The 109562-nt window shown below is 66.2% G+C and carries 109 protein-coding genes, 1 tRNA gene and 1 pseudogene (2 of these 111 only partly in view); 57 read left to right on the top strand and 54 right to left on the bottom strand.

Features of this window, described 5'->3' with window-relative positions:
- The 6 genes from ACVKN3_RS14175 to ACVKN3_RS14150 all read left to right on the top strand — a co-directional run.
- Positions 1–851, top strand: the 3' portion of a protein-coding gene (locus ACVKN3_RS14175) for an ATP-binding protein (protein WP_354514825.1). The gene continues 163 nt to the left of window position 1, outside the view; the window shows 851 of its 1014 coding nt (coding positions 164–1014); its start codon lies off the left edge, out of view; the stop codon is at positions 849–851.
- Positions 848–1699 carry a sensor histidine kinase gene (locus ACVKN3_RS14170; RefSeq protein ID WP_354514823.1) on the top strand — a complete coding sequence of 284 codons (852 nt, stop codon included), beginning with the start codon at positions 848–850 and terminating at the stop codon, positions 1697–1699. Before ACVKN3_RS14175 ends, ACVKN3_RS14170 begins: the two co-directional genes overlap by 4 nt.
- A complete protein-coding gene (locus tag ACVKN3_RS14165) occupies positions 1686–3620 on the top strand; it encodes a response regulator (protein WP_354514821.1) in 1935 nt (644 codons plus the stop codon). Before ACVKN3_RS14170 ends, ACVKN3_RS14165 begins: the two co-directional genes overlap by 14 nt.
- A 252-nt stretch (positions 3621–3872) precedes the next feature.
- A complete protein-coding gene (locus tag ACVKN3_RS14160) occupies positions 3873–4748 on the top strand; it encodes an SDR family oxidoreductase (RefSeq protein WP_354514936.1) in 876 nt (291 codons plus the stop codon).
- An 85-nt stretch (positions 4749–4833) separates the two neighbouring features.
- Positions 4834–6099, top strand: a complete 1266-nt coding sequence (locus tag ACVKN3_RS14155; protein WP_285406625.1) for a tetratricopeptide repeat protein — start codon at positions 4834–4836, stop codon at positions 6097–6099.
- A 113-nt stretch (positions 6100–6212) separates the two neighbouring features.
- Entirely contained in the window at positions 6213–8846 is a 2634-nt protein-coding gene (locus ACVKN3_RS14150) for a M1 family metallopeptidase (RefSeq protein ID WP_354514819.1), read from the top strand.
- 214 nt (positions 8847–9060) lie between these two features.
- Here ACVKN3_RS14150 and ACVKN3_RS14145 read toward each other — a convergent pair whose 3' ends face one another.
- A complete protein-coding gene (locus tag ACVKN3_RS14145; protein ID WP_036139723.1) occupies positions 9061–9909 on the bottom strand; it encodes a PfkB family carbohydrate kinase in 849 nt (282 codons plus the stop codon).
- Between the two features lie 3 nt (positions 9910–9912).
- Positions 9913–11217 carry a NupC/NupG family nucleoside CNT transporter gene (locus tag ACVKN3_RS14140; RefSeq protein WP_036139725.1) on the bottom strand — a complete coding sequence of 435 codons (1305 nt, stop codon included), beginning with the start codon at positions 11215–11217 and terminating at the stop codon, positions 9913–9915.
- A gap of 128 nt (positions 11218–11345) precedes the next feature.
- Between ACVKN3_RS14140 and ACVKN3_RS14135 the strand changes: the two genes are divergently transcribed.
- The 4 genes from ACVKN3_RS14135 to ACVKN3_RS14120 all read left to right on the top strand — a co-directional run bounded on the left by ACVKN3_RS14135 (position 11346) and on the right by ACVKN3_RS14120 (position 13775).
- The gene (locus tag ACVKN3_RS14135; RefSeq protein ID WP_036139726.1) at positions 11346–11981 is read left to right on the top strand and encodes a LysE family transporter; all 636 of its coding nucleotides are present in this window, start codon (positions 11346–11348) and stop codon (positions 11979–11981) included.
- Between the two features lie 15 nt (positions 11982–11996).
- Positions 11997–12620 carry a hypothetical protein gene (locus tag ACVKN3_RS14130; RefSeq protein ID WP_354514816.1) on the top strand — a complete coding sequence of 208 codons (624 nt, stop codon included), beginning with the start codon at positions 11997–11999 and terminating at the stop codon, positions 12618–12620.
- Between the two features lie 90 nt (positions 12621–12710).
- Complete coding sequence (locus ACVKN3_RS14125) at positions 12711–13295, top strand: hypothetical protein (RefSeq protein ID WP_354514814.1); 585 nt, start codon at positions 12711–12713, stop codon at positions 13293–13295.
- A gap of 186 nt (positions 13296–13481) precedes the next feature.
- Positions 13482–13775, top strand: a complete 294-nt coding sequence (locus ACVKN3_RS14120; RefSeq protein ID WP_185754277.1) for an Imm40 family immunity protein — start codon at positions 13482–13484, stop codon at positions 13773–13775.
- 42 nt (positions 13776–13817) lie between these two features.
- Here the strand turns inward: ACVKN3_RS14120 and ACVKN3_RS14115 are convergent, their stop codons facing one another.
- A complete protein-coding gene (locus ACVKN3_RS14115; protein WP_354514812.1) occupies positions 13818–15473 on the bottom strand; it encodes an alpha-amylase family protein in 1656 nt (551 codons plus the stop codon).
- A 91-nt stretch (positions 15474–15564) separates the two neighbouring features.
- Between ACVKN3_RS14115 and ACVKN3_RS14110 the strand changes: the two genes are divergently transcribed.
- Entirely contained in the window at positions 15565–17139 is a 1575-nt protein-coding gene (locus tag ACVKN3_RS14110; protein ID WP_354514810.1) for an alpha-amylase family glycosyl hydrolase, read from the top strand.
- Between the two features lie 31 nt (positions 17140–17170).
- On the opposite strand, the gene ACVKN3_RS14105 is transcribed toward ACVKN3_RS14110, so the two are convergent.
- Together ACVKN3_RS14105 and ACVKN3_RS14100 are read right to left on the bottom strand one after the other, a co-directional pair.
- Complete coding sequence (locus ACVKN3_RS14105) at positions 17171–17347, bottom strand: hypothetical protein (protein WP_354514809.1); 177 nt, start codon at positions 17345–17347, stop codon at positions 17171–17173.
- A gap of 59 nt (positions 17348–17406) precedes the next feature.
- Positions 17407–18375 (bottom strand): hypothetical protein, encoded by a 969-nt coding sequence (locus ACVKN3_RS14100; RefSeq protein ID WP_354514807.1) that lies wholly within the window; start codon positions 18373–18375, stop codon positions 17407–17409.
- Between the two features lie 114 nt (positions 18376–18489).
- On the opposite strand from ACVKN3_RS14100, the gene wrbA reads away from it, so the two are divergent.
- From wrbA to ACVKN3_RS14085, 3 genes are read left to right on the top strand one after another with little or no spacing between them, the layout of a single operon-like run.
- Entirely contained in the window at positions 18490–19089 is a 600-nt protein-coding gene (gene wrbA, locus ACVKN3_RS14095) for an NAD(P)H:quinone oxidoreductase (protein WP_285406639.1), read from the top strand.
- A gap of 40 nt (positions 19090–19129) precedes the next feature.
- The gene (locus ACVKN3_RS14090; RefSeq protein ID WP_354514804.1) at positions 19130–19903 is read left to right on the top strand and encodes a YdcF family protein; all 774 of its coding nucleotides are present in this window, start codon (positions 19130–19132) and stop codon (positions 19901–19903) included.
- A 60-nt stretch (positions 19904–19963) separates the two neighbouring features.
- Entirely contained in the window at positions 19964–20488 is a 525-nt protein-coding gene (locus ACVKN3_RS14085) for a hypothetical protein (RefSeq protein ID WP_285406643.1), read from the top strand.
- Positions 20489–20696: 208 nt separating this feature from the next.
- Here the strand turns inward: ACVKN3_RS14085 and ACVKN3_RS14080 are convergent, their stop codons facing one another.
- Positions 20697–21155 carry a PA2169 family four-helix-bundle protein gene (locus ACVKN3_RS14080; RefSeq protein WP_285406645.1) on the bottom strand — a complete coding sequence of 153 codons (459 nt, stop codon included), beginning with the start codon at positions 21153–21155 and terminating at the stop codon, positions 20697–20699.
- Between the two features lie 170 nt (positions 21156–21325).
- Between ACVKN3_RS14080 and ACVKN3_RS14075 the strand changes: the two genes are divergently transcribed.
- Together ACVKN3_RS14075 and ACVKN3_RS14070 are read left to right on the top strand one after the other, a co-directional pair.
- Positions 21326–22141, top strand: coding sequence for an SDR family NAD(P)-dependent oxidoreductase (locus tag ACVKN3_RS14075; RefSeq protein ID WP_354514802.1), 816 nt, complete (start codon positions 21326–21328; stop codon positions 22139–22141).
- Positions 22142–22229: 88 nt separating this feature from the next.
- A complete protein-coding gene (locus tag ACVKN3_RS14070) occupies positions 22230–24566 on the top strand; it encodes a S9 family peptidase (RefSeq protein WP_354514800.1) in 2337 nt (778 codons plus the stop codon).
- A 164-nt stretch (positions 24567–24730) separates the two neighbouring features.
- Here the strand turns inward: ACVKN3_RS14070 and msrB are convergent, their stop codons facing one another.
- The 4 genes from msrB to ACVKN3_RS14050 all read right to left on the bottom strand — a co-directional run bounded on the left by msrB (position 24731) and on the right by ACVKN3_RS14050 (position 27474).
- Positions 24731–25333 carry a peptide-methionine (R)-S-oxide reductase MsrB gene (gene msrB / locus ACVKN3_RS14065; protein ID WP_354514798.1) on the bottom strand — a complete coding sequence of 201 codons (603 nt, stop codon included), beginning with the start codon at positions 25331–25333 and terminating at the stop codon, positions 24731–24733.
- A gap of 78 nt (positions 25334–25411) precedes the next feature.
- Complete coding sequence (locus ACVKN3_RS14060) at positions 25412–25759, bottom strand: glycine zipper 2TM domain-containing protein (RefSeq protein WP_285406654.1); 348 nt, start codon at positions 25757–25759, stop codon at positions 25412–25414.
- A complete protein-coding gene (locus tag ACVKN3_RS14055) occupies positions 25756–26703 on the bottom strand; it encodes a YihY/virulence factor BrkB family protein (protein WP_354514796.1) in 948 nt (315 codons plus the stop codon). The genes ACVKN3_RS14060 and ACVKN3_RS14055 overlap by 4 nt, the downstream gene beginning before the upstream one ends.
- A gap of 66 nt (positions 26704–26769) precedes the next feature.
- On the bottom strand, positions 26770–27474 hold the full coding sequence (locus tag ACVKN3_RS14050) for an HAD family hydrolase (RefSeq protein ID WP_354514794.1): 705 nt from the start codon (positions 27472–27474) through the stop codon (positions 26770–26772).
- A 114-nt stretch (positions 27475–27588) separates the two neighbouring features.
- Here ACVKN3_RS14050 and ACVKN3_RS14045 point away from each other — a divergent pair, with 114 nt between their 5' ends.
- The gene (locus ACVKN3_RS14045) at positions 27589–27780 is read left to right on the top strand and encodes a CPXCG motif-containing cysteine-rich protein (RefSeq protein ID WP_036139759.1); all 192 of its coding nucleotides are present in this window, start codon (positions 27589–27591) and stop codon (positions 27778–27780) included.
- Between the two features lie 296 nt (positions 27781–28076).
- On the opposite strand, the gene ACVKN3_RS14040 is transcribed toward ACVKN3_RS14045, so the two are convergent.
- From ACVKN3_RS14040 to ACVKN3_RS14000, 9 genes are all read right to left on the bottom strand, one after another.
- On the bottom strand, positions 28077–29387 hold the full coding sequence (locus ACVKN3_RS14040) for a carbohydrate porin (protein WP_285406661.1): 1311 nt from the start codon (positions 29385–29387) through the stop codon (positions 28077–28079).
- A 116-nt stretch (positions 29388–29503) separates the two neighbouring features.
- Complete coding sequence (locus ACVKN3_RS14035; protein ID WP_354514792.1) at positions 29504–31027, bottom strand: CoA-acylating methylmalonate-semialdehyde dehydrogenase; 1524 nt, start codon at positions 31025–31027, stop codon at positions 29504–29506.
- A gap of 25 nt (positions 31028–31052) precedes the next feature.
- A complete protein-coding gene (gene iolB / locus ACVKN3_RS14030; RefSeq protein WP_354514790.1) occupies positions 31053–31850 on the bottom strand; it encodes a 5-deoxy-glucuronate isomerase in 798 nt (265 codons plus the stop codon).
- Positions 31847–32755, bottom strand: a complete 909-nt coding sequence (iolE, locus tag ACVKN3_RS14025) for a myo-inosose-2 dehydratase (protein WP_354514788.1) — start codon at positions 32753–32755, stop codon at positions 31847–31849. Before iolE ends, iolB begins: the two co-directional genes overlap by 4 nt.
- Positions 32752–34653, bottom strand: coding sequence for a 3D-(3,5/4)-trihydroxycyclohexane-1,2-dione acylhydrolase (decyclizing) (iolD, locus tag ACVKN3_RS14020; protein WP_354514786.1), 1902 nt, complete (start codon positions 34651–34653; stop codon positions 32752–32754). The genes iolE and iolD overlap by 4 nt, the downstream gene beginning before the upstream one ends.
- Positions 34650–36620, bottom strand: coding sequence for a bifunctional 5-dehydro-2-deoxygluconokinase/5-dehydro-2-deoxyphosphogluconate aldolase (locus ACVKN3_RS14015; RefSeq protein ID WP_354514784.1), 1971 nt, complete (start codon positions 36618–36620; stop codon positions 34650–34652). Before ACVKN3_RS14015 ends, iolD begins: the two co-directional genes overlap by 4 nt.
- Before the next feature lie 15 nt (positions 36621–36635).
- Complete coding sequence (locus tag ACVKN3_RS14010; protein ID WP_285406676.1) at positions 36636–37424, bottom strand: ATP-binding cassette domain-containing protein; 789 nt, start codon at positions 37422–37424, stop codon at positions 36636–36638.
- Positions 37425–37435: 11 nt separating this feature from the next.
- Positions 37436–38596, bottom strand: coding sequence for an ABC transporter permease (locus ACVKN3_RS14005; RefSeq protein ID WP_354514781.1), 1161 nt, complete (start codon positions 38594–38596; stop codon positions 37436–37438).
- A gap of 17 nt (positions 38597–38613) precedes the next feature.
- Positions 38614–39657, bottom strand: coding sequence for a sugar ABC transporter substrate-binding protein (locus ACVKN3_RS14000; protein WP_285406680.1), 1044 nt, complete (start codon positions 39655–39657; stop codon positions 38614–38616).
- Positions 39658–39861: 204 nt separating this feature from the next.
- Between ACVKN3_RS14000 and ACVKN3_RS13995 the strand changes: the two genes are divergently transcribed.
- The 5 genes from ACVKN3_RS13995 to ACVKN3_RS13975 all read left to right on the top strand — a co-directional run bounded on the left by ACVKN3_RS13995 (position 39862) and on the right by ACVKN3_RS13975 (position 44542).
- Entirely contained in the window at positions 39862–40728 is an 867-nt protein-coding gene (locus ACVKN3_RS13995; RefSeq protein ID WP_285406682.1) for a MurR/RpiR family transcriptional regulator, read from the top strand.
- Complete coding sequence (gene iolG, locus ACVKN3_RS13990; protein ID WP_354514779.1) at positions 40721–41713, top strand: inositol 2-dehydrogenase; 993 nt, start codon at positions 40721–40723, stop codon at positions 41711–41713. The genes ACVKN3_RS13995 and iolG overlap by 8 nt, the downstream gene beginning before the upstream one ends.
- A gap of 2 nt (positions 41714–41715) precedes the next feature.
- On the top strand, positions 41716–42729 hold the full coding sequence (locus tag ACVKN3_RS13985) for a Gfo/Idh/MocA family oxidoreductase (RefSeq protein ID WP_354514777.1): 1014 nt from the start codon (positions 41716–41718) through the stop codon (positions 42727–42729).
- A 151-nt stretch (positions 42730–42880) separates the two neighbouring features.
- Positions 42881–44113: an MFS transporter gene (locus ACVKN3_RS13980; RefSeq protein ID WP_354514775.1), complete on the top strand. Its 1233-nt coding sequence runs from the start codon at positions 42881–42883 to the stop codon at positions 44111–44113.
- 30 nt (positions 44114–44143) lie between these two features.
- A complete protein-coding gene (locus ACVKN3_RS13975) occupies positions 44144–44542 on the top strand; it encodes a hypothetical protein (RefSeq protein WP_036139783.1) in 399 nt (132 codons plus the stop codon).
- 3 nt (positions 44543–44545) lie between these two features.
- On the opposite strand, the gene ACVKN3_RS13970 is transcribed toward ACVKN3_RS13975, so the two are convergent.
- The 4 genes from ACVKN3_RS13970 to ACVKN3_RS13955 are packed head-to-tail and all read right to left on the bottom strand — an operon-like array spanning position 44546 to position 48791.
- A complete protein-coding gene (locus tag ACVKN3_RS13970) occupies positions 44546–45310 on the bottom strand; it encodes a carboxylesterase family protein (protein ID WP_354514773.1) in 765 nt (254 codons plus the stop codon).
- Positions 45311–45344: 34 nt separating this feature from the next.
- Complete coding sequence (gene cls, locus ACVKN3_RS13965) at positions 45345–46766, bottom strand: cardiolipin synthase (protein WP_354514771.1); 1422 nt, start codon at positions 46764–46766, stop codon at positions 45345–45347.
- Positions 46767–46795: 29 nt separating this feature from the next.
- Entirely contained in the window at positions 46796–48163 is a 1368-nt protein-coding gene (locus ACVKN3_RS13960; protein WP_354514770.1) for an FAD/NAD(P)-binding protein, read from the bottom strand.
- 46 nt (positions 48164–48209) lie between these two features.
- Positions 48210–48791 carry a cysteine dioxygenase gene (locus ACVKN3_RS13955; protein ID WP_036143887.1) on the bottom strand — a complete coding sequence of 194 codons (582 nt, stop codon included), beginning with the start codon at positions 48789–48791 and terminating at the stop codon, positions 48210–48212.
- A 1061-nt stretch (positions 48792–49852) separates the two neighbouring features.
- Between ACVKN3_RS13955 and ACVKN3_RS13950 the strand changes: the two genes are divergently transcribed.
- Complete coding sequence (locus ACVKN3_RS13950) at positions 49853–50146, top strand: hypothetical protein (protein ID WP_036139790.1); 294 nt, start codon at positions 49853–49855, stop codon at positions 50144–50146.
- 24 nt (positions 50147–50170) lie between these two features.
- Here ACVKN3_RS13950 and ACVKN3_RS13945 read toward each other — a convergent pair whose 3' ends face one another.
- Complete coding sequence (locus ACVKN3_RS13945) at positions 50171–50836, bottom strand: energy transducer TonB (protein WP_354514767.1); 666 nt, start codon at positions 50834–50836, stop codon at positions 50171–50173.
- A gap of 174 nt (positions 50837–51010) precedes the next feature.
- The gene (locus ACVKN3_RS13940; RefSeq protein WP_051938613.1) at positions 51011–51838 is read right to left on the bottom strand and encodes a universal stress protein; all 828 of its coding nucleotides are present in this window, start codon (positions 51836–51838) and stop codon (positions 51011–51013) included.
- Between the two features lie 124 nt (positions 51839–51962).
- Here ACVKN3_RS13940 and trhA point away from each other — a divergent pair, with 124 nt between their 5' ends.
- Positions 51963–52631, top strand: a complete 669-nt coding sequence (trhA, locus tag ACVKN3_RS13935) for a PAQR family membrane homeostasis protein TrhA (protein WP_036139795.1) — start codon at positions 51963–51965, stop codon at positions 52629–52631.
- Between the two features lie 40 nt (positions 52632–52671).
- Here the strand turns inward: trhA and ACVKN3_RS13930 are convergent, their stop codons facing one another.
- The 3 genes from ACVKN3_RS13930 to ACVKN3_RS13920 all read right to left on the bottom strand — a co-directional run bounded on the left by ACVKN3_RS13930 (position 52672) and on the right by ACVKN3_RS13920 (position 55776).
- Positions 52672–54450: a DUF885 domain-containing protein gene (locus tag ACVKN3_RS13930; RefSeq protein ID WP_354514765.1), complete on the bottom strand. Its 1779-nt coding sequence runs from the start codon at positions 54448–54450 to the stop codon at positions 52672–52674.
- A 73-nt stretch (positions 54451–54523) separates the two neighbouring features.
- On the bottom strand, positions 54524–55006 hold the full coding sequence (locus tag ACVKN3_RS13925; RefSeq protein ID WP_036139801.1) for a DUF456 domain-containing protein: 483 nt from the start codon (positions 55004–55006) through the stop codon (positions 54524–54526).
- Positions 55006–55776 carry a DUF3298 and DUF4163 domain-containing protein gene (locus ACVKN3_RS13920; RefSeq protein WP_354514762.1) on the bottom strand — a complete coding sequence of 257 codons (771 nt, stop codon included), beginning with the start codon at positions 55774–55776 and terminating at the stop codon, positions 55006–55008. Before ACVKN3_RS13920 ends, ACVKN3_RS13925 begins: the two co-directional genes overlap by 1 nt.
- A gap of 167 nt (positions 55777–55943) precedes the next feature.
- Between ACVKN3_RS13920 and ACVKN3_RS13915 the strand changes: the two genes are divergently transcribed.
- Positions 55944–56522 (top strand): RIO1 family regulatory kinase/ATPase domain-containing protein, encoded by a 579-nt coding sequence (locus tag ACVKN3_RS13915; protein WP_369931285.1) that lies wholly within the window; start codon positions 55944–55946, stop codon positions 56520–56522.
- A 3-nt stretch (positions 56523–56525) separates the two neighbouring features.
- Here ACVKN3_RS13915 and ACVKN3_RS13910 read toward each other — a convergent pair whose 3' ends face one another.
- On the bottom strand, positions 56526–57302 hold the full coding sequence (locus ACVKN3_RS13910; RefSeq protein WP_354514758.1) for a ferredoxin--NADP reductase: 777 nt from the start codon (positions 57300–57302) through the stop codon (positions 56526–56528).
- 175 nt (positions 57303–57477) lie between these two features.
- On the opposite strand from ACVKN3_RS13910, the gene ACVKN3_RS13905 reads away from it, so the two are divergent.
- Complete coding sequence (locus ACVKN3_RS13905; protein ID WP_285405594.1) at positions 57478–57870, top strand: hypothetical protein; 393 nt, start codon at positions 57478–57480, stop codon at positions 57868–57870.
- A gap of 119 nt (positions 57871–57989) precedes the next feature.
- Here ACVKN3_RS13905 and ACVKN3_RS13900 read toward each other — a convergent pair whose 3' ends face one another.
- A complete protein-coding gene (locus ACVKN3_RS13900) occupies positions 57990–61025 on the bottom strand; it encodes a TonB-dependent receptor (RefSeq protein WP_354514756.1) in 3036 nt (1011 codons plus the stop codon).
- A gap of 392 nt (positions 61026–61417) precedes the next feature.
- Here ACVKN3_RS13900 and ACVKN3_RS13895 point away from each other — a divergent pair, with 392 nt between their 5' ends.
- Entirely contained in the window at positions 61418–62242 is an 825-nt protein-coding gene (locus tag ACVKN3_RS13895; RefSeq protein WP_354514754.1) for an exodeoxyribonuclease III, read from the top strand.
- 108 nt (positions 62243–62350) lie between these two features.
- Positions 62351–64513, top strand: a complete 2163-nt coding sequence (locus tag ACVKN3_RS13890) for an ATP-binding response regulator (protein WP_354514753.1) — start codon at positions 62351–62353, stop codon at positions 64511–64513.
- Between the two features lie 4 nt (positions 64514–64517).
- Here ACVKN3_RS13890 and ACVKN3_RS13885 read toward each other — a convergent pair whose 3' ends face one another.
- Both ACVKN3_RS13885 and ACVKN3_RS13880 read right to left on the bottom strand, forming a co-directional pair.
- Positions 64518–65036, bottom strand: a complete 519-nt coding sequence (locus ACVKN3_RS13885; protein ID WP_354514751.1) for a hypothetical protein — start codon at positions 65034–65036, stop codon at positions 64518–64520.
- Between the two features lie 109 nt (positions 65037–65145).
- Positions 65146–65970: a plasmid replication/partition related protein gene (locus ACVKN3_RS13880; RefSeq protein ID WP_354514934.1), complete on the bottom strand. Its 825-nt coding sequence runs from the start codon at positions 65968–65970 to the stop codon at positions 65146–65148.
- A 180-nt stretch (positions 65971–66150) separates the two neighbouring features.
- Between ACVKN3_RS13880 and ACVKN3_RS13875 the strand changes: the two genes are divergently transcribed.
- From ACVKN3_RS13875 to ACVKN3_RS13865, 3 genes are read left to right on the top strand one after another with little or no spacing between them, the layout of a single operon-like run.
- A complete protein-coding gene (locus ACVKN3_RS13875; RefSeq protein ID WP_354514749.1) occupies positions 66151–66987 on the top strand; it encodes a DUF2167 domain-containing protein in 837 nt (278 codons plus the stop codon).
- A gap of 5 nt (positions 66988–66992) precedes the next feature.
- Positions 66993–67757: a hypothetical protein gene (locus tag ACVKN3_RS13870; protein ID WP_354514747.1), complete on the top strand. Its 765-nt coding sequence runs from the start codon at positions 66993–66995 to the stop codon at positions 67755–67757.
- Positions 67754–68089 (top strand): J domain-containing protein, encoded by a 336-nt coding sequence (locus ACVKN3_RS13865; RefSeq protein ID WP_354514745.1) that lies wholly within the window; start codon positions 67754–67756, stop codon positions 68087–68089. Before ACVKN3_RS13870 ends, ACVKN3_RS13865 begins: the two co-directional genes overlap by 4 nt.
- Positions 68090–68120: 31 nt before the next feature.
- On the opposite strand, the gene ACVKN3_RS13860 is transcribed toward ACVKN3_RS13865, so the two are convergent.
- Entirely contained in the window at positions 68121–68954 is an 834-nt protein-coding gene (locus ACVKN3_RS13860) for a DUF5694 domain-containing protein (protein ID WP_354514743.1), read from the bottom strand.
- A 172-nt stretch (positions 68955–69126) separates the two neighbouring features.
- A complete protein-coding gene (locus tag ACVKN3_RS13855) occupies positions 69127–70215 on the bottom strand; it encodes an alpha/beta fold hydrolase (protein WP_354514741.1) in 1089 nt (362 codons plus the stop codon).
- A gap of 177 nt (positions 70216–70392) precedes the next feature.
- Here ACVKN3_RS13855 and ACVKN3_RS13850 point away from each other — a divergent pair, with 177 nt between their 5' ends.
- A complete protein-coding gene (locus ACVKN3_RS13850; RefSeq protein ID WP_354514739.1) occupies positions 70393–70794 on the top strand; it encodes a VOC family protein in 402 nt (133 codons plus the stop codon).
- Between the two features lie 28 nt (positions 70795–70822).
- On the opposite strand, the gene ACVKN3_RS13845 is transcribed toward ACVKN3_RS13850, so the two are convergent.
- Together ACVKN3_RS13845 and ACVKN3_RS13840 are read right to left on the bottom strand one after the other, a co-directional pair.
- A complete protein-coding gene (locus tag ACVKN3_RS13845) occupies positions 70823–71524 on the bottom strand; it encodes a hypothetical protein (RefSeq protein ID WP_354514737.1) in 702 nt (233 codons plus the stop codon).
- Positions 71514–71945, bottom strand: coding sequence for a hypothetical protein (locus tag ACVKN3_RS13840; RefSeq protein WP_354514735.1), 432 nt, complete (start codon positions 71943–71945; stop codon positions 71514–71516). Before ACVKN3_RS13840 ends, ACVKN3_RS13845 begins: the two co-directional genes overlap by 11 nt.
- A 775-nt stretch (positions 71946–72720) precedes the next feature.
- Here ACVKN3_RS13840 and ACVKN3_RS13835 point away from each other — a divergent pair.
- Complete coding sequence (locus tag ACVKN3_RS13835) at positions 72721–73638, top strand: endonuclease/exonuclease/phosphatase family protein (RefSeq protein WP_354514733.1); 918 nt, start codon at positions 72721–72723, stop codon at positions 73636–73638.
- On the top strand, positions 73635–74123 hold the full coding sequence (locus ACVKN3_RS13830; protein WP_354514731.1) for a hypothetical protein: 489 nt from the start codon (positions 73635–73637) through the stop codon (positions 74121–74123). The genes ACVKN3_RS13835 and ACVKN3_RS13830 overlap by 4 nt, the downstream gene beginning before the upstream one ends.
- Positions 74124–74220: 97 nt before the next feature.
- Here ACVKN3_RS13830 and ACVKN3_RS13825 read toward each other — a convergent pair whose 3' ends face one another.
- Complete coding sequence (locus tag ACVKN3_RS13825) at positions 74221–74478, bottom strand: pyocin activator PrtN family protein (protein WP_354514729.1); 258 nt, start codon at positions 74476–74478, stop codon at positions 74221–74223.
- A 303-nt stretch (positions 74479–74781) separates the two neighbouring features.
- Here ACVKN3_RS13825 and ACVKN3_RS13820 point away from each other — a divergent pair, with 303 nt between their 5' ends.
- Entirely contained in the window at positions 74782–75975 is a 1194-nt protein-coding gene (locus ACVKN3_RS13820) for a M35 family metallo-endopeptidase (protein ID WP_354514727.1), read from the top strand.
- 94 nt (positions 75976–76069) lie between these two features.
- On the opposite strand, the pseudogene ACVKN3_RS13815 reads toward ACVKN3_RS13820, so the two are convergent.
- From ACVKN3_RS13815 to ACVKN3_RS13795, 5 genes and pseudogenes are all read right to left on the bottom strand, one after another.
- Positions 76070–76168: pseudogene (locus tag ACVKN3_RS13815) on the bottom strand (IS3 family transposase); the annotation flags it as partial.
- 98 nt (positions 76169–76266) lie between these two features.
- Positions 76267–77154: a DUF2971 domain-containing protein gene (locus tag ACVKN3_RS13810; RefSeq protein WP_354514725.1), complete on the bottom strand. Its 888-nt coding sequence runs from the start codon at positions 77152–77154 to the stop codon at positions 76267–76269.
- A gap of 126 nt (positions 77155–77280) precedes the next feature.
- Positions 77281–77763 (bottom strand): hypothetical protein, encoded by a 483-nt coding sequence (locus ACVKN3_RS13805; protein ID WP_354514723.1) that lies wholly within the window; start codon positions 77761–77763, stop codon positions 77281–77283.
- Positions 77764–78494: 731 nt separating this feature from the next.
- Positions 78495–79193, bottom strand: a complete 699-nt coding sequence (locus tag ACVKN3_RS13800; protein ID WP_354514721.1) for a site-specific integrase — start codon at positions 79191–79193, stop codon at positions 78495–78497.
- 61 nt (positions 79194–79254) lie between these two features.
- Positions 79255–79536, bottom strand: a complete 282-nt coding sequence (locus ACVKN3_RS13795) for a hypothetical protein (protein WP_354514719.1) — start codon at positions 79534–79536, stop codon at positions 79255–79257.
- Between the two features lie 91 nt (positions 79537–79627).
- On the opposite strand from ACVKN3_RS13795, the gene dusA reads away from it, so the two are divergent.
- Genes dusA through ACVKN3_RS13775 form a run of 4 tightly spaced genes read left to right on the top strand, consistent with a single transcriptional unit; the run spans position 79628 to position 83139 of the window.
- Positions 79628–80641: a tRNA dihydrouridine(20/20a) synthase DusA gene (gene dusA, locus ACVKN3_RS13790; protein WP_354514717.1), complete on the top strand. Its 1014-nt coding sequence runs from the start codon at positions 79628–79630 to the stop codon at positions 80639–80641.
- Positions 80642–80669: 28 nt separating this feature from the next.
- Positions 80670–81005, top strand: coding sequence for a PepSY domain-containing protein (locus ACVKN3_RS13785; RefSeq protein ID WP_051938619.1), 336 nt, complete (start codon positions 80670–80672; stop codon positions 81003–81005).
- Positions 81005–81697, top strand: coding sequence for a response regulator transcription factor (locus ACVKN3_RS13780; RefSeq protein ID WP_036115892.1), 693 nt, complete (start codon positions 81005–81007; stop codon positions 81695–81697). The genes ACVKN3_RS13785 and ACVKN3_RS13780 overlap by 1 nt, the downstream gene beginning before the upstream one ends.
- Positions 81698–81753: 56 nt before the next feature.
- The gene (locus tag ACVKN3_RS13775; RefSeq protein WP_354514715.1) at positions 81754–83139 is read left to right on the top strand and encodes an ATP-binding protein; all 1386 of its coding nucleotides are present in this window, start codon (positions 81754–81756) and stop codon (positions 83137–83139) included.
- A gap of 46 nt (positions 83140–83185) precedes the next feature.
- Here ACVKN3_RS13775 and ACVKN3_RS13770 read toward each other — a convergent pair whose 3' ends face one another.
- Positions 83186–83956 carry a M90 family metallopeptidase gene (locus tag ACVKN3_RS13770; RefSeq protein WP_354514713.1) on the bottom strand — a complete coding sequence of 257 codons (771 nt, stop codon included), beginning with the start codon at positions 83954–83956 and terminating at the stop codon, positions 83186–83188.
- Positions 83957–83974: 18 nt separating this feature from the next.
- Positions 83975–84325, bottom strand: coding sequence for a hypothetical protein (locus tag ACVKN3_RS13765; protein ID WP_285405632.1), 351 nt, complete (start codon positions 84323–84325; stop codon positions 83975–83977).
- A 198-nt stretch (positions 84326–84523) separates the two neighbouring features.
- On the opposite strand from ACVKN3_RS13765, the gene ACVKN3_RS13760 reads away from it, so the two are divergent.
- The 4 genes from ACVKN3_RS13760 to ACVKN3_RS13745 all read left to right on the top strand — a co-directional run bounded on the left by ACVKN3_RS13760 (position 84524) and on the right by ACVKN3_RS13745 (position 87308).
- On the top strand, positions 84524–85504 hold the full coding sequence (locus ACVKN3_RS13760; protein WP_354514712.1) for a biotin--[acetyl-CoA-carboxylase] ligase: 981 nt from the start codon (positions 84524–84526) through the stop codon (positions 85502–85504).
- Positions 85501–86259 (top strand): type III pantothenate kinase, encoded by a 759-nt coding sequence (locus ACVKN3_RS13755; RefSeq protein WP_354514710.1) that lies wholly within the window; start codon positions 85501–85503, stop codon positions 86257–86259. Before ACVKN3_RS13760 ends, ACVKN3_RS13755 begins: the two co-directional genes overlap by 4 nt.
- Before the next feature lie 66 nt (positions 86260–86325).
- Positions 86326–87216 carry an SPOR domain-containing protein gene (locus tag ACVKN3_RS13750; protein WP_354514708.1) on the top strand — a complete coding sequence of 297 codons (891 nt, stop codon included), beginning with the start codon at positions 86326–86328 and terminating at the stop codon, positions 87214–87216.
- A gap of 16 nt (positions 87217–87232) precedes the next feature.
- A tRNA-Thr gene (locus ACVKN3_RS13745) sits at positions 87233–87308 on the top strand.
- Positions 87309–87331: 23 nt separating this feature from the next.
- On the opposite strand, the gene ACVKN3_RS13740 is transcribed toward ACVKN3_RS13745, so the two are convergent.
- Complete coding sequence (locus ACVKN3_RS13740) at positions 87332–88162, bottom strand: oxidoreductase (RefSeq protein ID WP_354514706.1); 831 nt, start codon at positions 88160–88162, stop codon at positions 87332–87334.
- Between the two features lie 167 nt (positions 88163–88329).
- Here ACVKN3_RS13740 and ACVKN3_RS13735 point away from each other — a divergent pair, with 167 nt between their 5' ends.
- Both ACVKN3_RS13735 and ACVKN3_RS13730 read left to right on the top strand, forming a co-directional pair.
- Complete coding sequence (locus ACVKN3_RS13735) at positions 88330–89238, top strand: AraC family transcriptional regulator (protein ID WP_354514704.1); 909 nt, start codon at positions 88330–88332, stop codon at positions 89236–89238.
- Positions 89239–89275: 37 nt separating this feature from the next.
- Positions 89276–90733, top strand: a complete 1458-nt coding sequence (locus ACVKN3_RS13730) for a carboxylesterase/lipase family protein (RefSeq protein WP_354514702.1) — start codon at positions 89276–89278, stop codon at positions 90731–90733.
- A gap of 9 nt (positions 90734–90742) precedes the next feature.
- Here ACVKN3_RS13730 and ACVKN3_RS13725 read toward each other — a convergent pair whose 3' ends face one another.
- On the bottom strand, positions 90743–91189 hold the full coding sequence (locus tag ACVKN3_RS13725; protein WP_354514700.1) for an RES family NAD+ phosphorylase: 447 nt from the start codon (positions 91187–91189) through the stop codon (positions 90743–90745).
- On the bottom strand, positions 91189–91644 hold the full coding sequence (locus tag ACVKN3_RS13720) for an antitoxin Xre/MbcA/ParS toxin-binding domain-containing protein (RefSeq protein WP_051938622.1): 456 nt from the start codon (positions 91642–91644) through the stop codon (positions 91189–91191). Before ACVKN3_RS13720 ends, ACVKN3_RS13725 begins: the two co-directional genes overlap by 1 nt.
- A gap of 174 nt (positions 91645–91818) precedes the next feature.
- Here ACVKN3_RS13720 and rocF point away from each other — a divergent pair, with 174 nt between their 5' ends.
- From rocF to ACVKN3_RS13705, 3 genes are all read left to right on the top strand, one after another.
- Entirely contained in the window at positions 91819–92739 is a 921-nt protein-coding gene (gene rocF / locus ACVKN3_RS13715) for an arginase (protein ID WP_354514698.1), read from the top strand.
- A gap of 88 nt (positions 92740–92827) precedes the next feature.
- Positions 92828–94243, top strand: a complete 1416-nt coding sequence (locus tag ACVKN3_RS13710; protein ID WP_285405651.1) for a tryptophan--tRNA ligase — start codon at positions 92828–92830, stop codon at positions 94241–94243.
- Between the two features lie 3 nt (positions 94244–94246).
- On the top strand, positions 94247–94576 hold the full coding sequence (locus ACVKN3_RS13705) for a hypothetical protein (RefSeq protein WP_354514696.1): 330 nt from the start codon (positions 94247–94249) through the stop codon (positions 94574–94576).
- 70 nt (positions 94577–94646) lie between these two features.
- On the opposite strand, the gene ACVKN3_RS13700 is transcribed toward ACVKN3_RS13705, so the two are convergent.
- Entirely contained in the window at positions 94647–95111 is a 465-nt protein-coding gene (locus ACVKN3_RS13700; RefSeq protein WP_285405655.1) for a YehS family protein, read from the bottom strand.
- 79 nt (positions 95112–95190) lie between these two features.
- Between ACVKN3_RS13700 and ACVKN3_RS13695 the strand changes: the two genes are divergently transcribed.
- Positions 95191–96336, top strand: coding sequence for an acyltransferase family protein (locus ACVKN3_RS13695; RefSeq protein WP_354514695.1), 1146 nt, complete (start codon positions 95191–95193; stop codon positions 96334–96336).
- A 53-nt stretch (positions 96337–96389) separates the two neighbouring features.
- Here the strand turns inward: ACVKN3_RS13695 and ACVKN3_RS13690 are convergent, their stop codons facing one another.
- Complete coding sequence (locus ACVKN3_RS13690; protein WP_354514932.1) at positions 96390–96953, bottom strand: autotransporter outer membrane beta-barrel domain-containing protein; 564 nt, start codon at positions 96951–96953, stop codon at positions 96390–96392.
- 61 nt (positions 96954–97014) lie between these two features.
- On the opposite strand from ACVKN3_RS13690, the gene ACVKN3_RS13685 reads away from it, so the two are divergent.
- The 3 genes from ACVKN3_RS13685 to ACVKN3_RS13675 are packed head-to-tail and all read left to right on the top strand — an operon-like array spanning position 97015 to position 98340.
- On the top strand, positions 97015–97263 hold the full coding sequence (locus tag ACVKN3_RS13685) for a phage tail protein (RefSeq protein ID WP_456991926.1): 249 nt from the start codon (positions 97015–97017) through the stop codon (positions 97261–97263).
- Between the two features lie 22 nt (positions 97264–97285).
- Entirely contained in the window at positions 97286–97819 is a 534-nt protein-coding gene (locus ACVKN3_RS13680) for a phage tail protein (protein WP_354514691.1), read from the top strand.
- Positions 97819–98340: a GNAT family N-acetyltransferase gene (locus tag ACVKN3_RS13675; RefSeq protein ID WP_354514690.1), complete on the top strand. Its 522-nt coding sequence runs from the start codon at positions 97819–97821 to the stop codon at positions 98338–98340. The genes ACVKN3_RS13680 and ACVKN3_RS13675 overlap by 1 nt, the downstream gene beginning before the upstream one ends.
- Here ACVKN3_RS13675 and ACVKN3_RS13670 read toward each other — a convergent pair.
- The 4 genes from ACVKN3_RS13670 to pdhA all read right to left on the bottom strand — a co-directional run bounded on the left by ACVKN3_RS13670 (position 98333) and on the right by pdhA (position 102291).
- The gene (locus ACVKN3_RS13670) at positions 98333–98623 is read right to left on the bottom strand and encodes a DUF6916 family protein (RefSeq protein WP_285405669.1); all 291 of its coding nucleotides are present in this window, start codon (positions 98621–98623) and stop codon (positions 98333–98335) included. The genes ACVKN3_RS13675 and ACVKN3_RS13670 overlap by 8 nt on opposite strands.
- Positions 98624–98798: 175 nt before the next feature.
- A complete protein-coding gene (locus tag ACVKN3_RS13665; RefSeq protein WP_285405671.1) occupies positions 98799–100205 on the bottom strand; it encodes a dihydrolipoamide acetyltransferase family protein in 1407 nt (468 codons plus the stop codon).
- Positions 100206–100218: 13 nt separating this feature from the next.
- A complete protein-coding gene (locus ACVKN3_RS13660; protein ID WP_036139881.1) occupies positions 100219–101199 on the bottom strand; it encodes an alpha-ketoacid dehydrogenase subunit beta in 981 nt (326 codons plus the stop codon).
- Between the two features lie 12 nt (positions 101200–101211).
- Positions 101212–102291, bottom strand: a complete 1080-nt coding sequence (pdhA, locus tag ACVKN3_RS13655; RefSeq protein ID WP_354514689.1) for a pyruvate dehydrogenase (acetyl-transferring) E1 component subunit alpha — start codon at positions 102289–102291, stop codon at positions 101212–101214.
- Positions 102292–102520: 229 nt separating this feature from the next.
- Between pdhA and ACVKN3_RS13650 the strand changes: the two genes are divergently transcribed.
- Together ACVKN3_RS13650 and ACVKN3_RS13645 are read left to right on the top strand one after the other, a co-directional pair.
- Positions 102521–103369 (top strand): tryptophan 2,3-dioxygenase, encoded by an 849-nt coding sequence (locus tag ACVKN3_RS13650; protein WP_354514688.1) that lies wholly within the window; start codon positions 102521–102523, stop codon positions 103367–103369.
- A 340-nt stretch (positions 103370–103709) separates the two neighbouring features.
- The gene (locus tag ACVKN3_RS13645; RefSeq protein WP_285405677.1) at positions 103710–105218 is read left to right on the top strand and encodes a peptide MFS transporter; all 1509 of its coding nucleotides are present in this window, start codon (positions 103710–103712) and stop codon (positions 105216–105218) included.
- 279 nt (positions 105219–105497) lie between these two features.
- Here ACVKN3_RS13645 and ACVKN3_RS13640 read toward each other — a convergent pair whose 3' ends face one another.
- On the bottom strand, positions 105498–105998 hold the full coding sequence (locus tag ACVKN3_RS13640) for a MarR family winged helix-turn-helix transcriptional regulator (RefSeq protein ID WP_354514686.1): 501 nt from the start codon (positions 105996–105998) through the stop codon (positions 105498–105500).
- An 88-nt stretch (positions 105999–106086) separates the two neighbouring features.
- Here ACVKN3_RS13640 and hppD point away from each other — a divergent pair, with 88 nt between their 5' ends.
- The 3 genes from hppD to ACVKN3_RS13625 form a co-directional block, all read left to right on the top strand.
- Positions 106087–107175, top strand: a complete 1089-nt coding sequence (gene hppD, locus ACVKN3_RS13635; protein WP_285405873.1) for a 4-hydroxyphenylpyruvate dioxygenase — start codon at positions 106087–106089, stop codon at positions 107173–107175.
- A gap of 237 nt (positions 107176–107412) precedes the next feature.
- Complete coding sequence (gene hmgA, locus ACVKN3_RS13630; protein WP_354514684.1) at positions 107413–108723, top strand: homogentisate 1,2-dioxygenase; 1311 nt, start codon at positions 107413–107415, stop codon at positions 108721–108723.
- A gap of 17 nt (positions 108724–108740) precedes the next feature.
- A protein-coding gene (locus tag ACVKN3_RS13625) for a fumarylacetoacetate hydrolase family protein (RefSeq protein WP_354514682.1) crosses the window boundary here: on the top strand, positions 108741–109562 show its 5' portion. The gene runs 159 nt beyond the window's last position; the window shows 822 of its 981 coding nt (coding positions 1–822); the start codon lies at positions 108741–108743; its stop codon lies off the right edge, out of view.

Here is a 109562-nt window from a genome sequence, read left to right as displayed (position 1 = left end):
ACGTGCTCAAGCACGCGAAGGGTGGTGAACTGCACATCGCCGCGCTGGATGGCATGGGCGCGCGCGGGGTGGAAGTGATCGCGGTGGATCGCGGCCCCGGGTTCAACCTGGTGGACTGCCTGCCCGACGGCTTCTCCACGGGCGGCACACGGGGCGAAGGCCTGGGGGCGGTCAAGCGCCAGTCCGATGTCATGGACATGTATGCCGACCCGCGCGGCGCGATCGTGCTTGCCCGGATGTATCCCAAGGGCTTCGGCAAGGCGGACATCCGCTTCGGTGCCAGTCACCATGCCTTGCATAGCGAGGAGGTGTCCGGCGACGGCTGGGCGCTGGCGCTGGACGACCAGCGTATCGCCGCCATCGTGGTCGATGGCCTGGGTCACGGTGAGGCGGCGCACGAGGCGGCGCGGGTCGCCGTGGGGACATGGCTGGCCGAGCCGATGGAGGATCCCGTCACCCTGATGGGCGTGCTGGCGCAGGCCATGCAGGGCGGGCGCGGTGGCGCCGTGGCGTTGGCGCGCTTCGACGCGCGCACCGCCGGCCTGCGCTATGCCGGCATCGGCAACATCGCCGGCAGCGTGCACCTGTCCGAGGGTTCACGCGGGCTGGCCTCGCATCCGGGCATCGTCGGCCTGCAGACCCGGCGTGCGCAGGCGTTCGATTTTCCGCAGGTGGCGGGCCGGCTGCTGGTGATGCACAGCGACGGGCTGCAGTCGCGCTGGAGCCTGAAGGATTACCCGGGACTGGTATCCCGCCATCCCGCACTGGTCACGGCGCTGGTGCATCGCGACTTCTGCCGCGGGCGCGACGACGCCACGGTTTTTGCGATCCGACTGGAGGCCGCGGCATGACCGAGCCCGACGAGATCCAGCGCCTGCTTGCCGAGAACGAGGCCATGCGCACCGAACTGGAAGAAACCAACCAGGGCGTGCTGGCGCTGTATGCGGAACTGGACAACCAGGCCGAGCAGCTGCGCGAGGCGTCGGAGCTGAAGAGCCGGTTCCTGTCGTACATGAGCCACGAGTTCCGCACGCCGCTGGGCTCCATCCTCAGCATGACCCGCTTGCTGGACGACGAACTCGACGGCCCGCTGACCCTGGAGCAGCACAAGCAGCTGGCTTTCGTCAGCGGTGCCGCGCGCGAGTTGAGCGACATGGTGGACGACCTGCTGGACCTGGCCAAGATCGAGGCCGGCCGGATCAGCATCTCGGCGGCATGGTTCGAGTTGATGGACCTGTTCTCGGCGCTGCGCGGCATGTTCCGCCCGATCGTCGACAACACCGACGCCGACCTGATCTTCGAAGCCCCGCAGGGCATGCCCAGGCTGTACACCGACGACAAGAAGCTGGCGCAGATCCTGCGCAACTTCATCTCCAACGCGTTGAAGTTCACGCCGCGGGGCGAGGTGCGCGTGACCGCGCAGCTGGAGGGCGACGGCTTCGTGCGCTTTGCCGTGAGCGACACCGGCATCGGCATCCCGGCCGACCTGCAGCACATCCTGTTCGAGGACTTCACCCAGATCGATTCGCCGCTGCAGAAGCGCGTGCGCGGCAGCGGCCTGGGTCTGTCGTTGTGCCGCCAGTTCGCCCACCTGCTGGGTGGTGAAGTGGGCCTGGAAAGCACGCCGGGGGTGGGTTCCGTGTTCCATGTCACCCTGCCGCTGACGTTGCCCGCGGAGGCTGTCGATGCCGCGGAATAACCGCATCCTGATCGTCGACGACAACGCCGCCACGCGCTACGCGATGCGGCGCACGATCGAGCGGCACGGCTACACGGTGATCGAGGCGGGCACCGGCACCGAAGGCCTGCAGATGATCGCGGCCAACGACATCGCCTGCCTAGTGCTGGACGTGAACCTGCCGGACATGAGCGGGTTCGACATCGTGCGCCAGCTGCGCGATGCACCGGAGACGCTGCTGCTGCCGGTGGTGCACGTCTCGGCGGCGTCGATCGAAACCGGCGACATGATCACCGGCCTGGAAAACGGCGCGGACGCCTACCTCGTGCACCCGGTGGATCCGGACGTGCTGGTGGCGACCATCCGCACGCTGGTGCGCGTGCGCGACACCGAGCTGGCGCTGCGCGAATCGGAAGCCCGCTTCCGCGAGATATTCACCAGCATCGCGGCGCCCATTGCCGTCGTCGATGCGGGCCTGAACGTGGTGGAGGCCAACGAGGCCTTCCGCCGGCTGGTCCAGCCGACCGGCGGCACGGAGCGGCTGGACGGCTGTTTCGAAGAGGGCCAGGACGAGCTGCTGGCGCAGATGCGCGTGCACGTGGCGGAGCGGCATCGCTGGCGCGGCGTGCTGTGCATGGCCTCGCGCACGGGCACCCGCGAGACCGAGTGGCGGCTGACGCCCCATCGCGACGGTACCGGCCTGGTTTTCGTCGATGACGTGACCGAGCAGCGCCGCCGCGAACGCGCGCAGCTGGAACAGATCGACACCGCCACCACGCAGCTGGCGCTGGAGATCGCCGAGCGCGAGCGCACGGAGTCGCAGCTGCTGCAGGCGCAGAAGATGGACGCGCTGGGCAAGCTCACCGGCGGCATCGCGCACGACTTCAACAACCTGCTCACCAGCATCATCACCGGCATCGACCTGATCAACCGCCAGGTGGAAGCGGGCAAGCCGGAAAGCGTGCAGCGCTTTGCCGACGCCGCGCTGGGTTCCGCGCGCCGCGCCGCCGCGCTCACCCATCGCCTGCTGGCCTTCGCCCGCCAGCAGCCGCTGAACACGCGCGCCACCGACGTCAACGAGCGCGTGCGTTCGCTGGAAGACATGCTGCGCCGGACCATCGGCGAGCACATCAGCCTCGACCTGTTCCTGTCCACCTCGCCGGTGATCGCCAGCGTGGATGCCAACCAGCTCGAAAACGCGGTGATCAACCTGGTCATCAACGCACGCGACGCGATGCCGGGTGGCGGCGCCATCCGCGTGTCCACGCGCCTGGCCCGCATCGACGGCGATCCCCAGCTGGCCAGCGGCGAGTACGTGATGTTGACCGTGTCCGACAACGGCTCGGGCATCGACCCGGCGATCGTGGACAAGGTGTTCGAGCCCTTCTTCACCACCAAGCCGGTGGGCCAGGGCACGGGGCTGGGCCTGTCGATGATCTACGGTTTCGCACGGCAGTCCGGCGGCCATGCACGTATCGCCAGCGTGGTGGGCGAGGGCACCGACGTGTCGCTGCTGCTGCCCGTAGGCGAGGGCGAGGCCATCGCGCCGGCACCGCGGCGCGGACCCATCGCCGGCGGCAACGGCGAGCATGTGCTGATCGTCGAGGACACCGAGACGTTGCGCATGATGACCGCGGAAGTCCTCACCGAGGCGGGTTACCACTGCATCGTGACCGAAGACACCGACGAGGCGTTGCGCACGCTGCGTGGCGACGACGACATCGACCTGCTGCTGACCGATATCGGCATGCCGGGCATGGACGGCCGTGAGCTGGCCGACGTGGCCCGCGCCTGGCGGCCCACGCTGCCGGTGCTGTTCATGACCGGCTACGCGGAAAGCGCCGTGCAGCGCACGGGCTTCCTCGGCCCGGGCATGGACATGATCACCAAGCCGTTCGAGATCGACGGGCTGCTGGAACGCGTACGCCAGATGCTGGGCTGAGTCGTCGCCGTCCTTGGGCGGGCAGGGACATCGTGAGGCGTTCGCGCGACGCGCACGGCACGTCGACAGCGGAGTGCGATGCTGGCGGTCACCCCTTCGCACCGTCTGGAGTCCACCATGAACGACGACTTTTCTCCGGCCCGCCGCCGGCTCGTGCAGAACGCTTCACTGGGCGTAGCCGCCGCAGCCATGGCCACGCCTGCCTTTGCCGCGGTGGGCGGCACGGCCACGGGCGTGGGCGGTACGCGTGGCATGTCCGATCCGCGCGAGGGGTTCCCCAAGCCGCCCTTTGCCGTGCAGAACCAGCCCTGGCCGGGCCTGGCCGGCAAGATGAACCCGCGCCCCGACCACGGCGAAACCACTTACAAGGGCAGCGGTCGGCTGGCCGGTCGCAAGGCGCTGATCACCGGCGGCGACTCCGGCATCGGCCGTGCCGTGGCCATCGCCTATGCGCGCGAGGGCGCGGACGTGGCCATCAGCTACCTGCCGGACGAGGAAGCCGACGCGAAGGAGGTGATCGACCTGATCCGCAAGGCCGGCCGCAAGGCGCTGGCCCTGCCGGGCGACATCCGCGACGAGGCCTGGTGCGGCCAGCTGGTGCAGAAGGCGGTGGACGGACTGGGCGGGCTGGACATCCTGGTGAACAACGCGGGACGCCAGCACAGCTTCGATTCGATCCTGGACATCTCCACCGAGTACTTCGACTGGACGATGAAAACCAACCTCTACGCGCTGTTCTGGATTACCAAGGCCGCCGTGCCGCACCTGCCGCCGGGCAGTGCCATCGTCAACACCGCCTCGGTCAACGCCTATAGCCCCTCGGCCAACCTGCTCGACTACGCCACGACCAAGGGCGGCATCATGATCTTCACCAAGGCGCTGGCCAAGCAGCTGATCAAGAAGGGCATCCGCGTGAACGGTGTGGCCCCCGGCCCGTTCTGGACACCGCTGCAGGTGTGCGGCGGGCAGACGGACGAGAACCTGAAGAAGTTCGGCGGCGACACGCCGATGGGCCGTCCCGGCCAGCCTGCCGAAATTGCGCCGATCTATGTGCAGCTGGCCTCCAGCGAGGCAAGCTATGAAACCGGGCAGATCGTGGGCGCGTCCGGAGGCGCCGGCAACCCCTGAGTTTTTTGCCATAAACCGATGTGCGCCCGTGGTGGCATCCCCTATGATTCGCCCAAAGTCGACAGGCGTTTTTCAGGGGAACGGAATGTCGGAAGCACGAGGGGGATCGCTGCTGGGCGATCGTCGCTACGCCGCCGAGATGGATGCGCTGCAGCGGTTCGGCCGGATGGAGAAGGAGGCGCAGCTGGGCGACCCGGCGGCGCAGTTCCGCGTCGCGCAGGCGTACGTGGACGGCACGGCGCATGTCACGCCTGACGCACGCCGTGCCGCACAGTGGTTTCGCCGCGCGGCCGACCAGGGCCACCTGGACGCGCAGTGTCGCCTGGCCGCGCATTACGCCGACGGCCTGGGCGTGCCGCACGATCCGGCCGAAGCCGCAGGCTGGTACCGGCGCGCCGCGGAAGCCGGCTCGGCCGAGGCGCAGTGCGCCATGGGCTCGCTGCATGCGCGCGGGCAGGGCGTCGCCACCGATCGCGGGGAATCGCTGCGCTGGTGGGGGCTGGCCGCCGACCAGGGCCACGTGCAGGCCTGCGTGAACCTTGGCGTGTCGCACTATTTCGGTCGCGGCGTGCCCAGGGATGCGGAGCTGGCCTTCGCCTATTACAGCAAGGCGATCGACCGCGGCCAGAGTGACGCGCGCGGTTACGCGGACGCCCTGTGCAGCGTGGCCCACATGCTTTGCGACGGCATCGGCGTGGCCTGCGATCCCGTCATGGGCGCACGCCATTACCGGCGCGCGGCGGAACTGGGCAACGCCAGCGCGCAGTTCGCGCTGGGCCGGATCTACCTGGAAACCAGCCACCTGGACACCGACCGCGACCAGGCGCGGCACTGGCTGGGCCGCGCCGCGGACCAGGGCGACAGCGAGGCACGGCGCCTGCTGGACGAGATGGACGCGGCCGAGCGGCAACGCGCCGCCGCGGCGGACGCCGGTGCGCCCCGGCCGGCCGTGGCGGGCGCGGCGCAGGATGCCGCCGCGCAGTTCGCGCTCGGCCAGCGACTGGCCGCCGGCGACGGCGTGGGGCGCAACGAGCCGGAGGCAGTGCGCTGGCTGGGGCTGGCCGCCGAGCGCGGCCACACGGGCGCGCAATACGCGCTGGCGCGGATGATCGACGGCGGCCGCGGCGTGCCGCGCGATGTGGACGCGATGCTGCGCTGGTATCGCCTGGCGGCGGGCGCCGGGCATGCCGACGCCCAGTTCGAACTGGGCTTGCTCCATGAGAACGGCGACGGCGTGCCGCCCAGCCTGGCCATTGCGCGGGCGTGGTACCGCAAGGCCGCTGCCCGCGGTCACCTGAAGGCCCTGCGCCGCCTGGAACGACGCGCGTGGTGGCGCTTCTGGTCGCCGTAAATTCCTGCGTGCATGACTTCCGGCGCTTCTCACCGCCCGCGCCGGGGGCCACCATCGGCGGATCGACCCGCCGGACGTTCCCGGCGGCGCGACGAACCAAGGGCCCTCCAGCAATGCGTACTCCTCTCGTCAGCGCGATCGCGTTCGCGCTCGCCGGTCTTTCCGCCGTGGCCGTGGCCGCCCCGGTCACCGAGGCCAGCCAGCTCGCCACCACCCAGTTGCCGCGCAGCGTGCGCCCGACGCACTACGACGTCGCGGTAGTGCCGCATGCCGATAAGCTGACCTTCGACGGCAAGGTGGCGATCGCCATCGACGTGCTGGAGCCCACCGCGTCCATCACGCTCAATGCCGTGGACATGACCTTCGCCCACGTCACGCTGCGGCCCGCGAAGGGCAAGGCGAGCTTCGCCGCGCCGAAGGTCGCCGTGGACGCGGGCACGCAGACCGCCACCTTCACCTTCGACCATGCCGTTCCGGCCGGCAGCTACACGCTGTCGATGGATTACACCGGCAAGATCGGCACGCAGGCCAACGGCCTGTTCGCGATCGACTACGACACCAAGGCTGACGGCAAGAAGCGCGCGCTGTATACCCAGTTCGAGAATTCCGACGCCCGTCGCTTCATCCCCTCGTGGGACGAGCCGGCGTACAAGGCCACCTTCACGCTGTCCGCCACCGTGCCCTCGGCCGACATGGCAGTGAACAACATGCCCGCGGCGAGCAGCAAGGACCTGGGCAACGGCACCAAGACGGTGACCTTCGCGCAGACGCCGAAGATGTCCACCTACCTGCTGTTCTTCGGCCTGGGCGAATTCGATCGCGCCACCACGCAGAGCGACGGCGTCGAAATCGGCGTCATCACGCAGAAGGGCCTGACCTCGCAGGCGCAGTTCACCCTGGAGTCCGGCAAGGCCGTGCTGCAGGAATACAACGCGTACTTCGGCGTGCCGTACCCGCTGCCCAAGCTGGACAACATCGCCTCGCCGGGCCAGAGCCAGTTCTTCTCGGCGATGGAAAACTGGGGCGCCATCTACACCTTCGAATACGCGCTGCTGCTCGATCCGTCCATCTCCACGCAGTCGGACAAGCAGGAAGTGTTCAACACCGCCGCGCACGAGATGGCGCACCAGTGGTTCGGCGACCTGGTGACCATGCGCTGGTGGGACGACCTCTGGCTCAACGAGGGCTTCGCGTCGTGGCTGGCCTCGCGCACCACCGAGCGCCTGCACCCGGAATGGCACACCAACCTGGAGGCCGTGAGCATCCGCGAAGGTGCGATGGGTCGTGATGCCGTGGCCACCACGCACCCGGTGGTGCAGCACGTGGCCACGGTGGAGCAGGCCAGCCAGGCGTTCGATGCCATTACCTATGCCAAGGGTGAGTCGGTCATCCGCATGCTCGAGGCTTATGTCGGTCCGGATGCCTGGCAGAAGGGCGTGCAGGCGTATATCAAGGCGCACGCGTACGGCAACACCGTATCCGACGACCTGTGGAAGGAGATCGACGCCGCCGCCGGCAAGCCGGTCAGCACCATCGCCCACGACTTCACGTTGCAGCCGGGTATTCCGCTGGTGCGCGTGGAATCGGCCTCGTGCGCTGGCGGCTCGACCACGCTGAAGCTCTCGCAGGGTGAGTTCACCCGCGATCGCCCGGACAAGAAGGCCCTGGCCTGGCACGTGCCGGTGATCGCGAAGACGGTCGGCGGCGCCACCGCCACCGCGCTGATCGAGAACGGCTCGGCCACGATGACCGTGCCCGGCTGCGCCCCCGTGCTGCTCAACGCCGGCCAGACCGGTTACTTCCGTACGCTGTACCAGCCGGCGCAGATCAAGGCGCTGACCGGCGCCTATGCGAAGCTCGACCCGATCGACCAGCTCGGTGTTGCCGCCGACGTCTGGGCGCTGGGCATGGGTGGCCTGGAACCGGCGTCCGATGTGCTGGACTTCATCAAGGTCACGCCGCTGGATGCGTCGCCGGCCCTGTGGGACCAGATCAGCGGCGATTTCTACTCGCTGGATAGCTACTACGACGGCGACGCGAAGCGCCAGGCCGTACTGCGCAAGTACGCGCTGTCACGCCTGTCGCCGAAGTTCGCCCAGATCGGCTGGGATGCGAAGCCGGGCGAGGAAGCGCCGGTGGCGATCCTGCGTTCCTCGCTGATCGGCACGCTGGGTCACCTGGGCGACGCGAAGGTCATCGCCGAGGCGCGCCGTCGTTACGAGAGCAACCAGATGTCGCCGGAGCTGCGCACGGTGATCCTGGGCGTGGTGGCCGAGCACGCGGACAGCGCCACGTGGGACAAGATGCATGCGGCGGCCAAGGCGGAGAAGACCCCGCTGGTGAAGGATCGCCTGTACGGCATGCTGGCCGCCAGCGAGGACAAGGCCCTGGCCCAGCGTGCGCTGGATCTGGCGCTCACCGGTGAGGCCGGTGCGACCAATAGCGCGCAGCTGATCTCCACGGTGGCCCGTCACCACCCGGAGCTGGCGTTCGACTTTGCGGTGGCGCACAAGGACCAGGTGGACAAGCTGGTCGATTCCACCTCGGCCTCGCGCTACTACCCGATGCTGGCCGGCCGTTCGAGCGAGGTGGCCACGATCGACAAGGTCAACGCCTTCGCCGAGAAGTACATCGCCGCCACGTCGCGTCGCGATGCGGAAACCGCCATCGCCGGCATCCGCTACCGCGCGATGGTGCGCGAGCAGCGCCTGCCGGCCGTGGATGCGTGGCTGAAAAAGAACGGCTGATCTTTGCCGTGAATTGAAAACCCGCTGGCCTTGCGGCCGGCGGGTTTTTTTTGGCGTGCGTCGAGGCTCGCAAATGTAATGTAGGAGCGCACGCATGTGCGCGACATGTTTTGAGGCCGAACGTCCGGCGTTACGCGCCAGCCCGATGGGTTCGGCGAAAACATGTCGCGCACAAGCGTGCGCTCCTACACACGCCTGTCGCGAGGCTGGTGCTCTAAGCCGAACACGCCGCCATCAGCGCATCACGGAAACACGGCGCATCGACAAGCCGCGCGGCCAGCGTGCCCTTGAACGCATCGCCGGTGCCGCAGGTGGGCACACGGTAGAGGTCGGCCTGGTCGCCGTAGCGGTCGCTGCCGTGGGAGACCAGGCAGCTCTTGTCCAGTGACACCACCACCGTGCCGGCGCACAGGCGGCGGGCGAGGGCGTTGATCGTGGTGTCGTCCATGCCGGTGACGGCGCTGGCGGTGATGTCGATGTTGAGGAAGCGGCCGCAGCAGCGGGCGAACTCGTGCAGGCTGAGCAGCAGGACGTCGGTGCTGGCGAACTCGCGCACGGAAAGACCGGGCGGTAGCGGGCCGGGATCGAGGATGCGGATGAGGCGGTGCGTGCCGGCCAGGTCGAGCGTGGCGGCGATGGTGTCGATGTTGGCTTCCGTCGACGCCAGCAGGACCTTCGCGCTGGCAAACAGGTCCGCCTGCGCGGAGACGAAGGCGATCGACAGCTGGTCGTTGGCGCCCGAGGACAACGCCGAGAGGGTCTGGCCCTTGGCGTCGACGATGAGTGCGGTGCGGCCGGTGCGCACGCCGGTGGTGGATTGCCAGCGGGCATCGACCAAGGGCGGGACGCCCGAGGGATCGATCACGTCGTCGCCGATGGCGGCGATCAGGCCGGTGGCGACACCCGCCTGCGCGGCGGCGACGGCCTGGTGGAACGCCTTGCCGCCGGGGCGGCGTTCGAAGCGGTCGGCGTAGGCCGGTTCGCCATTGCGGGGAAGGGCCGGCGTCTGCCAGCGTTCTTCCTCGCTATAGCCACCGACAACGAGCAGGCGTACGCCGGACACGCCTCAGAATCGCTCGAGCACGCCGGCGATGGTCGCCGTCATGAACGTGGCGATGGAGCCGCCCAGCACGGCACGCAGGCCGAGGCGGGCGAGGTCGCCGCGACGGTTGGGTGCCAGGCCGCCGATGCCGCCGATCTGGATGGCGATGGACGAGAAGTTGGCGAAACCGCACAGCGCATACGTGGCGATCAGGCGGCTTTCCGGCAGCAGCTCAGGCAGGTGCTGGGCGAGCGAGGCGTAGGCCACGAATTCGTTGATGACCACCTTCTGGCCGATGAAGCTGCCGACCAGGGTGGCATCCTGCCAGGGCACGCCGATCAGCCAGGCGATGGGCGAGAGCACCCAGCCGAAGATGGTCTCCAGGCTGAGCTTGACCTCGTGGCCGGTGGTGGCCAGCAGCCATGCGTTGATGCTGTGGTCGCCGCCGACGGTGCCCAGCCACTGCACGGGGCCGTTGACCAGGGCGATCAGCGCGATGAAGGCCAGCAGCATGGCGCCGACGTTCATGGCCAGCTTCAGGCCGTCGCCGGCACCGGTGGCGGCCGCGTCGATGACGTTGGCCGTGGTCCGCTCCACATCGATCTTGACGGTGCCGCGGGTGAGCGGCTCCTGCGTCTCGGGCACCAGGATCTTGGCCAGCACCATGGTGGCGGGCGCGGCCATGACGCTGGCGGTGAGCAGGTGCTTCGCATAGAACATGCGCTGCGCCGGGTCGTCACCGCCGAGCATGGCGACATAGGCGGCCATGACCGAGCCGGCGATATGCGCCATGCCGCCGATCATCACGGTCATCAGCTCGGCCTGGGTCATCCGCTCGATATACGGCTTGATGGTCAGCGGTGCTTCGGTCTGGCCGATGAACACGCTGGCGCACACGCTGGTGGTCTCCGCGCCGGACACGCGCATCACCTTGGTGATCACCCAGGCCATGGCCTTGACGATCTGCTGCATGACGCCGAGGTGGTACAGCACGCCGGTGAGGGCGGCGAAGAAGACGATGGTGGGCAGCACCTTGACCGCGAAGATCACGCCGAACTTCGAGCTGTCCAGCAGGCTGCCGAAGATGAAGCGCGAGCCGACGTCAACATAGTCCAGCAGGCGGACGAAGCCGGTGGCGATGGCATCGAACACGTCGCGGCCCAGCGGCACCTTGAGCACGACGGCCGCGAAGGCGATCTGCAGGGCGACGCCCGTGGCGACCAGTTTCCAGTCGACCACGCGCTTGTTGTTGGAGAAGCAGAACGCGATGCCGATCAGCACCGCCAACCCGAACAGGCCAAACAAAACGTGGCCAAGCAGACCCAGCATTGCGACTTACCCCTATGAAGGCCGGGGGTAGCCCCGTGACCGCTTTTAAAAACGCGAGGTTACGGGAGGTGGTCTCGTGGGGCAAGGCGCACTGCGAAATTCGGGTGAAGACGGGTAATCTTGGCCCCATGAACCTGTTCCTGACCCTTGCCCTCGTGCAGATCGTCGCGCTCGTCACGCCGGGCCCCGACTTCTTCTTCGTCTCCCAGCTGGCCGCCAGCCGCTCGCGCCGCGAGGCCCTGGCCGGCGTGGTCGGCATCGCCCTCGGCGTGGCGGTGTGGGCCGCGCTGGCCTTGCTGGGCCTGCAACTGCTGCTGCATCGCCTGGCGTGGCTGGAGCGGGGCATCGCCATCCTCGGGGGCGCCTACCTCTGCTGGATGGGCCTGCGAATGCTGCGCGCCGCATGGCGGGCCCCGCCGAAGGCCGAGGCGGAAGCCGCGGCGCCCGTGGTGGACGTGCGCGGTTCCAGCCCGGGTCGCGCCCTGGCGCGGGGGCTCGCGACCAACCTGGCCAACCCCAAGGCCGCGGTGTATTTCGCCTCGATCTTCTCGGCCTTCGTGGGCGAGGGCACCGATGGCGCCACCCGCTGGGGCCTATGGGCCATGGTCACGGCGGAAACCGTGCTGTGGTTCGGGCTGGTAGCGGGCATCTTCGCCCTGCCGGCGATGCGCCGGGCCTACGTGCGCGCCGGCCGCTGGATCGACGGCGGCGCCGGGGCGGTGTTTACCTTGTTCGGGTTGCACCTGGTGTTTGCGCGGCGCTGACCTGACGCCTCCCCTATGAATAACCGGTTCGATAGACGGCTCGATCAATCAGCTCTTGAGCGTCTCGGCCCCGGTCGCGCCGCAGCAGTGGCTGCGGCCGCATTGGATCGGATGAGTGTTGGGTATGGTCTGTGGGCACCCCCGCACGGCCATACACCCGTCAATACTATTCTCGATAGCGTCTGGCACTTCGTCATCGAAGGCAGTGGGCTTCCGGTGCGGGAAGTGATCGAGCGGCTTTATCCATCGCCTGACGTGCCACCGATCACCGAGTCGCCGTATGCGGAATCTTTTCTGGAATCGTTCGAGCTACTTGTGGAGTTTTCGAAGACGCGAGAGATCAGGCGGCTGGTGGAGATACGGGAGGCTGCTTACAACATGGCGGACCGGGCGGCCGGACAGGTGCTTTTCAGTCACCTGGAGGTTGCCGGGTTTTACAAGCTTACGGCGGAGATGGATAGGATGATTTCCCATCATCCTTGGGTTGACCGTGAATTGTCCTCCCAGGAAGCCGATGTTCTGGAAGCGGATCGACTTGCCGATTTTCATGCGCTGATCAAGTGTCTTCGCGAACGCGCGCGGTCTACGCCCGTGATTTCATCGAAACAACTGCACGAGATAAAGTTCTTGCAAGGCTAGTTCCTGTTTTGCATAAGCTCGCAGCGGACCTCCTGTAAGGATTCATGCTCGATCGCGTGCTGACTCACTCATAGTCAGAGGAAATGGTTCATGCTGACCGCGGAAGGACGAAAATATAAAGCTGAGCTCGAAGCCCGAATTGAAGCGAGGATCGCTGCGTTCAAGATCGAGCAGAGAGAACTTCTGGAAGAACTGGCAAGCGTCGGTATCCGTGTCGATATAGTAAATCGCCTTACCCATGTGTCCGCGAGCACGTTTCGACATGCTCTCCCGATAATCTTGAATCACCTCAAAAGACATTATTCGGCTGGCACGCTCGAATCACTCGCCAGGTTGCTTGCAAGGAAAGAAGCGCAGCCACGCTGGGACGACATTGTGTCCATGTACAAAGCTTCTGCCGGTCAAAAAAACGAGGGTCCGGGTGATGTCAACATGGCATTGGCTGCGGCTGTTGCCGCAAGCTGCCCGCCACGGCGAATACCCGAGCTTATCGAGCTTTTACGCGATCACGCTTTACCGAATAGGGTACTGCTCCTGGCTCCTATCCGGCGCAGGCGCGGAACAAACCGGGGCATCGCGGACGTCATCGCCGAGCTACGTCATGACCCCGAACTCTCGATCGAAATCAACTCCTGGAAGGTGCTCGGCCCCCACGAGCGGCCGTTATCGCACTGAACGACAAGATTTGCGGATGATTTCGCCGGCTCGCTTCTAATGTTGGGTGGTCGATGCTCGCGTGACCCAGCGTGCCTCTTGGATGGCGACCAGAAAATTAGTCCAAGCGCATGTCCACAATCGAGGAGTAGTCTTTTGAGTCTTCCTGCGTCCTACGTGCAAGTGCTCCAAGAATGCGGCGTTCCCATGATGGAGTCGTTGGGAGTAGCCGATGTGGCGCTGCTGGCCGACGATGCAGTGGATGCCGCTGAGACCTTAGAGGGTACCGGGGTGGCGATTCTCGGCGGAGACGTTTTCTACGCAACAGCGCAGGGCTTTGAGATGCCGCGTGCCTACTGGGACACCAAGCCGAATCCGGGCGAGACTGCTGCTGAGTACGTCATTCGTTCCATCCTGGAGACTCGCGATTACATCCGCGGATATCAGGTGCCTGCGAACAAGACCGCGCTCTTTTCCATGGTAGTCGCCCAGGTGTTCTGATCCGTCGTCATGTCTGGCAAGTGGGCAAGCCCGCTTTCCGCCTCAAACCCCATCCACTTCCTTCCGCTTGAGGATGTAGCCAAGCCCACCCTCGCGGAACCAGCGGTACCCGTACGGTTCCAGCAGGATGCGATGCATGCCGCGCACATCGGGCTCGCTGTGGTCGTCGGAGAGTACGTTGGTCAGTTGCCCGTCCCGGGAGAACACGGCCTCGCAGGGTGCGTCGGACAGGTTGTGCAGGAACACGACGGCGTTGCCGCGCCAGGTGTAGCGGATCATTAGGATCGCATCGTCGTCCAGCGGTATAGCCTCGAAATCGCCCCAGGACACCTCCAGGATTTCCTTGCGCATGCGGATGACCCGCTCCATCCAGTTCAGCAGCGAATCCGGGTCCCGCCGCTGTTCGGCCACGTTGACATGGGGGTAGCCAAACGGGCCTTCCGCGATCACCTTGCCGACGGAGCGCTTCGCGTCGGTAAAGCCGCCCAGCCGTTCGGTCGACCACTGCATGGGCGTGCGCGCGCATTCGCGCTCGGGTAGCGACAGGTCGTCGCCCATGCCGATCTCGTCGCCGTAGCGGATCACCGGCGTGCCGGGCAGGGTGAGCATCAGCGAATAGGCCAACTCCAGGCGGCGGCGGTCGTTACGCAGCATCGGCGCCAGGCGCCGGCGGATGCCGCGGTCGTACAGCTGCATGTCCTTGTCCGGTCCGAACTCGGCAAACACCTTCGCCTGCTGCGCCTTGGTCAGGCGGCCCAGGTCGAGCTCGTCGTGGTTGCGCAGGAACAGTGCCCACTGCCCGGTGGCCGGACGCGGCTTGGTCTTCTCCAGCGCCTTGACCAGCGGGCGCACGTCCGCGGCGGCCAGCGCATAGAACAGGTTCTGGTTGACCTGGAAATTGAACATCATCTGCAGGCGATCGCCATCGTCGCCGAAGTACTGCATATCGTCCTTGGGCAGGATGTTGGCTTCCCCCAGGATGATCGCGTCACCCTTGCGCCACTGCAGCAGTTCGCGGAAGGAGCGCAGCATGTCGAACTGCTCCTTCGGCTTCTTCACGTCCGCGCCCTTGGTCGCGATGACGAAGGGCACGGCGTCCATGCGGAAACCGGACACGCCCAGCTGCGTCCAGAAGCCCATGATCTTCAGGATCTCGGCCTGCACGTAGGGGTTGGCGGTGTCCAGGTCGGGCTGGAAGTCGTAGAAGCGGTGGAAATACCACGCCTTGGCCTGCGCGTTGTGCGTCCACGTGCTCTTCTGCACGCCGGGGAACACCATGCCTTCATCGGCATTGGCCGGGCGCGTCTTCGACCACACGTACCAGTCGCGGTACTTCGAGGATGGATTGCGGCAGGCCTCGCGGAACCAGGGGTGCTTGTCGGAGGTGTGGTTCACCACGAGGTCGATCAGCACGCGCATGCCGCGCTGGTGGGCGGCGTGGGTGAACTCGACGAAGTCGCCCAGCGTGCCGTAGCGCGGGTCCACGTTGTAGTAGTCGGCGATGTCGTAGCCGCCGTCGCGCAGGGGCGAGGTCTGGAAGGGCATCAGCCAGACAGCGGTGACGCCCAGGCCCTGCAGGTAATCCAGCCGCCGCGACAGGCCCTGGAAATCGCCGATGCCGTCGCCGTTGGAGTCCTGGAAACTGCCCACGGACAGGCAGTAGATCACGGCGTTCTTGTACCAGAGGTCGTTGATCATGACGGCGCTCGCGGCAGGCGGGGATGGCGGGAGCGTAAGGGGCCGGGCGTGAAGGCATTACCTACACATCGGCCCCGGCACGCTTTGCCGCATGACGATGACAGCACGTAGCTGGTGGCGCGAGGGCGTCATCTACCAGGTCTACCCCCGCTCCTTCGCCGACGCGAACGGCGACGGTATCGGCGATCTCGAAGGGCTGCGCGGCAAGCTGCCCTACCTGGCCGACCTCGGCGTGGACGCGATCTGGATCTCGCCGACCTATCCCTCGCCGATGGCCGACTTTGGCTACGACGTCAGCGACTACCGCGGCGTCGATCCCCTGTTCGGTGACATCGCGCGGATGGATGCCATGATCGCCGATGCGCATGCGCTGGGGCTGAAGGTCATCCTGGATTTCGTGCCCAACCACAGCTCCGACGAGCACCCGTGGTTCCGTGAGAGCCGCCGTTCGCGCGACAGCGTGTTCCGCGACTGGTACATCTGGCGCGATCCTGCCCCCGGCGGCGGGCCGCCCAATAACTGGCTGTCCAACTTCGGCGGCAGTGCCTGGACGCTGGACGCGACCACCGGCCAGTACTACCTGCACCTGTTCCTGGACAAGCAACCCGACCTCAACTGGCGTCACCCCGCGCTGCGCGAGGCCATGTTCGAGTCGATGCGTTTCTGGCTGCGCCGGGGCGTGGACGGCTTCCGCGTGGACGTGCTGTACCACGTGATGAAGGACGCGCAGTTCCGCGACAACCCGCTCAATCCGGATTACCGCGAGGGCATCGATTCGGAGGCCAACCGTTTCCTGCCGACCCACATCGCCGACCTGCCGGAAACCATAGAGGTGGTAGCCGCGATGCGCGCGGTGGTCGACGAGTTTCCCGATCGCGTGTTGATCGGGGAGCTTTACCTGCCACTGGAGCGCATCGTCGCCTATTACGGCGACCGCCTGCAGGGCGCCAATCTGCCGTTCAACTTCCTGCTGATCGGCGCCCCCTGGAACGCGCGTGACATTGCCTCGCTGGTCGAGCGGTACGAGGCGGCCCTGCCGCCGGGCGGCTGGCCCAACTGGGTGCTGGGCAACCACGATAAGCCTCGCATTGCCTCGCGCGTGGGCGACGCGCAGGCCCGCATTGCGGCGATGCTGCTGCTGACCCTGCGGGGTACGCCGACGCTGTATTACGGCGACGAGATCGGCATGCGCGACGTGGCCATCCCGCGTGCGGAAGTGCGCGATCCGTTCGAACTCAACGAGCCGGACAAGGGCCTGGGCCGTGACCCGCAGCGCACACCGATGCGCTGGACCGGTGCACCGGGCGCCGGCTTCACCGATGGTGTGCCGTGGCTGCGCCTGGGCGACGACGTGGCGACCCGTAACGTGGCGACGGAGTCCGCCGATCCTGCGTCGATCTGGTCGTTGTATCGCTCGTTGCTGTGGATGCGCCGGGCGTCGCGGGCGCTGAGCGCAGGCAACGTGCGTATCCTCGGCGCCAGTGATGCGGTACTGGCGTATGAGCGCGTCGAGGGGGACGAACGTCTCGTGGTCGTACTCAATTTCACCGATGCACCGGCGGAGTTGCCGATCGACGAGCCGGTCGGACCGTGCGTGCTTTCCACGCGGGGGGATATCCGGCGCGGTGCGCTGCAGGCATCCGAGGGGCGGATCTACCTGGGATAAGCGATGCCCGGGCGATGCCTGACGCTTCGGGTCAAAGGGACTCGCGCAGGATCAGGCCGATAACGCCCAGTAGAACGGCCACGACGACGATGTGCCGCAGATAGGCGCCGCCGGATGCGCCGCCGTCGTAGCTGGCATCGTCGAAATCGTGCGTGGCGTCGCGCGGGTGACGCACGAAGGGCAGGCGGAGGCGGCGTTTGCGGACCATGGCGCCATCTTAGCGTCCGGCGGTCAACGCGGCGTCAGCGGGCTGCCGACGGCCATGGGTCACGCGCCGGGCTTTACTCGCGATGTGCTCGCCAGCTCCTGCAGGATCTCCGGTCCGCGCACGTCGATGTGGTCCAGGTTGTTGGCATAGAAACGAACGAACGGTTTCTCGGCGTCCTTGGGCATCCACGGTTTCGCCCACACGAACACCACGCAGTAGCCGCCGGATTCGGCGATCAGCTTGTCCAGCCGGGCGCGCAGCAGCTTGCGCACGGGATAGGCATCGATGTCCTTCGCGGTGAGGGTGATGGTCGGGCGCAGTTCGTCATCGCCGTGGCGGAACGGGCGCGAGAACTTCAGGTAATACCCGCCCTCCTTCGTGGCGCGCAGGGAGGCCGCACCCCACCATACCGCCCGGGTGCCGGCAAGGTCGGCCACTTTCTGCCGGAAGACGTTGCGGAACAGGGCTTCGTAGGTGGTGGTTTCCCCACCGATCTCCACCTGGGCCTCGGCGAGGTCGTGGTCACGGCGGTGTTCGAGGAATTTCTGCACCAGTGACGAGAGGCGGTAGTAGTGGCTGGGCCGTCGGGTGGTCGCTGCCGTCGTGACACGGCGCGGGCGGCTGGCGGCGGGATCCCCGGGCGTCGGCGGGCTTTGGTCGGGTGGCGTGCCCTGACTCGGCGGGATGGCCGCCAAGCCGCTGACCGGCGGCACCGCGCGGAAATGATCGGCGGGGCGCTCGGCCTCGAACACGTCGGGTTGCTTGTCCTTCCTGGCCTCGCCGGTGGCGTGCACCACCTCGCAGGTGTCGGCGTGGTCGTCGATCCGGCGGGAGCGGAAGTACGGGCGAATCCGCAGGTTCTGCTCGGGTTTCTCCAGGCAGGCGCAGATCAGCTGGGCGGTGCACCCCTGGCCGATGCAGTGGAAGACCGGTGCCTCGCCCAGCAGGTCGGCCCAGTAGAGCTCGTACGCGCGCTCCGCGGTCAGCGGCTCGCTTCGGGTGGGCGTGATCGCTTCTTCGATCGACACGAGGGAAAGGCGTCCGGTATGCCAGGTGGCCCACTGTACCGTCCCGCCACCACGTGGTGTAAACACCGGCGGCCCTACGGTGGCCACTCCCCCTTTCGATACAGGAGATTCGCCGTGGCGAAGGTGCTCGTTCTTTATTACTCGGCCTATGGCCATATCGAAACCATGGCGCAGGCCGTGGCGGAAGGCGCCCGCGAGGCGGGTGCCCAGGTCGACATCAAGCGCGTGCCGGAGACGGTGCCGGACGACGTGGCGCGCAGTTCGCATTTCAAGCTGGACCAGGCGGCGCCGATCGCCCGGGTGGACGAGCTGGAGTCCTACGACGCGATCATCCTGGGCACGGGCACCCGCTACGGCCGGCTAAGCGCCCAGATGGCCACCTTCCTCGACCAGACCGGCTCGCTGTGGTCGCGCGGTGCCCTCAACGGCAAGGTGGGCGGCGCGTTCGTCTCGACGGCCTCGCAGCACGGCGGGCAGGAGACCACCCTGTTCTCGCTGATCACCAACCTGCTGCACCTCGGCCTGATCCCGGTCGGCCTGCCGTACAGCTTCCAGGGCCAGTTGAAGCTGGACGAGGTGACGGGCGGCAGCCCGTACGGCGCTACCACGATCGCGGCCAGCGACGGGTCCCGTCAGCCCAGCGAGAACGAACTGGCCGGTGCCCGTTTCCAGGGCAAGCATATTGCCGAGATCGCGACGAAACTGTTCGGCTGACGCGCAACAAATGCCATGGGGCTTTGCTACGCTCGGCCCCATGACACTCATCCTTTTCCTGATCCTCCTGGCCATCGCCCTGCTGTCGATGCGCCTGCGCCGCCGTCTTGCCGGCCGCGTGCTGATGGTGCTGGCCGTCGGCTGGCTGTTCTTCGCCGGCTGCGGCCCGCTGACCGGCCTGCTGCTGTCCAACCTGCAGGCGGGCTATGCGCCCGACGTGGCCCAGTGGGGGCAGCGCAACGCCATCGTGCTGCTCGGTGCCGGTACGGTGCGTAGCGGGGTGGGGTCCATCGAGCCCAGCCTCTACGCCAACGGTCGCATTCTTCGCGCGGCTGAGCTCTACAGGGCGTGCAAGGCCACCGGGGCCGACTGCAAGGTGGAAGTGAGCGGTGGGGATGCGGCGCACCTGAAGCAGGCGGAGGCCGATGTGTATGCGATCAGCCTCGATCGGCTGGGCGTACCGCGCGCGGACCTGATGCTGGAATCGCGCAGCATGAACACCTTCGAGAACGCGCAGTTCAGCAAGCCGCTGTTGATGTCCTACGGCGCGGACAAGGTGGTGCTGGTGTCCTCGGCGGTGCACCTGCGCCGGGCGATGATCTACTTCGACCACTTCGGCATACACGGCGAGCCGGTGCGCGGCGATTACGTCACGGCCCGCTACGACTGGCTGCCCACTTCGGAAAACCTCTCCTTTGCCGATTTCGCCATCCACGAATACGTAGGTGTGTGGCGCTACGATTTCTACAACCTGATGGGCTGGAACGGCCCGAAGCTTCCTGAAGGAAGCGCAACGCCGCCCACGAACACATAACATCCGGCCACTTAAGCTATCGCCACGTCCACCACGGACCTATCCCTGAAGGAGTTGCCCGTGAAGTCTCGTTATATCCTTGCCGCGCTGCTGGCTACCGCTACCCTCGCGCCGGTGGCATCGTTTGCCCAGCAGGCCGCCCCGGCCCCGGCCGCCGCCAATCCGGCATCGCAGATTCCCGCGTCCGACAAGCAGGCCATCCAGAACTTCAACCTCACCGACGACGTGTTCAACCGCATCGTCAAGGTGTCGCAGGAAGCCAAGGCGCAGGGCATCAAGCCCAAGGACGCCAAGACCGATTTCTCGAAGATCCACTCGCTGGACGACCTGGCCAAGCAGGTCACGGATTCCGATCCGCGCATCGCGCCGCTGATCAAGAAGTACGGCTTCACGCCGCGCGAGTTCCTGCTCGCCAACCTCGCCGTCACCAACGCGGCCATCGCCTCGGAAGCGAAGGGCAACCCGCAGATGGCCGCTTACGTCGACCAGTCCAAGGTCAACCAGAAGAACGTGGCCTTCTACGAAGCGCACAAGGGCCAGATCAACGCGCTGATGAACGAAGAGCCCGATCCCGCCGCCAAGTAAGGCAAAAAGGCCGTGTAGGAGCCCACGATGTGGGCGATGCTCGTCCCCCCGCGTCGACGATGATGAACGCCATCACCGACGCGGGAATGGCATACCGGGATCGCTCACACCGCAATCGCCCACATCGTGGGCTCCTACGACGGCAGGTTACGGCGACACAAAAAAAACGGGCCCAGTGGGCCCGTTTTTTTTACCGATCAATGAAGGATCAGTTCGTGCCGTGCAGGGCGTGCTTGAGGTCGCGCATCTGGTCGTGGCCGGTCTTGACCGACACATAGGCCTGCTCGATCACGGCGCGGCTGGAGGCCGAGACTTCGGTGTCCTTCAGCGCGTCTTCGTACTTGTGCTTGATGTGGTCTTCGCCACGCTCGACTTCGTCGACGATCGCGGTGTCGTCCTTCGAGCTCATCTTCGCGCGTAGCTCGACGAACATGCGGTGCGCCTTGGCAAGGATGGTGCCGTCGTCTTCCGGGTTGCCACCCAGTGCACGGACCTGTGCCTGCAGGGCCTGCGCGGCCTGGCGACGCTCGCCGGCGCGCTGCTGGAAGGTCGAGGCGTAACGGGTGTTCTCGGCATCCTTCGCGGCTTCGCCGTAGCCCTCGGCGCTGTCGATGGTGGTCTCGATGAGGCTGTTGAGAACCTTGATATCGTGGTCGTTGCTGGTCATGGTCGGGCTCCAGGGATGACTCGGATCGAGTCGTTTAAAGGAGCCCAAGCATCGCGGTCACGGGGTGCATGAATCCGTGAAAGCCGCGTCTCATCCATGAACACACCGGGGCCCCGTTCATGTAACGCGGGTGCATACTTCCCATCGCGAACATGTATCGAGGAACGTCCATGGCATCGAATCGTCGCGCGCTGGTCACCGGCGCATCCGCCGGCATCGGCGAGGCGTTCGCCCGCGAACTGGCCCGTCGCGGCCACGACCTGGTGCTCACCGCACGCCGGGCCGACCGCCTGGAAAAGCTCGCCGCCGAATTGCGCGACCGGCACGGCATCGAAGCGATCGTGGCGCCGCTGGACCTGGCCCGTCCCGACGGTCCGGAGGCACTCGTCGCGGCCCTGGAGGCCCAAGGCCTGGCGATCGACGTACTGATCAACAACGCCGGCTACGGCGTCAGCGGGTATTTCCACGAGCAGCCCTGGTCCGCGCATGCCGACTTCATCCAGGTGCTGATGACCGCCCCGACAGAACTGGCCTGGCGCCTGTTGCCGTCCATGCAGGCGCGTGGCTATGGCCGCATCGTCAACATCGCCTCGCTGGCGGGCCACCTGCCCGGCTCGGCGGGGCACACGCTGTATGCGGCGTCCAAGGCCTATCTGATCAAGCTGTCGCAGTCGCTGGCGCTCGAGGGCAAGGGCACCGGTGTCCATACCACGGCGGTGTGCCCGGGCTTTACCTATTCGGAGTTCCACGACGTGACCGGCTCGCGCGAGCTGGTCTCGAAGATGCCGCGCTGGTTGTGGATGGACGCCGCCACGGTGGCGCGACAGGGCCTGGACGCGGCCGACGCCGGCAAGGCCGTCTACGTCAACGGTCGGGTCAACACAGCGATCAAGTCCCTGTTCAAGCTGCTGCCCGATGCGCTGGCGCTGGCCATGATCGAACGGCAAGGTCGGCGCTTCCGGGTGGGACGTCGTCCGCACCCGTGACCAATGGCATACGCCGCGGGCGCGCGTGGGGGATAGCCTCGTCCGGTTCGCGGCGCGCCCTGCGCCGTTGCTGTGATGGGGAACCCCTATGTCGACCAAACGCACCGCGGCGCTTTCCGGCGCCGTCCTCCTCGGACTGATCGGGGCCGCCGCGGCGTCCGCGCAGGCCGTCACCCTCGACGACTACAAGCGTGCCGATTCCTTCCTGGGCCACGCTTCCACGCTGGTGGACCACTCCGTCCAGCGGGTCACCTGGGTCGACGACGGCCATTTCTGGTACCGCGACCACGACAAGGACGGCGACCAGTTCCTTACCGTCGATGCCGCCACGGGCCAGGCCTCGCGCGCGTTCGACCGCGACAAGCTGGCCGCCGCGCTGTCGAAGGCGTCGGGCACGAAGGTGGAGCCCGGCCAGCTGCCGGTGAGCACGTTCGTCGTCCGCCCGGACGACGGCCTGGACGTGACCTCGCGCGGCAAGCACTACGTCTGCGACAAGGCGATCGGCAAGTGCGAGATCGCCGCGGTGAAGAAGGACGCGGCCGGCAAGCCCTACGGCGATGAGCCGGGCCTGAAGTCGCCGGACGGCAAGTCGGAGGCCTTCATCCGCGACTGGAACCTGTGGGTGCGCGACCTGGCCACGGGTGCCGAAACGCGCCTGACCACCGATGGCATCAAGGATTTCGGTTACGCCACGGACAACGCCGGCTGGCAGCACACCGACGAGGCGATCCTCGTGTGGTCGCCCGATTCGAAGAAGATCGCCACGTTCCAGCAGGACCAGCGCAAGACCGGCGAGATGACCCTGGTCACCACCAACGTCGGCCATCCCAAGGTGGACACCTGGAAATACCCGCTGCCCGGCGACAAGGACGTGACCATGATCGAGCGCGTCGTGATCGACGTGCCGACGAAAACCGTGGTGCGCTTCAAGATGCCCGCCGACCAGCATCGCTCTTCGCTTTGCGACGATGTGTCGTGCAGCCCCGGCGTGTGGGACGACGTGCGCTGGGCGGGCGACGGCAAGAGCATTGCCTTCGTGTCCACCTCGCGCGATCACACGCACGAATGGTTCCGCGTGGCCAACCCGGAAACCGGCGACGTGCGCACGGTGTTCGAGGAAAAGGCCAAGACCTATTTCGAGAGCGGCAACGGTACGGTCAACTGGCAATACGTGCCCGAGACCGACCAGGTGATCTGGTTCTCCGAGCGGAGCAACTGGGGCCACCTGTACATGTACAGCCTGAAGACCGGCAAGCTGGAACAGGCGATCACCCAGGGCGACTGGAACGTCACCGAGGTGCTGCGCATCGACCCGAAGACGAAGACGATCTGGTTCCGTGGCGTGGGTCGTGAGAAGGGCGTCGATCCGTACTACCAGCAGTTCTACAAGGTGGGCTTCGACGGCAAGGGCCTGACCCTGCTGACCCCTGAGAACGCCGACCATACGGTCAGCCTCTCCAAGGACGGCACCTACTTCTTCGATTCGTATTCCACGATCGACACGCCGCCGGTGGCGCTGGTGCGCCGTTCGGATACCGGTGCGACGGTGAAGGACATCGCCCATGCCGATATCTCCCGCCTGAAGGCCACCGGCTGGGTGCCGCCCACCGCGTTCACGGTGAAGGCGCGTGACGGCAAGACCGACCTCTACGGCCAGATGTTCAAGCCGTCGAAGTTCGATCCGTCGAAGAAATACCCGCTGATCGTCTACATCTACCCGGGCCCGCAGGTGGGCTCGATCCGCACGCGCAGCTTCCTCCCCGCCCATGGCGACAACCAGGCGCTGGCCGAGCTGGGCTTCGTGGTCGTGGCAGTGGACGGCATGGGCACGCCGTGGCGCTCCAAGGCGTTCCACGATGCGTATTTCCAGAACATCGGCGACAACACGCTGCCCGACCAGGTGCTGGCGGTGAAGCAGCTGGTGCAGAAGTACAGCTGGCTGGACGGCGATCGCGTGGGTATCTGGGGCCACTCCGGCGGCGGCAACGCCACGGCCACGGCCATGTTCCGCTACCCGGACGTGTTCAAGGTGGGCATCTCGGAGTCGGGCAACCACGACAACCGTAACTACGAGGACGACTGGGCCGAGAAGTGGCAGGGCCTGCTGGTCAAGGACAAGGACGGCAAGAGCAACTACGACGACCAGGCCAACCAGAAGTGGGTCAGCGGCCTGAAGGGTCACCTGATGATCGCGCACGGCACGATGGACGATAACGTCCCGCCGTACGAGTCGCTGCTGGTGGTCGATGCGCTGATCAAGGCGAACAAGGATTTCGACCTGGTCATGATCCCCAACGCGCACCACGGCTACGGCGACGCCACGCCGTACATGACGCGCCGCCGCTGGGACTACTTCGTGCGCTACCTCAAGGGCGAAACACCGCCCAAGGAGTTCCAGCTGACCCCCATGCCGCCCCGCAATTAACCCATGTAGGAGTGCACGATGTGCGCGAAATGTGTTCGCCGAATCTGACGGGCTAGCGCGTAACCCCGGACGTTCGGCCTCAAAACATGTCGCGCACGTGCGTGCGCTCCTACACTCGGGTTTGTCGGGTTGCGCGAAAAGCTGCGACCTAGAGGCATGCGCTCCTACCCGGCGGTTGTCGGTACCGGGGCGAAGTGCATGGCGCCGGCGTTCATGCAGTAGCGCAGGCCGGTGGGATCGGGGCCATCGTCGAACACGTGGCCGAGATGGGCGTCGCAGCGGGCACACTTCACTTCCGTGCGCTCCTCGAGCAGGCTGCGGTCGATCTTCTCCACCACGTTCCGTTTCGAGATCGGTTTCCAGAAGCTGGGCCACCCCGTGCCTGACTCGAACTTGGTGGCCGAGTCATACAGCGCCGTGTCGCAGCCGATGCAGCGGTAGATGCCGTTGTCATGCCGGTCCCAGCCCTCGCCCGTATAGGCCGGCTCGGTGCCTTCCTGGCGGGTGATGTAATACGACTTCGTGCCCAGCTTCGCTTTCCACTGGTCGTCAGTCAGCACCACGCGGGCCTCGGGGTGCGGCCCCAGTGGCTTCTTGTCGGGCGCGAAGGCGTCGAGGGTCACCGTGCCGCCCTGTAGCGGGGGCGGAGCCTCGGCGGCCATGGCGGGCCTAATGGCGCGCAGGACGAAGGGCAGCGAGGCGGAGGCCGCGACCGTGGCGGCAAACACGCCCAGGAAACGGCGGCGATCGGGATCGGCGTGGCGCATGGAACCTCCGGAAAGCAGGAAGGGTGCCCGGTGGCACCCTTCCGATAAGACCGGACCGTGGGGGTCTGGCTTACACGATCAGTCGTTCACCCAATGGCACTCACGGTGGGTCTCGTAGGTCGCGTGCTTGTTCTGATTGTTCTTCTGGATCTGGTTGCCGGCGTAACCGCCGCCGACCGCACCGGCCACCGTGGCCAGGGTCTTGCCCTTGCCGCCGCCCACCTGGTTGCCCAGCAGGCCACCGGCCACGGCGCCCACGCCGGTGCCGATCAGGCGGTTATTGTCCTTGGACTGGATCTGTTTGGTCTGGACGTCGCGGCAGACCTGGTGCTGACTGCGCCGGCTCTGGGCATCGGCCGGCGGAGCGGTAACAGCCGCGCCGGTAGCGACGACGAACAGGGTAGCGGCGAGCAGATGGGTCTTCATTGAGCATCCTCCTTATAGGGCTGCGACAGGGATACCCCCGGCCTCGTGACGGAGGGGTCAAATACTTGCGCCGGCTCCGGTTTGATCGACATGGCGTATGGCCGCGGTTTAATCGGGGTGCCTCGCGCCTCGGCCACGGCCTCGGTCAGTTCGGCGCCCAGCAGCAGGATCAGGGCCGAGTAGTACACCCATACCAGCAGTACCACCACGCTGCCCGCCGGACCGTAAGGGCCGCCGACGTTGCTGCGCTCCAGGTAGAAACCGATGGCGAACTTGCCCACCACGAAGAGCAGGGCGGTCAGGCTGGCGCCGATCACGGCATCGCGCCACTCGATGATGGCATCCGGCAGCACCTTGTAGATGGCGCCGAAGATGACGACGAACACCGCCAGGGAAATCAGTGTTTCCAGCACGTGCCAGCCGGTGGTACCGCCGCGGACGAACACCGCGATCATGGCGCTGGCGGAGAACGAGATCACCAGCAGGAAGGCCAGCGAGAGCAGCAGGCCCAGGGCGTGCAGGCGCGCGCGTAGCCACGTCAGGATCGCATGAGTGGCCTTGCCGGGCTTCGGCTGCAGCCCCCAGACCCGGTTCAGGGCGCCTTGCAGCTGGGCGAACACGGCGGAGGCGCCGACCAGGGTGACGCCGAGGCCGATGATGCCGGCCACGCTGCCCACGCTGGGTTTCTGCTTGGCGTTTTCGATCACCAGCCGCACGGCTTCGGCGGCGCGCGAGCCGACCAGGCCGTTCAGGCTGTCGATCAGCTGGGCCTGCCACTCGGGACGGAGCGAGGCCACCACCCACAGCAGCAACACCAGCAATGGCGCGAACGACAGCGCCGAATAGAAGGCGAGCGCGGCGGCGCGCGTCATCAGCTCATCGTCGCTGAATCCCTTTACCGTGGTGCTGACGACCCGCCAGCCCATCTTCAACCTCGCATGCACGTGTTCGCCTCCCGAATCGACCGAGCCAGCTTCGCGGCTGGGGCGCGAAGGTGGCGTGGACTGGGCTCAGACGGCGTGCAGTGACGCGATGGCGCTGGGGATGGCCTCGGCGCCGGCCACCTCGACCACGCGCTCGCCCATGGCGAAGCCGGTCAGGCGCTCGTGCTCCCAAGTGCTGTGGTAGGGCATGTACACCCCGCAGCCGCCCAGGGCGACTACCGGGGCGATATCCGACTTCAGCGAGTTGCCGACCATGGCGAAGCGTTCCGGCGGGAGCCCGAACTCCTGCAGCAGGCGGGTGTACGTGGCGGGATCCTTCTCCGAGACGATCTCGATCCGGTGGAAGATGCCGGCCAGCCCACATTGGGCCACCTTGGCTTCCTGGTGGAAGAGGTCGCCCTTGGTGATCAGCACCACGCGGTGGGTCGCCGCCACGGCCTCCACCGCCTCGCGGATGCCGGGCAGCAACTCGACCGGGTGGCCGAGCACGTCCTTGGCCAGGCGCACGATGCGATGGATGTCCCGGGCCTCGATGCGCCCGTCGGTCAGCTCGATCGCCGATTCGATCATGGACAGGGCCATGCCCTTGGCGCCGTAGCCGAACAGCGCGATGTTGCCGCGCTCCGTGGCCAGCAGGGAGGCACGCAGGCCCTCCGCGGCCAGATCGACATACCGGCCCAGGATGGCCTCGAAGGCCGCCTGGGCGTCGTCGTAGTATTCCTGGCTACGCCACAGCGTGTCGTCGCCGTCGAAGCCGACCATCTCGATCATGAAGGCAAGGTTCCTGCGCGCACGGTTGCGTGCGACATCGTTAAAGCGGAACCTCGCAGGTTGCCGTCAATCGATGCCGCGCGCAACCGCGCGCCTGTCCTGGGACTATTCCATATGTATGAGTTTACCGACGTTGCCTGCCCCTACTGCGGCGAGACCATCGAGGTGGCCGTCGATACGTCGGGCGGCAGCCAGATGTACATCGAGGATTGCCAGGTCTGCTGCCGGCCGATCGTGATGCGCCTGACGGTGGACGAGGGCGACGATTCGTTCGCGCTGGATGCGTCGGCGGAGAATGAGGGCTAACTGTAGGAGCCCACGATGTGGGCGATCCGTCACCCTGCCCACATCGAATGAAGCCATGCCATCCATCCATGCGGGCGGTTCCGAACGCAAACGTAGATGGCGGTGGATCGCGGACATCGTCCGCTCCTACAACGGCAACGCGACGCTGCGCTGTAGGAGCCCACGATGTGGGCGATGCGGCCCTCCACGCCACCGCAGCCGTGTAGGAGCCCACGATGTGGGCGACCCAGCCCCCCACACAAAGAAAAGGCCCGGGTCTCCCCAGGCCTTCTCGATGACACCGATGACGGAGCGGCTTAGAACGCCACCGACATTTTCAGGCCGAGCACCAGCGCGTCGTCGTTCTGCTTGCTGCCGCCCGGATCCTTGATGTACTGCAGGTTGGGACGCAGTGCGATCGAGGGGATCGGCGAGTAGCTGTAGAACACTTCGGCCACCTTCTCGTAGCCGTCGTTGACGATGCCGTCCGTGCCGGTGATGGCATTGACCAGGCGCTGGTTCTTCGCGGCGTAACCGCTGGCGTGCGAGCCACCGATGGCGGCGCCGATGAAGTCGTTCGGGCGATCGAAGATGCCCTTGTACTCCATGCCCAGCGAGATCTGGTTGTTGGTTGCGGACGTCTCGTGGTCGGCCGACGCGATGTTCAGGAACACCGTGGTGCCGTTGCCGCCGGCTTCGCCGGACACCTGCTGCTGGAAGGTGATCCATGCGCCCTTGCGGGAATCGTGCTGCAGCGGCTCGTTGCCGGTCAGTGCGATGGGCTGGCGGTTCACGTCGAGGTACAGGTCGTTACCCTTGGACGTGTTGTACCAGACGCCGGCGCGGTACGAACCGGGCAGGCCGTTGACCATCGGCTTCCAGCCGAACTCCAGCGGGATCAGCGCACCGGTGGTGCCGCCGGGGAAGTTCGGCTTGAGGCCGTTGTGACGCGCGTAGGAGTCGTCGACGTACTTCGGGTTGACCTGGTAGGCGGCGATCTGGACGAAGGTTTCCTTCGAGGTATCCAGCTTCAGCACCGTGGCCCACTGGCTGGTCGGCCAGTTGACCCAGTAGTCGCCCACGATGTTACCCGGCTGCGCGCCGCAGAAGGTCAGGTTCTGGAAGTCGCACGAGAACTGGTTGATGTCCTCGCCGACCGGCAGGCGGCCGATCTTCCAGGTCAGGCGATCGTCGAAGAACTTCTGCACCAGGGAGAAGACCGTCAGGTGCCAGGTCTGGCCGCGGCCGTAGACTTCCTGGATCAGCTGGTTGTTGCCGATGTTGGCGTCGGCGCCGATGTTGCGGCCGTTACGATCGGTAACCACGATGTTGAACGTCGCGCCGTTCCAGCCCCACAGCTTCTGCAGGTCGAACGCGGCGCCCAGCTTCCACTGGTCGGTGTAACGGGTGATGTTCTTGGTGCCGCCCGAGTAGTTGTGGGCCGCTTCACCGCCGTAACCGAGGTCGAACTTCACGCCGGCGTCTTCGAGCCGCGTGCGTTCACCGTTCCAGTCACCGAACAGGTATTTGCTGGTTGCGAGGTCGTCGGCGTGCGCCGCGGTGGCAGCCAGGCCGAGGCATGCGAGCAGCACGCCGGCGATGGGACGCTTAGCGAGTACGTTGAGCATGTGTCCTTCTCCCTGAAAATTTATGCTTTTGCGTTTATGGCTTTTGATTATCTAAGTTGCAACGCACAATAGCTCCCCGCGCGTCCAACCCGCCGCATCATAATGTTTTTGTCAGACTAATGTGTGGGCATCGCGAATTCTGCCCCCGCACTTTCGTCGTGGTTCAGCCAACGCTGTGTGACAGCTTTCTGTCTTGTGTAGAAGCGCACAGATTCCGGGCCGTGGGCGTGGTGGTCTCCCATCAGGCTCTTCTTCCAGCCGCCGAAGCTGTGGAAGGCCATCGGCACGGGAATAGGGATGTTGATGCCGATCATGCCCACCTGAACGCGGTGGGCGAATTCGCGGGCCACCTGGCCGTCGCGGGTGAAGATAGCCGTGCCGTTGCCGAATTCATGCTCGTCCACCAGCTTCAGGGCACTAGCGAAATCCGGCACGCGAACGACGCAGAGCACGGGTCCGAAGATTTCTTCCTTGTAGATGCGCATGGCGGGGGTGACGCGGTCGAACAGCGTGCCGCCCACGAAGAAGCCCTGTTCGCAACCGGCGACCTGATAGCCGCGGCCGTCCACGACCAGCTCGGCACCGGCCGCTTCGCCGTCGTCGATGTAGTGGGTGATGCGGTCGCGATGCACGCCGGTGACCACCGGGCCCATCTCGATCGTCTCGTCCAGGCCATGACCGATGCGCAGCGCCTTCACCCGCGGCGCGAGCTTCGCCACCAGCGCATCGGCGGTGGCCTCGCCCACGGCAACGGCCACGGAGATCGCCATGCAGCGCTCACCGGCGGCGCCGTAACCCGCGCCCATCAGTGCATCCGCCGTCTTGTCGAGGTCGGCGTCGGGCATGACGATCATGTGGTTCTTCGCGCCGCCCAGTGCCTGTACGCGTTTGCCCCTGGCGGAACCCTGCGCATAGATGTATTCGGCAATCGGCGTGGAACCGACGAAGCTCACCGCGCGCACCAGTGGATGTTCCAGCAGGGCATCCACCGCGGTCTTGTCGCCGTGCACCACGTTGAACACGCCGTCGGGAAGGCCGGCTTCCTGCAGCAGCCGGGCCAGTTCCACCGCCAGCGACGGATCGCGTTCGGACGGCTTCAACACGAAGGTGTTGCCGCAGGCCAGCGCCATGGGGAACATCCACATCGGCACCATGGCGGGGAAGTTGAACGGGGTGATGCCGGCGCACACGCCCAGCGCCTGGCGCATCGTCCAGGCATCGATACCGTTGGCGATCTGTTCGGTGTACTCACCCTTGAGCAGTTCCGGGATGCCGCACGCGTATTCGACCACTTCCAGCCCGCGGATCACTTCGCCTTTCGCGTCGGAAAGCACCTTGCCGTGTTCGGCCACGATGATGCGCGCGAGGCGGTCCAGGTCGCGCTCGATCAGGTTCTTGAAGCGGAACATCACACGCGCACGCTTGAGCGGCGGCGTGTCGGACCATGCCGGGAACGCGGCATGCGCCGCGCGCACGGCGGCATCGACATCGGCGACCGACGCGAGGTCCACCTCGGCCGCGGGCACGCCGCGCGCCGGGTCGTAGACCGGTGCCGTGCCGGAGGGCGAGCCGGTATAGGGCTTGCCGTCGATGAAATGGCCGATACGGGGAAGGGAGGAAGCGGAAGGCTGGGCGGACATGTTCGGTTACTCCGATGCGGCGCGGTCAGCGCGCGATCATCCATTCGTGGGCGGGATCGTTACGGAAGTGCCAGGCGCGGCTCGGGCCGGCCATGACATTGAGGTAGTAGCCGCGGTAGCCGTGCGGCATCACCACCGGGTGGTAGCCGCGCGGCACCATCACCACGTCGTGGTTGCCGACGGCCATCGACTCGTCGATGTCGCGCTCGTCGGTGTAGACACGTTGGAAGGCAAAACCCTGCGGCGGATCGACGCGATGGTAGTAGGTCTCTTCCAGCACGCTCTCTTCCGGCAGGGCGTCGGTGTCGTGCTTGTGCGGTGGGTAGCTGGACGAATGCCCTGCGGGTGTCAGCACCTCGACCACCAGCAGCGACTCCGCGTCTTCCGTCTCCGGCAGGATGTCGCATACGTAGCGCGTGTTGGCGCCGGTGCCGCGCGTGGAACGCTTCATCGTCGCCGGGTCGATCAGCCGCGCGGGAAACTTGCCAGTGGCCGGCGCGGACGCCAGCGCCAGTTCGGCATCGGTGTGCGCGGTTACCGTGTAAACCGATGAGGGTGGCGCATACACCGCATGCGGCGCGCGGTCCTCGAACACGCTGGCACGTCCGTCGAGGTCTTTCCACGACTGGCCTGCCACGGCAATGTCCACGCGGCCCACGAGCACCACCAGGCAGCCTTCGCGACCTTCCGGCAGCGCGATCTCGACGGTGGAGCCCGCCGCGATGCGACGCGCCTCGAAGCCTACGTGTTTCCAGTGGGCGGTTTCCGGGGTGACCTTGACGATCGCCTCGCCGGTGGGCATGGCCTTGACCAGCAGGCTCATGCGGCCTCCCCGACCGTCGCGCGGTCCAGCAGGTTGCGCAGCGTGTCGTAGCCTTTCTTGGCGAAGGCATAGCTGGGTGCCACGGACGGATCCTGCTCGGCCTCGACCACCAGCCAGCCGGTGTACCCGTGGGTTTTCAGCCGATCGATGATGGCCGCGAAATCGATCACGCCGTCGCCCGGCACGGTAAAGGCGCCGTTGAGCACGGATTCGAGGAAGGTCCAGTGGCGGTTGCGTGCGAGGCGGACCACGCCGGGACGCACGTCCTTGCAGTGCACGTGACAGATGCGGCCGATGTGGCGGTCCAGCACGGCCAGGGGGTCGCCGCCGCCGAAGTACGTGTGGCCGCTGTCGAACAACAGGCCCACTTCGTCGCCGGTGTGGGCCATCAGCTGGTCTACATCCTCGGGCGATTCCACATAGGCGCCCATGTGATGGTGGTAGGCCAGCCGCACGCCGTGCGACAGCGTGAACTTCGCGAACGCGGTGAGGTTGTCGCCGTAGCGTTTCCAGTCGTCGGCCGTGCGGAAACGCGGGCGCTTGTACAGCGGCACCGGCTCGCCCTGGATGGCGTGGGCCACCTCGCCGTAGACCATGACCTTGCAGCCGTTCTCGGCCAGCAGACGGAGGTGTTTCTCCACAGCCACGGTTTCGTCCTGCGCGGACCGCTCGGCCACGCGCCCCGAATACCAGCCGGACACCACGTCCAGGCCATAGCCGGCCATCAGGTCGCGCAGCGCGGCCGGCTCCTTCGGGAACTTGTTGCCCAGCTCGAAGCCCTCGTAGCCGATGGCCTTGCCTTCGGTGAGTGCGGTGGACAACGGGATCTCGCCGCCGAGCGAGGGCAGGTCGTCGTTGCTCCAGGAGATGGGGTTGATACCGATGCGGATGGGATCGTTTTTCATGCGGGCGTGTTCCTGGTCTTGCGGGCCACGATGGCGGTGTCGTAGCCGGCGCGGGCGTCGCGCACGGCGTCGCGCGACGATACTTCGGGGATCGCCACCTCCCACCAGGCGCCGCCTTCGTCCGTGGTGCGCGTGTGGTCGGTATCGATGCTGATGAGGTAGGTGCGGTCGGCGGCGCGCGCGCGTTCCATCGCGGCCTCCAGGCCGGCGATGTCGGCGACGTGCTCGGCGATCGCGCCCATGGCGCGGGCATGCGCGGCGAAATCGATGGTGGGTGCGCCGTGCCGGCCCTGCACGCAATCGTCGAACATGTTGTTGAACGCGGCGCTGCCGGTGGACTGTTGCAGCCGGTTGATGCAGCCGTAACCCCGGTTGTCCAGCACCACGACGATGAGCTTGGCGTCGAGCATCACCGAGGTGGCGATCTCGGAATTCATCATGAGGTAGCTGCCGTCGCCGACCATGACCACCACCTCGCGGTCGGGCAGGGCCATCTTCACGCCCAGGCCGCCGGCGATCTCATAACCCATGCACGAGTAGCCGTATTCCATGTGGTAGCCGCCGGGTGTTTCGGTGCGCCACAGCTTTTCCAGTTCCGCCGGCAGCGTGCCCGCGGCGCAGACGACCACGTCGTCTTGCGTGGAGCGTGACGACGAGCGTTGCACGGCACCGATCACTTCGCCGTCGTAGGGCAGGCGGCCTGCCGGCGGCTGGCGGGCATCCGTGGTGCGCGCCACGATGTCCAGCCATTCCCCGGCCACCTGGCGCGCGCGCAATGTCCAGGCTTCCGGAGCGGTCCAGTCCTCCAGGCCGAAGCCCAGGTCGTCCAGCACGCGTGCGGCATCCCCGATCACTTCCAGGCCGTTGCCCTTGAGCGCGTCGAACGTATTGACGTTGACCGAGAGGATCGGCACGTGGGCGAACAGGGCATTCGAGCCGGTGGTGAAATCTTGCAGTCGCGTGCCCACGGCGATCACCAGGTCGGCGTCGCGCAGCAGGGCGTTGGCGGCGGTGGAGCCACACACGCCTGCGGGGCCCAGGTGCAGCGGGTGGTTCCAGGGCAGCACGCCCTTGCCGGCCTGGGTTTCGCACACGGGCACGCCGTGCTTGTCGGCAAAGGCCAGCAATTGCGGGGTGGCCCTGGCGTACAGCGCACCGCCGCCGGCCACGATGACCGGACGCTCGGCTGCCTCGATGGCATCCAGCGCGTGCATCAGTTCGTCGTCGGTGGGCTGCGGCGCGCGGAACACGATCTCGCGCGGTTCGAAGAAGGCCAGCGGCCAGTCGTACGCCTCGGCCTGCACGTCCTGCGGCAACGCTAGCGTCACCGGGCCGCACAGCGCGGCATCGGTGAGCGCGCGGATGGCCCGCGGCAGCGCCGTCAGCAGTTGCTCCGGACGCACGATGCGGTCGAAGTAACGGGATACCGGACGCAGGCAGTCGTTGACCGAGACGGTGCCGTCGCCGAAATCCTCCAGCTGTTGCAGCACCGGATCCGGGGCGCGCGAGACGAAGATGTCGCCGGGCAGCAGCAGGACCGGCAGGCGGTTGACGTGGGCCAGTGCCGCCGCCGTCACGAGGTTGGTGGCGCCCGGCCCGATGGACGTGGTGACGGCCATCATCCGCCGGCGCATGTGCGCTTTGGCGTAGGCGATGGCGGTATGCGCCATCGCCTGTTCGTTGTGCGCGCGATACGTCGGCAGCGTGTCGCGGATGCCGTGCAGCGCTTCACCCAGCCCGGCCACGTTGCCGTGGCCGAAGATGGCGAAGACCCCGCCGAACAGCGGCGCCGACACATCGCTGTCCGGATCGCGGCCGTGGAGCGCGGCGAGGTAACGGACCAACGCCTGCGCCGTGGTCAGCCGGACGGTGGCCGGGGGAGAGGAGGGCGTGGTCATGCCGCGGCGCCTTCCTGCATCGGCGCCTGCGGGGCACGACGGCCTTCGCGCCACAGGGCGATCATCCGTTCGAACGCGGCACGCGCCTGGGCGACCAGCGTCTCATCGTCGATCCGCCCCGCCAGCCAGGCTTTCGCCGGTTCGCTGAACAGGGTGCGGCCCACCGCGAAGCCACGGCACGTGGTGCTCTCCAGGGCATCGGCGAAGCCGGCGGCCAGAACCTCTTCCGGGGCATTCAGGCCGAGCAGCAGCACGCCCCGGCAATGCGGGTCGCGCTCGGCGATCAGGGCGTCGATGCCTTGCCAGGCGTCGCGCTGCGGCGGGCACAGCTTCCACCAGTCGGGGCGGATGCCGAGGTTGTAGATACGCTTCATCGAACGCAGCACCAGCTCGTCGCGCTGGGCGGGGCCGCCGCTGCACGGCGGGATGATTTCCAGCAACAGTTCGTGGCCGCTGATCACGGCGGCGTCGTAGAGCGAACGGATCTGGGTTTCCTGCTCCACGCGCTCCATGGGTGTGGCATCCGGATCGAAGGCCACCAGGCACTTGATGACGTGTTCGCGCGGCCAGGCGATCAGCTGGCTGCCGATGGAGCGGCCGCGCTCGAGTTCGAGCGGACTGGAGCCCGGCACTTCCACCGGGCGGCCGATCCACCAGCCGCGACCGGTGGCCGCGTTCAGTGCGTCCTGGCCGTAGCGGTCGTCGGCCAGCAGGCCGACATGGCCCTGCAGGTGGCCGGCGTGTTCGGTGGCGGCCACCGCCTCCACCAGCAGCTCCTTCAGGCGCGGCAGCCGGGCTTCGTCGCCGCCGGCTTCGCGGGTCAGCTCGAAGAACGGCACCCGGTGGTCGAAGGCGAATACATACAGCTCGTTCCACGCCTTGCGCGGCACGGCGGTGCGGTGCAGGTGGGACAGCTCGGCGTCGAGATCAGGCCGCGGGATGCCGCCTTCACGGGTGAGGAATGCTTCGAGTTCCGCACGGGCGGGCATGGCCGGTGCGCAGCCGTGGCGGGACACCACGATGGCGCCGCACGCGTTGGCGAACGCGCAGGCCCGCTCCACGGACTCGCCGTCCAGCCAGCCGGTCAGGAAACCGGAAAGGAAGGCGTCGCCCGCGCCGAGCACGTTCAGCACCTCCACGCGCGCACCGCGGTAGGTCGGGGCGTCGTCGATGCGCTCGGGAATGGGGCCGTCGATCACGCTGCAGCCGATGGCGCCACGCTTGACCACCAGGGTGGCGGCGCTGATGCCGCGCACCGCGCGCAGTGCTGCAAGCAGGTCCTCGCTGCCGCCGGCGATATGGAACTCTTCTTCCGTGCCGACGATCAGGTCGAAGCCCGGCAGGCTGGCCTGCAGGTGCGCGGTGACATGATCGGCGGCCACGAAGCGGCGCTCGCCGTCACCCTTGCCCGTCAGGCCCCAGAGCACCGGACGGTAATCGATGTCGAGCACCGTGCGCACGTCGTGCTGGCGGGCCAGGTCGATGGCCCGCGTGGCCGCGGCATGCACGCCCGGCTGCGACAGGTGCGTGCCGGTGATGGCCAGCGCGCGGCAGCGGGCAATGAAGGCCTCGTCGATATCCTCCGCGGTCAGCGCCATGTCGGCGCAGTTGTCGCGGTAGAACAGCAAGGGAAACGTCTCGCGATCCTTGATGCCCAGGATGGCCAGGGCGGTGAGGCGGTCCGGGTCGACCGTGACCTGGCTGATGTCGCAGCCCTCGGCGTCCAGCGTCTCGGTGAGGAAACGGCCCATGTGGTCGTCGCCGACGCGGGCGAGCATGGCCGAGCGCAGGCCCAGCCGTGCCGTGCCGAAGGCGACGTTGGCCGAAGACCCGCCGAGGTACCTGGCGAAACTGGTGGCGTCCTCCAGGCGGGCGCCGATCTGCTGGGCGTAGAGATCCACCGCGAGCCGGCCGAGGCAGGCGACGTCGATGGGGCGGGAGGCGGAGCGGGGCAGGGGACTACGCATGGGGGTTTTCCGTGTTCAGGCCGCGCGGCCTTCCAGTTCGTCGACCAGGCTCTGGATCTCGGTGCCGCCGGCCATCATGTCGAGCACGGCTTCCTTGGTGACATCCGCCTTGGCGAAGGTGCCCATGGACTGGCCGCGGTTCAAGAGCGTGAAGCTGTCCGCGATGGGGTAGGCGTGGTGCACGTTGTGAGTGATGAAGATCACCGAGATGCCGCGCTCGCGTGCCTTGTGGATCAGCTTGAGCACGTTGCACGACTGCTTGACGCCCAGGGCCGCCGTGGGCTCGTCCAGGATCAGCACCTTGGCGCCGAAATGGATGGCGCGGGCGATGGCCAGGCACTGCCGCTCGCCACCGGACATGGTGCCCACCGGCTGGCTGGCGTCGCGCACGCGGATGCCCATCTCGGCCAGCTTCTCGCGCGCCGTCTCGTTGGCGTAGCGCATGTCGATGACGGGAATCAGCCCGAACACCTTCCGCTGCGGCTCACGCCCGGCGAAGAAGTTGCGCGCGACGCTCATCAGCGGCACCAGCGCCAGGTCCTGGTAAACGGTGGCGATGCCGTCGTCCAGCGCCTCGCGCGGCGAGCCGTACTTCACGGGTTGCCCTTCGACGCGGTATTCGCCGGTGCTGGGCTGGTGCACGCCGGCCAGGGTCTTGATCAGCGTGGACTTGCCGGCGCCATTGTCGCCGAGCAGGCAATGCACTTCGCCGCGCCGCAACCGCAACGTCACGCCTTGCAGGGCGATCACGCTGCCGAAGAACTTGCTGACGTTGTCCAGTTCGAGAATGTAATCGTCGGCCATGCGGGCGGTCCTCACTTGGTACTCGCAGCGCGGCTGCGGATGTAATGGTTGAACAGCACCGCCAGCAGCAACATGCCGCCGAGGAACACGCGGTACCAGTCCGAATCGATGTTGGTGTACGAGATGCCGATCTGCACGACGCCGAAGATCAGTGCGCCGAAGCAGGCACCGATGACCGAACCGAAGCCGCCGGTAAGCAGCGCGCCACCGATGACCACGGCGATGATCGCTTCGAACTCTTTCTGCAGGCCGCGATCGGCGGCCGCGGAACCCACGTCGGCGACCTGGAGCACGCCGAACAGGCAGGCGCAGAACGCGGTGAGCACGAACAGCGACACCTTGACCCGGCGCACCGGCACGCCGACGTTCTTGGCGGCGTTGGCGTCGCCGCCCACGGTGAAGATCCAGTTGCCGAAGCGGGTGCGCGCCAGCACGAAGCCGGCGGCCAGGCCCATCACCAGCCACCACACCAGCACCTTGGGAATGCCGCCGACCACGGGATCGCCGCTGGGCAGCTTCTCGATCAGGTTCATGCCGGCCAGCGCGGTGAACAGCCAGTGCAGCGTGGTGCCCGAGAACAGCGCATTGATGACCGGGTCCTCGGCGAACTTGTCGCCCACGCCGCTGACGATGGTGCTGTTGGCGAAGCTGGTGGACAGCACCAGCGTGAGGCCACGCAGGATGAACATGAAAGCGAGGGTGACGATGAACGACGGCAACCGGGTGCGCACCACCAGGTAGCCGTTGAGCGCACCCAGCGCCATGCAGCCGACGAAGGCGAAGAGCACGGCCGCCCACAGCGGCCAGCCCAGGTACATCGGTGGAATGGCGACCAATACGCCGGCGAAGCCGATCATCGAACCCATCGACAGATCGAACTCGCCGGCGATCATCAGCAGGCAGGCGCCCACGGCCAGGATGCCGAGGTACGCCGCTACCTGCGCCCAGTTGATCACGCCATCGAGCGCGAACATGCCCGAGCCGCGGGCGAAGATGCCGAAGAAGACGAAGACGAGCACGGTGCCCGCGATCGACCCGAGTTCGGGCCGGTCGAGGAGAATGCGCCACGGGGATACCCGTCGCACGCGTTCGTCCGTGGAGGTCGGTGCTTCCGGCGCTTTCGCGCGGTTGGACTGGATCATGTCTGACACGCTCTCATTGATGGCGCTCATGGTTCATTCCCCGGCGATCAGCGGTACTGACCGGCGTATTTCTCGACGGTGGCCACGTTGTCCTTCGTGACGAAGGCCGGGCCGGAGCTGACCCCCGTGGCGGTGTAGACGGGCTTCAGGTCGTACTGCTTCAGGCGGGCCTGGAACTTCGGGTTGGCCTTGAGCGCGGCGATGATCTTCGCCGGGTCGTTGGTTTTCTCGTCATGCGCGATCACCAGCGCGGCGATGCCCATGTAGCCCTGCAGGTACGGCTGCTGGTCGATCGCGTACTGGATCGTGCCGGACTTGATGCCGTTGATGATGGCGGGGGAGAGATCGAACGTGCCGAAGTCGATCTTGCCGGCCAGGTGCATGTCGTTGACCACCTTGATGGTCGGCTCCGCGGCGTTGGGGCCGAGGGCCAGGATGGCCTGGGTCTTCGGGTTGCTGCGCAGGTAGGCGCTGACCTTGCTGGCGACCACCGTCGGGTCCATGCCCGAGTCGATCATCGAGGTCTTGCGCCAGTCCTTCACGCCGATGGCGTCGGCGAAACCCTTGCAGCGTTCGAACGAGGCGTTGTTGGTGGCGTAGTGGTTGACGCAGACGAAGCTGGTGACGCCCTTGGCCTTGGCGCGCTCGCCAGCGGCCTTGCCGGCGTCGTACTCGCCCTGGCCTACGTGCATGATCGCGCCGATCTTCTTGCTCTCGTCCGGGGTGCCGGAGTTGATCGTGACGATGGGAATGCCCTTGGCGGAAATCTTCGCCGCCGGCGACTTCAGTACCGCGAAGCTGGCGATGTCGAACGACACGCCCTTGTAGTTGCGCGCGGCGGCGGACTCGAGCTGGCGCGCCATTTCGGAGAGATCGCCGTTGCCGGAGCCGCGGTAGTCCACCTCCACGCCGAAGTCCTCACCTGCCTGCTTGATGGCGTTCTTGATCGTGTTCCACCAGGAATCGGAATCGGCGGCGTGGGTCACCAGGACATAACGGTCGCCGGGCGCGGCCTGCGAGGCAGGGGCGGCAAGGCCGAGACCGAGGGCGAGGGCTGCCGCCAACGAGGCGTGGAAAAGTTTGGATCGCATATAGCCTCCACAGGTGACCGCGGCGCGGTCGGGTGATGGGTATCGAACTGCGACGACGGCCCGGGGGCCGCGGTTTGTGCCGAAAGCGAGCCGAGCATGGACCTGCCGTTCCACGGTTGCAATTTGCATTGCAGCAAAAAAAATAAATGGAAAATATGTTCCATCCCGTGGTTGAATGCCGCCGGTCCCCCCCTGGAGTGCCCCATGGCCAAACGCGACGAAGCCGATGCCCTCATGCAGCGCATCGCGGAGGAATTCGAGGCCTTGCCGCGGCAGCTACAGGGCGTGGCCCGCTACCTTGAGGAACATCGTGGTTCCATCATGGTCCAGCGCGTCGGTGAGATTGCCGAGGGCTGCGGCGTGCACGCGTCGGCGGTGGTCCGCTTCGCCCAGCGCTTCGGCTATTCCGGCTTCACCGAGATGCAGGCGGTGTTCCGCAACGCCTTCACGGCACAGGCGGCGCCGCAGCGCAGCTACCAGCAGCGCATCCGTAGCGTCATCAAGGGCGGCAAGGGCAGCCTGCCCGCGGTGGAGATCGCCTCGCGTTTCATCGACGCCAGCCGCGCCGGCCTGGACGAACTGGCCGCCGAGATCGATGAGGTGCGCTTCCAGAAAGCGGTGGACATGCTGGCCGCCGCCGAAAACATCTACGTGATCGGCGTGCGCCGGTCGTTCGCCATCGCCACCTATATCGCCTACGCCCTCCAGCACACACCCAAGCGGGTACACCTGGTCAGCGGGCTGGGCGGCATGTTCCGCGAGCAGCTGCGCAGCATCGGCAAGGGCGATGCCTTGATCGCCATCAGCTTTCCGCCGTTCGGCAAGGAAACGCTTTACGCCATGCGCGTGGCGCAGCAGCACAAGGCCGGCGTGCTCGGTATCACCGAGAGCGACCTGGGCCCGCTGGCGCGGCATTCGGATGTGCTACTGAAGGTGAAGGAGGGCAGTGCGTTCGCCTTCCGTGGTCTCACCAGCACCATGTGCCTGTGCCAGGCGCTGTTCGTCGCGCTGGCCTACAAGCTCGAACTGACCGTCGAAGAAACACTTCCCCGAGGAGAATACGATGATTGAAGTAGCCGTTTTCGGTGCCGGTCGCATCGGCAAGATCCACGCAGGCAACGTCGCCCGCCACCCCGAAGCCCGCCTGCGTTACGTGGTGGACGTGCACGCGCCCTCGGCCGAGGAGCTGGCGGGCAAGCACGGCGCGAAGGTTGCCAGCGTGGATGAAGCCCTGAACGATCCGGCTGTCGGTGCCGTGGTCATCGGTTCCAGCACCGACACGCATGCCGACCTGATCCATCGCGCGGCGGCGGCGGGCAAGGCGATCTTCTGCGAGAAGCCGGTGGACCTGGACGTGGAGCGCGCGCGCTCGTGCCAGGCTGCGGTGGAGAAGGCGGGCGTCACCTGCATGATCGCCTTCCAGCGCCGCTTCGACCCCACGTTCTCGTCGCTGAAGAAGCGGCTGGATAACGGCGAGATCGGTACGCCGGAACTGCTGGTGGTCACCAGCCGTGATCCCGGTGCCCCGCCGGTCGCTTACATCAAGAGTTCCGGCGGCATCTTCAAGGACATGCTGATCCACGATTTCGACATCTTCCGCTGGATTCTTTCCGACGAAGCGGTCAGCGTGCATGCCACCGGCAGCTGCCTCACCGATCCGGCCATCCAGGAGGCCGGTGACATCGACACCACGGCGGTCACCATCCGCACGCGCAGCGGCCGGCTCTGCCAGATCAATACCTCGCGCCGTGCCGCATACGGCTACGACCAGCGTTTCGAGGTGCTGGGCAGCAAGGGCATGTTGCAGGCCGGCAACGTGGCGCCGACCCAGGTTGTCGCGCATACCGCGTCCAGCATCGCGCACGACCTGCCGGAGCATTTCTTCCTCGAGCGCTACCGCGAGGCGTATGCGGCGGAGATCGCCCACTTCTTCGACGCGCTGGCTGGCGGCACGCCGGTGCGCACCACCATCGCCGACGGTATCAAGGCGCTGGAACTGGCCGAGGCCGCCGCGCGTTCCTGGCGCGAGGGCAAGGCGATCGAGGTGAGTATCTGACCATGGCCACGCTTCGTATCGGTCTGGCCGGCCTCGGCCGGCTCGGCCAGCGCTATGCCGAGAACCTGGCGCGCGCCGTCCCGCGCGCGGAACTGGCCGCCGTGTGCAGTCCCGTGGAGGCGGAGCGTGCCTGGGCCCGCGACACGCTGGATGTTCCCACCATCCATACCTCCTATGAGGACATGCTGGCCGACCCGTCGCTGGATGCCGTGTTCCTGGTCACGCCTACCTCGCTGCATGCCGCGCAGATCGCGCAGGCGCTGGATGCGGGCAAGCATGTGTTCTGCGAGAAGCCGTTGTCGCTGGAACTGGACGACTGCCGCCGCGCGGCGGCGCATGCCGCGCTGGCCGGCAAACGGGCGATGGTGGGTTTCGTGCGTCGTTTCGACGAGAGCTACCGGAATGCGTTCCGCCATATCGAGGCGGGCGGCATCGGCCGTCCGTTCCTGGTGTATTCGCAGACGACGGACCTGGCCGACCCGAGCGGTGCGTTCCTGAAGTTCGCGCCCACCAGCGGCGGCATCTTCCTCGACTGCAGCGTGCATGACATCGACCTGGCCCGCTGGCTGCTGGGCCGGCCGAAGGCGACCAAGGTGTATTCGACGGGCACCGTGGCGATGTATCCGCCGCTGGAAGCCCTCGGCGACGTGGACAACGGCATCGCCATCGTGGAGTTCGAGGGCGGTCGCATGGCGATGTTCTACGCCTCGCGCACGCAGGCGCACGGCCACGACACGCATACCGACGTCACCGGCACCGCCGGCCGCGTCAGCATCGGTCGCAACCCGCGCGCGGACCGCGTGGAGATTGCCGATGCCCACGGTGTGCGCAACACGGTGCTGCCATCGTTCTACGAGCGTTTTGCCCCGGCCTTCGTCACCCAGGCCCGGCATTTCGTCGACGCCGTGCTCGACGACACGCCGTTCGACCTGACCATGGACGACGCGGTGGAAGCGACGCGCATCGCCATCGCGTTGCGCGAGTCGTTGCAGACGGGGCAGCCGGTGGGGCTTTGAGAGGAAATCGCCCACATCGTGGGCTCCTACATCCGGTGATCGTGATCGCCCACATCGTGGGCTCCTACAACGGCTATCGTTTAGGAGCCCACGATGTGGGCGAATTATTCTTCATGATGCACCGCAACACCCCGGCGTTATAATCCCCGCCATGTCCCTACCTCCCCTTGTCCCCCAGCGCGGGCGGCGTTTCGCGATCACGGCGCGCATCCTTTCCGCCGTCGTGTTCACGTTCGTCGTCTATCTCTGCATCGGTATCCCGCTGGCCGTATTGCCGGGCTTCGCGCACCTCGACCTCGGTTACTCGACCATCCTGGCCGGCCTCGCGGTCAGCGCGCAGTACCTCGCCACGCTGATGAGCCGGCCCTATGCCGGGCGCATGGCCGACGCGATGGGACCGAAACGCGCCGTGCTCACCGGGCTGGTCGTGCTGGCGCTCTCGGGTCTGTTCCTCGCACTGGCCGCGCTGGTGCCGACCATTCCGGCGCTGTCACTGGTGCTGATCCTGCTCAGCCGGCTGGGCCTGGGTTTTGCCGAGAGCTGGGTCAGCACCGGGTCGATCACCTGGGGCATCGGCGGCATCGGTGGCGAACATACCGCGCGGGTGATTTCCTGGAACGGCATCGCCACCTACGGCGGCATCGCGCTGGGTGCGCCGCTGGGTGTGACGCTCGCCCGCGACCACGGCTTCATCGCCTTGGGCATCCTTACCTTCGTGCTGGGGTTGATCGCCGTGCCGCTCGCGCTGGCGAAGGCGCGCATCGCGCCCAGCCACGGTGAGCGACTGCCGTTCAAGAGCGTGCTGTCGCGTGTCATGCCCTACGGCGCGGGCCTGGCCCTGGGCTCGATCGGTTTCGGTTCGTTGTCCACCTTCGTCGCGCTGTATTACGCCAGTCGCGGGTGGACGGACGCGGCGCTGTCGCTGTCCATCTTCGGCGGCTGCTTCATTGGTATCCGCCTCGTGTTCGGCAACGTCATCGACCGCTTCGGCGGCTATCGCGTGGCCATCGTGTCTCTGGCGATCGAGGCCTGCGGCCTGGTTGCACTTTGGCTCGGCAGCACGCCGAACGCCACGATGGCCGGCGCGGCCCTGACCGGGGCCGGCTTCGCGCTGGTCTTCCCCGCGCTGGGCGTGGAGGCGGTGAACCGCGTCAGCACCCATAACCGCGGTGCGGCGCTGGGCGCCTATTCGGTGTTCCTTGACGTAGCGCTGGGCCTGACCGGGCCGGTGGGCGGTTGGGTGGCGGGGATCTACGACTACCCGGCCATCTTCCTCCTCGCCGGTTTCGCCGCGCTGGCGGCGGCCCTGCTGTCGGTGTCGCTGTACCTGCGTTTCGGTCGCGACACGGATTCCCGCGGGAAAGCGGCCGCTACCCGGGCATAATGCCTCCCTGATTCCCGACGAGGTTCCACCATGCCCTACGATCGCAGCTGGACCGGCTTCGGCATTGTCGGTGCGCTGGAGACGGGTGGCATCGCGCTGCTGGTGGGCCTGGTGCTCTATGCGGTGGTGCGGGCGTTCGGCAAGGCCAACGGCTGGAGCCACGGCAAGGACATCAGCGTGGCCTTCGCGCTCACGCTGGTGCTCGCCGGCGGCCAGGACCTCTGGGACCTTTTCTACTTCAACTTCGCCCCGCTGCAATCGATGACGCTGCTGCGCCTGAAGCTGGCGGCGGTGCACGATCCGGACGCCATCGGCCTGCGCGTGTTCTTCGAATGCGTGGGGTCGCTGGTGGGGGTGTGCCTGGGCTGGGCCGTGTTCTCCGGCGGCTTCAGGCAACTGCTGCAGGGCATGCGCACCCCCACGCCCTGACGCTCAGCGGTGGTGGGCGAACATCCAGTCCCACAGCGTCGGTGTCGCATAGGCTTTCTGCCACGAGCCGTGGTTCACGCCCGGAAACTCGGAGTACTTCACCTCGGCCTTGCGGGCCACCAGCGCCGCATGCATCTTCCGCGACTGCTCGGTGGGCACGACGTTGTCGTCGCCGCCGTGGAAGATCCACACCGGTAACGCACCGACTTTCTGCGCCACCCAGGCGAAGGGGTCGCTGCCGGCCGGCACCCCCTGCACGAACAGCTGGCGGTCTTCGTCGTCGCCCAGTTGGGTGACGCCGCCGCAGACGATCGCCGCGGCGGCGAACGTGCCCGGATGATCCGCCGCGAGCTGCCACGAGCCATAACCACCCATGGACAGGCCGGTGAGGTAGAGGCGCTTGCGATCGCCATGGAACTCCATGACGCTTTTTTCCAGCGCGGCCATGGCCATGTCGGCATCGGCCTTGTCCGTCCACTCCGTGTTGTCCGGCGCCTGGGGGATCACCACCACGGCGGGGAAATCGGTGTGCTGCTTCAACCAGGGCGGCAGGCCCTGCGACAACGGCTTGAGATTGTCGTTGCCACGCTCGCCGCTGCCGTGCAGGAACAGCACCACGGCGGGATGCGGCGCGATGTCCGCGGGGACGAACACCTGATAGCGGTAGGTCCGGCCGGCCACGTCGACGCTGCGTTCGACGAACTGCGCGGGGGCGGCAGAGGCACCGACGGCGGTCATGGCGGTGAGGAAGGCGAGGGTACGAAGCATGATGAGTCCCTGGTCGGCGAGGTGGCGCGAGGCGTCAGAGTACCGGATCGAACAGGCGCGCCACATGCAGGGCCACACGCCGCAGGTACGACAGCCGCCGGTAGTCGTTGACGTTCACTTCGTCCGCGTTGGCGAAGTCCGTTTCCAGCATCGCTTCCACCTCGGCGGCGAAGGTGTCATCGACGTTCATCGCGGCGATCTCGAAGTTCAGCCGGAAGCTGCGGTTGTCCAGGTTCATGCTGCCGACCACGGCGGTGTCCTCGTCGATCAGCATCACCTTCTGGTGCACGAAGCCCGGCTGGTAGCGGAACATGCGGATGCCGGCCACCGTGGCCTCGTGCGCATAGAGCGTGCTGGCCATGAACACGGTGCGATGGTCGGGGCGGCAGGGAATCAGGATGCGTACGTCCACCCCGCGGAACACGGCCAGGCGCAGTGCCGCGAACACGGCCGGATCCGGCACGAAGTAAGGCGTGGTGATCCAGATGCGCCGCTTCGCCGCGTGGATCACCTGGGTGAAGAACAGCGAGCAGCTCTCCTGCCGGTCGGCCGGCCCGGTGGCCACGATGAGGGTGGCGGCTCGTCCGCAGCGTTCGGGCGGGGGCGACGACGGCGGGCGCTCGCCGGTCACCCAGTACCAGTCCTCGGCGAACACCCGCTGCAGGTCGGCCACGGCCGGCCCCTCGATCTGCATGTGGGTATCGCGCCACGGTGACAGCGGTGGCGAGGCGCCGAGGTATTCGTCGCCGGCGTTGAGGCCACCGACGAAGCCGCGCTCGCCATCCACCACCAGCACCTTGCGATGGTTGCGGAAATTGAGCTGGAAGCGGTTGCGCCAGCGCCGGGTGGCGAAGCGGCGTGCTTCGACGCCGCCCTTGTGCAGGGTTTCCACGTAGCTGTCCGGCAGGGCGTGGCTGCCGATGCCGTCGTAGAGCAGGCATACCCGCACACCGGCGGCGGCGCGTTCCAGCAGGGCATCGCGCAGGCGTCGGCCGAGCACGTCGTCGTGGATGATGAAGAACTGCACCAGCACATAGCGCTCGGCGCGGGCGATGGCGGCGAACATCGCGTTGAAGGCGGCCTCCCCGTCGATGTGCAGGGCCAGTGCGTGGCCGCCGTGCATGGCGCTGTTGATCATCCGCCCGATGGCGTCGTAACGCGGGTCATGGACGGGGGCGGGCGGCGTCAGCAGGCCGGTGTGACCCGGGTGGGCCACCTCCTCGTGGAGCATGAAGAACCGCGCCTGGCGTTGTCGGTGCAGGTCGACGTAGCCGCCGAAGTGGCTGGCGCCCAGGAACAGGTAAGGCACCAGTGACAGGTAGGGCAGGAAGACCAGGCCCAGGGCCCAGGCGAAGGCGCCCTGGGCCGTGCGGGCATGCATGACCGCGTGCATGGCGGCCAGCACGCCGGCGGCGTGCAGGGAAAGCGCGGCGATGGCGATGAGCGTCGTGATCATACGCCGGCAGTGTCCACGTTTTCGACGTGTCAGCCCAGCAGCATGTTGGCGACGTTCTGCGCCTGCTTGCGGATTTCCGGAATGGCCGTGGATTCCCACAGGGCGCCACGCAGCATGCTGCCCATGGCGAACAGGTTGGGCCGGGCCTTGCCGTTGCCGTCCAGCAGGTGGCCGTCGGGCACAGCGCGCAGGCCCAGGCCCAGGGGATCGGGCTGGACCAGGCCGTCGACCACCAGCTGGCGCACGAGGCGATGCTCGGTGCGCTGGGTATCGGTGTTGAGGCCGACGGTCTGGACGACGAGGTCGTACGACGCCGTGCTTTCCGCGCCGCCGGGCAGCGCGCGCACCACGTCCAGCGTGCCTTCCGGCGACAGGCGTACCGCGCGCATGCGGCCACGCCCACGCTCGAAGCGGCCTTCGGCTTCCAGCCGTGTCGCCGCGGCGGCCACCTGCGGCGGCATGCGATGACGCGCCCGCTCCCACGCCCAACGTGCGTGACGCAGGAAACGCGACCGTTCGGCGCGTGGCAGGTCGCGCCACAGGCCCTGGGTATGCGGGCGCATGCCGTCGATCACGGTGCGCCAGTCCTTCGCGTTGGCCGTGGCCTCGCGCAACCGACGCAGCCACACGCGCACGTTCGGATCGTCCTGCATCGCCTCGACCAGTTCCGAGCCGTCGTCCGTGGGTGCGGAGGCGGCGGCCAGGTGCGGCTCGGGCAGCTTGCCGTGGCGGGACAGGGCGGTGAAGTGGGCGTTCGGCCAATGCGCCGACAGTTCGAGCAAGACATCGACGGCCGTGAGGCCAAGCCCGATGACGAGCACGCGCAGGGGGCGATCGTCGTGCTGCACGCTGGCCAGGAACGGCCAGGGATCGGTGACGTAGCGGCCGCTGGCGATGGCGGCGTCCTCGACGCCGGCCAGGGGGCGCGGCGGCAACGAACCGATGGCCAGCACCGCGGCGTCGGCATGGGATTCCTCGTCGCCGTAGCCGATGGTCACGCCGTCGGCCGTGGGCACCAGCGCATCGGCTTCGAACGGATGCACGTTGATGTCGTGGCCCAGCGACGCGGCGTGTTTCACCGCCTGCTCCACCCGCGACTGGAGGAAATCGCCGTAGAGGCGCCGTGGCAGGAAGTCGGAACCCTTGACCGAGGGGTCCAGCGCCTGGGCGTACTCGAGGAAACCGCCCGGCTTGCTGACGAACATGCCCATGGAGGCGGCACGCACATTCAGCAGGTGGCGTTCCGAGGGCGTGCCATAGGCGATGCCACGGCCGGCCGCCGGCGCGCCGGCGTACCAGTCCAGGTGCAAGGGCCGGGGCGTGCGCCGCTCCAGCAACTCACTCACCAGCGTCGCCGCTGCCGCGCCACCGCCGATGATGGCGACTTTATGAAACATGCTGTTGGTCCTTCGCCCGATGGCTGGGGTGGAGGGCCGTAGACCGTCAGGCCGTCAGGCGTCCCGCGATAATCGATTGCCTCGGTCGTGCGATCCAGTGTCCCGAGGGACCCGGCTGCTCGTACGCGAGATACTGTGCCAGATCGCCACCGTACACGTGAAGCGTGAGCGCCGTGTCATGCCGCGACAAATTGCGGCAGCGGTGGGCGTGCGTCTCGGTGGCGTCGAACCATGTGGCGTCCCCGGGACCGAGCCAGGTGCGCCCGGTGCTGCGCAGGGCATGCTCGTCGCCGTGGGGACGGTCGAACGATTCCACTTCCAGCGCACCGGAGATGGTGGCTTCGAGCCCCCACAGCCCGCCATGGTCGTGCACCGGCGTGACATAACCCGGCGGCCAGGCCATGACCAGCACGCTGACCGGTCGCTTCGACCGCTCGGCGAGTATCCAGCGCTCGAAGCCACGGCGACGCTCACGCAACGGCCCCAGGGCCTGGGCCAGTTCCTGGCTGTGGGCATGGAGCGCACGGCCGAGGTCCCGCCCCATCGAGGCGAGATCCGGGTGCTCCACGTCCGACAGGTCGAAGGCGATATCGCGCAACGTCCTGACGATGGAAAAACGCTTACCCATGGGATGGGCTGTCTCTGGAATTCACTGGAGGAAAGTGGACCACGGAGGCCGTTAAACCGTCGTAACTCCTGGTTGGGGTGGGGTGGTGGATTGCGTGGGCTCGCCTTTGGCATCGCGTTGGGCTTGGAGCCTTGGCGCCTGGAGCAAGAGCCGGCGGGTAGCCCCCTCGGGGCCACGCCTGCGGCGACCCGCTAAGGAAGGGCCGCTGGCGCGGCCGTTTATCTATTGCCCTACGGGCCCGGGTCGGGCTTCGAACGGGGATTTTCGATTCGCCATCCATGGCTCAGCGAAAATGGCCGGCCGTCCTGGCCGGCCCCCTTCGGGCCTTGACCGTTCGAATCCCTCGCCTACGGCTACCGGCCCCGAGGGGGCTACCCGCCGGCTCTTTCCAAGACTGAGGTGGGTTGTGACGCGAGCGGTCGCAGACGTGCAGGGTACGGCGTCGCCGCTTTGTTGGCTTTTCGCCCACATCGTGGGCTCCTACCCCAGGGGGTAGGGCAGGTCGTCGCATATCCAACGCGTGATCCGCCGTCTGGGGGGTAGGAGCGCACGCACGTGCGCGAACCCTCGACGTATCTATGGCGACCGATGCCATGCAAAGCAGGCCGACGGGCGTTCCCACCCACGAAGCGAAACCCAGCTCTTCGCTCTCTCCACACGCAACCTTACCGTTGGAAAGAGCCGGCGGGTGCCACCCTCGGGGCCGGTAGCCGCAGGCGAGGGCTTCGAACGGATCAGGCCCGTCAGGGGGCCGGCCACGACGGCCGGCCGTTTCCGCTGAGCCATGGATGGCGAATCGGAAACCCCCGTTCGAAGCCCGACCCGGGCCCGAAGGGCAATCAATAAACGGCCGCGAACGCGGCCCTTCCCTGTCGGGTCGCCGCAGGCGTGGCCCCGAGGGTGGCACCCGCCGGCTCTTGCTCCGAAGCCCAAGCCCCAACGCGATGCCAAACGCGAGCCCTCCCAAAGAAGTCATCCAACGCCTTTAAACCTTCCCTCACCCAACAGCATCCTAGGCTGCGAACCCGCCCACCGGCCGGCCTTTCACGGAGTGCATTGCCATGATCGTCCTCACCTCGCTCGTTATCCTGTTCGCCGGCTTCTGGCTGGTCTTTGCGTTGGTCGGCGCCGTGCTGAAGCTGGTTTTCGGTGTCATCGGCGGCGTGTTCAGCGTGTTTGCCAGCCTGCTTGGCGCGGTGATCGGCGGTATCGCCATGCTGCTGGTGGCGCCCGTGGTCGCCCTGGCGCTGCTGCCGGTGCTGTTGCCCGTGGCCGTGCTGGCCCTGATCGTCTGGGCGATTGCGCGGGCTACCCGCCGCCAGCCCGACGTGGTGGTGATGCAGGCGCCCCGTTGAGGGCGCCTGCGCGGCACGCTTGTCTTAGAGGTTCTTCAGGTCGAACGTGATGGGGATGCGCGCCCACGCCTGCACGGTGTGGCCGTCGCGCTGGGCAGGCTGGAACCGCCACTTTGCCAGCACCTGGTCGCGTGCCGCCTTGTCCAGCACGCTGTGGCCGCTGCTGCTTTCGATCACCACGTCCAGCGGTTTTCCGGCTTCGTCCACCAGTACGCGTAGGGTGACCGTGCCCTGCATGCGGCCGCCGATGGCCATGCGCGGGTAGGCCGGCGCGGGCGCCGAGACATACGCCAGCGTGGCCTCCACCGGTGCGCTGGGGACGTCAGCGGCGGTTGGCGCCACGGTCGGCAACGCCGGCACCATCGGTGCGCTGCCTTCGTCGGTGGGCACCGCCGTCTGCACGGGCGGCGACGTGATGGGCCGGGTCACGGTGGTGACCGTCCGGGGTGGCTTGACCGGGAGCGGCTTGAGGGCGACGGGCGGTGGCGCGGGAACGGGTTTGGGTTCGACCAGGTGCTCGATCAGTCGGATCGGTTCCTGGGCCACGGGGGCCGAGACCAGGTTGGCCACCATGGGACGCATGACGGCGACGAGTGCGGCGGCGTTGAGGGCGATCGCCGCGCTCATCGCGACGATGCGGACGGTATCCGGATGCACTCCGGCGAGGACGGACGTACGGGCGAACGACATGAGCCACCTCCTGCAACGTGGGGGAAGGTGAAGCGCGGTCGGGAACACGGCCGGGCATGGCCGGCGGGGATCGTGTTCGGGTCCGGTTGCAGGTTAGGCAGGCTTTGGGAAAAGTTGCAAGAGGGCCGTCTGGACGGCCAAATCGGTCAGTGCTGACGCGTCAGCGCGTCGCCTTCAGTGAGCTACCAGCATCGGCACGTCCGATTGCATGAACAGGTAGCGGGTGGTGCCGCCCAGCACCATTTCCGAGAGGCGCGAACGACCCCAGGCGCCCATCACGATGAGGTCGGCGTTTTCCGCATGGGCGGTATCGAGCAGGGCGGGGCCCGGCGCGGAAGCCGCTCCGTCGCCGAGCGGGCGCACCTCGGCCTGTACGCCGTGCGTGTCCAGCCAGGTGCGGATGTCGGTATGCGGCAGGGCGCAGGTGCCCGGATCCTCGTCGCGGCTGCCGTCGATGACGGTGACGCGCGTGGCCTTGCGCAGCAGCGGCAGCGACGAGCGGACGGCCAGTGCCGATTCCCGGCTGCCGCTCCAGGCCACCAGCACGTGCTCGCCCAGCGTCCTTACGGGGGCTGCCTCGGGCACCACCAGCACGCCGCGGCTGGAGCCGAACACCGTACGCGACACCACGCCAAAACCGACGGGGGCGTCGCCACGCAGGGTGGAGGAGCGCTCCATCACCAGCAGGTCGTAACCGGCGGCGGCGTGGGTCAGCACCGTGACGGTGTCGCCGTTGCCGACCCGCCAGTTGCCCTGCAAGCCGGCCGTCAGCATCAGGTCGGTCCACTCGCTGACCACGGCCCGGGCGTCGGCGGCGCGCTGGCGCACGGCATCCAGTTGCATGGGCACGGCCTCGGGCACGGTGAACGCGGCGGCCGGCAGGTCGACCACGTGCAGGGCATCCAGACGGGAGCCCAGGCGGACAGCCAGGGCGACGGCGGCGCGCAGGCCGGCACCCTGGGGCGGGAGGCGGGCGATGTGCACGAGCAGTTCGAGGGTCATGCCCCATGGAACAACGGCAGGGCCGCTCTGGTCAATCCGGGCAAAAACCTGCGGCAATGCGACCTTTTCTCGATAACGGACCGAATCGGTTATCTTCGGCGTTCGACTTATTCCGGAAAAGCCCATGTCTTTCGACAGCGCCCAGCCGCGCTATCCCCTCGGAGAAGAAGTCGCCAGCAGCGTGATTCACGGCATCGGTCTGGTGCTGAGCATTGCCGGTCTCGCCGTGCTCGTGGCGTTTTCGGTCATGTACGGCGACACGCGTACCGTGGTGGCCAGTTCGGTGTTCGGCGCCACGCTGATCCTGCTGTATGCGGCGTCCACCCTGTATCACTCCATCCCAGGCGCGGCCGCGAAGCGGGTCCTGCGTACGTGCGATCACATCGCCATCTTCCTGCTGATCGCCGGCACCTATACGCCCTTTACGCTGCTGGCGCTGCATGGCGCCTGGCGCTGGGGCCTGTTCTCCACCATCTGGACGCTGGCGATCCTAGGCAGCTTGGCCGAACTGGGCATGCTCAAGCGCTACCGCAAGGCGGCCGTGATCATGTACGTGGGGATGGGCTGGGTGGCGGCCGTCGCTGTCCAGCCACTCCGCGAGAGCGTGCCCACGGGTGGGCTGTTGCTGCTCCTGGCCGGCGGCCTGGCCTACACCGGCGGCGTGCCGTTCTACATCGCGCGCAAGCTGCCTTACCACCACGCGATCTGGCACGTCTTCGTGCTGGCCGGCAGCGTGTGCCACTTCTTCGCCGTCCTGTTTTACCTCATCCCACAGGGGCCCGCCACGCACTGAGGTGCGCGGCGGGCCGTAGCAGGCCGGGCGATGGCCCGTGTCAGGGCGAGGCGTTGGCTTTCGTTGCCGCTGCGGGCATGAACCGGGTGCGTACGGCCTCGGCCAGCAGGTCGGGTGGCAACAGGCCCTGGGCGATCAGGAAATCGTTGAACGCCTTGCGATCGAAGGCAGCGCCCAGCCGGGTCTGCGTTTCCGCACGCAATTGCAGGATGCGCGTATAGCCGTAGAAATACGCGGTGGCCTGGCCGGGCGAATTCAGCGTGTAGCGATCCAGTTCCTGCCGCGCCATCGGCTCGGACAAGCCGACGTCGTTCACGAGGATGTCGTGGGCGCGTTCGCGCGACACCAGCCCGAGGTTGAGCATGGGGTCGAGGAAGGCGCGCGCCGCGCGCAGCAGGCGGAACTGCAAGGCGATGAACTGCCCCGCCGGCGGCTCGTAAGGCATCATCTCCGCTTCCGAATACAGCGCCCAGCCTTCCACGTTCACGCTGTTGAAGGCGAACAGGCTGCGGGTCAGCGACACGCCCTGTTCCACCATCGCGGCAAACTGCAACTCGTGGCCCGGGCGTCCTTCGTGCGCCGTGAGCGTCCAGGCGGCGGCCTCGAAGGTGAAGTCGTCGTACGCCTGGCTGGCATCGCCGTTGGCCGGCGGGTTGCCGGAGGTCAGCACGAACGTGCCGCGCTGTCCGGTGTTGTCGATGAAAGGCGGCGGGTCCATGTGCGGTGCGGGCGTGCGCGCGCTCTCCGCCTCCGACGCCAGGCGCATGGCCATCTGCCGCTTCGGCAGTTCCACGATGCGCTGCGTGCGGATGGTGTCCTCGATCTTGCCCAGCACCGTGTGGTAGGTCGATTCCACCTTGTCCTTGGGCAGCTGCTTCTTCTTCAGGGCCTTGAGCACGTCGCGGTAATCGCCGTTCGGCAGGCCTTCGGCCTTCGCGACCACGGGGGCCAGCATCTGCAGCGCATAGGTGGTTTCCATGAACTCCAGTTGCGCCCGGCCGATCAGGTCGCGCGGGGCGATATCCAGACCCACCTGCTCCAGGTTGTACGCATACAGCGGCTCGGGCAGGCGGAAGTCCGTGCGCGAGCGCGGCAGCACCGTGGCTTTCACCCAGGCGTTGTATGCCTTCAGCTGGGTATCGAGCCGGTTCATGGCCTCGTCGCTTCCGGCGATCTTCTTCTCGGCGAACAGCTTGCGGATGCCGTCGACATAGCGCTGGGTGTTGCCCAGCTTCTGTTCGACGTCGGCCTTGACCGGGCCCAGCAGGGCCTTGTTGCCCAGCCGCTCGGTGGTGCGCGCGCGGGCCTGGTCGACCAGCGGCGTGCAGCCGGGGGTCATGCCGACATAGCACTTCAGGCGGCCCAGCGCGGCCTTGTTCTGCGCGGGCGTGCTTTCCTCGTTCAGCAGTGAGAACTCGCCGCTGAAGACGATCTGCCCGGCGTCGTACCAGGGAATGAGGTACTGGTCATCGAGGTCGATGCCCTTGATGCTGCCCGCGACCTGCTTGGCCAGGATCTGCAGGTCCTGCCGGACGTTCGGGTCTTTCTCCTCGGCCAACCGGGCGTCCACCTTCCGGGCCACCTCGACGAGGGCGGCGCGCTGGCGCTTGTCCACGTCCGGGCCCAGGTCGACGATCTTCTCGTCGTAACCCTTGATGCCGATGTCGGTGGCGGATTCCGGACTGAAGCGCGCGGTGACGTCCAGCAGCGGCTGGGCGTCGGCATTGCTGCGCGCGATCCAGGCCGGCGGTGCCGTTTCCGCGTGTAGCGCGCCGACGGCGAACGTGATGGCCGCCGCGAGAGCGAGTGGTTTGAACATGCGTGGATTCCCCTGTGAGTCGCCCGAGACTAGCCGCTGAGGGTGGCACAGGCCAATGGGCCGATCGACGTGGCTAGCTGAAGAGCAGTGCCAGCGCGGCCATGCCGAGCATGAGGAAGGACAGCACCGCCTTGGCGACGATGCCCAGCAACATGCCGAACCAGGTGCTGACGCCCACGTGCGCGGAGCGCAGCACGCTCTTGCCCGACCACAACTCGCCCGCCACCGCGCCCAGGAACGGCCCCAGCAGCAGGCCGGGCAGGCCGAAGAACATGCCGATGGTGGTACCGATGCCCGCGCCCCAAAGGGCGCGCGGGCTGGCGCCGATCTTCTTCGCCCCCAGCGAGGCCGAGATGAAGTCCAGCGCGATGCCGACGGCACCGACGATGCCGATGGCCAGCAGCCAGCCCCAGCCCAGGTGCCGGTATTCGTCCACGGCGGCCGCGAGCCAGATGCCGCCGAAGATCATCGGGATGCCGGGCAGCATCGGCAGGATCGCCCCGGCGATGCCGCCGACGATCAGGGCCGCCGCCAGCAGGTAGAGAAACAGGTCCATCAGTGGAAGGCCTCGCGGTATTCGGGTTTGAGGAAGGCACGGAACGCCTCGCTGGGCACATCCACGGCCTGCGGCCCCGCGGCGTAGGGCGCTACCTGGTAGGGCGGGAAGATAAAGGTCAGGCCGTGCACCTTGTCGTCCGGGCCGGTGAGCAGCCCGAACACGCGGTAGTGGTCCTTGCCCGGCGTGGTGCCTTCATCGATCTGCCGGCTGTCCGAGGACAGCGGGTCGTCCTGGTCGTCCAGCGCGGTCAGCAACTGGCGACGTGCCTCGGTGGCGAAGGCGCCCTCGGCCGCGTGCGCATCGGCGAACAGCTCGACGATGCCGACGACGCGCTGCTTGCGCAGGTCGTAGGTGAAGCTGTCGACGATCGGCGCGGGATGTGCGCCGCCGGTAAAGGCGGAGCCGTCCACCTGCACGTTGATGAAGCGGTCCGTGTGCGACGCCACGGCGATGTCCAGGTTGAGGTCCCACGGCAGTTCGCGGGCCTGCTCACGCGCGCCCGGCGCATCCAGGCTTTCCAGGAAGGCACGGCGCTGCCGGTCCACGTAGCGCTCCAGGGTGGCGCGCAACGGGGCGGCCGCGGGCGGCAGCGCGGGCAGCTTCACTTCCACCGTATAGAGGCCTGCCTCGCCGGATTCGGTATCCTTGGCGGCGGTGGCCTTTGCCGAACGAGGCGTCTCCCCGCCGGTCGACGGGTTCGCGTCGTCATGGCATGCGCCCAGCATGGCGACGACGAGAACCAGCGACAGGATGTGTCGCGACAACATGGGGTGTCCTCTCCCTGCGAGAATCATCATCCTAGCGTAGCTGGCGCCCGGCGCAGAGCGCGTCAACGAATCGAAGGACCTGCGTGCCCGACGCGACAACCGAAAACGTGACCCTGCTCAAGGCAGACGAGCTTGGCCGCATCGAGCGCGTGGAGCGCGATGGCGTGATGGTGATCCGCCGCGACATCGCCTCGGCACGCTGGTGGGCCCGGGGCTTCGCACGCCGCGCGGCCGCGCGCGAGGCGCGCGCGCTGGCTCGGCTGGAGGGCATCGACGGCGTGCCGCGCCTGCTGGCCTGGAACGGCCGTGTGCTGGAGCGCAGCTACATGGCCGGCCAGCCGATGCAGCTGGGGCAACCGCGGGACCCGGCGTATTACCGCCAGGCCCTGCGCCTGCTCAGCGTGCTGCACCGTCGCGGCATCGTCCATAACGACCTGGCCAAGGAGCCGAACTGGCTACTGCGCGAGGACGGCACGCCGGGCCTGGTGGATTTCCAGATCGCCTGGACCCGCGGCCGCCGCGGTCGCCTGTTCCGCCTGCTGGCGCGGGAAGACCTGCGCCACCTGCTCAAGCACAAGCGCACCTACGCGCCCGATCGCCTCTCCGTTCGTCAGCAGGCGATCCTGTCCCGCCCGGCACCGCACTCCCGGTTGTGGCGTGCCACCGGCAAGCGGCTGTACAAGCTGATCGCGCGGCGGATCTTCGGCTACTGGGACAACGAGGGGCAGGGGCGCATACGCCGCTGAGGCCTACTTCTCGACGAAGGCGCGCTCGATGACGTAATCGCCCGGCTCGCGGGTGCGCGGCGAGGCCTGGAAACCTTCGCCATCCAGCAGCACGCAGATATCGTCCAGCATCGACGGACTGCCGCAGAGCATGACGCGATCCTCGGCGGGGTTGAGCTGGGGCAGGCCGGTGGCCCGGGACAGCTCGCCGTCGGCGATGGCATCGGTGATGCGCCCGCGGTTGCGGAAGTCCTCACGCGTGACGGTGGGGTAATAGACCAGCTTCTCGCGCACCAGGTCGCCCAGGTACTCGTGCTTCGGCAGCTCGTTCTCGATGTAGTCCGAGTAGGCCAGGTCGTTCACGTGACGCACGCCGTGGGCCAGGACGATGGTGTCGAAGCGGTCGTAGGTTTCCGGGTCGCGGATGATCGACATGAACGGGGCCAGCCCGGTGCCGGTGCCCAGCAGGTAGAGGCGCTTGCCCGGCTTGAGGTCGTTGAGCACCAGCGTGCCGGTGGGCTTGCGGCTCACGATCACCGGATCGCCCGGCTTCAGGTGCTGCAGCCGGGAGGTGAGCGGGCCGTCCTGCACCTTGATGCTGAAGAACTCCAGGTGCTCCTCGTAATGCGCGCTGGCGATGGAATAGGCGCGCATGAGCGGGCGCCCGTCCACTTCCAGGCCGATCATCACGAAATGCCCGCTCTCGAAACGAAAGCCCGGGTCGCGGGTGGTGCGGAAACTGAAAAGGGTGTCGTTCCAGTGATGCACGTCGATGACGTGCTCGGTCGCCAGTGCCACCATGGTGTGCTGAACCTCGGTAAAGACGGAAGAAGGGTGTGCTGGCTGGGGAAGCGGCCACCGGGGGCCGCGTTGCCTGGCGCGATGCGCCTTACCCCACCTGTGGGCGCGCACCCGAACCTGCAAGGATACGGCATCCGCTAAGATGCCGGAACATCAGGCGACCCCAGGAACCACCGTGACCAAACCCGCCTATGCCGCCGGCCAGGCCTGGACCTACCGTGCCCGACCGGGCGAGGAAACCTCCCGCGTGGCCATCCGCCGGATCGACCAGGAGCCGGAAGACGGCGAGGTGTTCCACATCTCCATCCTGGACGTGAAGCTGCGCAACCACCGTGTCGACGGCGGCGTGCAGCCGGCGATGAACCACGCTGCCGTGTCCCGCGCCACGCTGGTGGCCAGCCTGCTCGAGCCGGACGGCCCCGCCGACGAGGACGACAGCTGGCGCGACGGCTATGCCGTCTGGCGCCAGGCCTACGACAACGGCGACGCCGGGGTGTTCGATCTCTCGATCCCGGAGATCCTCGGCTATATCGAGATGGTGGTGGCCGCCTCGGGCGAAGTGCGCTGACCGAAGCCGCGGTACGTCCGGCGGCGTGCGCAAAAAAAGAGCGCCCGGTTCCCCGGAGACCGACTGGGGAGTAGCCGGTCTCCGGGGAAGGGGCGCAAGTGTCACACAGGGATCAGGGTCTAGAAGTCGTAGGTCACCGCGAGGCGGCCGTAGCGCGGGTCCTGCGTGTAGATGGGCACGCGGTAGATCGTGTTGAGCGTGCCCGGCGCGGAGTACTTGGTCGGGAAGCGGTAGATCGGGCGCTGCTGGTTGAGCACGTTGAACACGTTGGCCGAGAACGCCAGGCGCTTGTCGGCCCACTCCGGGCGGTAGGTCACGCCAAGATCCACCTGGAACGTCCACGGCAGGCGACCCTGCTTGCCCGGGGGCGACGGCTGGCCATCGCAGTAGTGGTAGGCGCTGTTGTAGTGCGCCGGATCCGGATCGTCACCGCCGAAGTAACCCAGGCACACTTCCGGCGCGCCACTGGCGGCCTGGAGGTTGCCCGACAACTGCCACTCGGGTGCGAACTGCCAGTAACCGTACGCCTTGAAGACGTGCGGATGGTCGTTGCCCAGGTCGCCGTTGGCGTATTCCATGACGTAACGGTTGTCCCAGTCCATGCTGCCGGCGGCACCGGACTGGCGCGAGTCGGTACGTGCCTGGCCTTCGGTGTTGCCGTAGGACCGCGAGAACACGTAGTCGAACTTGCCGTACCAGACACCGTCGAACTGGTGCTCGGCGTACAACTCGACGCTGTAGTAGCGGCGCTTGGTGGCCGGCATGCCCATTTCCTTGCGGCTGAGCGGCACTTCGAACGTGTTGCCGCCCTGGTCCAGCAGGGTGAAGGTGTTGCCGTGGCCGCCGTTGACCAGATAGCAGCTGTTGGTCGAGCCGACGGTGTAACCCAGCGCATTGGCCTTGGCCGTCACCAGGTCGATGTCGCAGAAGTCGTCGATCACCGTGTTGAGCTTGCGCCACATCAGCTTGGAGCCGTAGGTCCAGTGCTCACCCAGCGTTTTGTCGAAGCCGAGGATGTACTCGTCCTGGTTCTCCGCCTTCAGGCCCTTGCCGGCCACGGTGCGTGGGTCCGGCGGGATGCCGTAGGAGTTGTTGCCCGAGACCACGCCGCTGAAGGGGGTGAGGCCGGTGGGCGTACCGTCCACCGGGTTGATCCCGGCGTAGGTGTAGTACTGCTGGGTGGCCGTGTAGCCGGCGGCGGCGCCGGTGGCGGGATTGAGCGGCAGGCCGAGGTAGTAGCGGCCGGCATTGGCGTAGACCTTGAAGCTGCCGTCGCCGTTGACGTCCCACGTCGTGCCCAGGCGCGGCGCCCACTGCGGACGGGTCTGCGTGATGAACGCCTGTCCGGACGGGTTGTAGTCGGTGAACTGGTCGTTGCGCACGCCCAGCGTCAGCAGCCAGCGATCGGAGACCTGCCACTTGTCCTCGACGTACTGGGCCTTCTGGTCCGAACGTACGTTGGACAGGTTGATGTTGATGTCGCGGTGCACGTAGTAACCCCCCTGCCCGTTGGGGAACAGGCCGGGCGCGGGCACGAAGTTGCGTCCCGGATGGTTGTCGATGGGCGACAGGGGGTCGGTGGTCTGGTCGTAGGTCCATGAATAGCCGGGACCCGGGCTGACGGTACCGAAATCCAGCACCTGGGACTTGACGTTGTCGATACCCACCGAGAGCGTGTGGTCGCCCGCCACGTACGTGACGTCGAAGCGCAGGTTGTTCGTCTTGTTGCCGCGATCGGGCGAGCTGATGTCGCCCACCTGGTTGTTCTGGATCAGGCGGCCGCCATTCAATGCCGGATTCTGTGCGGCGGCGTTGTCCACGCGCGCCAGGTTCGGATCGTAGTCGCCCGGCTGCTCGTAATTCTTCGAGGTCATCTTGCCGTACGTGGCGCTGACGGTCAGGTTGTCCGTCAGGTAGCCGGTGTACTTGGCGACCCAGAAATCGCCGCCGGTCTTGGTGTCGTTCACCGGGCCGATGGCACCGGTGCGCGAGCGGTCGGCGTAGTTGTACGCGTAGCGCGTGCCCGAGCCCTCACGCTTGTCGCCGGCGCTGGTCAACTCGAGGATGTTGCTCTCGTTGATGTTCCAGTCCAGCTTGGTGTACCAGCGCGGGTTGCTGTAGTTGTTGGTCGAGGCCGGCGTGCTGCTGCCGACGGAGTTGACGTTGCGATAGCCCTGCTTCTCGAACTCACCGGCCACGAAGAAGAACAGCTTGTCCTTGATCAGGGGGCCGCCCGCATAGGCGCTGACCGTGGTGATCCACTTGTCGTTCTGGCTCTTGGGCTGGTAAAGATCGCCCGCCGGGGCCGAGGCGGGCGTGCGCGCGTAGTGCAGGTCCGGGCCGGAGGCGCGGGCCCAGTTCGGCTCCCACAGCACCTGGGCGCCGTAGTGCCAATCGTTGGTGCCGCGCTTGCCCACCTGGCTGATCACGCCGCCGTCGGAGCGCCCGTACTGCGCGCTGTAGCCGCCGGTGTACACCTCCTGCTGGTCGATCGCGCCATAAGGCAGCTGCAGGCCGCCCAGCGCGTTCAGTGGATCGGTGGTGTTGAAGCCGTTGACGTAATACGCGTTTTCGTTGGATGCCGCGCCGCCAAAGCTCGCCACCTGGCGGCCGGTGTCGCTCTGGAAGTTGGCGCCGTTGTTGACCACGCCGGGGGCGAGGCGCGCGATGGCCTCGGCACTGCGACCCAGCGGCAGCTTGGCCAGCTGCTCGGCGGTCACCACGGTGCGGGAGTCGACGGTGGTGACGTCGATGCTGGGCAGGGCGGTGCCGGTCACGGTGACACCGCCGAGGCTGGTGGCATCGGACGGTGTGGCCGATGCGGCGGCCGGAGCGTTGAACGACACGTCGCTGCTGGCGCCCACGCGCAGGGTCACGTCCTTGCGCGAATCCACGGCCGTGCCATCGCGCATCAGGGTGACGGTGTAGGTGCCGAGCGGAATCTGGTTGACCGCATAGCGACCGCGCGCATCCACCGCCACTTCGCGACGGAAGCCGGTGCCGCTCTCGACCACCACGGTCTCGTTGGCGCCCGCCGGCACGCTGCCGTTGATGCTGCCGGTGGTGGACTGCGCGTAGGCGACGGAAACGCCGCCCAGGCAGGTACACACGGCCAGAGCAAGCGCGCTCTTGCGTAAGAAAAAGTGGTTCTTCATGCCTTCCCCGAAATGATGCCCTGGTTTCCGGCGGCCATGCGGGACTCGCGACGACATGTGGCCCCCCGACCGGTCGCTGCATCCGGAGTCGAAAGACCCCGCCCCGCACTCCGTCGCGACATACCCATTTATCACGATCCAAATGGGCTCTGGAGGCAGATGTACATGAGGTCATGGGCGTTGTCCAGACGCCGCGCAGCATGCTGTGATGGCCGTCCAGGCGGCCAAATCACCTGATGCGGTGCAGCAGAAAACGATGTAACTATGGGGATTTGGGTAGTTTTATGCTGTCGATATAACTTGCGAAAGCGGCACGAGGCCAGCGCGTGAAGACAGGCAAAAAAAGTTTTTCGTCACCCGCCTTCCACCCCCTGTGCTCGACCTTCCTTTGCATGAAGATCGCAACCTTCAACGTCAACGGCATCCGTTCGCGCCTGCCCCATCTGCTGGAGTGGCTTGGCAAGGAAAGCCCGGACATCGTGTGCCTGCAGGAACTGAAGGCCACGGACAAGGCCTTTCCCGTGGATGCGATCAACGACGCGGGCTACGGTGCCCTGTGGGCGGGCCAGACCGCCTGGAACGGCGTGGCCATCCTTGCCCGCGGTGCTGATCCGGTGGAAAGCCGACGGGGCCTGCCGGGCGACAAGCGCGACGTGCAGAGCCGCTACCTCGAGGCTGCCGTGCACGGCGTGCTGGTGGGTTGTCTTTATCTGCCCAACGGCAATCCGCGGCCGGGTCCCAAGTTCGACTACAAGCTGGCCTGGTTCGAGCGATTCATCCGTCATGCCGACGGCCTGCTCGCCACGGGCCACCCGGTTGTTCTCGCGGGTGACTACAACGTCGTGCCCACGGATGCCGACATCTACGACCCCACGCACTGGCGACGCGACGCCCTGATGCAGCCCGAAAGCCGCGAGGCCTTCCATCGCCTGCTCGAGCAGGGCTGGACGGACGCGGTACGCCACACGCATCCGGACGAGACGATCTATACCTTCTGGGATTACTTCCGCCAGCACTGGCCGCGTGATCGCGGCCTGCGCATCGACCATCTTCTCCTGTCCCCGGATCTGGCCGCGCGCCTCAAGGCATCGGGCGTGGACCGATGGGTGAGGGACCTGCCCAAGGCCAGCGACCATGCCCCGGTGTGGGCGGAGTGGTCGACCCGGGCGCCGAGGAAACGGGCCGCCAGGAAGACAGCGGTGAAACGGAATACGTAAGTGCCGACCCATTCGTGTTCACGAATGTGAAATCGCAACCCGCACTTGCCAGCCGCGTCCAAGACCCTAGACTAGGCCGCCAATGGGGAAGTCGCAGGTTCAGCTGGCATGAAGATCGACGGCGGTAGCGGTAAGCGCGTCGAGCCCGTGATGCTCAGCGAAGTCGCCAAGCGCCTGCGCAATCCACGCATCGACCGCATCGTGGCCAGTTTCAGCGAGTACCACGTCTCGTTGATGCGCTCGGTCATCCTCGGCTTCATCGTGGTGTGGAGCGCGGCCTGGCTGCATGGGCCCCTGCCCATGGCCAGCGAATCGCACAACGTCGTGCCTGTGGCCGTGGTGCTGTTCGTGCTCAGCACGTTCTGGATGCTGTTCGTCCGTGCAGGCGCCCCGTGCGAGACGCCCGTGGTGGATGCCGTGGGCAACGCCGCCAACTTCGCCATCGTCGCCGTGCTGCTGAAAGCCGCCTTCATGCTGGCGATCACGGTGACCGTCGTGCTGCCGTTCCTGTCCGTCGCGGTCGGTGTGCGCTACAGCCGCCGGGCGTTCCTGGCCAGTGTCGTCGCGTCGGTGGCCATCCTCGCGGTCGTCGCCCCCGAGGGTTACTGGCTGGCGCGTCCGGCCTATGCCCTGTATGCCGTGGCGCTGGTGATCGTGCTGCCGATGATGCTCTACCGGATCATGTACGCGCTGCGGGAAGTGTCGGCCGAGGCGATCGCCTCGCGCGAGGCCCAGCATCGTTTCATCTCGATGATGAGCCACGAGATGCGTACGCCGCTGAGCACCGTGATCCACTCCGCGTCGCTGATCGACACCGCCGTGATGAGCGACGACCAGCGTCGACTGGTCGCGTTGCTGGCGACCAACGCCAACGCCCTGCTGCATCGGGTCAACGCGGTGCTGGATGTCGCCTCCTTCGCCGGTGGCAGCTTCAACCTGCGTCACCAGGCGTTCGGCTTCGATGAGGTGCTGGCTACGGTGGGCGCCGTGTGCCGGCCCTATGCCGCGGAAAAGCGGGTCGCCTTCAGCGTGGCGCGCGATGCCTCGGTGGAGGGCGTGTTCGTTGGTGACCCGGGCCGCATCGAGCAGGTGCTGTCCAACCTGGCCTCCAACGCCGTGAAATTCACGCCGCCCGGCGGTTGCGTGGATGTGCGCATCGAGCTGCGCGACGGCGTGGCAGGGCAGGACCCCTCCATCGTCTGCACCGTGACCGACACCGGTATCGGCATTGCCGATGCCGACAAGCAGCGCGTCTTCGATCCCTTCCACCAGCTCAGTGGCGGTGAAAGCCGCCGCCAGGAGGGCGTGGGCCTGGGCTTGTATATCGTGCGCAACGTGTCGGAGCAGATGGGCGGGTCGCTGGAGGTGGTCGACAACCCGCTGGGTGGCACCATCTTCGGCTGGCGCTTTCCGTTGAGCCGTGCGAACGCCGGCGCTCGCAGCGCCACCGAGACACCGCTGGTGGACATGCTGGACGAGCATCGCGGCCGGGTGGCCTCCCAGCGTTGCCTGGTGGTGGACGACAACGCCGCCAACCGCGAGATCGTCGGCCGCATCCTCGACCGTGCAGGCCACGTGTCGACCTTCTGCGCCAGCGGCGACGAAGCCCTGGAGCGCCTGTCCGGCGAGACCTTCGACCTGATCTTCATGGACCTGCACATGCCCGGCAGTTCGGGCTGGGACGTGCTGGGCCGGATCGAGGTGGCCCGACGCACCCAGGCGATGCCCCCCATCGTCATGCTCAGTGCCGACTCCAGCCACGACGCCGTGCGCATCGCCTTCAAGGCGGGTGCGCGTGCCTACCTGACCAAGCCGATCGCTGCGCAGCGTCTGCTCGACGTCATCGAATCGATCGCCGAGGAGCGCCTGCTCGACGATGCCGCGCGTCATTGGCAGCCCGCCATGGGACTGCCGGCTGGGCGCGCCATGACGACGCCGCTGGACGAGATGCGCGCACTGACCAGCCTCGACGAGTTCAGGGCGTTCGTGGACCTGTGCGCGCGAACGGCGGACGACCACTGCACGGCGCTGAAGGCTGCGGTCGGCTCACACGACGTGGCGGCAGCCTCGGAGGCCATTCACGCGCTGCGCAACGTGCTGGCCAACCTGGGTGTGCCGGGTACCGATCATGTCTGTGGTGACATCGCGCTGATGATCGATGCCCGTGCCGATGGCCAGCGCGTGATCGACGAGGTGGACAGGCTGGCCCGGTCCACGCAGCGGTTCGTCGAGGTGCAACGGCGCTATGCGCAGGCCGCCGCGGACGCCTAGGCGATCAGCGGATGCGACCGCCGCCGAAGTGCCCTTGCCCCGCGCCCACCGAAATGCTCACGCCGCCGCTCGGGTGCTCGCAACTGCCGAACGCCTGGCTGAGGCTGACCGCGCCGGCCTGGTAACTTCCGCTGCCGCCATGGCTGGCGCTGACCACGCCAGTGCTGACGCTGCCGTGCACCTGAGGCGTGTTGTAGGACGCATCGTCGCAGCGGGGGCTGCCATCGTCGCCGTCCACGCCGGTCATGCGGCCCGAGGTGTCGCCGTAGTAGGTGCCGGGCGGATCGAGCGGGCGTGACGAGGTGATGGCGACGTTGCCGCCGCCGTTCTTGGGCGCGACCGCGGGCGCCTTGGGATCGGCGGCGACGCCCGCGTCGCTGGCTTTCGCCGGGGCGGGCGCGGTGCTGGCGGGGGCCGGGGTGTAATCCGCGGGCAGCCGCAGGTTGAGCGGCCGGGGGGTGTCCTGCGCCATGGTGGCCGTGGCGGCGAGGGAAAGGGCGACGAGGGCGAGGAACGGTTTCATGCGGGGACACACTCCGGGGGTGGTGCCTGCGAACGTCTGGGGCGGCGTCCGGTGTACCGGGCTTTGATCGCCACGGGCCGATGCTAGTTCCCCGGCCCTTGCGCCCACCTTACTCCGCCGGCTCCTCGTCGTTGTCCACGGCCACGCTTTCGCCCAGCCGGGCGCGCAGCGTGTCGATCTCGCGGCGCAGGTTGCGGTTCTCCGCTTCCAGGTCGGCCACCTGCTCGCGCAGCGCCAGCACGTCGTCGCTCGGTTTCTCGCGCGGCTTGCGCTTGGACTCGCGCACCCGCTTGGCGGCCTGCTTGAGTTCGGCATCGCCGCCGGTGGCCGCCGCACGCTGCTCGTCCTCGGGCAGGGTGGCCACCGCCGCCGCGGCGCTGATCGACAGCGAGCCCGCCTTCACCGCGGCGACCACCTCGGGAGCGGCCTCCTTGCGGATCTTCTCGATCATGCCGACCTGGTTGCTGCTGATCCGCGCCTCGCGGGCGATTTCCTTGCGGCTGTCGTTCGGATTGACCCGGGCCGGCTTCGCCATCGCGGGCTGCGCGCCCTCGGTGTCGAACGGTACATCCGGGGCGTCCTCGCCGCCGTTGGCGGCGGCGCGTGCCCGGCGCTCGGCCAGGATCTCCCGCTTGCGCAGTGCCAGCACGCCGCGCTGGAAATCCGAGACGCTGCGTCGGCCCAGGTGCTGCTCGATCATCCACAGGTGCACGTCGTCGATGGACTGGAAACGGTCGTGCTGCACGGTGTTGAACGGGATATCGTGCTTCCGGCAGATGCCGTACCGGTTGTGGCCATCGACCAGGGTGTCGCCCCAGAGCACCAGCGCATCGCGGCAGCCCTCGGCGAGCAGGCTGCGCTCCAGCGCCTCGTACTCGTCCGCGGACAGCGGGTCGATATAGGCCTTGAGTTCTTCGTTGACGACGATATGCATGGGCGGGGAGCAGGTGACGGCGAGGGGGCGCATTCTAGTCGCTGCGGGGCCCACGTGCCTGTCTTCCCGGCAAGCGCCCCGGAACCGCTTGTCTTGACGGCGGTTTTCCTCCGTCCCAAACTGCGCCGCTACGTGGCGGGGGTCTCCACGGGTCGTCGGGCATCGTCCAGGGAATCACATATGACCGTATTTGCAAGGAACTGGGCCGCCGCGCTGGCGCTTTTCGTCTTCACCACGCTCGCCCACGCCGCAGGCGTGTCCGACCTGCCGTGGAAGTACGGCCCGACCAAGGTGCAGCTCGGCACGCAGGCGACGCTGGACGTCCCGGATGGCTACGCCTTCCTCGACCCGGCGGGCACCAAGCGCCTCAACGAACTGATGGAAAACCCGCCCGATGCGTCGGACACGTACACGTTGGCGCCGACCGACATGGCGTGGACGGCGTTCTTCGATTACGACGACGTGGGTTACGTCAAGGACGATGAAAAGCTCAACCCCGACGATATCCTCGCCTCGGCAAAACAGGGCACCGAGGAAAGCAACAAGGAGCGGCGTTCGCGCGGCTGGGAAACCCTGACCCTGGTCGGCTGGCAGAACAAGCCGCTTTACGACACGCAGTTCAAGTCCCTGACCTGGGCCTTCCTGGCGCGGATGGACCGCACGCACGACGACGTGGTGAATTACAACGCGCGCATCCTCGGTCGCAGCGGCGTCATGAACGTGGTGCTGGTGTCCGATCCGAAGGTGCTGGCGAAGGCGGTCGACGACTTCAAGGGTACGCTGGGTGGGTTCGCTTTCACGCCCGGGCAGTCGTATACGGATTTCCATCCTGGCGATCGCGTGGCCGAGTACGGCCTGGCCGCGTTGATCACTGGCGGCGTGGCCGCCGTAGCCGCCAAGAAGGGTCTTTTCGCGGTGATCGGCACCTTCCTGGCCGCCGCGTGGAAATTCATCCTGGTCGGCCTCGCCGCCGCGGGCGGCGCGATCAAGCGGCTGTTTACGCGCAAGCGCCCGTAACGCCCATGCTGCCGAACACCGGGTGGCTGCTGCTCGGCGTCGTGGGCATGTATGTCTACGACGCGACATTGCTGCTCTACCACAATGAAGTGGTCGTCTACCAAGGCAGGCGGGGGCGTTGGACGTTCTCCGTCGGCACGGAATTCCAGCTGGCGGGCCGGCATGTATTCGTACCGCCGCTGCTGGCGCCTACGCGCGCGCTATTGCGCCTGCGCTGGTCGCCGCGGTTGCCCGCGCCCGTTGTGTCCCATGCGCCTGTCGCGTCCGATGCCCCCCATGCGCCCGACGGGCTGGCGGTGCCGTTGCGGGGCTTGCGTGCGTGGCGTATCGGTGTGGCCTCGTCCGCAGCAGCGGTCGGCGTGGTGGCGCTGCTGTTCGCCGTGATGCCCGCCGTCATGGCGGGCAACGTGTGGGGCCTGCTGGCCTGGATGGTCGCGCTTTATCTCGCCATCGGCATCGCGGTGTGGCGGGTAGGGCGCGTGCGCCGGTTGACGGGCACGGGCGGCAAGGCGTTTGCAGGCATGGCATCGGATGCGCTGCTTTGCGCGCCGTATGCCCTGAACCTTGTCCGCAAGCAGGGCATGCGCGCGGCCGACCGCTTCGACCTCGTGGCTGTCGCACACGCCGTGCTGGACGCCGACGAGCGCGCCCGCCTTCGTGACGTCATTCGCGTGAGGGTGCAGCGCCAGCTGGACATCGAGGAGGTAGGTAGCGAAGCGCACGCGCGGCTACAGGCCTATTACCAACGGATCGAGGGTGCACTGGCATGAACTGGATGGACATCGTGGTCATCGGCATCTGCCTGGCCATCGGCTACAAGTTCGTCTCGGCGATGATGGCGACACCCAAGGGCGATGCGACCGCCGCACCGGATCGCAAGGCGCCCCTGCAACTGGATACGCGACGCCCTTGGTACGACGTGCTGGGCGTGGCGCCGGACGCGAGTCGCCACGAAATCGACACGGCGTACCAGGCACTGATTGCGCAGTACCACCCGGACAAGTTCACGCAACACGGCGAGGATATCCGCGAGATCGCCCGGGTACGGGCGAAAGAGTTGGCTGCCGCGTACTACCTCGGGTGCTCGTTGCGCCAGGATTGACTACGAATGAAAGGGCGGTCGTCGTGGCGAATCAGGATCGCTGGCGAAGGTAGTCGTTCGGTTCGACCAGCCGGAACCCCGGCGTTTCCTCGACGCACTGCCTCAGCAGGAAGGCATGCCCCGCACCGTAGAACACCACGATCCGGTCCCCCGGTCGGGCGACCTGCAGCAGCTTCGCGCAGATCAGGAAGTTGCGACGGTACCAGCCCGTGAGCAGGTCCGCACCCGGCTGGGTAGCGTCCGCACCGATGCGCAACATCGTCCGGTAAAACGCATTGTCGTTTTTCAGTCGGGCGGGGTCGTTGAGGTAGCGAAGCTCTGCGACGATCCCCTTTTCGGCGAGCAACTTCGATTCCGCGGCGATCTGCCGATCGATATCCGCGTTCTGCTGCGCAAGCAACGGACCGAAGCCATGCGACTCGGCATACGCCTTGACGGGCGGATAGGGGAAGTCGCCATCGGCATCGATGCCTTGAATGGTCGTGAGGCCCGCCAGCTTGGCCAGGCGAAAACCAAGCTGCACCCGCTCGTCGCGAGACGGAAGCAGGGTGTCGGCAAGATAAGCCGCATACTTGTCGTTGGCCGGCGCCTTGTCCTGCTCGATGGCGACCTGGGTCGGTTTGAATCGGGCAAGGTCCTGCGTCAGTGCCACGATCTCGGCCTGCCTCTCGGGCTGCAGCACGTCGTCGTGCTTCATGTTGTGCAGGTCGTGGCCGGGATTGTCCATGTGGGAGACGCCGACGATCATCACCTGGACCGGTGCGTCGGGCGTCTGGGCCAGCGTGAGCGAAGGTAGGGTGGCAAGACATGCCGCAACTAGCCACGGCATGGTCTTCAGGAATGACGGGTGCTTGAAACGTGGCATGAAACCCCCTGGCTGATGCGGGCAGAAGCTCGCCTTCGTGTAGACGACGATGGCTGGATTCCGATGGCGTCGGATGCGCATCGCTTCGATGCCTTGCCATTGACGAAGGTTTAAGCCTTGTCGTTCCTTGCCTAAAAAATGCCGAGCCTTACTCACGGCGCCCGCTTCGTTGCTATGGCTGATGCGTCAACGGAAGCACCTGCTCCCGAAGCAGCTTGTATTCGGCATCGACTACCTCCTGGTTGGGGTCGTGGCCGGAGTGCGGCAGCAGCACCCATCCCTTTTTCGGGGCACGGATACTCTCGTAGTAGCGGCGTGCGACATCGGGCGTGGCCAGCAGGTCGTGCTCACCTTCGATGAAGAACACGGGTAGGGCGAAATCGGTGCCTAGCGCGGGTAGATCCACGTGCGACAGCATGCCGTCGCCGTGCATGCCCACGAAGCTTAGAAAGGAATAGTCCTCGCCGGCCGTATAGTCGGCCTCTGCCTTGGGCGTGGTATATCGTGCGCCCGGCTTCCACGTCGCAGGCGGAGGCGTGGTCACCTTGGCCTCGTACTTGCGGATGACGCGGCGCACCTTGCCGAAGCTGCGCGGGTCCGTCCACGGTGGCGTGCCCACCTGGTCCAGCACGGCGAGCGACGCCTCGTCGTTCGCCGCCTTCGCCAGGTCCATCAGTTTCTTGTAGCCGACCGCCTGGTTCTCGATCGAATTCACGACCTGCGATGTGCCGACGTAGGCATAGAACAATTCAGGGTGAGCCTTGGCCATGTGCACGGCCAGGATCGAGCCCCATGAGCTGCCCCAGAGGATGACCTTGCGTTTGCCGTAGCGTTTGATCAGGTAGGCGGCCAGTTCGTTGCCGTCCTTGGTCATGCGCTGGATAGTCAGCATCTCGCCCTCGCGAGGCGGGCTGCGGCCGTAGGTCATGCCGGCACCGCGTTGGTCCCATTGGACGACGATGAAGTCCTTGAAGCCGGCGCTGTACATGCTGTCGGACAGGACGCTCAACGGGTTGCCGGGGCCCCCGCTGATGAATAACAGGACGGGGTTGGCACAGCTGTCGCCCTTGGCCGTCACCCACTGCTCGATGCCGCCGATCGTGACGAAGCCGGCGTCGTCGACCTTCGTCGGACGGTCTCCGCATGACGGAGACAACTCAACGGCTTGCCGCGGGGAAGGCGACACCTCTTTCGCGGATGTGGCCCCGGCCATCCATGTCCCTGCCGCCAGCCACGCGGCCAGCACGATCGCTCTCGTCATAACAGTGGATCCCCTGCAAATGGCCAATACCGGCCATGCGTGCTCGGAAAATAACCGACTTGCATGCAGCGTGCCAGAGGGCGGGTGCATCCGCGCTAGTGCTGGCATGCGCACGCTCGGTTACAGTGGCGCCGCAAGCCCCAGCCCAGCCCGACCCACCACGCCAAGGAGAGAAACATGAGCAAGCAAGTCTTCATCAACCTGCCGGTCGCCGACCTGCCGAAATCCGTGGCCTTCTTCACGGCATTGGGTTTCTCGTACAACCCCCAGTTTTCCAATGACGACGGCGCCTGCTTCATCGTCAGCGAGACGATCTACATCATGTTGACGACCCACGCGCGCTTCAGGGACTTCACGCCCAAGGCCGTCTGCGATACGAGCGAGGCCGTGGAGGTGCTGATCTCCATCGGCTGTGACAGTCGGGAAGAGGTGGATACACTGGTCGCCAATGCGCTTGCCGCCGGCGGTACCACCTACGACGAGCCGGAAGATCTGGGTTTCATGTACTCCCACAGCTTTGTCGATCTGGATGGGCACGGGTGGGGTGTGCTGTATCTGAACCCTGCATCAGCGCAGTAGGGCATGGAAACCCCTCTCAGTCTCGCCGTTATCTCGGTGTCGTATCCCTAGCCGAGTTTCCCGAAGCCGGAGTGGAGGCTCCGGCCATCTGGGCCGTGAAGTGATATCGGGTCGATAGAAGTTCGCCCTGGGGTTCAGCTTCTACAATTTCCCACATGAAGGAGATCACGTCGTCTCCCTCGAGGTTATACGAGCCGCATGGAAGTGCGACATACTTTTCGCTGATCTGCTGCGGCTTGGCTCGTCCTGCGGTGAAGTAATCCTCGTCATACCGGATTTTGAGATCGCTCCAGGAAACTTCCCTTTGCGGGTTGAACAGTTTTGAACGGCTCCCGACGAGGACGAATACCGCGGCAGCCTTGGGATGCTCATCTTTGTAAGCGCAGAGCTTCGCCAGATCTTTTGTGACTTCGGCGACGCTCAGACTGTCTTTGAGAAGAAGTGTTTTCAACTCGAAAAATCCCCAGTAGCCTCCTCCGATCGAGTGCACGATGACATCGGGGATGCATTCGCCAAGCGTGGCATGATCAAGAATCTTTCGGTTTTCCACCACCAGATTTTCGCTGGGCAGACTCGCTATCAGAAGTTCGATCATCATGCCTTGTACTTCGTATTCGGAATGATGCTCCGGCGGCAGGCGAGCTCGCTTGTAGTTCGACGTTCTGACAAAGCCCGCTATGCCTTCAGCCAGACGTTGGGCGATCAGTGGCTTGAACTCTTCAGGGGGCATATAGCAAGCTCTCGCGGGGTATGGAGAGAAAGCTCGGCTCGACCTCACAGGATCTGGCGGCCTTTTGTCGGTCGACGAAGTTCCACGTGGGGTTCAGACTCGCGTCGAATGCGACCAGTGCGAACGAGTCTCGGGACACCGAGCCCGTGCCTTCAGGGTAGTACTCGATCCATCGGGAACGGCGCGCGGCGCTTATCAGATCCGGTGGTGGGGACGACGAATACAAACCATCGTGCCGCAACTGTTTCACGGCCTGCTCAAAGATGGCTTCGACGCCATTTGTGATGGATGTCCCGTGGTAGCCGATGAGCTGAGCGCAGAGGAAAACGGCGTTTTGTCCTTGAACCCTCACTCGTAGGAAGCAGTGGCCATCGGTGTTGAATCCTGGGAATTCAAAACGTGGATAATCACGATCTGTCATTGATGAGCTCGTCCTTATGGCGGCCTCTGCGGTGGCCGATGTCGATCCGATGGTAGCGCGCCGCTCCGGGTTCTCGCCGGTTGTATCCGGCGACGGCCGACAAAATCATGTAGGCGGCACCATTGTCGACTGGCGGGCATCGTCAATGAATGGCATAGGCTAAACTACCTGCATGCAAGCCATAGGTCCCACCGCCTTCTGCCTCACCGTCGCCCCCATGATGGGCTGGACGGATAAAACCTCCCAGGCCTTGGTGTGCTTGGATTGGGATGTGTCCATCGTCGGGAATGTTGCACTCTCGTAGCACCGGACACACTTTGGGCGCTCTCCGGCCTTGCGATCGCTACGTGTGCTAGGCAAGCTCGAATGTCCGATTTCTGCCCAGAGCGGACATTTTAAACTCACCCTTTTGGAAATGGCTGGTGGACGGACAATCACCCGAAGTGCTGCTGGAAGCAGTCGACAGCAGGGAAACATTTCTGGCATTCGTGAGCGCACTCATTGAGGAAAGGCGCGAGGCCGATGCCATAGAGCAAACTGATCCCCAGCGCTATCGATGGAGTGGAGTCAATGGTTGGCATAACGGGAACATTGCAATGTTCCTAGAAGGAGCTCTTGCCTACGTCCAGAGCCCAAACTGGCCCGAGAGGCAATCTGAGGCCCCGTCTTGGAAGATCTGGCAAAGTTCCTCTTCATGGGAAAGATCTACGAATAAGTTTGGGAGCGTCCGCTTTGAGGCCTGTTTGAATTTCACGAACGTGGGGGTAAGGACTACATGACAGAGGGAGGAGGGGGATTCTCCGGTGCGATTCGATTCCTTTGGTGGAACACGAGCTTGTCTCCCCCTGGGGCCAAGAGCCGAACGACGCCCGAAGATATCGCGTTTGTCGTTGAGCAGCTTTCGGAAGCCCGTGAACTGTTTGGCTGGGACGTCCTCGGCCTTTGCGAAGTTAACTCGGAGGATGTAGCGGCAATCCTGGTGGGACTGGACGATTCCATGTTGAGCAGCGTGCAGATGGGGCAACGATCAAGCAAAGCTGTAAACGATACGGCGTTACTTTTCGACCGCGGAAAGCTGGAGTTTATTGACGAAAAATCGCTCTACGACATGCACGGGACGCGTACACTGAAAGCGGGGCACGTCGCTTCTTTCGCTGCGCTTCCAAGCGGTGAAATTGTGCACGTAGTGGTCGCGCATTGGCCAGGCAGAATGTACCACGGCGAAGCTGCCCCCATGAGGACCAATCTCGGCCTTTCGCTCCATCGGTCTATGCAGCGATATCGCGATGAGGGTCAGTTGAATCTGGTCGTAATGGGAGATTTTAACGACGACCCATCTTCGCCGTCTCTGGCGCAGTATTTTTGCGCGACTCGGGACCGCACGCTTGCCGTCGACAAAGATCATTTTTTCTACAACCCGTTCTGGCGAAGAATGGGCGAGTCCGAGCCGCTTGGCATGGTGGACAGCATTTGCGGATCTCACTACTACGCTGGCGGCACCGACTCTCGCTGGTTCACATACGATCAAATATTGTTCTCGCCATCCTTTTTGGGGGCGGGAAGTTTTCTGCTTGATGAAAGCACTTCGCGCATCCTGCAGCTCCCGGGGCTGCTTGAGCGAATCATCAATGACGAATCAATTTACGACCATTTCCCCGTCTCAAGCACCGTCTATATCAAGGACTACTCATGACTGACTTTGCCAGCGCCTTTAAAAGCGGACAAGAGGCGGCCGCAAAGGCCCAAGCCGCTCGCCATTCGATAGACGCGCTCATTTTGAAAGTCTCCGAGGATCTAGCGCGCGTGACGGACGGTCGGTTGAACATCAGTGTGCAATCCTTCGACCCCGACAATAGTGTAGCGAGATGGCTCGGTATCGCCTCGTCAACGGCGTTACAGGCTTCAATAGGCACATCAATCGGCGCTGCGGCACCGCGTTCCGCGTTCGAAAAAGGCAAATATCTCGCTGCGTCGAATCCAAAGAGCGGCGGTAACAAGTACACACGACTAGCAAAGTGGACACAGGCAGACGAGGGCTTTCCTTGCACTCTAGGGTTTGGACAAAGTGAGCTAAATTGTTATGACATCGAGTCACTGGCCACAGCTTTCAGCGACATGCTTTCCAACGCGACAATCGGTGAAAAGCTTCTGACGGTTATAAACGAAACGTCGAAGTAATCTTCCACGGTGCGGTGATCCTCGCAAAAAGCGTTGGGGCGCAGGGCCAGATGCCATGCGCCCCAATTTTCTGTTGCACTATCGTGCCACCGAAGCGCTAATTCGCCCTTCCTTGCACCCGCTTCCAATCGTCCGCCGCCTTGGCTTTCAGCCCATCCAGGTAATCGGCCAGGTGGTTTGCATCCACCATCCACGGCGCCTTCTGCGTGCCAGCACGGTAGGCCGGACCTGGCAGCTTATGGCGGTTGGCCCGTTTCGCTGCTTCGTCGGCGCCCAGGCCAAAGATGTGGCACACGCGCTCGAGCGGGATATTTGCGGTCTCGTACTCGGCCATCAGGGTAAAAAGCGTCCTCATGCACTGCGTGCCTTCGGTGCCTTCGCAGGCATCGCCTTCCAGGCCGCATAAATGTCTTCCGGCATGACATCGTCTGACCTTGCGTAGCCGCTGCGCACCTGGTCGCATCAGCTGCCCATTTTCGGCAATAGTTTCGTTTGTAGGATTTGCCCTACAGACACTAGTGGGGCATGAGCGCCATGATCGGGCAGCAGTTCGTCGCATTGGCGTGCGCTAGCTCGTGGGAACACGCCTGTCGAGTGGGCACGAGCGGCTGGCAAGCGTGACGCGCTGGAAAAATCCCCTAAACAGCGAGAGGTATCTATGAATGCATTCGTGCGCACGAAATGCTTAGCGGCGCTCGGCGTCGTCGCGATCGGGTGGTGCGGCGTAGCTGTCGCTCAACAATCTCCGCAGGTGGTTCTGTCCGTTCCGTCCGATCCGACGCTCGCGACGCGCGGAGTCATCACGTTTTCCATTACGAACCCGACCAATGAGCGAATCGCGATCGTATCGTTCGATACGCCTTTTGCTACCGATGGCGACCGTCTCGCCAACGTCGAGTTCGAGGTTTTGAATCCCAGCAATCAAAGTGTGGCGTACCAGGGGCGCAACGTATACTTTGGTCCACCGGACGCATCGTCCTTCGTTACGCTTGAACCGCATCAGACGCTGACCAAGAACGTCGACCTTGCGACGGAATATGGGCTCAGTGAGGGCGGATCGTACAAGGTTACCTACGTGAAAAGCATCCGCGTGCTGCACGCACCGGATGTGAAGAAAATCAATTCTCTAAAGGCGGGTGACGACGTATCAGGCGAGGCGTCTCGCAGTAATACGCTTACCTTCTATGTGGACGGTTCTATCCTAAAGCAACGGCGCGACGCGGCACCCAAGCAGGCGGCGGTGACGGGCGCGGCGGCTTCTACGTGCACGGCGAGCCAGACGGCGACATTAAGCAGCGACGTTCCAGCCGCTACCGCTCAAGCGTATTCCGCGCTGAACCATCTCGGCTCCACCTATACGTACGACTACGATGCGGATGGTGTAATCCAGCATGGGCACAATAGCGATCCTCGGTACACTTATTGGTTCGGCACCTACGACAGCTCGATCCTTCTGACCGATCCTTCCTCGGTTCACTCTGATAACGCGCAAGTGGATCAGGTGATGGCCGCGACGTACTACCGGCTTTCCGCCGGCCTGCTTTCGTTTAATTGTGGTTGCCCCGGCTATCCCGCGGCGACACGTGCCTGGTCTGAGACTGGTTCGCCCTACCTAGTGCACATTTGCGATACGTACTTCACGGATCCTGCGACTGGCGGCAGTCCAGCGCCGTCCAGGGTTGCAACGCTCGTCCACGAGTCGTCCCATTTCAACGATCAATACGCGAGCGGGACGGGAGATACCTATTACACCAGTCCCGAGGCACACTCCGCCGCCATTTCCAACAGAGCGAGCGCTGTCCGCACGGCAGTCAATTACGAGTTCTACATCATGGACGCGACTCGTAAGTAGTCGGATGCCCCACGTCGCGGCCCGAGCGACATACGTATTGCTACGGAAAAAAGCCCGGTGTGAACTGACCCCAAGAAGTTGGACAGTCTGAGCGCTAGGCACCCAAGGCCTGGGTCCGGTATTGAACCGGGCTCAGGCCTTTTAGTTTGAGCTTGATGCGGTCGTGATTGTAGTAGTGGATGTAGCGGTCGATGGCCGTCGATTTTCGGAGTGGCCGCCCTGATGCATATTGATGCACCTGGCGAGTTCAATCCGCCCGCAGAACCTCTGCCGTTTTGTGCGACGAAACTCTCACCTATACGTGGCGAAGGACTGCCTCAATGTGACTTTTTCGAAGCCAGCTCGGCGCATGAACGACTGGATTACCGGCAGCGGTGTCGGATTGCGGGGTCCGACGACGACCTCGATCACGGGTTCAACGTCCAATTTGCGTAATTCGAGGCTGCGATAAGGAATTAACTTGCCGCTTCCGCAGCGGAAGTCAATTTCATAAATGACGTTGTCGTAAGCTGGCGTCGAGAGCGTCACAAGTCGCCATTCGCCCTCTTCTGAGAACGCGGCGCCCTTCATGGAATAGAGGTCTTCAGTGGCTTCGGTTAAAAGCACGCCGACCAGGGAGAGGACTCTACTTGCCCGCAAAGCCACGTCAGCTTCCACGTCCTTGGATGTTTTTAAGCCAGTGAGCAAACTGCCGTACGACACGGGCTTGAGGGCTTCTAAAATTTCCGGTGTGATGATTTTTTCGTAGAGGGCATCTACTACCGTCCGTTGCGCTGCCGGATCGTAAACCACCGCCTTCAGGCGCACTGTGCGGTCGTTCTGAGCGAGCGCGGCGAGGTAGTGGCGTGAGAAGCCGATTGCAAACCCTCGCGCCTCGTCTGCGTATCCCCGCCACTGGCTTAGCTGATCGCCATTTGTCGAGAGGCAGAAGGCCAACCCGTCAAAAATCGATTCGACCAATTCCAAGCGGTCCTCCAGTGCCGCCGCCACGCCCGCATCTATCCCACCGGTATTCGCCTTCTCCATGAACAGGTGGCGAAGGAGTCTGCCCTCCATCGTGTCGTTAGCGAGCGATAGGGAAGAAAGCCAAATGCTGCGATTCTTCAAAATTGAGAGGAAAGCGTCACTCGAACAGTAGTGGTATAGCATTTCAGAAGGTGGAGACGGTATTTCAGTCATTCGATGCTTCCATACTTCGCGGTTGCGATGTCTAAGAGTGATCGGTGTGCGCGCCCCGGTGTCGCCCAGGTTACAGGGGTCCAACCGTGCTCGGTCGTGATGCGAATTGAGGCACCTGATGGCGATCTAGGACTGGCCGTGTTGGGCAGTAAGCATCGAGCCGCGTATAAGTTCGTAATTGCTCGATATCTCGGCCAAATGGACGCGTACATTGTGGATAAGAACGGCATTTGCGCGATCGAGCGCGCTGCTCAATTCGTGCCTATCTTCGGGGCGAATGAAGCTGTCCAGAGTTTTCCTGAGTTCAGGATATTTCCAAGGACCAGCTAAGTAGAGTTCGAGCGCCTCCTCAAGAAAAAGGAATTGGTCCCGCATACTCAGGATGGCAGCCACACCACCTTTTGCCCCGAATTCAAATAAGGGGAGCGCCTCAAGAGCTCTGATGTAACGCTGGGTGACAACACGGTGGTACACCTCATGCAGGCTTTCCCTGGGAACTTCCCTGTTCATCACAAGGCTAATTGCCTCAGTTTGATCGAACGCCGCCTGGACGACCGCGAAGAGGCCGCCCTTTGTACTCTCGAGCTCCCCGCGCTGCGCAGCTTCCACGGCTTCAATGGCTGACTGGCTCTGCCTCGCCCCTACCAAGTACGCGACTGCGATAGCGACGATCGACCCGAAGGCTTGCACCCAAGCGGCTAGGGTCTCGCTCGCATCATGGGGAAGTTGGACAGCTAAGACAGTCAACGAGCCCAGCACCGCTGCCGCGGTGACGTAGACGCCGCGGAGAACGCGCTATTTGACCCAGTTGAACTTCGCGCTCTGCATCCTCGTCCGTTCGGCACTAGAAGCCTGTCTGATATGCCTATGTAAAATATTTATCGAGAATCGTTCTCAACAAAACTTCTCGATACTGCGGTTGTTCCCCGATTTCGCCGGCCTTCCCTTCAGCGCTCCCAGCTACGGCGATAAAGGCGACAACTACATGAAATCGGGCCGCAGCCCTTGCGCGCCAACGAAAATTATATCGCTGGCAAGGGCGATACGAATGGCGATATTCGGATAAGTAATTGATTTATATAGATCGAAATATCACTGTTATATAGAGCAATTTTATCGCCCTGATATCGCCAAAAAATCGTCTTCAACAAGGCACGCTAAACCACTGATATTGCGCATATTTACGCCTTGATTTCGCGAATATCGCCTTTATCGCTATTTTCCGACGAAGCCAAACATTGCCGAGCGTATAGCGCGCGCACTGGACCCATCAAACGGGACGGACTCACCGCCATAGTCGTCGGAGGGCGCCGAGGTCAGCCGTCTCCAGCCGTCCAGGCTTACCGCTCGGGGAGATCTTCCGGCCGCAGCTGCGCGTAGCGCCGAAGCGTCTGCCACGACTGATGCAACGTGAACTGCGCCACCTCGTGAATCTGGTACCCGCGCTCGAACAGGCGACTGGTGGCCTCGTGACGAAGGTCGTGAAAGTGCAGGTCTTGAATGCCGAGCACCTTGCACGCGCGGCGGAACGCGGCACCGATCGAGCGGCTGTCGTAGGGGGAGACCAGTTCGCCCCGCGGCTGACGTTCAACGATCGCCCACCCGCCCTGCAGCATGCGGAACGCCTGACGGTTTCCCTTCTTGCGCGTGGGGTGCTTCACGTCATTGAGCCAGGCGATGCCTTTGTCGCGGTCCAGGTCGTCCCAGCGCAGGCGGGTGATTTCCTCCTGCCGGCGAGCGGTGGCCAGCGCAAACTGGTAGATGTCGAGCATGGGGATGGACGCACGCACGTCGGGCGCGCTGAAGTGCGAGAGCAGCTTCTTGTCCTCGTCAGCAGTTAGCCGTCGATCACGCCAGGCGCTCTTGACGACGACCTTGCGCGCCCTGAGCTCGTGCCGCGCTGCGGAGAGCGGCTCAAGGCTGACGGGGATGTTTCGTGAGTGGCCAGCTGACCGCAGCACTTGGTCGAACCAGACTAGATCGTTGCCGGCGGTCGCCGCGGCCGCACCCTCAGCGCGCCGAGACATCACATCGTCCACGAAGTCCTGGGATGTCAGCCCGACGGCGGGCGATTGGCGATCGGGTAGCGCTGGATGCGCTCTAGGTCTGCTGCTTTCGTGCGTCCCAACCGGCTGTGGGTCCGATCGTGTCGCGGTACCACCGTACCAAGTCGCCTAGCGTATCCTTCGCACTGCCCAGCTGGCCTCGGGCGCGCATCTTGTCCAGTTCTGCCTCTCGTCGACGCATCCACTCCTGGGCGTGTTGCTTGCGGTCGAAGGTCTCCGCCTCGGTGTGGATAATCTGTCCGCCGCGCTTCAATCGGATCTGCGCGGTGTAACTGGCCGCGCCATTGCGGCGCCGGCGTAAAGTAATGGCACCCACGGTGCTACATTCCTTGTTTCGTAGCAGCAAATGTAGCACTGAGAAGTCAGAAACGCCCCAAAACGCTCCGAAAATCCCGAGAAAGTGCTACATGAAAAGTCTCCTCCAGCCCGCATCAGACAGCCAAAATCCCGCTATTTCGGGACTGTGGGCTTTGTCGGTGGCACCGATGATGGACTGGACCGATAGACACTGCCGCTACTTCCACCGGCTGCTTTCCCCGCACGCCCGCCTCTACACCGAGATGGTCACCAGTGCGGCGCTGGTGCGCGGCAACCAGCTGCGCCTGCTGGAGCATAGCCACGAGGAACACCCCGTGGCCCTGCAACTGGGCGGTAGCGACCCGGTGGAGCTGGCGAAGGCCGCGGTCATGGGCGCCGCGGCGGGTTACGACGAGATCAACCTCAACGTGGGTTGCCCGTCGGATCGCGTGCAGTCCGGCAAGTTCGGCGCCTGCCTGATGCGCGAGCCGGCCCTGGTCGGCGAGTGCGTGCGGGCCATGGCCGACGTGGTGGACGTGCCGGTCACGGTCAAATGCCGCATCGGCGTGGATGACCAGGATGCCTACGAGGACCTGCAGCGCTTCACCACCAGCATGGTCGAGGCCGGCGTGGGCATCCTGGTGGTGCATGCGCGCAAGGCGTGGCTGGAAGGGCTCAGCCCCAAGGAGAATCGTGAGATCCCGCCGCTGGACTACGAGCGGGTCTACCGCCTGAAGCGTGAGTTCCCCCAGCTCACCGTCGTGATCAACGGCGGCATCACCACGGTGGAGGCGGTGCGCGAGCACCTGGCCCGGGTGGATGGCGTGATGCTGGGACGGGCGGCGTACCACGACCCCTTCGTGCTGGCCCGGCTGGAGGCTGACCTCTACGGCGCGCCGGTGCCCGACCGGGCCCAGGTGCTGGAGCGCATGCGCATCTATATAGACGCCGAACTGGCCAGGGGCACCCAGCTCAAGCACATCACCCGGCACATCCTGGGACTGTTCCAGGGCGAGCCCGGTGCACGCGGCTTCCGGCGCCAATTGAGCGAGGGCGCGCACCTTCCGGGCGCCGATTGGCGCCTGATCGAGGCCGCCATGGCACCTTTGCGGCAGGCCGCCTAGGTTTCGTTCAGCTTCAGGCGGGTAGGCCATGGGCATGATCGTGCCACTTGCCGTCCGCCGTCGTGCCGCGCCAGACATGAAAATCACGTTTCTTCCGCTAATTTTCGCCGCGTTCTGCGTCGCGCTGCCCGTGGCTGCCCAGGCGGAACAGTCGCTGACGCTCGAACAGGCCGTTAGCAAGGTGCAGAAGGAAACCGGGGGGAAAGTGCTGTCGGCGGATACGCGGCTCGTGGAGCGCGGCCGGATCACCGAATACCGGGTCAAGGTGCTGACGCTGGACGGTCACGTCCGCGTCGTCCCCGTCCGAACCGAAACCGCCAAGCCCCTGGACCTCAGTGCCGGGGACAACAAGGAGAAACATTGATGCGCATCCTGCTCGTTGAGGACGAGGCACCGCTTCGCGAGACCCTCGCCGCGCGCCTGAAACGCGATGGCTTCGCCGTCGACGCGGCCCAGGACGGCGAAGAGGGGCTCTACCTCGGCCGCGAGGTGCCCTTCGACCTGGCCATCATCGACCTGGGGCTGCCCAAGCTCTCGGGCATGGACCTGGTCAAGGCGCTGCGCGAGCACGGCCAGCGCTACCCGATCCTGATCCTCACGGCGCGCGGCAGCTGGCAGGACAAGGTCGAAGGCCTCAAGCACGGCGCCGACGATTACCTGGTCAAGCCGTTCCATGTCGAGGAGCTGCTGGCCCGCATCAATGCGCTGGTCCGTCGCGCCAGCGGCTGGTCCAAGCCGGTGCTGGCCTGTGGGCCGATCAAGCTCGACACCACGGCGCAGACGGTCACCGTCGAAGGTCGTCAGGTCGACCTGACCAGCTATGAGTACAAAGTGCTGGAATACCTGATGCTGCACGCGGGCGAGCTGGTCTCCAAGGCCGATCTCACCGAGCACATCTACCAGCAGGACTTCGACCGCGACTCCAACGTGCTGGAGGTCTTCATCGGCCGCCTGCGCCGCAAGCTGGATCCGGAAAGCGCGCTCAAGCCGATCGAGACCGTCCGCGGTCGCGGCTACCGTTTCGCCATTCCGCGGAACGAAGCCGACGAAGACTGATCGAAACCGTGGACGGCGCCGCCTCACCACCGCGCCGTCCCGAGGTAGCCGGAAGCATGGATAACGCTTCACCGATCAAACGACGGCCGTTGTCGCTGGCCGCGCGCGCCGCGCTGGCCACCGGCTTTGCGCTGGCGGCGTTCCTTGGCCTCACCGGCCTGGCGCAGAACAAGGCCAACTACGCCTCCGAGCTGTCGGCCATGCACGATCGGCTGCACAACTACGCCATCGCGTATATCACCGGTACGGACATCACCCGCGCCGGCAAGGTCACCACCCCGGACAGCCAGCCCAACCCCGATTTCTCGCGGCCGGGCTCGGGCCTGTACGCCATCATCGTCGGCAACGAGGGCTTTCGCTGGGAGTCGTCGTCGGCGCTGGGCCGCGATTTCGATTTCGTGCGCATGCTGGCGCCGGGCGAGACCGCCTTCGAGCCGGTGGAAACCCGCAGCGGCAAGCTGTATGTCTTCAGTTACGGCGTGTCGCTGGACAGCACCGAGAAGCGCAGCGTGCCGCTGACCTTCGCGGTGGCACAGACGGAAGACCAGTTCGAGCGGCAGGTGGCGACATACCGCCGTACGCAGTTCCTCTGGCTGGCCATGCTGGGCATGATGCTGATGCTGCTGCAGCTGTTCCTGCTGCGCTGGAGCCTGCTGCCGCTGCGTCGCGTGTCCAGCGATCTCGCCCACATCGAGCGTGGCGCGCGCGACCACCTGGACGGCCCCTACCCGATGGAGCTGACGGTGCTGACCAAGCGCCTCAACGCCTTCATCGACAGCGAGCGCGAGCAGCGCACGCGTTATCGCGACACCCTGGCCGACCTCGCGCACAGCCTGAAGACGCCGCTGGCGGTGGTGCGTTCGCAGCTGGAAAACGATGCCGACGCCCGCAGCCTGCGCGGGGATATCCTCGAGCAGGTGCGCAAGATGGACGAACTGGTGGCCTACCAGTTGTCGCGCGCGGCCACCTCGGGCCGACGCACCATCGCCTCGGTCGAGCCGATCGCCGGGCATGCGGAAGACCTGGTGCAGAGCCTGGAAAAGGTCTACGCCGCCAAGAACGTGCTGTGCGAATTCGAGATCGAGGACGGTGTGACCTTCCCGGGGGAGCAGGGCGACCTGCTCGAACTGATGGGCAACCTGGTCGAGAACGCCTTCAAGTGGGCCTCGCATCGTGTGCTGCTCACCGCACGCTCGGTGGCGAAGGTGCGCGGCCGCGCCGGCCTGGAGCTGATCGTTGAAGACGATGGCCCGGGTATCCCCGACGACAAGATCGACCTGATCCTGCAGCGCGGTGTCCGTGGCGATGAGCGGGTGCAGGGCCACGGCATCGGTTTGTCCATCGTGCAGGACATCGTCAAGGCGTACCAGGGCGAACTCCACGTCGACCATTCCGAGGAACTGGGCGGCGCCCGCTTCAGCGTGCGCATCCCGCCGGCCTGATTTTACCGTGTTGCCTGCGCAGGCAGGCAGCCGCACCCGATGGCTCTCAGCCCTGATCGGCGGGTGAGGGCCCATAGAAGGCCTCGAGCAGCCGGGCCACCGCCGGCTCCGCCTCACGTAGCGCCGCCGGCTGCGAAAAATGCATCTCGCTGGTCACGGCGAAATATTCCTCGGGGGCTTCCGCGCCGTACGGGTCGATGGCCGTCTCGCGCCCACGATCCGCGGCGCGCGACAGGCGTTCGAAGCCCCGCTGCATGGTGGCGATCCACTCGCGCCGATCGATGCCCGGCGGCAGGGGCGGCACACCGTTGGCCGGGCGCGCCAGCATGTCCAGCTTGTGCGCCATCTCGTGCACGATCACATTGACACCGTCCCACGGCGCCTCGATGTCCAGGGCGACATCGGCGAGCGAGAGCACCATCGGTCCCCGCTCCCATGCTTCGCCGATCAGCGTGTCGTCGCTCTCGGTTACCACGCCGGTCGGCGGGTCGTGGCGGCTGCGCCGGACGTTGAACTGCCCCGGATAGACCAGCACGTTGGTCCAGCCCTTGAAGGCTTTCGGGCCGTGCGGCAGGGCGGGGAGGCTGGCCTGCATGGCGATGGCCAGTCGCCAGAAATCGTCGAGCACCGCGCCGCCCAGCGCGTGGAACCGCTTGGTATGCAGGAACAGGGTGGCCAGCTCGCGCAGGTAGCGCGCACGCGGCGGGTCCAGTGCGCGTGCCAGCGGCAACCGTGCCACCGCCTGCGCCCACAGCGTGTCGTCGATCGGAGGAATCGGCGCGCGAAAACGCGCAAGCCACGAGGAAAGAACGCCCAAGGAACGATCCGGGCCGTTCTAGAAAATGGACCCGGGAAGCATCGACTGCCAGCTTGGCCCCGAGGAGCGACCGCCCGACGAGCCGTCGTGCGTGTCGGCGTCGGCATCCACCGGCGGCGGCATGGGAATCTGGCCCTGGCCCCGCGTGCCGGGTACCCCATGGAACGGGCGCGCCGTGTCCGTAGCGGCGCTGTCGCGGCCGCTGTCCTGCCCGGAGCGCGAGGTGGAACCGGCATCGAACGACGTCGACGACGCGACCGACCGGCCCAGGGAGAGCAGGTTGCTGGTCATGCGGGCGTCGGACGCGGCGGCGGTGCCGATGGCACCGACGAGGCACAGCCATCCGAAGATGTACGGTCTGGCGTTCATCGGTATACCCCGTGGGCCCCGGACATGCCGGGGGACGACCGATCCTCTCAGAAATATCGCGTAGGTGCCAGTGCTGGAGGTCCGTCATCGGCCCTCCCGGGCCAACGCGGGCGAAATCCTTCCCGCTGCCCTAGAATTGCGTAATGTCCCGGCTCCTTCCCTCCCCGACACCGGCCGCCTGACGGCCCACGGTAGCCCATGCTCGCTCGCGACCTCATGGAAGCCCTCGCCGGCGGCGACGCCGTGTCCGGTGCCACCCTGGCCCGGCAGGCCGGTGTCACGCGTGCGGCCGTGTGGAAGCAGATCGAATCCCTGCGGCTCAAGGGCGTGCCGGTGGAGGCCAAGGTCGGCGGGGGTTACCGCCTGCCATGGACCACGGAGCTGCTCGACGCCCAGCGCATCCGCGCCTCGCTGGCGCCGGAGATCTCGCCCCGGGTCGGCATGCTGGAAACCCACTGGGAGATCGACTCCACCTCGAGCGAGCTGGCGCGACGCATCCCCACCCTGGACGACCTCGCGTTCGTCATGGCCGAGACGCAATCGGCCGGACGTGGGCGTCGTGGGCGCGTGTGGCTGTCGCCGCCGGGCATGAACCTGTACCTGTCGGTGCTCAAGCGGTTCGACAGCGGGTTCGCGTCGCTGTCCGGGTTGTCGCTGGCGGTCGGGGTCATGCTGATCCGCGCGCTGGACGACCTGGGCATCCGCACGGCCGGCCTGAAGTGGCCGAACGATGTGCTTGCGGGGCACGCCAAGCTGGCCGGCATCCTGGTCGAACTGTCCGGTGAATATTCCGGGCCCTGCGCGGCCATCATCGGTGTCGGCCTCAATATCCGCCTGCCCGATACCCTGCGCGAGCGTGCCGCCCAGCCGGTGACCGACCTGGCCGATCTGGCCGGTGGGCAGCCGCCGGGACGCAACCAGGTAGCCACGGCGGTGGTCTCCGCGCTGGCGGAAGGGCTGCTTGCCTTCGAGCGTCGCGGCTTTTCGGCCTTCGCCGCGGAGTACGCCGCCAACGACTTGCTGCGCGACCAGCCGCTGCGCGTCATCGATCCGCGCGGCGAATACAACGCCATGGGTGAAGGTGTGGACGAGCGCGGGGCGCTGCGCGTGCGCCGCGCCGACGGCGAGTCGGTGACGGTTGACAGCGCGGATGTCTCCGTGCGCAGGAGCGGCATGTGATCCTGTTGCTGGACCTGGGTAACACCCGCCTGAAGTTCGCCTTGCTGGACGGCACCACCTTCACCCATCGGGGTGCGTTCGGCTGGGATGCCGACATCGCGCACGAACTGGCCGTGCTGTGGGCCGCGTGGCCGACACCGACGCGGGTCGTCGGCGCCTCCGTCGTGGACTCCGCGCGGGAAACCGCGGTGGATGTGGCGGCGCGCAAGGCGTTCGGTCTCAAGGCCGAGTGGGTGCGCACGCCGGCGCAGGCCTGCGGCGTGACCAACGCGTACGCGGAGCCGCAGCGCCTGGGGGTGGATCGCTTCCTGGCGCTGGTGGATGCGCATGCGGCGGGACGCTCGCCCTGTGTCCTGGCCAGCGTGGGCACGGCGCTCACCCTGGATGCGCTGGATGCGGAAGGCCGGCACCTCGGCGGCTGGATCGCGCCGGGCCCGTTGCTGATGCAGCAATCCGTGCTCGGGGCCACCGTGCAGGTGCGCCCATCGACCGCGGGCAACGTTCGCGATCTGGCCGACAACACCGCCGACGGCCTGGCCTCGGGCTGCTGGCAGGCCTGCGCGGCCCTGGTCGATCGTTTCGTCGAGCGCTCGCGGGACACCCTCGGCGGACACCCCACCGTGACCCTGGGCGGGGGCGACGCCGCCGTGCTGGCCCCGCTGCTCGAGAACGAGGTCATGCTCGTGCCCGATACCGTGCTGCGTGGGCTGGCCGTATGGGCCACGGTGCACACCGCCACCGTCGATATCGCCTAGAATCCCGACGCCGCCGGTTCTGACCAGGGGAACGCGCGCAGGTCCAACGTCACGCCCAAGGCCACCATGCTGCTGCGTTTGTTCTTCGTCTTGCTGATCGCCCTCAACATCGCGGTAGCCGCGTGGCTGCTGCTGGGCGACACCGGCACCCATGCGGTGGACCCCACCGACAGCGGCGTGCCTCGGCTCAAGCTGTTGGCCGAGGTGCCGGCGCCGGCGGCTACCGTAGCGCCACTTGCCGCCGCGCCGGTCCATGCCGCGCTTGCGGTGCCGACGTCCGCCGCGGCACCGGCGTCTTCGAATGCATCGCCGGCGACGGCAACCACCCAGGCATCGGTCCCCGCATCCACACCCGCTGCCTCTGCACCGATTGCGCCCGTGTCCGGCGCCTTGGCGACGTCCGCCTTGGCAGCGGCCGCCGCCAAAGCGAAGGCACCGTCATCCTCCTTGCCCACGACACCACCGCCGGCCGTTCCGGCACCGACCAGCCCCAAACGCGCCTATCGCTGCCTCGCCGTGGGTCCGTTCGCCAACCAGGTGGACCTGCGCGCCGCGCGCACGGCCATCGCCTCGCGCACGGTGCGCAGTCGCCAGCGCCAGGAGCAGGCCAGCGAGTCCCGCGGCTGGCGGGTGTTCCTGCCCGCGCAGGCCACGCGCGAGCAGGCGCTGGCGCAGGCCCGTCGACTGGAGGCCAAGGGCATCAAGGATTATTTCGTGGTGACGGTGCAGGGTGAGCTGCAGAACTCCGTGGCCCTTGGCCTGTTTCACGACCCGGCGAACGCGCGCAAGCGCCGCGACGAAGTGGCCGCCGCCGGTTTCCCGGCCCGCATGAGCGAACGTACCGAGACCACGCCCGTGTGGTGGCTGGACGTGGTGGTGCCCGAGGATGGCGGCAGCGACCTCCGCAAGGGCCTGCGCAACCCTGCCGTGACCACTCGACCCACGGGTTGCTTCTGATAAACTTCCGCACTTCGCCGGCATAGCTCAGTTGGTAGAGCAACCGCCTTGTAAGCGGTAGGTCCCCAGTTCGAATCCGGGTGTCGGCACCACCCCGCGAAAATCCCGATCGGCCTCAACCGTCGGTCGATCTCGACAACGCCTCCCAGCGATCGATGTCCGCCGCCATGGTGCCCAGTTTGCCGCGCACCAGGTCAAGTGCGTCGCTGCCCAGCAGAAGGTGCGCGGGTGGATCGGGCAGGTCGATCAACGCGAGTATCGCCTTGCCCGCCCGTGTGGGGTCGCCCAGCTGGTGGCCACTTTTTTCCTTCCTTGCCCGCCTTATCGGTTCAAATAATGCGTCGTAGTCGGCAACGCTGCGAGGCGTGCGCTGCATGGATCGCCCGGCCCAGTCCGTCCTGAAGCTGCCCGGCGCGACGGCCGTGACGTGAACGCCGAACGGTGCCAACTCTTTTCCCAGTACCTCGCTGATGCCTTCCAGGGCGAACTTGCTGCCGCAGTAGTAGGCAATGCCCGGCATGGTGATGAAGCCGCCCATGGAAGTGATGTTGACGATGTGGCCGCGGCGGCGTTCGCGGAACCTCGGCACGAAGGCTTTCGTCACGGCCACGGCGCCGAAGACGTTGACCTCGAACTGCCGACGCATCTCTTCCATGGGCGACTCCTCCAGGATGCCCTCGTGGCCGTAGCCCGCGTTGTTGACCAGCACATCGACGGCGCCATGGCGCGATTCGACATCGGCGACGATTCCGGGGATCGCGTCGTGGTCGGTGACATCGAGGATGACCGCATGCGCGCGCGTGGCGTCCAGGGCTTCGAATGCGAAGCGGGCATCTTCGCTCCGCACGGTGCCGATGACGCGATGGCCGGCCGCGAGGGCTTCGCGCGACAACGCCTGCCCGAAGCCGCTGCTGACGCCGGTGATGAAACATGTCTTGCTGCCCATGGCCTGGCCTTTTCGTATGAGATGCCGACCAAGGTAGTTCCCGTGGACGTTGCATCCCATGGCCTGGTCTCTTGGGCTATTGCCTGATCCTATGAGGCCGGTTTGCATCGACGCATGGGATGAGGGACATTGGCGCGATGGACGATAGCCACCGCCGGCGTCAGCGCATGATCGGTCTTCTCCGCGGGATGGCCCGCGACGAGGGATACACACTGACGTGCCTGCCCGACGTGCGCCTGCTTCGCGCCGATCGACCGCTGAGTCGTACGCCCGTGCTGTACGAGCCCGGCATCGTCATCGTGGTCCAGGGAAGCAAGCGAGGCTTCCTGGGGCGTCAGACCTTCGTCTACGACGACCAGCACTACCTCGTCGTGTCCGTGCCGGTGCCCTTCACGATGGAGACGCATGCCACGGCGCAGGAGCCGCTGCTGGCGATCTACCTTCGCCTGGACAGCGCCATGGCCCTCGACCTGTGCGAGCAACTGGACCGCCACGAAGGCATCGCCACGGCTGAGCCCCGCGGGCTGTATTCCTCGCCGATGGAAGCCTCGCTGTCGATGGCGGTGCTGCGACTGCTCGAGGCGCTGGCGAATGCGCCGGAGGGCGAACTGCTTGGCCCGGCCATGGTGCGGGAGATCTACTTCCGCGTGCTGTGCGGCGCGCAGGGCGGCTCGATGCGTGCCGCGCTGGCCCAGCAGGGGCGATTCGGCAGGGTGGCGCGCGCGATCCGTTTGATCCACAGCGAGTACGACAAGGCCCTCAGCGTCGATCGCCTGGCCGATGAGGCGGCCATGAGCGTGCCGACGTTTCATGCCCATTTTCGCGCGATGACCGGCACGTCGCCGATGCGCTACGTGCAATCGACCCGGCTGCACCAGGCGAGGCTGCACATGCTTCGCCAGGACACGACGGCCGCGGCGGCCGCGGCCGCCGTCGGCTACGAAAGCGCCTCGCAGTTCAGTCGTGAATTCAAGCGCCTGTTCGGTCGCCCTCCCGTGGAGGAAGTGGCACGGATGCGACGGGACTTCGCCATGCCGGAAGCACTGACGCCGTCGGGCTTCGTGTCGTCCCATTGAGCGTCGCCCAGCCAACCGAGCCACCGAGGAAAGATCCATGATCGACGTTCGACGGGTTTTCATCGCCTTTATCGCCATCGCCACGCTGTCTGGCGCGGCATGCATGGCGAAGCCTCCCCTCGTTCGAGTGACGCAGGGCGTGCTCGCCGGTACGAGCTCTGCGGGAGTCGATACCTTCCTCGGCATCCCTTACGGCGCCACCACGGCGGGTGAGGGTCGATGGCGCTCGCCGCGACCGGCGCCGGCATGGCAGACCACCCGTATGGCCACGGCCTTCGGCCCCGCCTGCCAGCAAGACGTCGGCGGCAGCTTCGGTCCGTACACGCCGGAGTACCTCGTGCAGGGCGAGGTGAGCGAGGACTGCCTGTCGCTGAATGTCTGGCGCCCGTCCGCCGCCACGGCACCACATGCGGGCCTGCCGATCATGGTCTGGGTCCACGGCGGCGGCTTTGCCGGTGGCTCGGGATCGGTGCCGATCTATAACGGCGCTACGCTGGCACGCGGCGGCATCATCGTGATCACGGTGAACTACCGCCTCGGCGTCTTCGGGTTCCTCGCGCCTCCGGAGCTCTCTGCCGCCGAGGGTGCGCCGGGTAACTACGGCATCGAGGACCTGTTGCTCGCGCTGCATTGGATCAGGGACAACGCGCGGGCGTTCGGCGGCGATCCGTCGCGCATCACGCTCGCGGGCCAGTCGGCGGGCTCCATGGCGATCCACGACCTGATGGTGGCGCCCGCCGCGAAAGGCCTGTTCCAGCAGGTCATCTCGCAAAGCGGTCCCGGCATGGGCATAGCGCCCCGAACCCTTGCGCAGGCGCAGGCAACGGGCAAGAAAGTCCTGGCCGCGGCAGGCGTACGCACCATTGATGAACTGCGTCGTCTGCCTGCATCGCAGGTGGCGCAGGCGGCCCGTCAGGCCGACGAAGGGATGATGACGTTCGCGCCGGTGATCGACGGACGGCTGATTCCGTCCAACCCCTATGCCAGTGTCGCCGGCACGTTTATCGACACGCCCATCCTTGCCGGCATGACGGCGGACGAAGCGTCCGGCGACGCCGATGCCGCGGAACGGCGCCTGCGCCGCGAGCGAGGCATGGCCGCCACGGAGCGCTGGGCAAGGGCGCGTGCCGCGGCAAGTCATCAACCGATCTACCTTTACCTGTTCGATCATGTCGAACCCGGTTCGGAAGCCTTCGGCGCGTTCCACAGCTCGGAGATTCCTTATGCGCTAGGCAATCTCGACGCGGCGAAAGGACGGGCTTTCCAGCCACGCGATCGTGTCATTGCCGATACGATGACCGCGTACTGGCTGAGCTTCGTCAAGACGGGACGACCCACCGTTGAGGGGCAGGTCGCATGGCCCCGGTATGCGCCAGCGGCGCCGATGATGATGCGTCTTGGCGATCGCATGCAGGGTGAGCCCATGCTCGATGCGAAGAAGCGCCGGTTCTACGACGCCTATGTCGAAGGCGGCGGTCACCTGTCACTTTTCTGAAGCCAGCCCTCAGCGCAGATAGCGCCGATCGAACCAGAACGGCTCCACCTCGACCTCGGTCACGCAGCGTGCCATGTCCGCATGCGCGGGATTCACCAGCACGTTGGTCGCATGCGCGAGGATCGCCGACGGCACCGGTAGTAACAGGTGATCCTTGCGGGCCAGCCAGGCGTCGCCGACGGCCTGGCTGGTCGGCTCGTTGGCCTGCCAGCCCGACGGCAGCCGGGGCGTCGGCGCCAGAGTGGCGCGATCGTCCACGTCGATGGCGATCAGCTTGAGCGTAAGCGGGATGGCCGTGATGCCCAGGCGCATGTGCGCCATGGCTTCGACCATGGCGAGGGCAGGGTGCTCGGAGGTGTACAGGATGGCGCGGCCCCGCGTGTGCCAGCGGCCGTCGGCATGCTGGCCGCCCACCCCGCTCAGGCCGGGGTAGGACGAGATACGCCACAGGCGCATCAGAACATGCCGTGGGCGGTGCGCAGGATGCGTGCCTCGATCAGCCGCGCGCCGTTGTCGCTGGCCGCAAGCGCCAGCGGGGTGACCGGCGGGTCGCCGTCCAGGTAGTCGGCCGGCGTGTTGAACCAGGTGAGCGCCATGGCCTCGTCACCGAACAGTTCGACGGCTTCCGCGAATACCCGGGCGACACGGACCACGCGTTCGGATTCGACTTCGCTGAAGCGGCCTTCGCTGAGGCGACGGCGCACCGTGCTTTCCGGCGCAACGAGGTTGGCGGGAAAATGCAGTTTGTCGGCCACGCGGCGATAGGAATGGACCGAAATCCCCTGACTGACCAGCCGGACGGCATCCGCATCCGACTCGAGCTTGAGATCGAGCAGCCGGGCCATGCGGCTATGCACCGTCTCGCGGAGTTCATAACGGATGGGGTCGGCATCGGCGACGTAGGCGATCATGACGTAATCCTCTCCATTTGAGCGGAAGTCTACGCCATTTGGCGGGCATCCGCACGCGGCTCCTGTCCCGTTCGCTCGTCGTCCTTCGCCGCGGTTATCGGCTACCCCCTGACGCGCTGCAACGTGGCTGTTTCCGGGCGCCATGTAAACTTGCGGGATGCTGAGTCCTATCGTATGAGCCCGCTTACCCGTTCCGTCGCCCTGATCGGCGCCCCTACCGACATCGGTGCCGGCCACCGTGGCAGTTCCATGGGGCCGGAGGCGCTGCGCGTCGCCCGCCTGGCGGAGCGCCTGTCCCGCCGTGGCATGCACGTGGTCGATCGCGGCAACCTGTCCGGCCCGCTCAACCCTTGGCTGCCGCCGGTGAACGGTTACCGCCACCTGGACGAAGTGGTGGCCTGGAACACGGCCGTGCACGATGCCATCCACGCGGCGCTGACCGAAGGCCAACTGCCGATCATGCTCGGTGGCGACCACTGCCTTGCGATCGGCTCGATCTCCGCCGTGGCGCGCCATTGCCGCGAGACGGGCAAGAAGCTCCGCGTGCTGTGGCTGGATGCCCATGCGGACTTCAACACCAGCCAGATCACCCCGTCGGGCAACATCCACGGCATGCCCGTCGCCTGCCTGTGCGGGCACGGTCCCGACGTGCTCACCCATATTGGCGGCACCGCGCCGGCGACCACGCCGGACGTGTTCCGGCAGGTCGGCATCCGCTCGGTGGACGAGGGCGAGAAGCGCTTCGTGCACGAGGTGGGCATCGATATCTACGACATGCGCTACATCGACGAGATCGGCATCAAGGCCGCGATGGAAGAAGCGCTGTCCGGCGTGGACGCGGATACCCACCTGCACGTCAGCTTCGATGTGGATTTCCTCGACCCCTCGATCGCCCCGGGCGTGGGCACCACCGTGCGTGGCGGCCCCAATTACCGTGAGGCCCAGCTGGTCATGGAAATGATCGCGGACACCGGCCGGGTCGGCTCGCTGGACATCGTCGAGCTCAACCCGGCGTTCGACAAGCGCAACCAGACGGCGAAACTGGCCGTGGACCTGGTCGAATCGCTGTTCGGCAAATCCACGCTCATGCGTTGACCCCGGGTTCCGGTGGCGGCCACGGGTCGCCGCCGGGGCAGTCGCGGGCTACACTCGGACGGTTATCGTCCGTAGCCCCAAGGTCCCCATGCATACCCGCGTCCTCACCGGCATCACCACCACCGGCACGCCGCACCTCGGCAACTTCGTCGGCGCGATCCGTCCGGCCGTCCTGGCCAGCAAGGACCCGAACGTCGATGCCTTCTATTTCATGGCCGACTACCACGCGCTGATCAAGAGCGACGACGCCGATCGCGTCGAAGCCTCGCGCATGAAGATCGCCGCCACGTTCCTGGCCGCCGGCCTCGACCCGAACGTCGCCACCTTCTATCGGCAGTCGGACATTCCCGAAGTGCCGGAGCTGATGTGGCTGCTGACCTGCGTCACCGGCAAGGGCCTGCTCAACCGTGCCCATGCCTACAAGGCCGCCGTGGATCGCAACGTCGATGGCCAGGAAGACCCGGATGCAGGCATCACCGCGGGCCTGTACATGTACCCGGTGTTGATGGCCGCGGACATCCTTGCGTTCAACGCCAACAAGGTGCCGGTGGGCCGCGACCAGATCCAGCACATCGAGATGGCGCGTGACATCGCACAGCGCTTCAACCACACCTACGGCCGCGAGTTCTTCGTCATGCCGGAGGCGCACATCGAGGAGCAGGTGGCCACGCTGCCGGGCCTGGACGGTCGCAAGATGTCCAAGAGCTACGACAACACTATCCCGCTGTTCGAGGGCGGGGCCAAGGGCATGCGCGAGGCGATCATGAAGATCGTCACCGATTCGCGCGCGCCGGGTGAGCCGAAGGACACCGCGGACGCTGCGCTGTTCACGATCTTCAAGGCGTTCGCCTCGCCGGCCGAAACCGTGGCCTTCGAGCAGTCGTTGCAGGGCGGCATGGGCTGGGGCGAGGCCAAGGTGGCCCTGTTCGACCGCATCGAAGCCGACGTGGCGCCCATGCGCGATCGCTACGAAGCACTGATGGCTCGGCCGGACGACATGGAAGACGTGCTGCTGGCCGGTGCCGCCAAGGCCCGTGCCGTGGCCGGGCCGCTGCTGGAGACGCTGCGCGAAGCCGTCGGCCTCCGCAGCCCGCGCTACCGCCGCCAGGCGGACGCAACGTCGCCCGCGGTGCCGGCCGCTGCGCCGAAAGCGCGCCCGCCGCGCATCGCCAGCTTCCGCGACGACGACGGCAGCTTCCGCTTCCGCCTGTTCGATGCGGATGGCGCCGAACTGCTGCTGTCCAAGGCGTTTACCGATCCCAAGGCGGCGGGTGCCTTGCGCCAGTCGCTGGCGACGCTGGGCGGTGCGGCTGCCTCGCTCGCCGCTGTCGGCGATCAGCTGGGGCTGCAGGTCGATGGCGCCACGGTAGCCACGGGTCCGTCCTTCACCGATGAAGCCAGCCGCGCCGAGGCCGAGGCTCGCGTTCGCGCGGCGCTGGACGCACTCGCTGCCGTCACGGCGGACGAGGCGGCGGCCAAAGCGGCGGCGAAGAAGGCAAGCTGAGCCATGCGCTACCTGGCCCTGATGCTGCTGGCGCCCTGGCTGATCGTGCTGGGCTGGGCCTATTGGCAGTACCCGAAGTCGCTGGTGACCAACGCTACCCGCCGCGCGTTCGACGTGCTGGCGCTGGTCGCGGCCGTGGTCGCTTCGATCCAGGCGGCCCTGGTCTCGTTCGACGCGGTGGAGCTGCCGCCCGCCGATAGCTTCGGCCCGAAGAGTGGCGCCATCTGGCAACAGGTGGTGCCGGCACTGTGGGGCTATGGCGCGTTCGTCGCCGTGCTGGTAGTGGCGCTCATCGTGCGCCAGGTCGTCTGGAAGCGCGGCGAGCGCCGGTAAGCGCTTCGCCGTCCCGCGCAGCCCTGCGCCCTGCGCGGACCTGCGGGCTCACACGTGAGCGGCCATAACGTCAGGCGCCGCGCAGTTTGCCAGTCAGGCCCTTCAGGAAGTTGCGCAGGAACTGGTCGCCGCAGAGGCGGAAGTTGCTGTGCTTGGGCTGGCGGAACAGGGCGTTGATCTCGCCACGGGAGACGCGGAAGCCCGCGTTGGTCATGAGGGCCAGGATGTCGTCTTCCTTCAGTTCGAAGGCGACGCGCAGCTTCTTCAGCACCACGTTGTTATTGACCCGGGTCTCCACCGGTCGCGGCGGCTGGCTTTCGTCGCGGCCACGGCGGTGCAGGATCAGGCCGTCGAGGAAGTGGGCCAGGGCCGCATCGGGCATCTCGACGAAGCCGGGCTCGTCTTCCTTGCGCAGCCAGGGATCGACCTGTTCGCGGGTGGCCTCGAAGCCGGTGAGCTTGAGGATCTCGACCACATGGACCTCGCCGAGGTCGAGCATGTAGCGGATGCTGCGGAGTGTGTCATTGTTGAGCATCCGCCTAGGGTACACCGGCCGATCTGCGGCAGGAACATAAACCACGGACTGCCCGGTCCGATGCCAGGAAGCGATGCCGATGCCGCTCGTCCCGCCCACCACCGCCGGACACGCCGGGCGCAACCTCTACATCGACCTGCTGCGCGGCCTGGCCATCGTCATGGTGATGCTGCTGCACTTCTCGCTGACCTACCGGCTGCATCGTAGCCCGCTGGCCGACGGGGTGCCGGTGGACACGCTGCGGACGCTTTTCTACAACGGCAACTACGGCGTGTCCGTGTTCTTCGTGATCTCGGGCTTCCTGATCACCTCGAACATCCTCCGCCGCTACGGCAGCCTGGGCGGTATCGACCTGGGGCATTTCTATCGCCTGCGCCTGTTCCGCCTTTACCCGTCCGTGGTGCTGGCGCTGGCGATCATCACGGTGCTGGGCCTGGCCGGGCTGCCGGACTTTTCCAACGTGCAGCAGGGCACGCCGCTGGGCAACGGCTTCTTCGTCCTCGCCGACGTCTCGGTGCTGACGTTCTGGCACAACGTGCTGATGGGGTCGGTCGGGTACTTCAACTACGCGATGAACGTCTACTGGTCGTTGTCGGTCGAGGAAGTGTTCTACCTGGTCTACCCGCTGGTGCTGCTCATCGCCCGACGGCCCTGGCAGCGCGTGGTGGTCGGCTGTGCCGGCCTCGTCATCGGCCCGGCCTACCGCTGGCTGCACGACGACAACGAGCTGTTCTACCTGTACGGCAACCTGGCCTGCGTGGACATGCTGGTCTGCGGCTGCGCGGCAGCGGTCGCCGCACGCGAGGTGGTCTGGACGCCGATGTTACGCCGGTGGCTGGCGCTGCTCGCCCTGCTGGCGATGGGCTGGGTATACATGCGGGGTATCGACGGCAACGAGGCCTTCGGCGCCACGCAGATGGGTATCGCGGCGGCGATATTCCTGGTCGCCGTCGCCACACTGCCCGGTGGCGCGTTCGCCCGTCGTGTCGGTGCGCCCCTCGCGTGGCTGGGTGCGCACAGCTACGAGCTCTACCTGTTCCATATCATCGTGCTGGGCATCCTGCGCGAGCTGGTGCCCAAGGCCACCCTGACGCCGGAGCGCAAACTGCCGCTGTTGCTGGTCTTCTTCCTGGCTTCCGCCCTGTGTGCCTGGCTGGTGGCTCGCTTCTACGGCGATCCGCTGAACCGCCGGCTGCGGGCGCGCTTCAGCCGGCGCAACGCCTGACGCTCATGTGCCTGCGGCTCCATGCATCGTGGTGATGCGTGGAGCCGCCCCGATCAGAACGTCTTCTCGATGCCCAGCAGGATCGACTGGTTGGCGTGCGTGCCCGAGTCGAACAGCGCCTGGTACTCCGCGCGCAGCGACAGCCCGCTGTCGAATTGCGCCTGGATGCCGACGCCCAGCAACGTGTGGTTGCGCGCGGTATCGCCCACGGTGGCCCGGTACAGCGGCCCGGCCAGCAGGTCCGCATAGGACATCGTCGCGTTGCTGGCACCCTGGAAGTCGCGCTGGTATTCCACGCGGACACGCGGCACCAGCACCCCGAAGTCGCGCTTGAGGCGGAACTCCGCCCGCAGGCCCAGGGCACCCGTGGACGTGCGCACCGTCTGTCCGCGGTAGTCGAGGGCATAGGTGGCGTCGCCACGCTCGGTGTAGCCGTCCAGCTGCGCGCGCGACACGTCCAGTCGTCCGTACGGTGTCAGCCGCGTGGTGCCGTCGTCGTGCTCGTAGCCGAAGGCCACCGAGGCGAAGGCCTGCTTGCCGTTGCGGCTGCCGGTGACACGACCGCCGTCGGCCGTCACGTATCGCCGTGCGTCGAAGTCGAGCCACTGGTAGCCCAGCTATGTCGCGGGCCAGAAGTCTGGCACCGAGACGGTGACGCTGTCGACGCCACAGCTGCCCATGCACAACCATACGTGCATCGCCACGACCGACGCAGGCACCAGTGCCACGCCCAGCTCGAGTGCGGTGCTTGGCGGTATCGCCCCGGACACGATGTACACGCCGGATATCACCGGCCTTACCGGCTACGCGTTGGCGACAGCCGCTGTGGGCAACCAGGGTGGTTCGCAGCCGCACAATAACGTCATGCCGACGCTGAGCGTACCGTTCTGCATCGCGTATCTCGGCATCTATCCCACTCCTCCGTGATCCCTCGCCAGGCGACTACGACATGACCGAACCTTACTTCGGCGAAATCCAGGTTTTCGCCTTCGATTTCGCGCCCGTGAACTGGGCGTTCTGCAACGGCGCGACGTTGCCGGTGAGACAGTACACGGCGCTGTTTTCGCTGCTGGGGATTACCTACGGTGGCGACGGCTCGACGACCTTCATGCTGCCTAACCTCACATCACGGGCGCCCGGGGGTAGCGGCGCCGGACCCGGGCTGACGGCGCGATCGGCAGGCAACGTGTATGGCGAGTTCCAGCATGCCCTGACGGTGCCCGAGATGCCGTCACACGGGCACGGCGCAACGGTATACGTGCAACGCGACCAGACCAAGCGGACGTCCGTGCCCGCGGTGGGCAGCGCCCTGGTCACCCCTAGTACCGCGGCGCCGTTCCTGCCGGGGGCGGTGCCCTCCACGACGCTGTCTCCGCTGGCCATACAGCCTGCCGGCTCCGGCCTGCCGCATGAAAACCGGCAACCGTTCCTTGCGTTGAATTTCTGCATCGCGCTACAGGGCGTCTATCCGCAGTTCGACTGATGACGCTGCCCGGCTTTCCCGTCGCCGGCCCGGCCAGCAGGATGCTGGCGGGGGCGCTGGCCGTCGACGGCGTGCGGTTGCGCGCCTGTGACGAACACGACCTGCCTTTCCTGCGTGTACTCTATCGCCAGACGCGCGACGACGAACTGGCCGCCACCGGCTGGCCGGAAGAAACCCGGGCCCTCTTCGCCGACCAGCAGTTCGGCATGCAGCACATGCACTTCGTGCGTCACTTCCCGGACGCGTATTTCTTCCTCCTGCAACGCGACGGCCGTGACATCGGGCGCTATTACCTCGACGTATCCGGGGCGGCGTGGCACGTGGTCGACATCGCGCTGTTGGCGGACGTGCGCGGGCAGGGCATCGGCACCGCGCTGTTGCAGGCTACGCGTGCGATCGCGCCCGCCGTCACGCTCAGCGTGGCCGTGAACAATCCCGCCGCGATGCGGCTTTACACGCGCCTGGGTTTCGTCGACGAAGGCGAGGCCGGTGGCATGCACCGGCGCATGCGCGCTAGTTGAACACGGCCTGGTAGACGAAGCCGTTGCGGTCGCGCGCGATGGGTACGAGGAAGATGCCGAATTCACCCAGCTGCGGATGGCGCATCGTATAGGTCCGCTGGGCGAAGAGGATCGCCGCGGTGTTGTGGAACAGCAGCGAGAACGCCTGGCGGAACGAGGACGCCGCGGGCAGCGGTTGCACTTCCACCAGCACGAAGGGCGCATTGCCGTCGCCGGTATCGACGTCGGCCTCGAAGGTTTCGTTCAGATGGCCGGCGAAGTGGTGGATCTCGAAGAACTGCATGGGTGCCCTCCCGGGTGGCCTGCGTTGCGCAGGTCGGTTTCGTTGGGGGAAGAGCATCGCGCACATCGTGCGCTCCTACAAACGCCGGTAGGATCCGGTCATGTAGGAGCGCACGATGTGCGCGAAAAAACACCCCGGGTTACGACTGCACCCCGGTTACTGCGACAACCCGCTATTACTGCGGCAACCCCAGATCGTCGATCATCGCCTTCAGGAACCGCGCGGCCTCGCCGCCGGTGGCGGCGCGGTGATCGAACGTCAGCGACAGCGGCATGCGGCGATGCACTTCGATGCCACCCATCACGGCGACCACGTCGTGGCTCAGCTTGCCCGCGCCGACGATCGCGACCGTGGGCGGTACGACCACCGGGGTGGCGTAACGGCCGGCGAACATGCCGAAATTGGACAGGCTTATGGTGTAGCCGGACAGTTCCGACGCCGGGATGCTGCGATCTTCAACCGACGAACGCAGGCGCTTGATCGCGGCGCGGACGCCGGCACCGTCGAGCACGTCGGCATTGCGCAGCGCAGGCACGAACAGGCCGTCTTCCGTGTCCACCGCGATGCCGATGTCCACGTGCGGGTGCAGCGTGCGGGTCAGGTCCTTGCCGTTGAACCAGGCGTTGAGCGCCGGCACCGTCTTGCAGGCCGTCACGATGGCGCGGATCAGGCGGGCGGTAATGTCCTGCTTGCCGATCCAGGCGTGCAGGTCGGCATCGTCGACGATGGTGGTCGGGACGACGTTGGCGTGTGCTTCGGCCATCACGCGCGCCATGTTGCGACGGACACCCTTCAGCTGTTCCGGCTGGCCCATGCTGTCCTTGCCCGGGGGCGCGGTGCGCACGGCCTTGCCGGCGAGCGACACCGGCGTGCGCGACGGGGCGGGGCCCGGCTCCGGCAGCGTGGGTGCAAGGTGCTGCGCCGAGGCAGGGCGTGCGGGCGCGGGAGAAGCCGACCCGGAGGCACCGAGTGTGGCGCTGCCGTTGGCCGCCGCGTTCTTCACGTCGGCCATGGTGATCACGTCGCCCGCGCCCGTGGGCTGCACGCGGGTGAGGTCGATCTTCATCTTCTTCGCCAGCGCGCGCACGGCCGGCACGGCCTTGACGCCACCGGCGCTCGAGACCTGCTCGGTGTGCACGGCATTGCCGCTGACCATGGCGCCGACGACGGTGCCCTCGTCTTCGCGCTGTGCCGGGGCCTTGCCGTCGGATTCGATCTCGCCGCCGTCATCGGAGGCGACGACCTTGGTCGCGTCGTCCGGGGCCGGGCTGCCGACGCTCTTCTTCGGGCCATGGTGATGACCCGTGGACTCGGCCTCGGCACGCTGGCGCGCATTCGGGTCGATCTCGAAATCGGCCAGCGAGGCGCCGGTCTCGATGATGTCGCCCACGCCACCGTGCAGCTTCTTCACGGTGCCGGAGTACGGCGAGGGCACGTCGACGACGGCCTTCGCGGTTTCCATCGACACCAGCGGGGCATCGAGCTTGATGGTGTCGCCTTCCTTGACGTGCCATTCCACGACGGTCGCGTCGGGCAGGCCTTCGCCGAGGTCCGGCAGGTAAAAGGTCTTGATGTCGGCCATGTCTATCGGTTCCTCAGGAGGCGGCGAGCGTGCGCTGGGCGGCTTCGACGATGCGTTCGACGCTGGGCAGGTACTTCATTTCCAGGCGGAACAGCGGGATGTGCGTATCGAAACCGGTCACGCGCTGCACGGGGGCGAGCAGGCTATAGAGGCATTCCTCGGCCAGGCGGGCAGCGATCTCGGCACCGAAGCCGGCGGTCTTGGGCGCTTCGTGCACGATGACGCAGCGGCCGGTCTTGGTCACCGACTCGGCGATGGTGTCGAAGTCGAGCGGGGTCAGCGTGGCCACGTCGATCACTTCCGCGCTGACGCCCTGCTGGGCTAGTTCGTCGGCGGCTTCCAGGCATTCCTTCACCTGCGCACCCCAGGTCACCAGGGTGACGTCGGTGCCGTCGCGCAGCACGAAGCAGACATCCAGCGGCAGCGCTTCGCCGTCGTCGGGCACCTCTTCCTTGTACTGGCGGTAGATGCGCTTGGGCTCGAAGAAGATCACCGGGTCCGGATCGCGGATGGCGGCCAGCAGCAGGCCGTAGGCACGTGCGGGCGACGAGGGCATGACCACGCGCAGGCCGGGGATGTTGGTGAACAGGTGCTCGTTCGCCTCGGAGTGATGCTCCGGCGCGCGGATGCCGCCGCCCCAGGGGGCGCGCCACACGGCCGGCACGGTCATGCGACCACGGGTACGGTTGCGCATGCGGGCGGCATGGCAGGCGATGTGTTCCATCATCGGGTAGATGAAGCCCTCGAACTGGGCTTCCGCCACCGGCTTCATGCCCTGCACGGCCAGGCCGATGGTCAGGCCGGCGATGGTGCCTTCGTCCAGCGGCGTGTCGATGACGCGCATCTCGCCGAACTGCTCCTGCAGGCCCTGGGTGGCGCGGAACACGCCGCCGTTGACACCGACGTCCTCGCCGAGCACCACGACGCTTTCGTCGTTGCGCATTTCATAGGCGAGCGCCTGGGTCACCGCTTCGATAAGAGTGATTTGTGCCATGGGAAGAAGTCCTTACGACGTGCGATCGAGGGAAGCGACGAGCTCGCGCTGTGCTTCGAGGTCGGCCGGGAGTTCGGCGTACAGGTAGTCGAACATGGCCGTTGCCGGCTGGTTCTTCGTTTCCAGGTACGCGTTCACTTCGTTGTCCATCCAGTCGTCGCACTCGGTCTTCCAGGCCTCTTCCTTCGCGTCGTCCCACTGGCCCTTGGCTTCGAGCCACTTGCGCAGGCGCGGTACGGGGTCGCGCTCCCAGGCGTCCTTCACTTCCTGTTCGCCACGGTAGCGGCGGGCATCGTCGGCGGTGGTGTGGTCGCCGAGGCGGTAGGTCACCGCTTCGATCACGCTGGCGCCTTCGCCGTTGCGGGCGCGGTCCAGGGCGATCTCCATGGCGGCGCGCACGGCGATGATGTCGTTGCCGTCCACCTGGATGCAGGGCAGGCCGGCCGCGATGCCCTTCTGGGCCAGCGTGCCGGAACCGCTCTGGATGCGGCGGGGCACCGAGATGGCCCACTGGTTGTTGACGATCACCGCGACCATCGGCAGCTTCTGCGCGCCGGCGACGTTGATGGCGCCGTAGAAGTCGCCCTTGGACGAGCCGCCGTCACCGATGGTGCAGACGGCCACGCGGGGTTCCTTGCGGATCTTGAAGGCCAGCGCGGAGCCGGCGGCGTGCAGGCACTGGGTACCGATGGGCACGCACCAGGCGAAGTCGTGCGCCGGGGCGTCCTGGAAGTCGTTGCCGCGCTCGTCGCCACCCCAGTAGGTGTAGACCTCGCGGGGCTTCACGCCGCGATACAGCTGTGCGCCGTATTCGCGGTAGGACACGGCCAGGGAATCTTCCCGGCGCATGGCGCTACCGATGCCGACGTGCGCGGCCTCGTGGCCCAGGCACGAGGCGTAGGTGCCCAGCTTGCCGGTGCGCTGCAGCGCGATCGACTTGGCATCGAACACGCGGGTGGACACCATCAGCTTGTAGAGCTCGACCATGTGGTCGAGGTCCTTGGCGAAGGCGGGGAGTTCCTTGCCGGTTTCCTTGCCATCCTGGTCAAGGTACTGCAGGTATTCGATTTCGAACTTGGCGGCGATGGACACGACTCGCTCCCAGGGGAAGGGTTAGAAACGACACGCACGAGTGGGGAAGCGAACGGCCCATCCAGCGGGGCACGAGCGGCTTTTCGATCATTGCGAGCCGGACTAGATATCAGGGGTATTATCACCCGGCAAGGCACGGCGCAGCATGGAACCGGCCGTGGCGGCCCCGGAACGGCGCTGTGGCGCGGGTTGCGGGGTCTTGGTACCCCTAACGTGAAAAGAGTTTTCGATGACCCCTCCCCAGCGCGAGATCGAACCGGGCATCCGTACCGACCTCGACGGCCGCCTCACCTATGGGGACTACCTGAAGCTCGACCAGGTGCTCTCCGCCCAGCAGCCGCGCAGCCAGCCGGCCCACCACGACGAGATGCTGTTCATCGTCCAGCACCAGACCTCGGAGCTGTGGCTGAAGCTGATGATCCACGAGCTGGACGCGGCACTGGCGCGGCTGCGCGCCGACGACGTGGACGGCACCCTCAAGGTGCTGGCCCGGGTCAAGCAGATCCAGCGCCAGCTGTACGAGCAGTGGGCGGTGCTGGAAACCCTCACGCCTGCCGAATACCTGCAGTTCCGCGACGTGCTGGGGCCGTCGTCGGGGTTCCAGTCGCTGCAGTACCGCATCGTGGAGTTCCTGCTGGGCAACAAGCACGCGGACATGCTGCGTGTGTTCGAGCACGATCCTGCGGCCCATGCGCGGCTGGGCAAGGTGTTCGAGGCTCCGGGCCTGTACGACGAGTTCCTGCGCTACCTGGCACGCCGCGGCCATGCGGTGCCCGCGGACATCCTGCAGCGCGACCTCACCCAGCCCTGGCGCAGCCAGCCGTCCCTGCTGCCGGTGTTCAAGCGGATCTACGAGGACACGGCGCACCACTGGCCCGAATACCACCTCAGCGAGCAGCTGGTGGACGTGGAGGAAGCCTTCCAGCTCTGGCGCTTCCGTCACATGAAGACGGTGGAGCGCATCATCGGCTTCCGCGCCGGCACCGGCGGCTCCTCGGGCGTGGCCTTCCTGCGCAAGGCGCTGGAGCAAAGCTTCTTCCCCGAGCTGATCGAGGTCCGCACCATCCTGGGCACCTGACCACCCTGTGGGGCTGGCCATTCCACGAACCCAGGCTCGCGTAGGAGCCCACGATGTGGGCGAACCCTCAGGTCACGCCCGGCGAATGAAGCCATGCATCGCATCCCTGCGAGCGTTACCGTGAGTCGAACGACGCGGCTTTTTTTGACGCCCTTCAAAGCCGCCCCAGGCGAGTCTAAAAACGCTCGCCTGTGCGCGAGGTCGGCTTCTTTCGCCGTAGCTACGTAGACGGTTCGCCCACATCGTGGGCTCCTACCCGCGTATCGATCGCGACGGCGGGATTTGACGCGGACGCCCCCTCCCGCTAAACACCCTGCTTGCACCGTTCACAAGGGAAGCCATGACTCCGACAGCCCCCGGCCAGGTACGCGACGTGCCCGACTACCCGCAGACCATGGGCCATCCGCGCCCCCTGTGGATGCTGTTCATGACCGAATTCTGGGAGCGCTTCGCGTTCTACGGGATGCGCTGGGCGCTCACGCTGTACATCGTGGCGGAGTTCTTCAAGGGCGACCAGGCCGGGCAGGGCTATGCCAGTCGCACCTACGGGGCCTACCTGGCGCTGGTCTATGCCTCGGCCCTGTTCGGCGGCTGGGTGGCCGACCGGATACTGGGCTACCAGCGTTCCATCCTGGTCGGCGCGGTGGTGATGGGCGCCGGCCTGTTCATGGTCATGGTGCCGCACCAGCAGGTGTTCCTGGCGGGGCTGGCCACGGTGATCGTCGGCAACGGCCTGTTCAAGCCGAACATCTCCTCGCTGGTCGGCCAGATCTACCGCCAGGGCGACGACCGTCGCGACCGTGGCTTCACCATTTTCTACATGGGCATCAACATGGGCGGTTTCCTCGCCCCGCTGGTGACCGGCTGGATCGCCTCGGTGGCGACGGATACGCCCCTGCAGGACAACTACCGCGCCGTGTTCGCCTCCACCGGCGTCGGCATGGTGATCTGCTTCATCTGGTTCCTGATCGGTAAGAAACAGCTCAAGGGCGTGGGCGTGCCGCCGCCGGAGCGCCACGCCGGCAAGAACCTGGGTGCGGTGCTGGTGGGCATCCTCGTCGCCATCCCGCTGGTCTACCTGCTCATGGCTTACGCTGGCGCGGTGTTGATCGCCTGGCTGCTCGGCGTGCTGTTCATCGGCGTGGCGATCATGCTGGTGGTCGAAGCCGTGCGCCACGACCGCATCCAGATCCACCGTGTCATCGCCATGCTGCTGTTGTTCGCCTTCAACGTGCTGTTCTGGATGTTCTTCGAGCAGGCCGGCAGCTCGCTGAACTTCCTGGCCCAGAACATCGTCGACCGGCGCATGTTCGGCGGCTGGGAATTCCCCACCGGCTGGTTCCAGTCGCTCAACTCCGCGGCCATCCTCGTCTTCGCGCCCGTCGTCGCCCTCAGCTGGGGCTGGCTGGCGAAGCGCCGCAAGGAACCGTCCATCCCGCGCAAGTTCGGCCTGGGCCTGATGTTCAACGCGCTGGGCTTCCTGGTGCTGATGTATGCGCTGACCCGCCTCGTGGGCGCCGACAACCTCATTCCCTTCTGGCCGCTGGCCATGTGCTACGTCATGCAGACCATTGGCGAGCTGTGCCTTTCGCCGATCGGCCTGTCGATGGTCACCAAGCTGGCGCCGCTACGGGTCGTGGGCCTGGCGATGGGTGGCTGGTTCCTGTCCACCGCCATCGGCAACAACCTGTCCGGACTGCTGGCCGGCCACATCAGCGGCGAGACCGGCATCACCATCGGCTCCGCGCTGTCCGGCTTCACCTTCAGCTTCGAACTGCTGATCGGCTCGGGCATCCTGCTGTTCCTCATCGCCCCACTGATCAACCGCTTGATGCACGGGGTGAAATAACGCCCCCACGACGCCAGGCCTGGGCGCGCGCCCAGGTACCGGCGTCCTTGCAAGGTGCCTGGGGTGTGTAGGAGCGCACGCACGTGCGCGAACCCTCACCCTTGCACCACGCGACAGATGCTGCCCGACCGCCCGCCCGCCCGCCCGACCGCCCGCACGAGCAAGCACTTCCGTGCATCCGGTATTCGCTCGTTCGACGCCTGGAGCCGCCTGGCCCGATGTGAAGCGCGGCCTCCGTCGCCATCGCAACGGTGAGGGTTCGCGCACGTGCGTGCGCTCCTACCCCTTGGTCGACGTCGAGCCTGCGGCCGCCGCCGACCCTGCCGACCCCGCCGGGTGGAGGAGTTTGTCGAGGATGATGTCGAGCTGTGCGCGCTCGGCCTCGTCCAGTCGGGCCAGCAGCTCGCGCTCGTGGGCGCGGGCCATGGGGGCCACCTCATCGTGGATGGCCCAGCCGGCCTCGGACAGCTGCAGCACGGAGCGGCGCTTGTCGTCATCGTGCGTGCCGCGGTCCACGCGGCCTTTCTCGACCAGGCGGGCTACGGCGCGGCTGACGGCCACCTTGTCCATGGCAGTGCGCTCGACCACTTCCCGCGCGGAAATCTCCGGGAAACGGGCCAGGATCGTCATCACGCGCCACTCGGTCATGCTCAACTGGAAGCGCCCCTCGTACTCGGCCGCGATCGACTGGCTGACCGTGTTGGACAGGATCGACAAGCGGTAGGGCAGGAAGCGTTCCAGCTCCAGGGGGGCATGGGCCGGGACGGGTTCGAAAGTCATTAGTGCGCTGATCCTTGCAAATGGTTACAAGTGAAACTATAAGGGAGGGCAGACGGCCCGAGCCGTGCCCACGCCAGGAGTATCGCCCATGAGCGCCCAGCCCAATATCGGTATGGAAGTCACCACCTTCGAGAACCCGCAGGGTGTCGACGGCTTCGAGTTCGTCGAGTTTGCCGCACCCGATGCCGCGCTGCTGCACACGCTGTTCCCGAGGCTGGGCTTCACCGCGGTGGCAAAGCACCGCACCAAGGCCATTACCCTGTATCGCCAGGGCGAGTGCAACTTCCTCGTCAATGAGGAACCCAACTCGTTCGCGTCGGATTTTGCCGCCGAGCACGGTCCCAGCGCCTGCGGTTTCGCGATCCGCTTCAATCGCCCCGCCACCGATGTGCAGGCCACCGCGCTTTCCAACGGTGCCGAGAAGATCCTGCTCAAGGCCGACACGCTGGCGCTGGACGTCCCGACGATCCAGGGCATCGGCGGTTGCGCGCTTTACCTCATCGACACCTACGGCGCCAAGGGCGACGTGTTCGATGGCGAATTCGAGTGGCTGCCGGGCGTCGATCGCCACCCGAAGGGCTTCGGGCTGACCTTCATCGATCACCTGACCCACAACCTGCACTTCGGTAACATGCAGAAGTGGTCCGACTACTACGAGCGGCTGTTCAACTTCCGCGAGATCCGCTACTTCGACATCAAGGGCGCCAAGACCGGCCTGGTGTCCAAGGCGATGACCGCGCCGGATGGCATGGTCCGCATCCCGCTGAACGAGTCGTCGGACGAAAAGTCGCAGATCAACGAGTACATCCGTGAATACAACGGCGAGGGCATCCAGCACATCGCCCTGTTCACCGACGACATCTATGCCTCGGTGGAAGCCATGCGCGCGCAGGACGTGGCGTTCCTCGAGACGCCGGACACGTATTACGAAGTGATCGACGTGCGCGTGCCGGATCATGGCGAAGACATTTCGCGCCTGCAGAAGAACAAACTGCTGATCGACGCCGACGACGAGACCAAGAAGAAGCTGCTGCTGCAGATCTTCACGCAGAACACCATCGGGCCGATCTTCTTCGAGATCATCCAGCGCAAGGGTAACGAAGGTTTCGGCAACGGCAACTTCAAGGCGCTGTTCGAGTCCATCGAACGCGACCAGATGCGCCGCGGCGTGCTCTAAAAGAAGCCCGGGTGTGGAAAAACGCACGTAGGAGCGCACGATGTGCGCGATGCCGTTTCGCGTAACCGTTCAAGCTGGCGCGTCAGCTCGACGGGCACGACGTAGAGTCTTTCGCGCACATCGTGCGCTCCTACATGGGGTTTCGTTCTTCCCGCACCGCGCGGTTTGCCCATGCAGGTCGTGTCTCGGCCATGCAGGTTCCACCCACGCAGGTTGTCATCGACACAGGACACCACGATGAGCCATACCGACGATACCCACGGTTACCAGACCGGTTTCGGCAACGAGTTCGCCACGGAAGCCGTCGCCGGCGTGCTGCCGGTCGGCCAGAACTCGCCCCAGCGGGTGGCGCATGGGCTGTATGCCGAGCAGCTTTCGGGCAGCGCGTTCACCGCGCCGCGCCATAGCAACCGGCGCAGCTGGCTCTATCGCATTCGCCCGGCGGCCCAGCATTCGCCGTTCACCGAACTCGGGCATCCGACGTTCCACAACCGCTTCCAGGAAGCCCCCGCTACGCCGAACCAGATGCGCTGGGATCCGCTGCCGATGCCTTCCGCACCGACGGATTTCCTCGACGGCCTGGTCACCATGGGTGGCAACGGCGGCGCGGAAGAGCAGGCGGGCATCGGTATCCACCTGTACTGCGCCAATCGCTCGATGCAGGGGCGTTATTTCTACGACGCCGACGGCGAGCTGCTGATCGTCCCGCAGCAGGGTCGCCTGCGCATCCGCACCGAGTTGGGCGTACTCGATGTCCAGCCACTGGAGATTGCGGTAGTGCCGCGCGGCGTGCGCTTCCTGGTCGAGTTGCCCGATGGCGAGGCGCGTGGCTATGTCGCCGAGAACTTCGGCGCGCTATTGCACCTGCCCGACCTCGGCCCCATCGGTGCCAACGGCCTGGCCCATCCGCGCGATTTCCTGACCCCGGTCGCCGAGTACGAGGACCTGGACGGGGATTTCGCGCTGGTCGCCAAGTTCCAGGGCGCCTTATGGTCGGCCAACATCGATCACTCGCCGTTGGATGTGGTGGCATGGCACGGCAACTACGCGCCGTACAAGTACGACCTGCGTCGCTTCAACACCATCGGCTCCATCGCCGTGGATCACCCGGACCCGTCGATCTTCACCGTGCTTACCTCGGCCAGCGACACCCCGGGTACGGCCAACATGGATTTCGTGATCTTCCCGCCACGCTGGCTGGTGGCGGAGCATACGTTCCGCCCGCCGTATTTCCATCGCAACGTGGCCAGCGAGTTCATGGGCCTGATCGATGGTGCCTACGACGCGAAGGCCGGCGGCTTCGTGCCCGGCGGTTCCAGCCTGCACAACTGCATGAGCGGCCATGGCCCCGATGCGGCCAGCTTCGAGAAGGCCTCCGCGGCGGACGTATCGCACCCGGACCACATCACGGGCACCATGGCCTTCATGTTCGAAACGCGCAAGGTCATCCGGCCGACGCGACAGGCGCTGGCGTCCGGCGCGCTGCAAGGCGACTATTACGCCTGCTGGCGCGACCTGAAGAAGCACTTCACGCCGCCCACGGTCTGATCGTTTAAAGGAAACGCATGAAACTCGCTTCGTTGAAGGAAGGCGGCCGCGATGGCACGCTCATCGTCGTCAGCCGCGACCTGTCGCGTGCCGTGAAGGCCTCGGGCATCGCGGCCACCCTGCAGGCGGCGCTGGACGACTGGAACACCCTGGCGCCGCGCCTCAACGCGCTGTCCGAAGACCTCAATGAGGGCACGGCGGACGGTGCATTCGCGCTCGACATGGCGCGGTTGGCCGCACCGCTGCCGCGTGCGTACGAGTTCGTGGACGGCAGTGCCTACCTGCCGCACGTGGAGCGTGTTCGTCGCGCCCGCGGCGCCGAGGTGCCCGCCTCGTTCTACACCGATCCACTGATGTACCAGGCCACCAGCGCCGGTTTCCTCGGTCCGCGCGATCCCGTGGTCGTGCCCAGTGAGGATTTCGGCATCGACCTGGAAGCCGAGGTGCTGGTCGTCACCGATGATGTGCCCATGGGCGTGACGCCCGCGCAGGCCAGCGGCCACATCCAGCTGGTAGGGCTGGTCAACGATGTCTCGCTGCGGGGTCTGATTCCCGGCGAGCTGGCCAAGGGCTTCGGCTTCGTCCAGTCCAAGCCGCGCTCCGCGCTGTCCCCGGTGTTCGTCACTCCCGACGAGCTGGGCGACGCCTGGAAGGACGACAAGCTGCACCTGCCCATGCGCACCTGGATCAACGGCCAGTGGTTCGGCGAGGCCGAGTGCGGCGTGGATATGCAGTTCGATTTCTCGCAGCTGGTTGCGCATGTGGCGAAGACCCGCCCGCTGACCGCTGGCACGCTGGTGGGCTCGGGCACCATCGCCAACGAGGACACCGGCAAGGGT

It is taken from the genome of Luteibacter sp. PvP120, assembly GCF_054055715.1.
The sequence above is the reverse complement of the archived record's forward strand: the minus strand, read 5'-3'. Positions and strand labels throughout refer to the sequence as shown.

What these genes read in the sequence shown, in the direction of transcription:
- ACVKN3_RS14170 (WP_354514823.1), top strand. Translation starts at nt 848, where the DNA reads ATGACCGAGCCCGACGAGATCCAGCGCCTGCTTGCCGAGAACGAGGCC.
- ACVKN3_RS14165 (WP_354514821.1), top strand. Translation starts at nt 1,686, where the DNA reads ATGCCGCGGAATAACCGCATCCTGATCGTCGACGACAACGCCGCCACG.
- ACVKN3_RS14160 (WP_354514936.1), top strand. Translation starts at nt 3,873, where the DNA reads ATGTCCGATCCGCGCGAGGGGTTCCCCAAGCCGCCCTTTGCCGTGCAG.
- ACVKN3_RS14155 (WP_285406625.1), top strand. Translation starts at nt 4,834, where the DNA reads ATGTCGGAAGCACGAGGGGGATCGCTGCTGGGCGATCGTCGCTACGCC.
- ACVKN3_RS14150 (WP_354514819.1), top strand. Translation starts at nt 6,213, where the DNA reads ATGCGTACTCCTCTCGTCAGCGCGATCGCGTTCGCGCTCGCCGGTCTT.
- ACVKN3_RS14140 (WP_036139725.1), bottom strand. Translation starts at nt 11,217, where the DNA reads ATGCTGGGTCTGCTTGGCCACGTTTTGTTTGGCCTGTTCGGGTTGGCG.
- ACVKN3_RS14135 (WP_036139726.1), top strand. Translation starts at nt 11,346, where the DNA reads ATGAACCTGTTCCTGACCCTTGCCCTCGTGCAGATCGTCGCGCTCGTC.
- ACVKN3_RS14130 (WP_354514816.1), top strand. Translation starts at nt 11,997, where the DNA reads ATGAATAACCGGTTCGATAGACGGCTCGATCAATCAGCTCTTGAGCGT.
- ACVKN3_RS14125 (WP_354514814.1), top strand. Translation starts at nt 12,711, where the DNA reads ATGCTGACCGCGGAAGGACGAAAATATAAAGCTGAGCTCGAAGCCCGA.
- ACVKN3_RS14120 (WP_185754277.1), top strand. Translation starts at nt 13,482, where the DNA reads ATGATGGAGTCGTTGGGAGTAGCCGATGTGGCGCTGCTGGCCGACGAT.
- ACVKN3_RS14115 (WP_354514812.1), bottom strand. Translation starts at nt 15,473, where the DNA reads ATGATCAACGACCTCTGGTACAAGAACGCCGTGATCTACTGCCTGTCC.
- ACVKN3_RS14110 (WP_354514810.1), top strand. Translation starts at nt 15,565, where the DNA reads ATGACGATGACAGCACGTAGCTGGTGGCGCGAGGGCGTCATCTACCAG.
- ACVKN3_RS14105 (WP_354514809.1), bottom strand. Translation starts at nt 17,347, where the DNA reads ATGGTCCGCAAACGCCGCCTCCGCCTGCCCTTCGTGCGTCACCCGCGC.
- ACVKN3_RS14090 (WP_354514804.1), top strand. Translation starts at nt 19,130, where the DNA reads ATGACACTCATCCTTTTCCTGATCCTCCTGGCCATCGCCCTGCTGTCG.
- ACVKN3_RS14080 (WP_285406645.1), bottom strand. Translation starts at nt 21,155, where the DNA reads ATGACCAGCAACGACCACGATATCAAGGTTCTCAACAGCCTCATCGAG.
- ACVKN3_RS14075 (WP_354514802.1), top strand. Translation starts at nt 21,326, where the DNA reads ATGGCATCGAATCGTCGCGCGCTGGTCACCGGCGCATCCGCCGGCATC.
- ACVKN3_RS14070 (WP_354514800.1), top strand. Translation starts at nt 22,230, where the DNA reads ATGTCGACCAAACGCACCGCGGCGCTTTCCGGCGCCGTCCTCCTCGGA.
- msrB (WP_354514798.1), bottom strand. Translation starts at nt 25,333, where the DNA reads ATGCGCCACGCCGATCCCGATCGCCGCCGTTTCCTGGGCGTGTTTGCC.
- ACVKN3_RS14060 (WP_285406654.1), bottom strand. Translation starts at nt 25,759, where the DNA reads ATGAAGACCCATCTGCTCGCCGCTACCCTGTTCGTCGTCGCTACCGGC.
- ACVKN3_RS14050 (WP_354514794.1), bottom strand. Translation starts at nt 27,474, where the DNA reads ATGATCGAGATGGTCGGCTTCGACGGCGACGACACGCTGTGGCGTAGC.
- ACVKN3_RS14045 (WP_036139759.1), top strand. Translation starts at nt 27,589, where the DNA reads ATGTATGAGTTTACCGACGTTGCCTGCCCCTACTGCGGCGAGACCATC.
- ACVKN3_RS14040 (WP_285406661.1), bottom strand. Translation starts at nt 29,387, where the DNA reads ATGCTCAACGTACTCGCTAAGCGTCCCATCGCCGGCGTGCTGCTCGCA.
- ACVKN3_RS14035 (WP_354514792.1), bottom strand. Translation starts at nt 31,027, where the DNA reads ATGTCCGCCCAGCCTTCCGCTTCCTCCCTTCCCCGTATCGGCCATTTC.
- iolB (WP_354514790.1), bottom strand. Translation starts at nt 31,850, where the DNA reads ATGAGCCTGCTGGTCAAGGCCATGCCCACCGGCGAGGCGATCGTCAAG.
- iolE (WP_354514788.1), bottom strand. Translation starts at nt 32,755, where the DNA reads ATGAAAAACGATCCCATCCGCATCGGTATCAACCCCATCTCCTGGAGC.
- iolD (WP_354514786.1), bottom strand. Translation starts at nt 34,653, where the DNA reads ATGACCACGCCCTCCTCTCCCCCGGCCACCGTCCGGCTGACCACGGCG.
- ACVKN3_RS14015 (WP_354514784.1), bottom strand. Translation starts at nt 36,620, where the DNA reads ATGCGTAGTCCCCTGCCCCGCTCCGCCTCCCGCCCCATCGACGTCGCC.
- ACVKN3_RS14010 (WP_285406676.1), bottom strand. Translation starts at nt 37,424, where the DNA reads ATGGCCGACGATTACATTCTCGAACTGGACAACGTCAGCAAGTTCTTC.
- ACVKN3_RS14005 (WP_354514781.1), bottom strand. Translation starts at nt 38,596, where the DNA reads ATGAGCGCCATCAATGAGAGCGTGTCAGACATGATCCAGTCCAACCGC.
- ACVKN3_RS14000 (WP_285406680.1), bottom strand. Translation starts at nt 39,657, where the DNA reads ATGCGATCCAAACTTTTCCACGCCTCGTTGGCGGCAGCCCTCGCCCTC.
- ACVKN3_RS13995 (WP_285406682.1), top strand. Translation starts at nt 39,862, where the DNA reads ATGGCCAAACGCGACGAAGCCGATGCCCTCATGCAGCGCATCGCGGAG.
- iolG (WP_354514779.1), top strand. Translation starts at nt 40,721, where the DNA reads ATGATTGAAGTAGCCGTTTTCGGTGCCGGTCGCATCGGCAAGATCCAC.
- ACVKN3_RS13985 (WP_354514777.1), top strand. Translation starts at nt 41,716, where the DNA reads ATGGCCACGCTTCGTATCGGTCTGGCCGGCCTCGGCCGGCTCGGCCAG.
- ACVKN3_RS13980 (WP_354514775.1), top strand. Translation starts at nt 42,881, where the DNA reads ATGTCCCTACCTCCCCTTGTCCCCCAGCGCGGGCGGCGTTTCGCGATC.
- ACVKN3_RS13975 (WP_036139783.1), top strand. Translation starts at nt 44,144, where the DNA reads ATGCCCTACGATCGCAGCTGGACCGGCTTCGGCATTGTCGGTGCGCTG.
- ACVKN3_RS13970 (WP_354514773.1), bottom strand. Translation starts at nt 45,310, where the DNA reads ATGCTTCGTACCCTCGCCTTCCTCACCGCCATGACCGCCGTCGGTGCC.
- cls (WP_354514771.1), bottom strand. Translation starts at nt 46,766, where the DNA reads ATGATCACGACGCTCATCGCCATCGCCGCGCTTTCCCTGCACGCCGCC.
- ACVKN3_RS13960 (WP_354514770.1), bottom strand. Translation starts at nt 48,163, where the DNA reads ATGTTTCATAAAGTCGCCATCATCGGCGGTGGCGCGGCAGCGGCGACG.
- ACVKN3_RS13955 (WP_036143887.1), bottom strand. Translation starts at nt 48,791, where the DNA reads ATGGGTAAGCGTTTTTCCATCGTCAGGACGTTGCGCGATATCGCCTTC.
- ACVKN3_RS13950 (WP_036139790.1), top strand. Translation starts at nt 49,853, where the DNA reads ATGATCGTCCTCACCTCGCTCGTTATCCTGTTCGCCGGCTTCTGGCTG.
- ACVKN3_RS13945 (WP_354514767.1), bottom strand. Translation starts at nt 50,836, where the DNA reads ATGTCGTTCGCCCGTACGTCCGTCCTCGCCGGAGTGCATCCGGATACC.
- ACVKN3_RS13940 (WP_051938613.1), bottom strand. Translation starts at nt 51,838, where the DNA reads ATGACCCTCGAACTGCTCGTGCACATCGCCCGCCTCCCGCCCCAGGGT.
- trhA (WP_036139795.1), top strand. Translation starts at nt 51,963, where the DNA reads ATGTCTTTCGACAGCGCCCAGCCGCGCTATCCCCTCGGAGAAGAAGTC.
- ACVKN3_RS13930 (WP_354514765.1), bottom strand. Translation starts at nt 54,450, where the DNA reads ATGTTCAAACCACTCGCTCTCGCGGCGGCCATCACGTTCGCCGTCGGC.
- ACVKN3_RS13925 (WP_036139801.1), bottom strand. Translation starts at nt 55,006, where the DNA reads ATGGACCTGTTTCTCTACCTGCTGGCGGCGGCCCTGATCGTCGGCGGC.
- ACVKN3_RS13920 (WP_354514762.1), bottom strand. Translation starts at nt 55,776, where the DNA reads ATGTTGTCGCGACACATCCTGTCGCTGGTTCTCGTCGTCGCCATGCTG.
- ACVKN3_RS13915 (WP_369931285.1), top strand. Translation starts at nt 55,944, where the DNA reads ATGGTGATCCGCCGCGACATCGCCTCGGCACGCTGGTGGGCCCGGGGC.
- ACVKN3_RS13910 (WP_354514758.1), bottom strand. Translation starts at nt 57,302, where the DNA reads ATGGTGGCACTGGCGACCGAGCACGTCATCGACGTGCATCACTGGAAC.
- ACVKN3_RS13900 (WP_354514756.1), bottom strand. Translation starts at nt 61,025, where the DNA reads ATGAAGAACCACTTTTTCTTACGCAAGAGCGCGCTTGCTCTGGCCGTG.
- ACVKN3_RS13895 (WP_354514754.1), top strand. Translation starts at nt 61,418, where the DNA reads ATGAAGATCGCAACCTTCAACGTCAACGGCATCCGTTCGCGCCTGCCC.
- ACVKN3_RS13890 (WP_354514753.1), top strand. Translation starts at nt 62,351, where the DNA reads ATGAAGATCGACGGCGGTAGCGGTAAGCGCGTCGAGCCCGTGATGCTC.
- ACVKN3_RS13885 (WP_354514751.1), bottom strand. Translation starts at nt 65,036, where the DNA reads ATGAAACCGTTCCTCGCCCTCGTCGCCCTTTCCCTCGCCGCCACGGCC.
- ACVKN3_RS13880 (WP_354514934.1), bottom strand. Translation starts at nt 65,970, where the DNA reads ATGCATATCGTCGTCAACGAAGAACTCAAGGCCTATATCGACCCGCTG.
- ACVKN3_RS13875 (WP_354514749.1), top strand. Translation starts at nt 66,151, where the DNA reads ATGACCGTATTTGCAAGGAACTGGGCCGCCGCGCTGGCGCTTTTCGTC.
- ACVKN3_RS13870 (WP_354514747.1), top strand. Translation starts at nt 66,993, where the DNA reads ATGCTGCCGAACACCGGGTGGCTGCTGCTCGGCGTCGTGGGCATGTAT.
- ACVKN3_RS13865 (WP_354514745.1), top strand. Translation starts at nt 67,754, where the DNA reads ATGAACTGGATGGACATCGTGGTCATCGGCATCTGCCTGGCCATCGGC.
- ACVKN3_RS13860 (WP_354514743.1), bottom strand. Translation starts at nt 68,954, where the DNA reads ATGCCACGTTTCAAGCACCCGTCATTCCTGAAGACCATGCCGTGGCTA.
- ACVKN3_RS13855 (WP_354514741.1), bottom strand. Translation starts at nt 70,215, where the DNA reads ATGACGAGAGCGATCGTGCTGGCCGCGTGGCTGGCGGCAGGGACATGG.
- ACVKN3_RS13850 (WP_354514739.1), top strand. Translation starts at nt 70,393, where the DNA reads ATGAGCAAGCAAGTCTTCATCAACCTGCCGGTCGCCGACCTGCCGAAA.
- ACVKN3_RS13845 (WP_354514737.1), bottom strand. Translation starts at nt 71,524, where the DNA reads ATGCCCCCTGAAGAGTTCAAGCCACTGATCGCCCAACGTCTGGCTGAA.
- ACVKN3_RS13840 (WP_354514735.1), bottom strand. Translation starts at nt 71,945, where the DNA reads ATGACAGATCGTGATTATCCACGTTTTGAATTCCCAGGATTCAACACC.
- ACVKN3_RS13835 (WP_354514733.1), top strand. Translation starts at nt 72,721, where the DNA reads ATGACAGAGGGAGGAGGGGGATTCTCCGGTGCGATTCGATTCCTTTGG.
- ACVKN3_RS13830 (WP_354514731.1), top strand. Translation starts at nt 73,635, where the DNA reads ATGACTGACTTTGCCAGCGCCTTTAAAAGCGGACAAGAGGCGGCCGCA.
- ACVKN3_RS13825 (WP_354514729.1), bottom strand. Translation starts at nt 74,478, where the DNA reads ATGAGGACGCTTTTTACCCTGATGGCCGAGTACGAGACCGCAAATATC.
- ACVKN3_RS13820 (WP_354514727.1), top strand. Translation starts at nt 74,782, where the DNA reads ATGAATGCATTCGTGCGCACGAAATGCTTAGCGGCGCTCGGCGTCGTC.
- ACVKN3_RS13810 (WP_354514725.1), bottom strand. Translation starts at nt 77,154, where the DNA reads ATGACTGAAATACCGTCTCCACCTTCTGAAATGCTATACCACTACTGT.
- dusA (WP_354514717.1), top strand. Translation starts at nt 79,628, where the DNA reads ATGAAAAGTCTCCTCCAGCCCGCATCAGACAGCCAAAATCCCGCTATT.
- ACVKN3_RS13785 (WP_051938619.1), top strand. Translation starts at nt 80,670, where the DNA reads ATGGGCATGATCGTGCCACTTGCCGTCCGCCGTCGTGCCGCGCCAGAC.
- ACVKN3_RS13780 (WP_036115892.1), top strand. Translation starts at nt 81,005, where the DNA reads ATGCGCATCCTGCTCGTTGAGGACGAGGCACCGCTTCGCGAGACCCTC.
- ACVKN3_RS13775 (WP_354514715.1), top strand. Translation starts at nt 81,754, where the DNA reads ATGGATAACGCTTCACCGATCAAACGACGGCCGTTGTCGCTGGCCGCG.
- ACVKN3_RS13765 (WP_285405632.1), bottom strand. Translation starts at nt 84,325, where the DNA reads ATGAACGCCAGACCGTACATCTTCGGATGGCTGTGCCTCGTCGGTGCC.
- ACVKN3_RS13760 (WP_354514712.1), top strand. Translation starts at nt 84,524, where the DNA reads ATGCTCGCTCGCGACCTCATGGAAGCCCTCGCCGGCGGCGACGCCGTG.
- ACVKN3_RS13750 (WP_354514708.1), top strand. Translation starts at nt 86,326, where the DNA reads ATGCTGCTGCGTTTGTTCTTCGTCTTGCTGATCGCCCTCAACATCGCG.
- ACVKN3_RS13740 (WP_354514706.1), bottom strand. Translation starts at nt 88,162, where the DNA reads ATGGGCAGCAAGACATGTTTCATCACCGGCGTCAGCAGCGGCTTCGGG.
- ACVKN3_RS13735 (WP_354514704.1), top strand. Translation starts at nt 88,330, where the DNA reads ATGATCGGTCTTCTCCGCGGGATGGCCCGCGACGAGGGATACACACTG.
- ACVKN3_RS13730 (WP_354514702.1), top strand. Translation starts at nt 89,276, where the DNA reads ATGATCGACGTTCGACGGGTTTTCATCGCCTTTATCGCCATCGCCACG.
- ACVKN3_RS13725 (WP_354514700.1), bottom strand. Translation starts at nt 91,189, where the DNA reads ATGCGCCTGTGGCGTATCTCGTCCTACCCCGGCCTGAGCGGGGTGGGC.
- ACVKN3_RS13720 (WP_051938622.1), bottom strand. Translation starts at nt 91,644, where the DNA reads ATGATCGCCTACGTCGCCGATGCCGACCCCATCCGTTATGAACTCCGC.
- rocF (WP_354514698.1), top strand. Translation starts at nt 91,819, where the DNA reads ATGAGCCCGCTTACCCGTTCCGTCGCCCTGATCGGCGCCCCTACCGAC.
- ACVKN3_RS13710 (WP_285405651.1), top strand. Translation starts at nt 92,828, where the DNA reads ATGCATACCCGCGTCCTCACCGGCATCACCACCACCGGCACGCCGCAC.
- ACVKN3_RS13705 (WP_354514696.1), top strand. Translation starts at nt 94,247, where the DNA reads ATGCGCTACCTGGCCCTGATGCTGCTGGCGCCCTGGCTGATCGTGCTG.
- ACVKN3_RS13700 (WP_285405655.1), bottom strand. Translation starts at nt 95,111, where the DNA reads ATGCTCAACAATGACACACTCCGCAGCATCCGCTACATGCTCGACCTC.
- ACVKN3_RS13695 (WP_354514695.1), top strand. Translation starts at nt 95,191, where the DNA reads ATGCCGCTCGTCCCGCCCACCACCGCCGGACACGCCGGGCGCAACCTC.
- ACVKN3_RS13685 (WP_456991926.1), top strand. Translation starts at nt 97,015, where the DNA reads ATGCACAACCATACGTGCATCGCCACGACCGACGCAGGCACCAGTGCC.
- ACVKN3_RS13680 (WP_354514691.1), top strand. Translation starts at nt 97,286, where the DNA reads ATGACCGAACCTTACTTCGGCGAAATCCAGGTTTTCGCCTTCGATTTC.
- ACVKN3_RS13675 (WP_354514690.1), top strand. Translation starts at nt 97,819, where the DNA reads ATGACGCTGCCCGGCTTTCCCGTCGCCGGCCCGGCCAGCAGGATGCTG.
- ACVKN3_RS13670 (WP_285405669.1), bottom strand. Translation starts at nt 98,623, where the DNA reads ATGCAGTTCTTCGAGATCCACCACTTCGCCGGCCATCTGAACGAAACC.
- ACVKN3_RS13665 (WP_285405671.1), bottom strand. Translation starts at nt 100,205, where the DNA reads ATGGCCGACATCAAGACCTTTTACCTGCCGGACCTCGGCGAAGGCCTG.
- ACVKN3_RS13660 (WP_036139881.1), bottom strand. Translation starts at nt 101,199, where the DNA reads ATGGCACAAATCACTCTTATCGAAGCGGTGACCCAGGCGCTCGCCTAT.
- ACVKN3_RS13650 (WP_354514688.1), top strand. Translation starts at nt 102,521, where the DNA reads ATGACCCCTCCCCAGCGCGAGATCGAACCGGGCATCCGTACCGACCTC.
- ACVKN3_RS13645 (WP_285405677.1), top strand. Translation starts at nt 103,710, where the DNA reads ATGACTCCGACAGCCCCCGGCCAGGTACGCGACGTGCCCGACTACCCG.
- ACVKN3_RS13640 (WP_354514686.1), bottom strand. Translation starts at nt 105,998, where the DNA reads ATGACTTTCGAACCCGTCCCGGCCCATGCCCCCCTGGAGCTGGAACGC.
- hppD (WP_285405873.1), top strand. Translation starts at nt 106,087, where the DNA reads ATGAGCGCCCAGCCCAATATCGGTATGGAAGTCACCACCTTCGAGAAC.
- hmgA (WP_354514684.1), top strand. Translation starts at nt 107,413, where the DNA reads ATGAGCCATACCGACGATACCCACGGTTACCAGACCGGTTTCGGCAAC.